Source organism: Roseateles sp. DB2 (assembly GCF_051857535.1).
Classification (GTDB): Bacteria; Pseudomonadota; Gammaproteobacteria; order Burkholderiales; family Burkholderiaceae_C; genus Roseateles_B.
Map to the genome: position 1 here is coordinate 56687 of NZ_JBPZGY010000011.1, position 110306 is coordinate 166992.

The 110306-nt window shown below is 67.3% G+C and carries 86 protein-coding genes and 1 pseudogene (1 of these 87 cut by a window edge); 51 read left to right on the forward strand and 36 right to left on the reverse strand.

Annotation, left to right across the window (positions count from 1 at the left end; translation table 11 throughout):
• Positions 1–486 carry the start of a transcription-repair coupling factor gene (gene mfd / locus ACS5PK_RS16285; RefSeq protein ID WP_439441306.1) on the reverse strand. Its footprint begins 3012 nt before the window's first position, so only the first 486 of its 3498 coding nucleotides appear in the window; its start codon is at positions 484–486; the stop codon falls past the left edge of the window.
• Positions 487–721: 235 nt separating this feature from the next.
• On the opposite strand from mfd, the gene ACS5PK_RS16290 reads away from it, so the two are divergent.
• The 3 genes from ACS5PK_RS16290 to ACS5PK_RS16300 all read left to right on the forward strand — a co-directional run bounded on the left by ACS5PK_RS16290 (position 722) and on the right by ACS5PK_RS16300 (position 3734).
• On the forward strand, positions 722–889 hold the full coding sequence (locus ACS5PK_RS16290; protein ID WP_269631690.1) for a hypothetical protein: 168 nt from the start codon (positions 722–724) through the stop codon (positions 887–889).
• 142 nt (positions 890–1031) lie between these two features.
• Complete coding sequence (locus ACS5PK_RS16295) at positions 1032–2699, forward strand: NAD(P)/FAD-dependent oxidoreductase (protein WP_439441307.1); 1668 nt, start codon at positions 1032–1034, stop codon at positions 2697–2699.
• Positions 2700–2792: 93 nt separating this feature from the next.
• Positions 2793–3734: a polysaccharide deacetylase family protein gene (locus ACS5PK_RS16300; RefSeq protein ID WP_439441308.1), complete on the forward strand. Its 942-nt coding sequence runs from the start codon at positions 2793–2795 to the stop codon at positions 3732–3734.
• Between the two features lie 35 nt (positions 3735–3769).
• Here the strand turns inward: ACS5PK_RS16300 and mpl are convergent, their stop codons facing one another.
• From mpl to thiD, 4 genes are read right to left on the reverse strand one after another with little or no spacing between them, the layout of a single operon-like run.
• A complete protein-coding gene (gene mpl, locus ACS5PK_RS16305) occupies positions 3770–5143 on the reverse strand; it encodes a UDP-N-acetylmuramate:L-alanyl-gamma-D-glutamyl-meso-diaminopimelate ligase (RefSeq protein WP_439441309.1) in 1374 nt (457 codons plus the stop codon).
• Between the two features lie 16 nt (positions 5144–5159).
• Entirely contained in the window at positions 5160–5834 is a 675-nt protein-coding gene (locus tag ACS5PK_RS16310; protein WP_439441310.1) for an HAD family hydrolase, read from the reverse strand.
• Between the two features lie 15 nt (positions 5835–5849).
• Positions 5850–7136 (reverse strand): glutamate-1-semialdehyde 2,1-aminomutase, encoded by a 1287-nt coding sequence (gene hemL / locus ACS5PK_RS16315; RefSeq protein ID WP_439441311.1) that lies wholly within the window; start codon positions 7134–7136, stop codon positions 5850–5852.
• Positions 7137–7156: 20 nt separating this feature from the next.
• Complete coding sequence (gene thiD, locus ACS5PK_RS16320) at positions 7157–8107, reverse strand: bifunctional hydroxymethylpyrimidine kinase/phosphomethylpyrimidine kinase (protein ID WP_439441312.1); 951 nt, start codon at positions 8105–8107, stop codon at positions 7157–7159.
• 306 nt (positions 8108–8413) lie between these two features.
• Between thiD and ACS5PK_RS16325 the strand changes: the two genes are divergently transcribed.
• From ACS5PK_RS16325 to ACS5PK_RS16380, 12 genes are all read left to right on the forward strand, one after another.
• Positions 8414–8566 carry a rubredoxin gene (locus ACS5PK_RS16325; protein WP_183105391.1) on the forward strand — a complete coding sequence of 51 codons (153 nt, stop codon included), beginning with the start codon at positions 8414–8416 and terminating at the stop codon, positions 8564–8566.
• A 61-nt stretch (positions 8567–8627) separates the two neighbouring features.
• A complete protein-coding gene (locus ACS5PK_RS16330) occupies positions 8628–9029 on the forward strand; it encodes a response regulator (RefSeq protein ID WP_439441313.1) in 402 nt (133 codons plus the stop codon).
• 59 nt (positions 9030–9088) lie between these two features.
• On the forward strand, positions 9089–9466 hold the full coding sequence (locus ACS5PK_RS16335) for a response regulator (RefSeq protein WP_439441314.1): 378 nt from the start codon (positions 9089–9091) through the stop codon (positions 9464–9466).
• A 6-nt stretch (positions 9467–9472) separates the two neighbouring features.
• Entirely contained in the window at positions 9473–10003 is a 531-nt protein-coding gene (locus ACS5PK_RS16340) for a chemotaxis protein CheW (RefSeq protein WP_439441315.1), read from the forward strand.
• A 71-nt stretch (positions 10004–10074) separates the two neighbouring features.
• Entirely contained in the window at positions 10075–12414 is a 2340-nt protein-coding gene (locus ACS5PK_RS16345) for a methyl-accepting chemotaxis protein (RefSeq protein ID WP_439441316.1), read from the forward strand.
• 50 nt (positions 12415–12464) lie between these two features.
• Complete coding sequence (locus tag ACS5PK_RS16350) at positions 12465–19634, forward strand: Hpt domain-containing protein (protein ID WP_439441317.1); 7170 nt, start codon at positions 12465–12467, stop codon at positions 19632–19634.
• A gap of 72 nt (positions 19635–19706) precedes the next feature.
• Positions 19707–20747, forward strand: coding sequence for a GGDEF domain-containing protein (locus tag ACS5PK_RS16355; RefSeq protein WP_439441318.1), 1041 nt, complete (start codon positions 19707–19709; stop codon positions 20745–20747).
• A 247-nt stretch (positions 20748–20994) separates the two neighbouring features.
• Positions 20995–22041 carry an alpha/beta hydrolase family protein gene (locus tag ACS5PK_RS16360; protein WP_439441319.1) on the forward strand — a complete coding sequence of 349 codons (1047 nt, stop codon included), beginning with the start codon at positions 20995–20997 and terminating at the stop codon, positions 22039–22041.
• Between the two features lie 308 nt (positions 22042–22349).
• Complete coding sequence (locus ACS5PK_RS16365; protein WP_439441320.1) at positions 22350–23276, forward strand: TetR/AcrR family transcriptional regulator; 927 nt, start codon at positions 22350–22352, stop codon at positions 23274–23276.
• The gene (locus ACS5PK_RS16370) at positions 23269–24675 is read left to right on the forward strand and encodes a TolC family protein (protein WP_439441321.1); all 1407 of its coding nucleotides are present in this window, start codon (positions 23269–23271) and stop codon (positions 24673–24675) included. Before ACS5PK_RS16365 ends, ACS5PK_RS16370 begins: the two co-directional genes overlap by 8 nt.
• Before the next feature lie 21 nt (positions 24676–24696).
• The gene (locus tag ACS5PK_RS16375; protein WP_439441322.1) at positions 24697–25878 is read left to right on the forward strand and encodes an efflux RND transporter periplasmic adaptor subunit; all 1182 of its coding nucleotides are present in this window, start codon (positions 24697–24699) and stop codon (positions 25876–25878) included.
• 10 nt (positions 25879–25888) lie between these two features.
• Positions 25889–28978 (forward strand): efflux RND transporter permease subunit, encoded by a 3090-nt coding sequence (locus tag ACS5PK_RS16380; protein WP_439441323.1) that lies wholly within the window; start codon positions 25889–25891, stop codon positions 28976–28978.
• Positions 28979–29072: 94 nt separating this feature from the next.
• Here the strand turns inward: ACS5PK_RS16380 and ACS5PK_RS16385 are convergent, their stop codons facing one another.
• On the reverse strand, positions 29073–30530 hold the full coding sequence (locus tag ACS5PK_RS16385) for a cryptochrome/photolyase family protein (RefSeq protein WP_439441324.1): 1458 nt from the start codon (positions 30528–30530) through the stop codon (positions 29073–29075).
• Between the two features lie 58 nt (positions 30531–30588).
• Between ACS5PK_RS16385 and ACS5PK_RS16390 the strand changes: the two genes are divergently transcribed.
• From ACS5PK_RS16390 to ACS5PK_RS16425, 8 genes are read left to right on the forward strand one after another with little or no spacing between them, the layout of a single operon-like run.
• Entirely contained in the window at positions 30589–31167 is a 579-nt protein-coding gene (locus tag ACS5PK_RS16390) for a YqgE/AlgH family protein (protein WP_439441325.1), read from the forward strand.
• Positions 31164–31616 carry a Holliday junction resolvase RuvX gene (gene ruvX / locus ACS5PK_RS16395; protein ID WP_439441326.1) on the forward strand — a complete coding sequence of 151 codons (453 nt, stop codon included), beginning with the start codon at positions 31164–31166 and terminating at the stop codon, positions 31614–31616. Before ACS5PK_RS16390 ends, ruvX begins: the two co-directional genes overlap by 4 nt.
• Positions 31613–32122 carry a bifunctional pyr operon transcriptional regulator/uracil phosphoribosyltransferase PyrR gene (gene pyrR, locus ACS5PK_RS16400; RefSeq protein ID WP_439441327.1) on the forward strand — a complete coding sequence of 170 codons (510 nt, stop codon included), beginning with the start codon at positions 31613–31615 and terminating at the stop codon, positions 32120–32122. The genes ruvX and pyrR overlap by 4 nt, the downstream gene beginning before the upstream one ends.
• A gap of 5 nt (positions 32123–32127) precedes the next feature.
• A complete protein-coding gene (locus ACS5PK_RS16405; RefSeq protein WP_439441328.1) occupies positions 32128–33084 on the forward strand; it encodes an aspartate carbamoyltransferase catalytic subunit in 957 nt (318 codons plus the stop codon).
• Between the two features lie 14 nt (positions 33085–33098).
• Positions 33099–34406, forward strand: coding sequence for a dihydroorotase (locus ACS5PK_RS16410; RefSeq protein ID WP_439441329.1), 1308 nt, complete (start codon positions 33099–33101; stop codon positions 34404–34406).
• Positions 34407–34411: 5 nt separating this feature from the next.
• Positions 34412–35143, forward strand: a complete 732-nt coding sequence (locus ACS5PK_RS16415; RefSeq protein WP_439441330.1) for a lysophospholipid acyltransferase family protein — start codon at positions 34412–34414, stop codon at positions 35141–35143.
• Between the two features lie 25 nt (positions 35144–35168).
• Positions 35169–36737, forward strand: a complete 1569-nt coding sequence (locus ACS5PK_RS16420) for a thymidine phosphorylase family protein (protein ID WP_439441331.1) — start codon at positions 35169–35171, stop codon at positions 36735–36737.
• 23 nt (positions 36738–36760) lie between these two features.
• Entirely contained in the window at positions 36761–37663 is a 903-nt protein-coding gene (locus ACS5PK_RS16425) for a ribose-phosphate diphosphokinase (protein WP_439441332.1), read from the forward strand.
• Between the two features lie 105 nt (positions 37664–37768).
• On the opposite strand, the gene ACS5PK_RS16430 is transcribed toward ACS5PK_RS16425, so the two are convergent.
• Positions 37769–38557: a hydroxypyruvate isomerase family protein gene (locus tag ACS5PK_RS16430; protein ID WP_439441333.1), complete on the reverse strand. Its 789-nt coding sequence runs from the start codon at positions 38555–38557 to the stop codon at positions 37769–37771.
• Between the two features lie 125 nt (positions 38558–38682).
• On the reverse strand, positions 38683–39426 hold the full coding sequence (gpmA, locus tag ACS5PK_RS16435; RefSeq protein WP_439441334.1) for a 2,3-diphosphoglycerate-dependent phosphoglycerate mutase: 744 nt from the start codon (positions 39424–39426) through the stop codon (positions 38683–38685).
• A gap of 217 nt (positions 39427–39643) precedes the next feature.
• Between gpmA and ACS5PK_RS16440 the strand changes: the two genes are divergently transcribed.
• The 8 genes from ACS5PK_RS16440 (at position 39644) to ACS5PK_RS16475 (ending at position 46409) form a co-directional block, all read left to right on the forward strand.
• Positions 39644–40846, forward strand: coding sequence for a hypothetical protein (locus tag ACS5PK_RS16440; RefSeq protein WP_439441335.1), 1203 nt, complete (start codon positions 39644–39646; stop codon positions 40844–40846).
• Between the two features lie 11 nt (positions 40847–40857).
• A complete protein-coding gene (locus ACS5PK_RS16445) occupies positions 40858–41280 on the forward strand; it encodes a hypothetical protein (protein WP_439441336.1) in 423 nt (140 codons plus the stop codon).
• 60 nt (positions 41281–41340) lie between these two features.
• On the forward strand, positions 41341–42855 hold the full coding sequence (locus ACS5PK_RS16450) for a methyl-accepting chemotaxis protein (RefSeq protein ID WP_439441337.1): 1515 nt from the start codon (positions 41341–41343) through the stop codon (positions 42853–42855).
• A gap of 96 nt (positions 42856–42951) precedes the next feature.
• A complete protein-coding gene (locus tag ACS5PK_RS16455) occupies positions 42952–43356 on the forward strand; it encodes a rhodanese-like domain-containing protein (RefSeq protein ID WP_439441338.1) in 405 nt (134 codons plus the stop codon).
• A 52-nt stretch (positions 43357–43408) separates the two neighbouring features.
• The gene (gene grxC / locus ACS5PK_RS16460; protein WP_439441339.1) at positions 43409–43672 is read left to right on the forward strand and encodes a glutaredoxin 3; all 264 of its coding nucleotides are present in this window, start codon (positions 43409–43411) and stop codon (positions 43670–43672) included.
• 154 nt (positions 43673–43826) lie between these two features.
• On the forward strand, positions 43827–44288 hold the full coding sequence (gene secB / locus ACS5PK_RS16465) for a protein-export chaperone SecB (protein ID WP_439441340.1): 462 nt from the start codon (positions 43827–43829) through the stop codon (positions 44286–44288).
• A 116-nt stretch (positions 44289–44404) separates the two neighbouring features.
• Positions 44405–45421, forward strand: a complete 1017-nt coding sequence (locus tag ACS5PK_RS16470) for an NAD(P)H-dependent glycerol-3-phosphate dehydrogenase (RefSeq protein WP_439441341.1) — start codon at positions 44405–44407, stop codon at positions 45419–45421.
• A gap of 16 nt (positions 45422–45437) precedes the next feature.
• Complete coding sequence (locus ACS5PK_RS16475; protein WP_439441342.1) at positions 45438–46409, forward strand: Bug family tripartite tricarboxylate transporter substrate binding protein; 972 nt, start codon at positions 45438–45440, stop codon at positions 46407–46409.
• Between the two features lie 22 nt (positions 46410–46431).
• Here ACS5PK_RS16475 and ACS5PK_RS16480 read toward each other — a convergent pair whose 3' ends face one another.
• Together ACS5PK_RS16480 and ACS5PK_RS16485 are read right to left on the reverse strand one after the other, a co-directional pair.
• On the reverse strand, positions 46432–46902 hold the full coding sequence (locus ACS5PK_RS16480; protein WP_439441343.1) for a tRNA (cytidine(34)-2'-O)-methyltransferase: 471 nt from the start codon (positions 46900–46902) through the stop codon (positions 46432–46434).
• Positions 46903–46944: 42 nt separating this feature from the next.
• The gene (locus ACS5PK_RS16485) at positions 46945–47670 is read right to left on the reverse strand and encodes a ComF family protein (protein WP_439441344.1); all 726 of its coding nucleotides are present in this window, start codon (positions 47668–47670) and stop codon (positions 46945–46947) included.
• Positions 47671–47690: 20 nt separating this feature from the next.
• On the opposite strand from ACS5PK_RS16485, the gene ACS5PK_RS16490 reads away from it, so the two are divergent.
• From ACS5PK_RS16490 to ACS5PK_RS16520, 7 genes are all read left to right on the forward strand, one after another.
• The gene (locus ACS5PK_RS16490) at positions 47691–48584 is read left to right on the forward strand and encodes a biotin synthase (RefSeq protein WP_439441345.1); all 894 of its coding nucleotides are present in this window, start codon (positions 47691–47693) and stop codon (positions 48582–48584) included.
• A 467-nt stretch (positions 48585–49051) separates the two neighbouring features.
• Positions 49052–50245 (forward strand): cytochrome c oxidase subunit II, encoded by a 1194-nt coding sequence (coxB, locus tag ACS5PK_RS16495; RefSeq protein ID WP_439441346.1) that lies wholly within the window; start codon positions 49052–49054, stop codon positions 50243–50245.
• A 32-nt stretch (positions 50246–50277) separates the two neighbouring features.
• Positions 50278–51915, forward strand: a complete 1638-nt coding sequence (ctaD, locus tag ACS5PK_RS16500; protein ID WP_439441347.1) for a cytochrome c oxidase subunit I — start codon at positions 50278–50280, stop codon at positions 51913–51915.
• Positions 51916–51925: 10 nt separating this feature from the next.
• On the forward strand, positions 51926–52042 hold the full coding sequence (locus tag ACS5PK_RS16505) for a cytochrome oxidase small assembly protein (RefSeq protein WP_439441348.1): 117 nt from the start codon (positions 51926–51928) through the stop codon (positions 52040–52042).
• Positions 52043–52049: 7 nt separating this feature from the next.
• Complete coding sequence (locus ACS5PK_RS16510; protein WP_439441349.1) at positions 52050–52673, forward strand: cytochrome c oxidase assembly protein; 624 nt, start codon at positions 52050–52052, stop codon at positions 52671–52673.
• Complete coding sequence (locus ACS5PK_RS16515; protein WP_439441350.1) at positions 52670–52912, forward strand: DUF2970 domain-containing protein; 243 nt, start codon at positions 52670–52672, stop codon at positions 52910–52912. The genes ACS5PK_RS16510 and ACS5PK_RS16515 overlap by 4 nt, the downstream gene beginning before the upstream one ends.
• Positions 52913–52955: 43 nt before the next feature.
• A complete protein-coding gene (locus tag ACS5PK_RS16520; protein ID WP_439441351.1) occupies positions 52956–53840 on the forward strand; it encodes a cytochrome c oxidase subunit 3 in 885 nt (294 codons plus the stop codon).
• A gap of 236 nt (positions 53841–54076) precedes the next feature.
• Here the strand turns inward: ACS5PK_RS16520 and ACS5PK_RS16525 are convergent, their stop codons facing one another.
• The gene (locus ACS5PK_RS16525; protein ID WP_439441352.1) at positions 54077–54298 is read right to left on the reverse strand and encodes a DUF2909 domain-containing protein; all 222 of its coding nucleotides are present in this window, start codon (positions 54296–54298) and stop codon (positions 54077–54079) included.
• Between the two features lie 42 nt (positions 54299–54340).
• Between ACS5PK_RS16525 and ACS5PK_RS16530 the strand changes: the two genes are divergently transcribed.
• The 5 genes from ACS5PK_RS16530 to ACS5PK_RS16550 are packed head-to-tail and all read left to right on the forward strand — an operon-like array spanning position 54341 to position 58407.
• Positions 54341–55066 (forward strand): SURF1 family protein, encoded by a 726-nt coding sequence (locus ACS5PK_RS16530; protein ID WP_439441353.1) that lies wholly within the window; start codon positions 54341–54343, stop codon positions 55064–55066.
• Positions 55026–55769, forward strand: coding sequence for an SCO family protein (locus ACS5PK_RS16535; RefSeq protein ID WP_439441354.1), 744 nt, complete (start codon positions 55026–55028; stop codon positions 55767–55769). Before ACS5PK_RS16530 ends, ACS5PK_RS16535 begins: the two co-directional genes overlap by 41 nt.
• Before the next feature lie 14 nt (positions 55770–55783).
• Positions 55784–56875, forward strand: a complete 1092-nt coding sequence (locus tag ACS5PK_RS16540; protein ID WP_439441355.1) for a COX15/CtaA family protein — start codon at positions 55784–55786, stop codon at positions 56873–56875.
• Position 56876: 1 nt separating this feature from the next.
• A complete protein-coding gene (gene cyoE / locus ACS5PK_RS16545; RefSeq protein WP_439441356.1) occupies positions 56877–57788 on the forward strand; it encodes a heme o synthase in 912 nt (303 codons plus the stop codon).
• A 4-nt stretch (positions 57789–57792) separates the two neighbouring features.
• Positions 57793–58407 carry an SCO family protein gene (locus ACS5PK_RS16550; RefSeq protein WP_439441357.1) on the forward strand — a complete coding sequence of 205 codons (615 nt, stop codon included), beginning with the start codon at positions 57793–57795 and terminating at the stop codon, positions 58405–58407.
• A 384-nt stretch (positions 58408–58791) separates the two neighbouring features.
• Here the strand turns inward: ACS5PK_RS16550 and rpoH are convergent, their stop codons facing one another.
• The 13 genes from rpoH to ACS5PK_RS16615 all read right to left on the reverse strand — a co-directional run bounded on the left by rpoH (position 58792) and on the right by ACS5PK_RS16615 (position 79724).
• Positions 58792–59706 (reverse strand): RNA polymerase sigma factor RpoH, encoded by a 915-nt coding sequence (rpoH, locus tag ACS5PK_RS16555; RefSeq protein WP_439441358.1) that lies wholly within the window; start codon positions 59704–59706, stop codon positions 58792–58794.
• A gap of 121 nt (positions 59707–59827) precedes the next feature.
• Positions 59828–60328 (reverse strand): chemotaxis protein CheW, encoded by a 501-nt coding sequence (locus ACS5PK_RS16560; protein WP_439441359.1) that lies wholly within the window; start codon positions 60326–60328, stop codon positions 59828–59830.
• A 137-nt stretch (positions 60329–60465) separates the two neighbouring features.
• Positions 60466–63615: an ATP-binding protein gene (locus ACS5PK_RS16565; RefSeq protein ID WP_439441360.1), complete on the reverse strand. Its 3150-nt coding sequence runs from the start codon at positions 63613–63615 to the stop codon at positions 60466–60468.
• Complete coding sequence (locus tag ACS5PK_RS16570) at positions 63612–64265, reverse strand: hypothetical protein (protein ID WP_439441361.1); 654 nt, start codon at positions 64263–64265, stop codon at positions 63612–63614. The genes ACS5PK_RS16565 and ACS5PK_RS16570 overlap by 4 nt, the downstream gene beginning before the upstream one ends.
• 288 nt (positions 64266–64553) lie before the next feature.
• Positions 64554–65660, reverse strand: coding sequence for a D-alanine--D-alanine ligase family protein (locus ACS5PK_RS16575; protein WP_439441362.1), 1107 nt, complete (start codon positions 65658–65660; stop codon positions 64554–64556).
• A 267-nt stretch (positions 65661–65927) separates the two neighbouring features.
• Entirely contained in the window at positions 65928–66752 is an 825-nt protein-coding gene (locus tag ACS5PK_RS16580; protein ID WP_439441363.1) for a gamma-glutamyl-gamma-aminobutyrate hydrolase family protein, read from the reverse strand.
• Between the two features lie 81 nt (positions 66753–66833).
• Positions 66834–67613, reverse strand: a complete 780-nt coding sequence (locus tag ACS5PK_RS16585) for a class I SAM-dependent methyltransferase (protein ID WP_439441364.1) — start codon at positions 67611–67613, stop codon at positions 66834–66836.
• A 57-nt stretch (positions 67614–67670) separates the two neighbouring features.
• On the reverse strand, positions 67671–68879 hold the full coding sequence (locus ACS5PK_RS16590; RefSeq protein ID WP_439441365.1) for a MalY/PatB family protein: 1209 nt from the start codon (positions 68877–68879) through the stop codon (positions 67671–67673).
• Positions 68880–69104: 225 nt separating this feature from the next.
• The gene (locus ACS5PK_RS16595) at positions 69105–69719 is read right to left on the reverse strand and encodes a glutathione S-transferase family protein (RefSeq protein WP_439441366.1); all 615 of its coding nucleotides are present in this window, start codon (positions 69717–69719) and stop codon (positions 69105–69107) included.
• A 215-nt stretch (positions 69720–69934) separates the two neighbouring features.
• On the reverse strand, positions 69935–71188 hold the full coding sequence (locus ACS5PK_RS16600) for an ATP-grasp domain-containing protein (protein ID WP_439441367.1): 1254 nt from the start codon (positions 71186–71188) through the stop codon (positions 69935–69937).
• On the reverse strand, positions 71185–73962 hold the full coding sequence (locus tag ACS5PK_RS16605; RefSeq protein ID WP_439441368.1) for a flavin-containing monooxygenase: 2778 nt from the start codon (positions 73960–73962) through the stop codon (positions 71185–71187). Before ACS5PK_RS16605 ends, ACS5PK_RS16600 begins: the two co-directional genes overlap by 4 nt.
• A gap of 63 nt (positions 73963–74025) precedes the next feature.
• Positions 74026–78546, reverse strand: coding sequence for a non-ribosomal peptide synthetase (locus ACS5PK_RS16610; protein ID WP_439441369.1), 4521 nt, complete (start codon positions 78544–78546; stop codon positions 74026–74028).
• Positions 78547–78845: 299 nt separating this feature from the next.
• Complete coding sequence (locus ACS5PK_RS16615) at positions 78846–79724, reverse strand: fatty acid desaturase family protein (protein WP_439441370.1); 879 nt, start codon at positions 79722–79724, stop codon at positions 78846–78848.
• Positions 79725–81809: 2085 nt separating this feature from the next.
• Between ACS5PK_RS16615 and ACS5PK_RS16620 the strand changes: the two genes are divergently transcribed.
• Positions 81810–82610, forward strand: a complete 801-nt coding sequence (locus ACS5PK_RS16620) for a phytanoyl-CoA dioxygenase family protein (protein WP_439441371.1) — start codon at positions 81810–81812, stop codon at positions 82608–82610.
• Between the two features lie 255 nt (positions 82611–82865).
• Here ACS5PK_RS16620 and ACS5PK_RS16625 read toward each other — a convergent pair whose 3' ends face one another.
• From ACS5PK_RS16625 to ACS5PK_RS16640, 4 genes are read right to left on the reverse strand one after another with little or no spacing between them, the layout of a single operon-like run.
• Entirely contained in the window at positions 82866–86006 is a 3141-nt protein-coding gene (locus ACS5PK_RS16625) for a non-ribosomal peptide synthetase (RefSeq protein WP_439441372.1), read from the reverse strand.
• 25 nt (positions 86007–86031) lie between these two features.
• Entirely contained in the window at positions 86032–87417 is a 1386-nt protein-coding gene (locus ACS5PK_RS16630) for an MFS transporter (protein WP_439441373.1), read from the reverse strand.
• Positions 87414–90086: a lantibiotic dehydratase gene (locus ACS5PK_RS16635; RefSeq protein ID WP_439441374.1), complete on the reverse strand. Its 2673-nt coding sequence runs from the start codon at positions 90084–90086 to the stop codon at positions 87414–87416. Before ACS5PK_RS16635 ends, ACS5PK_RS16630 begins: the two co-directional genes overlap by 4 nt.
• 17 nt (positions 90087–90103) lie before the next feature.
• Positions 90104–93907, reverse strand: coding sequence for an amino acid adenylation domain-containing protein (locus ACS5PK_RS16640; protein WP_439441375.1), 3804 nt, complete (start codon positions 93905–93907; stop codon positions 90104–90106).
• Between the two features lie 930 nt (positions 93908–94837).
• Between ACS5PK_RS16640 and ACS5PK_RS16645 the strand changes: the two genes are divergently transcribed.
• The 4 genes from ACS5PK_RS16645 to epsC all read left to right on the forward strand — a co-directional run bounded on the left by ACS5PK_RS16645 (position 94838) and on the right by epsC (position 97941).
• Positions 94838–95029 (forward strand): MbtH family protein, encoded by a 192-nt coding sequence (locus tag ACS5PK_RS16645; RefSeq protein ID WP_439441376.1) that lies wholly within the window; start codon positions 94838–94840, stop codon positions 95027–95029.
• A 427-nt stretch (positions 95030–95456) separates the two neighbouring features.
• Complete coding sequence (locus ACS5PK_RS16650; protein WP_439441377.1) at positions 95457–96158, forward strand: aspartate/glutamate racemase family protein; 702 nt, start codon at positions 95457–95459, stop codon at positions 96156–96158.
• Positions 96159–96178: 20 nt separating this feature from the next.
• Positions 96179–97084 (forward strand): DMT family transporter, encoded by a 906-nt coding sequence (locus tag ACS5PK_RS16655; protein ID WP_439441378.1) that lies wholly within the window; start codon positions 96179–96181, stop codon positions 97082–97084.
• Positions 97081–97941, forward strand: a complete 861-nt coding sequence (gene epsC / locus ACS5PK_RS16660; RefSeq protein ID WP_439441379.1) for a serine O-acetyltransferase EpsC — start codon at positions 97081–97083, stop codon at positions 97939–97941. The genes ACS5PK_RS16655 and epsC overlap by 4 nt, the downstream gene beginning before the upstream one ends.
• 216 nt (positions 97942–98157) lie before the next feature.
• On the opposite strand, the gene ACS5PK_RS16665 is transcribed toward epsC, so the two are convergent.
• Positions 98158–99657, reverse strand: coding sequence for a leucyl aminopeptidase (locus ACS5PK_RS16665; RefSeq protein WP_439441380.1), 1500 nt, complete (start codon positions 99655–99657; stop codon positions 98158–98160).
• Between the two features lie 670 nt (positions 99658–100327).
• Here ACS5PK_RS16665 and ACS5PK_RS16670 point away from each other — a divergent pair.
• Both ACS5PK_RS16670 and ACS5PK_RS16675 read left to right on the forward strand, forming a co-directional pair.
• Complete coding sequence (locus tag ACS5PK_RS16670; protein ID WP_439441381.1) at positions 100328–102454, forward strand: TonB-dependent receptor plug domain-containing protein; 2127 nt, start codon at positions 100328–100330, stop codon at positions 102452–102454.
• A 34-nt stretch (positions 102455–102488) separates the two neighbouring features.
• On the forward strand, positions 102489–103274 hold the full coding sequence (locus ACS5PK_RS16675) for a 4'-phosphopantetheinyl transferase family protein (protein WP_439441382.1): 786 nt from the start codon (positions 102489–102491) through the stop codon (positions 103272–103274).
• A gap of 21 nt (positions 103275–103295) precedes the next feature.
• On the opposite strand, the gene ACS5PK_RS16680 is transcribed toward ACS5PK_RS16675, so the two are convergent.
• The 7 genes from ACS5PK_RS16680 to ACS5PK_RS16710 form a co-directional block, all read right to left on the reverse strand.
• Entirely contained in the window at positions 103296–103715 is a 420-nt protein-coding gene (locus tag ACS5PK_RS16680; protein ID WP_439441383.1) for a PaaI family thioesterase, read from the reverse strand.
• Complete coding sequence (locus tag ACS5PK_RS16685; protein ID WP_439441384.1) at positions 103712–104131, reverse strand: PaaI family thioesterase; 420 nt, start codon at positions 104129–104131, stop codon at positions 103712–103714. Before ACS5PK_RS16685 ends, ACS5PK_RS16680 begins: the two co-directional genes overlap by 4 nt.
• 14 nt (positions 104132–104145) lie before the next feature.
• On the reverse strand, positions 104146–105816 hold the full coding sequence (locus ACS5PK_RS16690) for a fatty acyl-AMP ligase (protein WP_439441385.1): 1671 nt from the start codon (positions 105814–105816) through the stop codon (positions 104146–104148).
• A 4-nt stretch (positions 105817–105820) separates the two neighbouring features.
• The gene (locus ACS5PK_RS16695; RefSeq protein ID WP_439441386.1) at positions 105821–107062 is read right to left on the reverse strand and encodes a cytochrome P450; all 1242 of its coding nucleotides are present in this window, start codon (positions 107060–107062) and stop codon (positions 105821–105823) included.
• Between the two features lie 9 nt (positions 107063–107071).
• Positions 107072–107947, reverse strand: coding sequence for a class I SAM-dependent methyltransferase (locus tag ACS5PK_RS16700; RefSeq protein ID WP_439441387.1), 876 nt, complete (start codon positions 107945–107947; stop codon positions 107072–107074).
• Entirely contained in the window at positions 107947–108231 is a 285-nt protein-coding gene (locus ACS5PK_RS16705) for an acyl carrier protein (protein ID WP_439441388.1), read from the reverse strand. Before ACS5PK_RS16705 ends, ACS5PK_RS16700 begins: the two co-directional genes overlap by 1 nt.
• Before the next feature lie 161 nt (positions 108232–108392).
• A complete protein-coding gene (locus tag ACS5PK_RS16710; protein ID WP_439441389.1) occupies positions 108393–109406 on the reverse strand; it encodes an acyl-CoA desaturase in 1014 nt (337 codons plus the stop codon).
• A 797-nt stretch (positions 109407–110203) separates the two neighbouring features.
• Here ACS5PK_RS16710 and ACS5PK_RS16715 point away from each other — a divergent pair.
• Positions 110204–110306 (forward strand): annotated as a pseudogene (locus ACS5PK_RS16715) (IS1595-like element ISPels1 family transposase); the annotation flags it as partial.

Consider the following 110306-nt stretch of genomic DNA (forward strand, 5'->3'; position numbering starts at 1 on the left):
CTGCGAGACATGCGCATAGCCGCCCAGCACCAGTTGGGCCTTCAGTGCGGCCTCGTCCAGGCGCTGCTTCTGCTTGAACTGGAAAGTGGTGGCCGCCAGGAAGGAGGGGGGGGCCAGCCGCGTGAGTGCAGTGCTGGCGGGCAGCAGGACCACGTCCACGTCGCGATCCTCGCGCGGCTTGTCCTTGGCCTGAAGCAGGCGCCACAGCGTGGCCAGGCGCTCGGAGATCAGGTCCTGGTGCGGGCTGAAGGTGTCGTAGGGCAGGGTTTCCCAGTCGGGGAAGACCGCCACGCGCAGTTCAGGGGCGAAGAACTTGAGCTCGTCCTCCAGGCGCTGTGTGTCGCCCGGCTCGGCGGTGACGATGGTGCAGAGCCGTCCAGCCTCCAGCTGCTGGCGGCAGAAGCGGGCCAGCAGCAGGGCATCGGCCGAGCCCGGCGGGCGGGGCAGCGAGAACTTCTTTCCGGGAGCGATCAGGGGCAGTTGCATGGGGCGCTACAAACAGGAACAGCCCCTCGCGGGGGCTGCGGGGATTGTAGGGAGCTGCGCCGCCAAAACCGTCAGCAGGGGTGATGGCCGCGTTTCCCGTCTTGGCAGGCGGGCTTGGCGTGAAGGCAAGCCTGCAAACACAGCTGCAGGCGAGACGCCCTCGCAGTCGGGCTAAAATAGCCAGTTGACCCGCGAAAAGCTGCCGTCATCCATTTACAACCCTTCTGGAGCCACCATGGGCAACAAGATCGTCACCGAGGCCGACAAGCGCGCCGCCCCCCGTCCCGTCCCCGCCAACGGCGTGAGCTTCACGCATGGCCGCGGCAACTGCACCAGCCTGGAGCGCGGCACCCACACCCGCAGCAAGAAGAACCCCGGCAAGCGCACCCACAAGGGCGGCTGATCGACCGGCGGTCCTCGGACTGCATGACGGCGCCTGCAAAGGCGCCGTTTCCATTTCTGTTCCCGGTTCGGCCTGCTTGCCAATCGGCCGGGACTCGTTTCTGATCCCCACTGGGCCATCGCCACGCCCCTGAGGTCATCCCATGATCCGCATCACCGAACTCCGCCTGCCGCTGAACCATGCCGAGGACGAGCTCCGCCCGGCCATCGTCCAGCGCCTGGGCCTGAAATCCAGCCAGCTCAAGGACTTCCACCTCTTCAAGCGCAGCCACGACGCCCGCAAGAAGTCGGCCATGATGCTGATCTACACCGTGGACTGCGAGGTCGAGGACGAGGCCGCCGTGCTGGCCCGCTTCGAGGGCGACACCCACGTCAAGCCCACGCCGGACACCAGCTACCACTTCGTCGGCCACGCGCCGCTGGACTTCTACAACCGCGGCGACAAGCTGCGCCCCGTGGTGATCGGCTTCGGCCCCTGCGGCATCCTGGCCGCGCTGGTCCTGGCGCAGATGGGCCTGCGCCCCATCGTGCTGGAGCGCGGCAAGCAGGTGCGCGAGCGCACCAAGGACACCTGGGACCTCTGGCGCAAGCAGAACCTGCACCCCGAATCGAACGTGCAGTTCGGCGAGGGGGGGGCCGGCACCTTTTCGGACGGCAAGCTCTACAGCCAGATCTCCGACCCCCGCTTCCTCACCCGCAAGGTGCTGAACGAGTTCGTGAAAGCCGGCGCGCCGGAGGAGATCCTCTACGTCTCCAAGCCCCACATCGGCACTTTCCGCCTGGTGAGCATGGTGATCAAGATCCGTGCCGAGATCGAGGCCCTGGGCGGTGAGATCCGCTTCCAGCAGAAGGTCAGCGACCTGCTCATCGAGCCCGGCCAGGACGGCCAGCGGCACGTGCGCGGCGTGGTGCTGGAGAGCGGCGAGCAACTGCGCGCCGACCAGGTCATTCTCGCCCTGGGCCACAGCGCGCGCGACACCTTCCAGATGCTGCACGAGCGCGGCGTCTACATGGAGGCCAAGCCTTTCTCCATCGGCTACCGCATCGAGCATCCGCAAAGCCTCATCGACAAGGCCCGCTTCGGCCCCAATGCCGGCAATACCCTGCTGGGCGCGGCGGACTACAAGCTGGTCCATCACGCCAAGAACGGTCGTTCGGTCTACAGCTTCTGCATGTGCCCCGGTGGCACGGTGGTGGCGGCGACCTCCGAGCCCAACCGCGTCGTCACGAACGGCATGAGCCAGTACTCGCGCAACGAGCGCAACGCCAATGCCGGCATCGTGGTGGGCATCAGCCCACAGGACTACCGCCAGGACGGCAAGAGCGAGGGCCCCGTCAATCCGCTGGACGGCATGGCCTTCCAGCGCATCTGGGAGTCTCGCGCCTACGAGCTGGGCGGCGGCGGCTACATCGCCCCGGGCAGTCTGGTCGGCGACTTCATCAAGCGCCAGGTCAGCTCGGAGTTCGGCAGCGTCATGCCTTCCTACAAGCCTGGCGTGCACCTGACCAATCTGCAGGAGAAGGGCCGCGGCAGCCTGCCCGACTACTGCCTGGACGCCATCCGCGAAGCCCTGCCAGCGTTCGGCCGCCAGATCCGCGGCTTTGACATGCACGACGCGGTGCTGACGGGCGTCGAGACCCGCACCTCCAGCCCCCTGCGGGTCACGCGCGGCCGGGACTACCAGAGCCTCAATGTGCGCGGCCTCTATCCGGCTGGTGAGGGCGCGGGCTATGCCGGCGGCATCATGTCGGCCGGGGTGGATGGCATCGAGGTGGCGGAGGCGCTGGCGAAGGAGCTGCTGGGCGTCTGAGCGGCGGCGCGGGGTCAGGTCTTGTCGGGCGAGCTGCGCACTGGCGCCGGAGCGGCCCGCTTGTGCATGCCGCGGCATGGCGACAATCCGTCCATGATCCGATTCCGCATGCTCGCCACGGCGGCCGTCCTGGCGGCCTTTGTCTCGCCCCTGCTGGCGCAGGCGCCCCAGCGCATCGCCCTCACCCTGGACGATGGCCCCCACCTCAGCGCCACGCCGCTGCTCAGCCCGCAGGCGCGCAACGAGGCCATTCTGGCTGCGATCCGCAAGCACCGGGTGCAGGCTGCGCTCTTCGTGACCTGCGGCAACGGTGCCGATCGCCCCGAGGGCCTGGCCCTGGTCAAGGCCTGGTCGGACGCCGGCCAGCTGCTGGGCAACCACACCATGACGCACCCGGACCTCAACAGCCCGCAGCTGAGCCTCGAGCAGTACCAGGACGAGATCCAGCGCTGCCAGCAGATCCTCGCCGGGCAGCCCGGCCTGCAGCGCTGGTTCCGCTTCACCTTTTTGCGCGAGGGCAAGCCCGAAGCCAAGCGCGACGGCATGCGGACCTGGATGAAGGAACAGGGCTGGCGCAATGCCTATGTGAGCCTGGATACCAGCGACTGGCGGCTCAACGAGTTCCTGGAAGCGCGGCTGAAGGCCGATCCGCAGGCCGAGGTCGAGGACATCCGCCAGGCCTACCTGGACCACCTCTGGCAGCGCGCGCAGGCCTACCAGGCCCTGTCGCGACGCCTGCAGGGCCGGGATATCGCCCAGGTCCTGCTGGCCCACCACAACCTGCTCAACGCGCTGTTCCTGGATGATGCCCTTGCCATGTTCAAGGCCAAGGGTTGGCAGTTCATCTCGCCGGCCGAGGCCTTCGAGGATCCCATCTATCAGCTGCAGCCGCTCAGCCCGGTCGCTGGGCAGAGCCTGCTACTGTCCATGGCGCGCTCACTGGGCCTGGGCCGCTTCGAGGGCTGGGCTCGACTGGTGGACGACGGCGACTACGAGATCGAGCGGCTCAGCAGGCCTGCGGCCCTGACCCGCTGATCGTTTCTCCCGATGAGGGGCAGGTCTTGCCTGCCTCAGGCCAGCGCCGCCAACAGCTTCTCGTGTATGCCGCCGAAACCGCCGTTGCTCATGCACAGCACATGGTCGCCGGGACGGGCGGCCTTCACGATGGCGGCAACCAGCGCGTCGACGCCCTCGTGCACCTGGGCCTGCTCGCCCATGGGCAGCAGGGCCTCGGCGGCGTCCCAGCCCAGACCGGCCTGGTTGCAGAAGGCCAGGTCCACCTCTTCCAGCGCCCAGGGCAGTTGGGCCTTCATGGTGCCCAGCTTCATGGTGTTGGAGCGCGGCTCGAAGACGGCCAGGATGCGTTCCGAGGGCGCGATGCGGCGGCGCAGGCCGTTGACCGTGGTGCGGATGGCAGTGGGGTGGTGGGCGAAGTCGTCATAGACCTTGACGCCGCCGGCCTCGCCGCGCAGCTCCAGGCGGCGGCGCACGTTCTTGAAGACGGCCAGCGCGGCGGCAGCCTGCTCAGGCGTCACGCCCAGGTGCTCGGCCGCGGCCATGGCGGCCAGGGCATTGAGCTGGTTGTGCTCGCCGGCCAGCTCCCATTCCACGCGGGCCACTTTGAGCGCGCCGCGCAGCACGTCGAAGGCCGAAGGTTCGCCGCGTGCGCGCAAGGTGCCGGGCTCTTCCTTGCGAGCGCCGAAGCGCTGCACCTCGCTCCAGCAGCCGCGCTGCAGCACGCGCTGCAGGGCCTCCTCGCGCGCATTGACGACCAGGCGGCCGCTGGGCGGCACGGTCCGCACCAGGTGGTGGAACTGGGTCTCGATGGCGGCGAGGTCCGGGAAGATGTCCGCGTGGTCGTACTCGAGGTTGTTGAGCACGGCGGTGCGCGGGCGGTAGTGGACGAACTTGCTGCGCTTGTCGAAGAAGGCGGTGTCGTACTCGTCCGCTTCGATGACGAAGGGCGCGCCGGGCTTCACCGTGCCCAGACGCGCCGAGACGTTGAAGTTCTGCGGCACGCCGCCCACCAGGAAGCCGGGGTTCAGGCCTGCGTGTTCGAGGATCCAGGCCAGCATGGAGGTGGTCGTGGTCTTGCCGTGCGTGCCGGCCACGGCCAGCACATGACGGCCCTGCAGCACATGCTCGGCCAGCCACTGCGGGCCGCTGGTGTAGGGCAGGCCGGCGTCCAGGATGGCTTCCATCAGCGGGAAGCGGCCCTCGCTGGAGCGGGTGACCACGTTGCCGATCACGAAGAGGTCGGGCTTCAGGTTCAGCTGCTCGGCGCCGAAGCCCTCGATCAGCTCGATGCCCAGGGCCTCCAACTGCGTGGACATGGGCGGATAGACATTGGCATCGCAACCGGTGACGCGATGGCCCGCCTCGCGGGCCAGGGCCGCCAGACCGCCCATGAAGGTGCCGCAGATGCCGAGGATGTGGATGTGCATGGTGTGCTGCGAAAGGTCAGTCGCCGAACCAGACCGGCACATGGGCCAGGGCCTGATCCAGGCTGGGGAGGACCAGGCATCGCGGGGCGATGGCCGGGTCGGGTTCTTTGAGGTCGGGCACCAGGACCACGCCCATGCCGGCCGTCAGGGCGCCCTGGGCGCCATAGCTGGAGTCCTCGAACACCAGGCAGTCGCTCGCCGGGTGTTGCAGGCTGCGCGCGGCCAGCTCGAAGAGGTCTGGATGCGGCTTGCCGCGGGCGACCTGGTCACCGCCATGGATGGGGTCGAAGTGCGCCAGGATGCCCGCGGCCCCCAGGCGGTCCAGCACCTTGGCATGCCGCGTGGACGAGGCCACGGCGCAGGGGATGCCGCGCTGGCGCAGGGCCTGCAGCAGGGGCAGCACGCCCGGCTTGAGGTCAAAGCCGCGGCCCGCGAAGCGCCGCGCCACCTCGGCGTCGACGGCCTCGTACATGCGCTCGGCGGCGTCGAGGGAGCCGAACCAGCCGGCGAGCAGCGCCAGGCAGTCGGCTCGGTTGCGGCCCACGGTCAGCCGGTAGTCGGCCGGCGTCAGGGCACGGCCCGCCTCGGCCGACAGGCGCAGCCAGGCGTCCTGGATGGGCCGCTCGGAATCGAGCAGCAGCCCGTCCATGTCGAAGACCGCCGCTCGGTAGCGGCGGGAGGCGGTGCTCATGGCGTCAGACTGTCTTCAGCGCAGGGCCTGGCGCGCGGCTTCCAGGGTGGCGGCGATGTCGGCGTCTGTGTGGGCGGCCGAGACGAAGCCGGCTTCGTAAAGGGCCGGGGCCAGGTAGACGCCGCGGTCCAGCATGCCGTGGAAGAAGGCGTTGAAGCGGGCGCCGTCGGTGGTCATGACGGTCTTGTAGTTCTGCGGCAGCTCGGGCAGCAGGAAGAAGCCGAACATGCCGCCCTGGCAATCCGCACTGAAGGGCACGCCGTTCTCGGCGGCCACGGCCTTGAGCCCGTCGACCAGCTGCCGGGTCTTCGCGGAGAGGCTGTCGAAGAAGCCGGGCTTCTGGATCTCGCGCAGCGTGGCCAGGCCGCAGGCGGTGGCCACCGGGTTGCCCGACAGCGTGCCGGCCTGGTAGACGCCGCCCAGCGGGGCCAGGTGCTTCATGATCTCCCGGCTGGCGCCGAAGGCCGCCAGGGGCATGCCGCCACCGATGACTTTGCCGAAGGTGCTGATGTCCGGCTTGAAGCCCGGCAGCAGGCTGGCGTAGTGGCCCTGGGCACTGTGCAGGCCCACGCGGAAGCCGGTCATGACCTCGTCAAAGACCAGCAGGGCGCCGTGCTGGGTGCAGAGCTCGCGCAGGCGCTTGACGAAGGGCAGGGCGGCCCGCACGAAGTTCATGTTGCCTGCGATGGGTTCGATGATCACGCAGGCCAGCTCGTGGCCGTAGAGCGAGAAGGCCTCTTCCAACTGGGCCAGGTTGTTGTACTCCAGCACAACGGTGTGCTGGGCCACCTCGGCCGGCACGCCAGCGCTGGTGGGGTTGCCGAAGGTGGCCAGGCCCGAGCCGGCCTTGACCAGCAGGCTGTCGGTGTGGCCGTGGTAGCAGCCCTCGAATTTGATGAACTTGCTGCGGCCGGTGGCGCCGCGGGCCAGGCGAATGGCGCTCATGGTGGCCTCGGTGCCGGAACTGACCAGGCGCACCTGCTCCATGGAGGGCACGAGCTTGAGGATTTCCTCGGCCAGTTCGATCTCGCGCTCAGTGGGCGCACCGAAGGAAAAACCGTCCAGGGCCGCCTTCTGCACGGCCTCCAGCACGGCTGGATGGCCGTGGCCCAGGATCATCGGACCCCAGGATCCGATGTAATCAATGTAACTCTTTGCGTCAGCATCAAAGATGTAGGCGCCGCTGCCGCGAGTGATGAAGCGGGGCGTGCCTCCGACGGCGCGGAAGGCGCGGACGGGCGAGTTCACGCCCCCCGGGATCACGCGCTGGGCGCGCTCGAACAGGGTCTGGTTCTGGCTCATGGGATCGGTTCGGAGGGGATTCAGTGGATGCGGCGCGGACCCTTGCTGGGTTCGTCCATCATCAGGTCGTGGCTGTGCTCATGCTCGGTGGCGGCAGCGGGTTCGCCCTCCTCCCCGGGCGGCAGGGCCCAGAAGAAGCGGTCGGGCACCACATTGCCCATGCCGGGGCGGAAGCCGGCATCCAGGCTCTGGTCCAGGAAGGCCAGGGCCTCGCCCACGGCGGCATGGATCTCGGCGCCCACCGACAGCAGCGCGGCCAGCGAGGCTGACAGCGTCTCGCCCGCACCGATGAAGCTCACCTCGAAGCGCTCGAACTTTTCGCCGGTGATGGGGCCTTGCGGGCTGGCGAGTACGTTGTCCACGAACTGGTTGGGCAGGGCGATGCCGGTTACCAGCACATGCTGGGCGCCATGCTCGGCAGCGGCCACGGCCAACTCGCGCGGAGAGGCGGGGCGGCCGGCATCCCATTCGGGCAGCAGGAAATCGGTGAGGGTCTTGTGGTTGCCCACCAGCACCTGGGTCTGGGGCAGGATCAGCTCGCGGAAGCTGTCCCAGTAGCTCTGCTGCTGTTCCTCATCCAGCCAGCTGATGGCAGGCATGTAGGACACCAGGGGCACGTCGGGGTAGTCCGACAGCACCTCGGCCACGGCGCTGACACCCTCCGCACTGCCCAGGAAGCCGACCTTCCAGGCGGCCACGGGCACGTCCTCCAGCACCGAGCGGGCCTGCTCGACGAGCAGGTCGCTGTCCAGGGTCTGGTGTTCGAAGATCTCGGCAGTGTCTCGCAGGACGATGGCGGTGACGACGGGCAGGGCATGGGCGCCCATGGCCGCGATGGTGGCGATGTCGCCGGCAATGCCGGTGGCGCCGGTGGGCTCGCTGGCATTGAAGCTCATCACGCAGGCCGGGGCCTGGGCTTCTTCTTCAGCCGCAGGGGCGTCCGGTGGGAGAGGGGTATCTGGGCTGTTCATGGTGGAGCTTGGACCAGGCGGGGCCTGAGATGAACCGTGCGGCGGGCCGTGCTGCGTATCGTGATGTGGCGCAAGCACCGGCACGGTCGGGCGGCGTGGCAATCAAGTGGGCAATCGAGTCGGCGATCGAGTCGGCAATAGTGCTCGGAATTCTCAAGGCTTGCCCGTCTAAGTGGGGATAAGCCCCGAGTTCCCTGTTGCATCTGTGCCTATATGCTCCGCGAGAACGTCCGAGGGGCGTGGCTACAATCTTTCGTCGCATTGTAGTGAGCAAAGAACTGTATCGTGAGCGAAGCAAGTACCTGGATGTGCCTGATCTGCGGCTGGATGTATGACGAAGCTGCGGGTGATCCCGAGCATGGCATTGCCCCTGGCACTGCCTGGGCCGACGTGGATATGAACTGGACCTGTCCCGAGTGTGGCGCTCGCAAGGAAGATTTCGAAATGGTCCGCATCTGACGGGCCGACAAGACCATGGCACGCTGCAAGCGTGTTCCCCACCGCTGAAGGAGTAGCTGGGTTGGACGGGAAAGCGCAAGAAGGCAAGACGGCCGCGACCAAGGTGCTCGTCATCGATGACAGCAACACCATTCGTCGCAGCGCCGAGATCTTTCTCAAGCAAGGCGGTCACGAGGTCGTGCTGGCGGAGGACGGCTTCGATGCCCTGTCCAAGCTCAGCGACTATCAGCCGGACCTGGTGTTCTGCGATATCTTGATGCCGCGGCTTGACGGCTATCAGACCTGCGCCATCATCAAGCGCAATCCGCAGTTCGCCCACGTGCCGGTGATCATGCTGTCCTCCAAGGACGGCCTGTTCGACAAGGCCCGGGGTCGCATGGTGGGCTCGCAGGACTACCTCACCAAACCCTTCACCAAGGATCAACTGCTGCAGGCGGTGCAACAGCATCGCTCGCAGCCCTGAGCTGGCGGGTGGCCTTCACACGCTGCTGAGACACCCCCCTGACCCAGCAAGGAGCTTCCATGACTATCCAAAAAATTCTGCTGGTCGACGATTCCAAGACCGAACTCCATCACCTGAGCGAGCTGCTGACCAAGCGCGGCTATGCCGTGCGCACCGCCGAGAACGGCGAGGAAGCGATGAAGCGCCTGGGCGAGGAAGTGCCGGACCTGATCCTGATGGACGTCGTCATGCCGGGCCAGAACGGCTTCCAACTGACCCGCGCCATCACCCGCGACCCCAAGTTCTCCCATGTGCCGGTGATCATGTGCACCAGCAAGAACCAGGAAACCGACAAGGTCTGGGGCATGCGCCAGGGCGCATCCGACTATGTGGTCAAGCCCGTCAAGTCCGATGAGCTGATCGCCAAGATCAAGGCGCTGGAAGGCGCCAAGGGCTGATACACCATGGCCAACAAGCAAGCCCTGCGTGAACTGCAGCAGCGCCTGGCGCAGCGGATGCAGGCCGCACGGGAACAGACCCGCAGCGCCAGCTGGCTCGCCGTCGAGGTGGCTGGCCACGCCATGCTGTTCTCGCTGAAGCAGGCGGCCGAGATCTTCTCGCCGGTGCCGCTCAAGACCGTGCCCTATGCCCAGCCCTGGATGCTGGGCGTGGCCAATCTGCGCGGCGGCTTGCACACGGTGGTGGATCTGGCGGCCTTTCTCGGGGCCCGCGAGCCCGGGACCCGCCTGGACGCCAGCCAGTCCCGTTTCGTCGCGATGAATTCCGATCTGAACATCAACTGCGCCCTGCTGGTGGATCGTCTGCTGGGCCTGCGTTCGGATGAACAACTGAGCCCCGATCCCGATGCGGGCGAAGCTGGCGCGAGGCCCCGGTTTGCCGGTGCGCGCCTGAAGGACGAGCAAGGCCGTAGCTGGCAGGTGCTCGACCTCGAGGCTTTGGCCAAGCACGAACAATTCCTGCGCATCGTCGCCTAAACCTGCAGCGCCGGCCGAACGCGAGACGGCCGCGCGTCTTTCACGCTATCCAACAGACGTCAGAGGGTCAGATGAGCTTCCTGGACAAGATCAAGAGCATGGGCAAGCAAGAGGGTGAGCACGCACCCGAAGGGCTCCACGACGCCAATCACGAGGCACTGCCTTCCTCCAATGAGGGGGCTGAAACCGTCCAGGTCGAAGCTCCTCAGGCTGATGTTTCCATCATCTCCGAGGCCACGCCCACTGCCGAGCAGGCAGCGCCTGGCAACGAGTACGCCGACGGCGCGAGCAGCACCACCTTCGGCCAGACCACCACCTTTGGCAACACACAGGCCGCCGACCCCGCTGCTGCGCTGACGGCCGTGGCCGCTGCCGCTGCAGCCGACCGCGTCAGGCGCCAACGCACCCTGACCGCCCTGGTGGCGGTGGGCCTGGTTGGCACCGCGGCCACCGTGGGCCTGAACTTGTGGAACAGCAGCCGGACCGCGGCGCAGGTGCGCGCTTCCGGTCAGGCCATGATGCAGTCGCAGCGTCTCGCCAAGGCGGTGTCGACCGCCACCATGGGCAATACCCAGGCCTTCGCTGAGCTGCGCGAGAGCTCCTCCGTGCTGGGTGGCATCGTGAACAACCTGCGCACCGGCGAGGGTGAGCTGGCCAAGGCCTCGGGCGATGCGTTGCAGACCCTGGAGAACCTTGCCCCCAAGGTGACCGCGGCCGAGAAGAACGCCAAGCTGGTGCTGGGCCAGGAAAAGATCCTGACGCAGGTGGGTGCCGCTCTGCGCACGATTAACCGCCAGTCCTCCGACCTGCTGGAAAGCGCTGAGGCCGTGTCTTCGCTGGCGCTGCAGCAAAACAGCTCGGCGGTGGAAATCGCCGCCGTGGGCCAGATGGTCATGCTGACCCAGCGCATCGGCAAGAGCGCCAACGAATTCCTGACGCAGGAAGGTGTGAACGCCGAGGCTGTGTTCCTGCTGGGCAAGGACCTGAACACCTTCCGCGAGATCAACGAGGCCTTGCTCAAGGGCAATTCGGAGCTGGGCCTCAAGGCCGTGGGCAATCCGCAGATGCGCGAACGCCTTGCCGCACTGCTCAAGCAGTTCGAGGAGACCCGCGGTCAGGCCTCGGCCATTCTGAGCAATATGCCGGGCCTGGCCTCCGCCCGTGAAGCCCAGGCGGCCATCCTGGCCGACAGCGAACCGCTGCGAAAGGGCCTGGACCAGGCCGGTCAGCAGCTGGAAGCCTCGGGCGGTACCAGCCCCCTGCTGCTGCTGCTGATGGCAGGCTCCCTGGTCGCCCTGGTGGCGGGTGCCGTGGGCTTCCTGCGCCTGTATGTGGCGGAACAGGCCCACCGTACCCAGATGGCTGAAGAGCAGCGAAAGCTGGCCGAGCAGCAGGAGCAAGAGGCCAAGCGCGTCAATGACGCCAACCAGGCCGCCATTCTGCGACTGATGAACGAACTGCAGTCGGTCGCTGAAGGTGACTTGACCCAACAGGCCACGGTGACGGAAGACATCACGGGCGCCATCGCCGACTCGGTGAACTACACCGTGGAAGAGCTGCGCAACCTGGTGACCCAGGTGCAGTCCACGGCGGCACGGGTGACGGAAACGACCGGCCAGGTTGACCAGACCTCCACCGAGCTGCTGGCTGCCTCCACCGAACAGCTGCATGAGATCCGCGCTACCGGCGAGGCGGTGCTGCAGATGGCGGAGCGCATCAACCAGGTGTCCTCGCAGGCCCAGCAGACAGCTGAGGTGGCCCGCCAGTCGCGTGAAGCGGCCGAGCAGGGCAAGCAGGCGATGGAGAACAACATCGGCGGTATGAACCAGATCCGCGAGCACATCCAGGAAACCTCCAAGCGCATCAAGCGCCTGGGTGAGTCCTCGCAGGAAATTGGCGAAATTACCGAGCTGATCTCTGACATTACCGAACAGACCAACGTGCTGGCACTGAACGCCGCCATCCAGGCTGCGTCGGCTGGTGAAGCGGGTCGTGGCTTCTCGGTGGTGGCGGAAGAAGTGCAGCGCCTGGCAGAACGCTCCGGCGATGCAACCCGCCGAATTGCTGCCTTGGTGAAGACCATTCAGACCGACACCCAGGATGCCGTGGCCGCCATGGAGCGTTCCACGCTGGGGGTGGTGCAGGGTACCAAGCTGTCCGATGCCGCCGGCCATGCGCTGGAGGAGATCAACGAGGTGTCCCGCCGCCTGGACGAGCTGATCGCTCGCATTTCCGAGTCCGCTGTGAACGAAGCACGCTCTGCCAATGACGTGGCATCCAACATCCAGCACATCTTTGCCGTGACCGAGCAGACGGGTGAGGGCACGCGCTCCACCGCCCAGATGGTGCACGAGCTGTCGCGCTCTGCCGAGGCCCTGAAGCAGTCGGTGTCGCGATTCAAGGTCGAGTGATCGCCCTGCCGCCCACAGCAACACAACAGATCTAGAAGGCAAGACCCGGCATGGATTTCCCGCGCGATTCCGAGTTCCCCGCGGACCTCAGCCCCCTGGCCTGGGTGCAGGAGGAATTGCGCCGCTCCCTGGAGTCAGTGCACAAGACCCTGCGTCGTGTGCTGCGTGACAATGAAAGCCGCAGCACCTTGATGCTGGGTGGCGAGCCCCAGGGCCCGCACCAGCTGATCGATGCAGCCGCGGCCCAGCTGCACCAGCTGGTGGGCGTGGTGTCAGTGGTCGGCCTGCCGGCCGGCGCCAAGCTGCTGGGTGCCAGCGAGCGTGCGCTGCGCCACCTGGCGAACGCCCCGCAGAACCTGGACCAACAGGCGGTGGAGGCGGTCGAGCGCGCGCATTTCGCGCTGCTCTCGCTGATCACCCGCATGCTGGCCGGCAATGCCGTGTCCACCCTGGCCCTGTTCCCGGCCTATCGCGAGCTGTCCGAGCTGGCGCAGGCCGAGCGCGTGCATCCGGCCGATCTGTGGCATCACGAATGGGCCTGGCGCGAGGTCTCGACCTTCCCGCCCGTCTCCGGACTGCGCCCTGACGCTGTCCGCAATGTTTTCGAATCGGCCCTGCTCAAGCAGATGCGGGCACCGGCACCCAGTCATGCGCGCTTGCTGAGCGAGCTTTGCGCGGGCCTGGGCGCCTCCGCCCACGACCTGCAGTCCCGCACCCTGTGGCGCCTGGCTTCGGCCCAGTTCGAAGCCCAGGCCCAGGGCCTGCTGCAGACCGACAACTACGCCAAGCGACTCGGCTCGCGCCTGCTGTCCCAGCTGCGTGCCGGCAGCAGCGGCGAGGTGAGTGTCTCCGACCGCCTGGGTCAGGACCTGCTCTTCTTCTGTGCGCAGGCCCGTGTGCCCGCTCAGCCCAGCCAGGCACCGCGCCTGCATGCGGTACGTGCGGCCTATCACCTGGAGTCCGCAGCCTCTGGTGACTACGAAGACCATAGCCTGGGGCGCATTGACCCCAACTGGGTGGCGCAGGCCAAGCGTCGTGTGCATGCCGCCAAGGAAGGGTGGTCCTCGGCCGCCGAGGGCGAATCGCACCGCCTGGGCAGCTTGAGCGAGCAGTTCACGGCCCTGTCCGAATCCCTGGCCCAGCTCTTCCCGGAAGGCGCTGTGCTGGGCGAGGTGCTGCAGCGGGCCGTCGTGGCCACGCTGCGCTCCAACCAGCCGCCGGCGCCGCATCTGGCCATGGAAGTGGCCACGGCCATCCTCTACATCGAAGCCGCGCTGGAAGACGCCGCCTTCGACCAGCCCGAGCAGGCCGAGCGCGTGCGTGCGCTGGCCCGCCGCGTGTCCTCGGTGGCCCGCGGCGAGGCGCCCGAGGAGCTCGAAGTCTGGATGGAGGACCTGTACCGTCGCGTATCGGACCGCCAGACCCTGGGCAGCGTGGTCCATGAGTTGCGCGCCAGCCTGACCGAGATCGAGCGCCAGATCGACGAATACTTCCGCGACCCCGCCAAGCGCGAGGTCCTGATTCCCGTCCCGGGTCAGCTGCAGAGCATGCGCGGCGTGCTGAGCGTGCTGGGCATGGACCAGGCCGCGCTGGCCTGCGTGCGCATGCGCGACGAGATCGACTCCCTGGCCAATACCGAGGTGGACCCCAGCCTGCCCGGACCGAAGGAGATCTTCGACCGCCTGGCCAACAACCTGGGCGCCCTGGGCTTCCTCATCGACATGCTCAGCGTGCAGCCGCAGCTGGCCAAGCGCATGTTCCACTTCGACGAGAGCCGGGGCAGCCTCAATTCCGAGGTCCGTCGCCAGAAGGCGGCACCGGTTGCCGTCCCCAATTCCGCCGATTTGCTGAGTCAGGTGCAAGCCGCCGCCGCTGCCGTGGCCGCAGGCGAGATTCCGGCCGAGGACCTGGCCCGCAGCCTGGAGCGCATCGCCCTGCAGGCCCGTGCTGCAGACGAGGTCTCGGTGGCCGAGGCGGCACAGTCTGCCAAGCAGATGCTCGACGCCGTGCGTCCGGAGAGCACCCAGGGCGCCGACGCCCCTGCCGAAGCCGAGGAGGCCAGAGCCCAGGCGGCGCAGTCCCTCAACGAGCTGGTCGCCGCTCGCACGCCGGTCGTGCCTGAGCTGCCGCCGGTCAGCGCCCCCATCCCCGAAGACCCTGCCGCCCTGGACCAGGAGATGCTGGAGATCTTCCTGGCCGAGGCCGAGGAAGTCTGCCAGACCGCCCGCGAGGCCTTGCAGGCCTTGGGTGAACAGAGCCAGAACCTCGAGCACATGACCACGGTGCGCCGTGCCTTTCATACGCTCAAGGGCAGCTCACGCATGGTGGGCCTCAATGAATTCGGCGAAGCGGGCTGGGCGTGCGAACAGCTCTACAACGCCCGCCTGTCCGAGCAGCGCGGTGCCGACAAGGCCCTGCTGGACTTCACCCACCAGGCCCTGGAGTATTTCGACGCCTGGGTGTCCGACATCGCTGACCAGCGCTTCGGCCGCCACAGCGCGGCACCGCTGCGCCTGAGCGCCGACGCCCTGCGCCTGCGCGGCGAGTTCCTGCCCGTGAGCAGCGAGACGGCCGACGCCGCCGAAGCCGAGCTGGTGGTGCCGGCCGAGTTGCCGCCGGCCTTCGTGGTGACCGAAGTGGATCGGGACCTGATGCCGGAGCCCGTGCCGCAGCCTGTGTCCGAGTTGCTGCCCGAATCTCTGCAAGACAGCGGTTCGCTTGCCGCCGAGATGCCGCTGGACATCGACATCCCTGTCGCACAGGTCGAGGCGGTGCCCGACCTGTCGCTGGATCTGTCGTCTGCGGAGGCCTTGGCCGCGCCCGAGCTGGCGGACGTGTCCTTGTCGCTGCCCGAACTGGGTGAGGCCCTGTCGCTTGACGAGCTGCCCGAGCTGGGCGAGGTCATCGAGATGCCGGTGCTCAGCGACGAAGCCCTGCCGGGAGCCGTTCCCGAGTTGTCGCTTGATGCCGCCATCTCCACCGAGCTGCCGACCGAGCTGCCGACCATCGTTGAGGCCGCGGCGGAACCCGAGCCCTTGGCCACCGAGCCCATGCCACTGGAGATGGCTCCGCCCGCGTCTGCCGAGGCGCTGGAGCCCTTGGTCCTGAACCTGGACCTGCCCGCTGCCGAGTTCAGCACGGAGACGGCTCCGGAAGACGAAGTCGACAGCACCTTGCGCCTGGGTACCGAGGACCTGCCGTCGGCCACTGGCCTGGACGAGCCCTTGCTGCACCTGGACCTGGAAGTGCCGCTGGAAGCTGTTCAAGTGGCGGCGCCCGCCGAGCCCGTGCTCGACCTGGCGCTGATGGAAGAGCTGGGCGAGGTGAGCTTGCCCGAGCCTGCGCTGCAGGCCCTCAGCCCCGACGAGACGCCGACGCTGGCCCTGCCGGTGGTGGAGCCGCAGTCCTTGAGCGACGACGCGCTGCCGGCTTTCGAACTGCCCTTGGCCGAGGCCGCAGAGTCTGCCGAGCTGGCTGCCGAGGCGCAGGCATCGGGCGAAGACATCGCCCTGCATCCCTCCGGCATCGAGGTGCTGGAAATGCCCGCCCTGCTGGACGCAGGCGAGGCCCTGGCGCTGGATGCACAGGAGAGGCCGGCTGAGCTGCCGGCCGAACTACCGGAACTGACCGAGCTGGCGCTGGGGCTGCCCGCGGAGTTGCCCACGGAATTGCCCGAAGAACTGCCCAAAGAACTGCCCAAAGAACTGCCCACTGAGGCCTTCGCCGAGTCCCCTGCCGAAGTCGCGGCGGATCTCGTCTCCGGCGAGGCGGTCGCGGAGGTTGCAGAAGCCGTGGCGGCAGTCCCGGCGCTCGAGGTCCCGACCTTGCCGGACACGCTGGACGCCGCGGCGCAGGACCTGGCCCCCCACGCCGTGCCCCAGCTCACCCTGGTCAGCGACCAGGGCCAGAACCTGGCCCCCGAGGGCGTGCCCGCACAGGACGCAGGCCACACACTGGATGATGAAACCGGCGACGACGAAAGCGTCAAGGTCATCGGCCCGCTGCGCATCAGCATCAGCCTGTTCAACATCTTCCTGAACGAGGCGGACGAGGTGTCCCGTCGCCTGGGCACAGAGCTGTCCGAGTGGTCGCTGCAACTGGCCGACACCGTGCCCTCCGCCTGCGAGGCCATGGCCCACAAGCTGGCCGGCAATGCGGCCACCGTGGGCTATGAAGATCTCTCTGAACTTGCCCGCGCGCTGGAGCATGCGCTGGAGCGCGCCGCCCTGGCCGGCCGTTACACCGAGACCGATGCCGAGACCTTTGTCCGCGCGGCCGAGGACATCCGCCGCCTGCTGCACCAGTTCGCCGCCGGTTTCCTGAAGCCGGTGGAACCCGGTCTGATCGAGGCCTTGCAAGCCTACGAGCCGCTGGACCGTCGCGATCCCCTGGCCGATACCACCGACAGCGATTACGACCAGCTGGCGGCCCTGGTCTCCACCGATGAGTTGCAGGCCGAGATGGCCGAGCTTTCGGGGGATGCCCTGCCGGCGCTGGTGGACGAGCCGACGGCGCTGGCCGAGGTGCCCGCCGAGGTGCCTACGCCGCATGCCGCCGAGGAATTCCCGGTGGGTGAGGCAGATCACATCGACGACGAGCTCTTCCCCATCTTCGAGGAAGAGGCCGACGACCTCCTGCGCAGCCTGCATGCCGCGATGCGCGAATGGCAGGCCGCCCCGGGCGACGCCAGCCGTGCTGCCGCCTGCATGCGGCATCTGCACACCTTCAAGGGCGGTGCGCGCCTTGCCGGTGCCATGCAGCTGGGCGAGCTGGCCCACCAACTGGAGTCGTCCATCGAGCGCCTGCTGGCCGATGCAGACATCAACGCCGGTGGCGTGATGGCTCTGCAGGACGACGCCGATGGCCTGGAGGCTGCTTTCGAACGCCTGCGTGATCGCCTCAAGGGCGGCGCTGCACCAGCACCAGCTGCCGTGGTGGCACCGGCCGCCGCGGCGCCTGTCGAGCCCGTCTCTGTGATGGAGGCTGCCGCCCCGAGCGAGGCGCAGGAAGCCGTCGCTGCCGAGCCCCTTTCCGAGCCCCTTTCCGAGGCCCTTCCCGAAAGCCTCGACAGCCTCGAAGGCGGTGCCGCGATTGACGCCCCTGCCGTCGAGACCCTGGTCGAACAGGGCGGCCTCGCCTTGGCGGCCACCGCTGCTGAAGCCCTCAGCGAGCAGGTGCCGGCCGATGCGTTGCTGCCTGAAGCGGCCGTCCAGGCCCTGCCGGCGGAGTCTGTGCCCGACGAGCTGCGCTCCGCCTTTGGTGATCTGCCGCCCGTGGTGGTGGCCGCGCCGACGTCGGTGCTCAGCAAGCCCATTGACTGGGCACAGTTCGCCTCAGGCAAGGAACTGGAATCCGACAGCGCCATGCTGTCCCAGGCCCAGTCCGTGGTGCGTGTGCGCGGCCCGGTGCTGGAGCGCATGGCCACGCAGGCTGGGGAAGTGTCCATCCGTCGCGCCCGCCTGGAAGGCGAGCTGGGCGCGATGAAGACCGCCCTGGTCGACCTGGAGGACAACCTGGAACGTCTGCGCGCCCAGCTTCGTGAGCTGGAAGTGCAGGCCGAAGCCCAGATGGGCTCCAGCCGAGAGGTGGCCAAACAGCTGGGTCGCGACTTCGATCCGCTGGAATTCGACCGCTACACACGCTTCCAGGAACTGACCCGCATGATGGCCGAGTCGGTGAACGACGTGGCCACCGTGCAGCGAAGCCTGCTGCGCAATGTGCAACTGGGTGAGGATGAGCTGGCGGGCCAGTCGCGTCTGACTCGTGAGCTGCAGGATGACCTGTTGCGGACCCGGATGGTGGAGTTCGAGTCCCTGGCCGAGCGCATGCACCGCGTGGTCCGCCAGGCCTCCCGTGAGGTGGGCAAGCAGGTGCAGCTGGAGATCTCCGGCGGCCATGTCGAGCTGGACCGCTCGGTGCTGGAGCGCCTGATCGGGGCCTTCGAACACCTGCTGCGCAACAGCGTGATCCACGGCATCGAGTCCCCCGAGAAGCGCGAGGCCGCGGGCAAGCCGGCGGTCGGCCACATCCATGTGCAGCTGGCGCAGGAAGGCAACGAGGTCGTGCTGCGCTTCACCGACGACGGCGCCGGCCTCAACCTGCCCCGCATCCGCGAGCGCGGCATCAGCCAGGGCCTGATCAAGGCAGATGCCCAGCTCAGCGACGAGCAGTTGATGGGCCTGATCTTCTCGCCCGGCTTCTCGACCGCCCACGAGGTGACCGAGCTGGCCGGTCGCGGCGTCGGCATGGACGTGGTCCGCTCCGAGGTCAACACCCTGGGCGGCTACGTCGAGACCCAGAGCCGCGAAGGCATGGGCACCAGCTTCGCGCTGCGCGTGCCCCTGACCACCGCGCTGACCCAGGTCGTGCAGCTGCGCTGTGGCGAGCTGGTCGTGGCCGTGCCCGCCAACCTGATCGACTCCGTGCTGCGCCTGCCGCCGGCCCAGGTCGAGAAGGGCTACGAAGCCGGCGAACTGCGCCTGGGCGAGATGACCGTGCCCATGTACTGGCTGGGCGGCCTGCTGCAGGCCGGCGAGCGCGGGCACATCCATGGCCGCACTGCCTCGGTGGTGCTGGTGCGAAGCGCTCACCAGCGTGTCGCCCTGCATGTGGACGAAGTGATCGGCAACCAGGAAGTCGTGGTCAAGAACCTGGGCCCGCAGCTGATCCATGTGCCGGGTCTGGCCGGCATCAGCTTGCTGGCCTCGGGCGACGTGGCCCTGATCTACAACCCGGTGGCCCTGGCCAACGTCTACGGCGAGCATGCGCAGGCCCTGGTCCGCGCCGATGCCGAAGCCCTGGCGGCACAGGCTTCCGTGGTGGTCGAGGAGAAGCTGCCGCCGCTGGTGCTGGTGGTTGACGACTCGCTGACCGTGCGTCGCGTCACCCAGCGTCTGCTGGAGCGCGAAGGCTATCGCGTCAAGCTGGCCAAGGACGGCCTGGATGCCATGGAGCAGCTGGCCGCGGATGAACTGCCAGGAGTGGTGCTCTCGGACATCGAGATGCCGCGCATGGACGGCTTCGACCTGGTCCGCAATCTGCGTGCCGATCCGCGCCTCAAGGCCCTGCCGGTGATCATGATCACCTCGCGGATCGCGCAGAAGCATCGCGACTATGCGCATGAGTTGGGTGTGGACGACTATCTGGGCAAGCCCTATGACGAGGATCTGCTGCTGAGCCTCATTGCTCGCTACACTGCCGAGGAAAATGCGGCCGCCTGATCCCAGGCTGCCCTTGACCAAGCACCTCGCATCCTGACGGCCTCCGGGCCCGGAGCGTCCTGACAGGCAGTCATGTCCGAAGTCGTTGAGCATCTGGCGGAGTTGACCGGGTTCCGGGACCGTGACGTCATGGACGTCACCTTGGTCTCTGCCCTCCGCGACCTGCTGGAGCCGGTCTCCGTGGCCATCTACCGCTGCGTCGGGGAGCCCGGCCAGCAGCGCTGGCTGACCCGGGCCCGCCTGGCCGCCGAGGACGCCGTCGCCACCGCCGACTCGCTCTGGACCGAGCCCGGCCGTCTTCCCCCGCTGGACGCCTTTCCGGAGCGCCAGCTGTGTCTGGAGAGCCGCACCATCCTGCAGAGCGTGCTGGAGGGCGGGCACCACGAGACGCTCTTTCCCCTGCAGACCGACCGCGAGGTCATCGGCGTGCTGGAGGTGCGTTCCCTGGAGCTGCTGACGCCTTCAGAACAGCGCACGGTGGGCAGCATCCTGCGCATTTACCACAACTTCCAGGGCCTGCTGGACTACAGCGAGCGGGACACCCTCACCGGCCTGCTCAATCGCAAGACCTTCGACGAGAGCTTTCTCAAGGCCGTCAGCGAGCTGCCCCCGAGCCTCAGCAATGTGCAGGCGGACGACGGCCGGCGCCATGAGTCTTCTCACCCTCACTGGTGGCTGGGTGTGATCGACATCGACCACTTCAAGCAGGTCAACGATCGCTTCGGCCACCTGATCGGCGATGAAGTCCTGCTGCTGCTCTCGCGCCTCATGCGCAACAGCTTTCGCTTCAACGATCTGCTCTACCGCTTCGGCGGCGAGGAGTTCGTGGTGCTGATGCGCTGTGCCGACGAGCCCGATGCCGCCCATGCCTTCGAGCGCCTGCGTCACAACACCGAGTCCTACACCTTTCCCCAGGTCGGCCAGATCACCGTCAGCGTCGGCTTCACCGAGGTCCGTGGCGGCGATACCCCGGCCAGTGCCTTCGAGCGCGCGGACAAGGCCGTCTATCACGCCAAGTCCCACGGCCGCAACCAGGTGCACAGCCATGCAGAGCTGGTCCGTGTGGGCGAGATGAAGGAACAGGAACAGCACAGCGACATCGAGCTGTTCTGAGCGGCGGGTGTCCCGTCGCCAGGACGGGCTGCGGACCTTTGCGTCGAAGGCGGTCTCCGGTCTTGAGCACCGGCCCGGCCGACGCAGCCCAGGCAAGATGTGTCTGAATCCACGCCGTCGCCCCCTCATTGCCCATGACCTTCGGCCGTGTCCGGCGCCGGCTGTCAAGCTGGTGGACCGATGGGCGGCCGATGTCTGGCCGGTATCTGGACGTGATGGTGGAAGTGGGAGCATGAGCATGCGGGCCTTGAAACCAGGGATTCGGAAGTTGCTGGTCGGTGCGTCGGTCGTGGCGGCCCTGCTGGGTGCCTGGGGCGCGCAGGCCTGGCATCCCGAGTCCCGGCACCCCGCGGCGGCTGAGGCTCAGGCGGCATCGGCCCCTGTGCTTGGCGCCGCCGAGCTGGCCTTGCTGCCGGGCGTCCGGACCCAGGATTTCGACTGGGTCGACACAAGCCGCTCTCGCGCCGTGCCGGTGCGCCTCTACTGGCCCGAGGCGGCTGCGGCGAGTGCGCCGGTCCCGCTGGTGGTCTTCTCTCATGGCATCGGCGGCTCGCGCCGGGGCTACAGCTATCTGGGCGCCTACTGGGCCTCGCAGGGCATGGCCGCCCTGCATGTGCAGCATGTGGGCTCGGACCGCAGCGTTTGGTCAGGCAATCCCCTGCAGCTGGTGGGGCGCCTGCAGGGGGCGGCGCAGGAAGACGAGGCCCTCAACCGCGTCCGAGATGTCCGCTTCGCCCTGGACCAACTGCTGGCCGGCGAGCACAGCCCGCAGATCCGCCGGGACGCCATCATCGCCGCCGGCCATTCCTATGGCGCCAACACCACCCTGCTGCTGGCCGGCGCCCAGGTGCAGCGTCAGGGACAGGTGCTGGACCTGGCCGAGCCGCGCCTGCGCGCGGCCATCGTGATCTCGGCGCCGCCCTTCTATGGTGAGTCTGACCCGCAGCGCATCCTGGCCGGCGTACGCATCCCCACACTGCACGTGACGGCCACGGAGGACGTGATCCGCATCCCCGGCTACTACTCGCCCGCCAGCGACCGCCTGCAGGTCTTCGAGGCCACCGGCGGCCCGTCCAAGGCCTTGGCCGTCTTCAAGGGCGGCTCGCACAGCATCTTTACCGATCGCAGCGGCACGGGCGGTGTCGAGCTCAACCCGCGGGTCAAGGCTGCGACGCGTGAGCTGACCCTGGCCTTTGTGCGCGAGGTGTTGGAGGGCGATGCCCGCGAGTTGCAGGCCTGGCCCCAGCGCCATGCCGCCCTGCTGAACCGCTTCCAGCCTGCCTCGCCGCCCTGAACGGTGCTTGCTTCAGCGTCCGGGCAGGACGGGCGATCGCCGCCGCCGCTTGCTGGTGAAAGGTCTGCTGACAAGGGTTCCTGAGGCGGAGGGCGACAATCCTGTGGAGGGCGGCAATCCGCGATCTGCGCCGCCCGGGTTCCTTGCCGCCGCCGGAAAGGGCGGGCGCGGTGAGGAACTGGTGGTTTGAAGGCCATCCCAAGGCCTCATGCGCACCAGACCGGTGCATCTGTTCGCCAGGAATCGATGCCTTGCCATGATTTGGGGTTAATCAATCGATTGATTAATGCCCCCTAGAATCCGGGCCCATGTCCGGTACCCTGCCCACCTCCCCGTCAGTCGCCTCGTCCAATGCCCCGGGTCTTGAGCCTGAGCCGGCCACGCTGCCGCATGACCCGGAGCGCGGGCAAGGGCATGACCGGGCGCATGACCAGGCACACGGCCAGGAGTACGGACAGGAGTACGGACAGGAGTACGGACAGAACGCGGGACCGCCCACCCCCGAGGCCGGCACGCGCGAACGCCTCCTGCGGGAGGCGCTGCGCATCTTTGGCGCCAAGGGCTTCGACAAGGCCAGCACCCGCGAGATCTGCCAGGCCGCTGGGGCCAATATCGGCATGATCAAGTACTACTTTGGCGACAAGCAAGGCCTGTACAGCGAGGCATTGGTCCGCCCGCTGGAGTCCATCATTCAAGGCATACCCTGGCAGGACGGTGCCCAGCGGTCCCTGGAGGCCTGGCTGCGGCTGCTGTACGGCGCCTTCATCGCGCCCTTGCGCCGGGCTGATTCCGGCCTGGTGGACCTGATGCGCGTCTGGGGGCGCGAGCTGTCGGATCCCACGCCAGTGGGGGACGAAGTCTGCATGGCCTTCATGCAGCCGTTTCACGATCGACTGAGCACCGCGCTGGCTGCTCGACTGGAACTGCCCAGGGTCGATGAGGGTGTCCACCGCCTGGGCTTTGCTTTGATGGCCCTGGTGCAGGACTACTGGACCTCGGCGGACTACATGGAAGCGCTCGCCCCTGGCACGGTGCGGGCGGCGGGGGCGCTCGATGAGGTGCTGGACACCCTGGTCTGCTATGGGCAGGCCTTGATCCAGGCCGAAGCCGCCCGCCGCAAAAGGGCGGGGCGGGTCCAGGCCTGCAGCGAGACAGTCGTGCAGTCAATAAAGCAAGAAGACGAAGCAGTCGTTTCAAGAACCCAAAAATGGCATGAAAAGGGCACAGATGCGTGAACCTTCGCTGAACTCGAATGCGCCGTGGCTGGCGCGGGCAACGCTGCCGGTGGTGGTGAGCTGCTTGCTGGGTGCCTGCGCTGTGCAGGCCCCGCCGCAGCCATCGCAGGCCGCCGTGCCAGCTACCTGGCACAGCGCGCCTCCGCCGGCCGCTGCCGGCCCGCTGGCGGACTGGCTGCAGGCCGCCGACCCCACCCTGCGCTTCCTGCTGGACGCGGTCCAGTCCCAGTCGCCCAGCCTGCAGCAGGCCGTGGCCCGGCGGGACGAGGTCCGCGCGCTGGCGGGCATGGATCCCGGCGGCCCGCGCGCCCAGGGCCTGCTGCAGCTCCAGCGCACCCGCCCTGTCCAGCCTGCCGGCAGCCAGGCCATGACCCAGGGCCTGGCCCAATTCGACGCCAGCTGGGAGCTGGATTTGTTCGCTCGGGTGCGCCAGCAGTCCCGCGCTCTGGCCCAGAGAGCCGAGGCCGCGCAGTGGGAGCTGCAGGCCGTGCGGCTGAGCCTGATGGTCGAGGTCGCCCAGCTCTACCTGGGCCTGCGCAGCGCCGAGCAGGCCCAGGCGCTGGCCCAGGAAGAGGAGCAGATCACCGAACGCCTGGCCGCCCAGGCTGCCCAGCGCCAGCGCGCGGGTCTGGAAACGCCGGCCCAGCAGGCCTTGCTGGCTGGCGCTGCTGCGGAGACCCGCCAGCGCCGCCTGGCTCAGCAGCTGGAACTGGACACCCTGGTCAAGGCCCTGGTCGCAGCGACGGGGCTGGACGAGACCGCGCTGCGCGCCCAGCTCAGCGCTGGTCGTGCCCGGCTGCCGGCCTTGCCGGCCTTCGCTTTGCCGACGGTGCCCGCCGAGGCCTTGCAGCAGCGCCCCGACCTGATCGCCGCGCGGGCCCAGGCCCTGGCGGCCTGGTCTGAAGCGGGGGCCGCGCAGGCAGCGCGCTATCCCCAGCTGCAGCTGCTGGGCAGCATCAGCGTGGCCGGCGTGAAGCTGGGCGCGGAGCGCGACGAGAACCGCGGCTGGGCCCTGGGGCCGCAGCTGAGCCTGCCTCTGCTGGATGGCGGCGCGCGCCGGGTCGAGGCCGAGGCCGCGCAGGCGCGCTGGCGCCAGGCCGAGGCAGCTTGGCGTGCGGCCGCCGCTCAGGCCGTTCGGGAAGTGGAGGAGTCCCTGCTGCGCCTGGCTGCCCAGTCGGCGCGCGCCGAGGCCGCTCAGACCAGCCTGGACCACTACGAGAAGGCGCTCAAGGGCACCGAGCAGCGTTGGCGGCACGGCCTGGCAAGCGCCACGGAACTGGACGAGCAGCGCCGGCTGACCCTGAGCGCGCGCCATCTGCAGCAGCAACTGCAACGAGAGGGCCTGTCGGCCTGGTTGTCCCTGTACAAGGCCGTCGGTGGCGGCTTCAAGCCGGCCTGAGTCTGGCGCCAAAGGTATTCCATGAACGCTCAAACCATGATCAAGCATGCCCCGTACGCCCTGCTGGCGGCTGCCCTGTCCGGCCTGCTGATGGGTGGGCCGGCGATGGCCGGAGACAAGGACAGCAAGGCGGCTTCCGCCACAGGCCCTGCCGTGGCCGGTGTCGGCAAGCCCGCCCTCAGCGTGCAGCTCACCACGCCCCAGAGGAGTCAGTGGACCCGCCGCGTGCCGGCTGTGGGCGCGGTGGCGGCCTGGGCCGAGCAGCAGGTCAGTGCCGAGACCGGAGGCCTCATCCTGACCGAGGTGCGCGCCCAGGTGGGCGATGTGGTCAGGCGCGGCCAGTTGCTGGCCCGGCTGCAGGACCTGGGCGTTCAGGCCGACCTGGCCCAGGCCCGTGCCGCGCTGGCCGAAGCCGAGGCCAGCCACGAGCTGGCCCAAGCTGACGCCCAGCGCGCCCGCCAGATCGAGACCGAAGGCGGCGAGGGCCTCTCCAGGCAGGCCCTGCAGCAATACCAGGCGCAGGCGCGCAGCGCCGCCGCCCGGCTGCAGGCAGCCCAGGCGCGGGTGAAGTCGGAGGAGCTGCGGCTCAGCCAGACCCGCATCGTCGCCAACGATGACGGCGTCATCAGCGCCAAGTCGGCGGTGGAGGGCGCGGTGGCCCAGCCCGGGCAGGAGCTGTTCAGGCTGATCCGCCAGCAGCGCCTGGAATGGCGTGCGGAACTCCCGGCTGACACCCTGGCCCAGGTGAAGCCTGGCGCACGGGTGCAGGTCCAGGTGCCGGGGCGAGCGGAGCCTGTCGAGGCGAGGGTACGGACCGTGGCACCCACGGTGGACCCGCAGTCGCGCATGGGCCTGGCCTATGTGGACCTGCCCGCCGGGACGGGCCTGCGGGCCGGCAGCTTCCTGCAGGGCAGCTTCGACCAGGGCAGTGCCGAAGCCCTGCATGTGCCGCAAAGCGCCGTGCAGCTGCGCGAGGGCTTTGCCTATGTGTTCAAGGCGGGGGCCGACGGCCGCGTGCAGCAGACCAAGGTGAGTCTGGGGCGGCGCCAGGGCGACCGCGTGGAACTGCTGCAGGGCCTGGAGCCCACGGCCCGCATCGTGGCCGCTGGCGTCGGCTTCCTGGTGGATGGCGACCGGGTGCAGGTGGTGAGCGGCGCGTCCAGCGCGTCCGGAACGCCGGCCGCCACGGCTGCGCTGCGCTGAAGGGGCTGCCATGAACGTTTCTGCATGGTGCATACGCAACCCCATCCCTGCCGTCCTGCTCTTCATCATGCTCAGCCTGGGTGGCCTGGCCGGCTTCCGGGCGATGAAGATACAGAACTTTCCGGACATCGACCTGCCCACCATCACCGTGACGGCCCAGCTGCCGGGCGCTGCGCCCGGTCAGCTGGAGTCGCAGGTGGCCCGCAAGCTGGAGAACCAGATCGCCACGCTGCAAGGCGTCAAGCACATCTACACCAACCTCAATGACGGGGTGGCCACCGTGACGGCGGAGTTCCGCCTCGAGAAGCGCACACAGGAAGCCCTGGACGATGTGCGCGAGGCGGTCTCGCGCGTGCGCTCGGACCTGCCGGCGGACATGCGCGACCCCATCATCTCCAAGCTGGACCTCAGCGGCGCGCCCATCCTGACCTACACCGTGGCCTCGGACCGCAAGGACGAGGAAGCCCTGTCCTGGTTCGTGGACCACGAGGTGGCCAAGCGCATGCTGGCCGTGCGCGGCGTGGGCGCCGTGGCTCGCGTGGGGGGCGTGACCCGCGAGGTGCGGGTGGAGCTGGATCCGCTGCGCCTGATGGCGCTGAACACCACGGCGGCCGATGTGTCGCGCCAGCTGCGTCTGATCCAGCAGGAGGCCGCAGGCGGCCGCCTGGACCTGGGCGGCGCCGAGCAGTCCGTGCGCACCCTGGCCACGGTGCAGAGCGCCGAGGAGCTGGCGGCGATGGAGATCAGCCTGCCCGATGGCCGTCGCCTGCGTCTGGACCAGGTGGCCCAGGTCTCGGACACCGTGGCCGAGCCCCGTTCGGCAGCCTTCCTGGACGGCAAGCCGGTGGTGGGCTTCGAGATCACGCGCACCAAGGGCGCCGGCGAGGTCGAGGTGGCCGCGGGCGTGCGCGCCGCGGTGGAGGAGCTGCGCGCGGCGCATCCCGAGGTGAAGTTCGACGAGTCCTTCAACTTCGTCGATCCTGTCGAGGAGAACTACAGCGGTTCCATGTACCTCCTGTGGGAGGGGGCGATGCTGGCCGTGGTGGTCGTGTGGTTCTTCCTGCGCGACTGGCGTGCCACCCTGGTGGCGGCCACGGCGCTGCCGCTGTCGGTGCTGCCCACCTTCGGTCTGATGTACCTGATGGGCTTCACGCTCAACGTGGTGACGCTGCTGTCTCTCTCCCTCGTGGTGGGCGTGCTGGTGGACGACGCCATCGTTGAGATCGAGAACATCATGCGCCACCTGGCCCAGGGCAAGACGCCCTTTGATGCGGCCATGGAGGCGGCGGACGAGATCGGCCTGGCCGTGATCGCCACCACCTTCACGCTGATCGCGGTCTTCCTGCCCACGGCCTTCATGAGCGGCGTGCCGGGCAAGTTCTTCGTGCAGTTCGGCTGGACGGCGGCCATCGCCGTGTTCTTCTCCCTGGTCGTGGCGCGCATGCTGACGCCCATGATGGCGGCCTATGTGCTGCGCCCGCCCAGGAAGGACCACACCGACCCAGCCTGGCTGAAGCGCTACCTGGGCTGGGCGCGCTGGGCACTGAAGCACCGCATCGCCACCCTGGTGCTTACCGCGCTGTTCACCGTGGGATCGATGGGACTTTCCGGTCTGCTGCCCACCGGCTTCCTGCCGCCTGACGACCTCTCCCAGACCCAGGTCACCCTGACCCTGCCGCCCGGCAGCACGCTGAAGGAAACGCTGGCCCTGACCCGGCAGGCGGAAGGCCTGGTCAAGGCACATCCCCAGGTGCGCCTGATCTACACCGCCGTGGGCGGTGGCAGCGCGGGTGCCGATCCCTTCATGGGCAGCGGCACGCCCAGCGTTACCAAGGCCACGCTGACCCTGAACCTGACCCCGCGAGGCGAGCGGCCTGGCATCAGCAAGCAGCGCATCGAGTCCGAGCTGCGCGAACGCCTGGCTCAGGTGCCCGGCGCCCGCGTCAAGGTGGGATTTGGCGGCTCGTCCGAGAAGTACATCCTGGTGCTGGCCGGCGAGGACGGCGAGGCCCTGGCGGTCCATGCCGCCAAGGTGGAGCGCGAGCTGCGCAGCCTGCCGGGCATTGGCGCCGTGACCTCCAGCGCCAGCCTGGTGCGGCCGGAACTTCAGCTGCGGCCGGACTTTGCCCGGGCGGCCGATCTGGGCGTCAGTGCTGCGGCGATCGCCGACACCTTGCGTGTCGCCACCCTGGGCGACTACGAGCAGTCCCTGCCCAAGCTCAACCTCTCGCAGCGCCAGGTGCCCATCGTCGTGCGCCTGCCCGACGCCGCGCGCAAGGACCTGGAACTGCTGGCCCGGCTGCCGGTGCCCGGCGCCAGGGGGCCGGTGCCACTGGGGCAGGTGGCCACGCTGGAGTACGCCAGCGGCCCCTCGCAGATCGACCGCTACGACCGCCAGCGCAACGTCAACTTCGAGATCGAACTCAACGGCCAGCCGCTGGGTGAGGTCGAGCGCCAGGCCCAGGCCCTGCCCAGCCTCAAGCAGTTGCCGCCTGGCATCACCCAGGCCGCCATCGGCGATGCCGAGGCCATGGCCGAGCTGTTCCAAAGCTTTGGTCTGGCCATGCTGACCGGCGTGCTGTGCATCTACGTGGTGCTGGTGCTGCTGTTCAAGGACTTCGTGCAGCCCGTGACCATCCTCGCGGCCCTGGTGCTGTCGGTGCCGGGGGCCTTCCTGGCGCTCTTTGTCACGCAGACGGCCCTGTCCATGCCCTCGATGATCGGTCTGATCATGCTGATGGGCATTGCCACCAAAAACTCCATCCTGCTGGTGGACTACGTGGTGCTGGCCCGGCGCGAGCATGGCCTGAGCCGCTACGAGGCCATCCTGGATGCCTGCCGCAAACGTGCACGCCCCATCGTGATGACCACCATCGCCATGGGCGCGGGGATGATGCCCATCGCGGTGGGCCTGGGCGTGGACCCGAGCTTCCGCGCGCCGATGGCCATCGTTGTCATCGGCGGCCTGATCACCTCGACCTTCCTGAGCCTGCTGGTCATCCCCATCGTCTTCAGCTATGTGGACGATCTCATCGCCCTGGTGAGCCCCAGCCGGCGCCGTGAGCGCCGGGCCGCCGGGCTGGGGCTGGAGCAGGCATGAGGAGGTCGCAGCGCCGGAGAGCCGGGGTGCGGGGCCGGACTTGCGCCGGCTGCCCTGCTGCAGGGCGGCCTGGCTGCCTTGAGTCTGTGCCGGCTCAAGCCTCGGGCAGGGCGCGCGACTTGACCACGGCGTAGCGCGCCAGGGTCGCGGCGCGCGCCTCGTCATGGCGCACGATGGGGGCCGGGTAGTCGCGGCCCAGCACCACGCCCGCCGCCTGCAGTGTCAGGGGCGGCGCCTCCCAGGGCGCATGGCGCTGGGCCGGCGGCAGGGCGGCCAGCTCGGGCACGTAGCGTTCGATGAAGCGGGCGTCGGCGTCGAACTTCTCGCTCTGGCTCACGGGGTTGAAGATGCGGAAGTAGGGCTGGGCATCGCAGCCGCTGGAGGCTGCCCACTGCCAGCCGCCGTTGTTGGCTGCCAGGTCGAAGTCCAGCAGCTGCCGGGCGAAGTAGGCCTCGCCGCGCCGCCAGTCAATGCCCAGGTCCTTGACCAGAAAGCTCGCGGTGACCATGCGCAGGCGGTTGTGCATATAGCCGGTCTCGTTGAGCTGGCGCATGGCGGCGTCGACCAGAGGATAGCCCGTCCGGCCCTCGCACCAGGCCGCGAAGTGCGCCTCGGCCTCGGGGCCGCTCGCCCATTCGATGCGGTCGTACTCGGGCCGAAAGGCCTGCGTCACGACCTGTGGATGGTGGTGCAGGACCTGGTGGTAGAAGTCCCGCCAGATCAGCTCGGACAGCCACACGCCTGCGCCAGCATCGCCGGCCTGCGCCCGCGTCCAGGCCTCCCGCGCGAGGCGGCGGATGGAGACGGTGCCGAAGCGCAGGTGCACGCTGAGGTAGCTGGGCCCCTTGACGGCGGGGAAGTCTCGCTGCTGGTCGTAGCGGTCCATGCGGCCGAGGAAGTCCTGGAACAGGACCTCGGCGCGCGCGCTGCCCCCGCCCAGCAGGGGCGGCAGCTCCAGCGGCTCGAAGCCGATGCTGGCGAGGCTGGGGACGCCGCGCGCGGGGCAGGGCGCCAGGGCCGCGGCGTAGCGGCTGACCGGATAGCTGGCGAGGAAGAAGGGCGTGAGCTGCCGCAGCCACGCATTCTTGTAGGGCGTGAACACGCCATAGGGCTTGCCCTGGCCGGTCAGCACCTCGCGGCGCTCGAAGATGACGTGATCCTTGAAGCTCAGCAGGGCGCGGCGCTCCCGGGCCAGGGCCTGGCTCACCTGTGCGTCGCGGGCCAGGGCGGCGGGCTCGTCGTCGTGGTTGCAGTAGACGGCGTCGACACCCAGTTCGGCCGCCAGGCGCGGGATCTCGTCGCGGGCCAGGCCATGGCGCACCAGCAGGCCGGCACCGGGCTGCAGCGCCGCCAGGGCGTGGTCCAGGGCCTCCAGGGATTGCAGGATGAAGGCCACGCGGCGGTCGCGGCGGGGCAGGGCGTCCAGGATCTCGGTATCCAGCACGAAGGCGCAGACCACCTGGCGGCTGTGCTTCAGGGCATGGAAGAGGGCGGCGTGGTCCTCGGCGCGCAGGTCGCGACGGAACCAGACCAGGGATTTGTCATGTCGCATGGGCCCGGAGTGTCCGCGAAGCCGGGCCGACCGAACAGCCAGCCCCTAAAATGCCCCCATGTCCAAGGACCGCATCGACCTGACCAACCAGTTCCTCATCGCCATGCCCGGCATGGCCGATGATGCTTTCGCCGGCTCCGTGGTCTACATGTGCGAGCACAACGAGAAGGGCGCGCTGGGCCTGGTGATCAACAAGCCCATCTCCCTGACCGTCGGCAAGCTCTTCGAGAAGGTCGAGCTGGCCCTGCCGGACGAGGACCTGGCTGCCCGCCCCGTCTTCTACGGCGGCCCGGTGCAGACCGAGCGTGGCTTCGTGCTGCATGAGCGCCTGGACGAGCAGGGTGGCCACTACAACGCCACCCTGGCCATCCCCGGCGGCCTGGAGATGACCACCAGCCGTGACGTGCTGGAAGCCCTCAGCCATGGCGCCGGCCCGCGCAAGATCATGGTGACGCTGGGCTATAGCGGCTGGGCTGCCGGACAACTGGAGGAAGAGATCGGCCGCAACGGCTGGCTCACTGTGGATGCCACGCCCGAGATCATCTTCGAGACCCCTGCCGAGCAGCGCTACGAGCGCGCCCTGGGCTTGCTGGGCATCGATCCGCGCATGCTGAGCACGGAGGCGGGGCACGCATGAGCGCCGACCGGTCCTCCCCGTCGACTGCAGCCTCCGCGCCCTGGCCTTCCTTTTCAGACCTTCCCCCGCCCGCTTCCTTGCTTGCCTTCGATTTCGGCACCCGCCGCATCGGCGTGGCCAAGGGCCATGCAATGCTGAAGCAGGCCGAGCCCCTGCGCGCCATCACCGTCAGCGGCGAAGCCCGCTTCGAGGCCATCGCCAGGCTGCTCAAGGAATGGCAGCCCGACGCCCTGGTCATCGGCGTGCCCCGTCATCCCGACGGCGCCGAGCATGAGATGACCCAGGCCGCTCGCCGCTTCGGCCGCCAGCTCAAGAGCCGCTTCCGCCTGCGCGTCTACGAGGTGGACGAGCGCTACACCAGCGTCGAGGCCGAGAGCCTGGGCGCCCGCGATGTGGATTCCACCTCGGCCGCCCTCATTCTTGAACAGTACTTCCGAGAGCACTCATGAGCACCTTACTCCTCGATGCCGAGGCCCTGTATGCCGACCTGCGCCAGGGTGTGCAGCGCCTGCTGGCCGCCCGCCCCCAAGGCGGGATCGCCCTGGTGGGCATCTGGTCCGGCGGGGCCTGGCTGGCCGAGCGCCTGGCCGCGGACCTGCCACTGGACGCGCACGGCGTGATCTCCAGCTCCCTGCACCGGGATGACTTCGGTTCCAAGGGCATGAGTGTCAGCAGCGACCACACCCGGCTGCCCTTCGAGGTCGAGGGCCGGCACATCGTGCTGGTCGACGATGTGCTCTACACCGGCCGCACCGTGCGCGCAGTGATCAACGAGCTCTTCGACTTCGGCCGCCCCGCCAGCGTGCAGCTGGCCGTGCTGGTGGACCGCGGCGGCCGTGAGCTGCCCATCGAGCCGGCCTTCTCTGCCGCTCGCGTCAACCTCGCTCCCGCCCAGCGCCTGCGCCTGGCCAAGGACGAGTCCGGCCGCTTCAGCTTTGATGTGAAAGGAGCCTGAGCCCCATGCTGTCCAAGCGCAATCCCCAGCTGAACACGCACGGCGAGCTGGTGCACCTGCTCTCCATCGAGGGCCTGCCCCAGGCCGTCATCCACCAGATCCTGGACACGGCCGGCACCTTCCTGTCCGTCAATGACCGCGAGGTCAAGAAGGTGCCCCTGCTGCGCGGCAAGTCGGTGTTCAACCTTTTCTTCGAGAACAGCACCCGCACCCGCACCACCTTCGAGATCGCCGCCAAGCGGCTCTCGGCGGACGTGATCAACCTCGACATCGCCCGCAGCTCCACCGCCAAGGGCGAGACCCTGCTGGACACCGTGGCCAACCTCTCGGCCATGCACGCGGACATGTTCGTGGTGCGCCACAGCGAGAGCGGCGCGCCCTACCTGATCGCCCAGCACTGCGCGCCGCACGTGCATGTGGTCAACGCCGGTGACGGCCGGCATGCCCACCCCACGCAGGGCCTGCTGGACATGTACACCATCCGTCACTACAAGAAGGACTTCCGCAAGCTGACGGTGGCCATCGTCGGGGACATCGTGCACTCGCGCGTGGCCCGCTCCGACATCCATGCGCTGAGCATCCTGGGCGTGCCCGAGATCCGCGCCGTAGGCCCCAAGACCCTGGTGCCGGGAGACCTTCGCGAGATGGGCGTGCGCGTCTGCCATGACCTGGAGTCCGGCATCAAGGACGCCGACGTCATCATCATGCTGCGCCTGCAGAACGAGCGCATGAACGGCGCCATGCTGCCCAGCACGGGCGAGTTCTTCAAGAGCTTCGGTCTCACGCCCGAGAAGCTGCAGCTGGCCAAGCCCGATGCCATCGTCATGCACCCGGGCCCCATCAACCGCGGCGTGGAGATTGCCTCCGAGGTGGCCGACGGCCAGCAGAGCGTGATCCTGCCCCAGGTGACCTTCGGCATCGCGGTGCGCATGGCCGTGATGAGCATCCTGGCCGGCAACTGAGCGGAGAAGAGCAAGTGAAGATCCTGATCAAGAACGGCCGCCTGGTGGATGCGGCCTCGGGCCTGGACCGCGTGGGGGGCCTGGCCATCGCGGCCGGCCGCATCGTGGCCCTGGGTGATGTCCCGGCGGACTTCGAAGCGCAGCGCGTCATCGACGCCACAGGCCTCGTGGTGGCCCCCGGCCTCGTGGACCTCTGTGCCCGCCTGCGCGAGCCCGGCCACGAGCACGAGGGCATGCTGGAGAGCGAGCTCGCCGCGGCCGCGGCCGGCGGCGTGACCAGCCTCGTGTGCCCGCCCGACACCGACCCGCCGCTGGACGAGCCTGGCCTCGTCGAGATGCTCAAGTTCCGCGCCCGCAAGCTCAGCATGTGCCGGCTCTTCCCCCTGGGCGCGCTGACCCGCGGCCTCAAGGGCGAGCAACTGACCGAGATGGCCGAGCTGACCGAGGCCGGCTGCGTGGGCTTCTCGCAGGCCGAGGTACCCGTCCGCAACACCCAGTTCCTGCAGCGCGCCCTGCAGTACGCGGCGACTTACGACTACACCGTCTGGCTGCATCCGCTGGACCCCTGGCTGTCCGGCGGCGTGGCCGCCAGCGGTGCGGTGGCCACCCGCCTGGGCCTGTCGGGGTTGCCAGCGACGGCCGAGACCATCGCCCTGCACACCATCTTCGAGCTGATGCGCGCCACCGGCGCCCGCGTGCACCTGTGCCGCCTCTCCAGCAGCGCCGGCGTGGCCCTGCTGCGGGCCGCGAAGCAGGAAGGTCTGCCGGTGACGGCGGACGTGTCCATCAACTCCCTGTGCCTGACCGACGTCGACATCGGCTACTTCAACACCGCCATGCGCCTGACGCCACCGTTGCGCCAGGGCCGCGACCGTGACGCCCTGCGCTCCGCGCTGGCCGACGGCACCATCGACGCGCTGGTGTCCGACCACATGCCCGTCAGCGCCGACGAGAAAAACGTGCCCTTCGCCGAGGCCACGCCCGGCGCCACCGGCCTGGAGCTGCTGCTGAGCGTGGCCCTGAAGTGGGCCGAGGACGAGCAACTGCCCCTGGCCCGTGCCCTGGCCGTGGTCAGCAGCGAGCCGGTGCGGGTGCTGGGCAATGCCCTGGGCTCGCTGTCGGCCAGCGCGGGCCGCCTGGTGGAAGGCGGCGTCGCTGACCTCTGCCTCTTCGACCCCGGCACGCGCTGGGCCGTGCGGCCGGATCAGCTGGTGAGCCAGGGCACGCACACGCCCTTTGCCTTCGACATCAGCGGCTTCGAGCTGCCCGGCCGCGTGAAGACCACCATCGTGGCCGGCACGCTGGCCTACGAAGGTCACTGAGCCGCATGCGCTCGCTGACCGGGATCTGGCGCCTGCTGCAGCTGGCGCTGCACGTGCTGCACGGCCTGGCCCTGATACAGCTGCGCTTCGGCGCCTACACGCCCGCGCAGCGCCAGGCCCGCGTGGCCTGGTGGTCTGGCAAGATGCTGCGTCTGCTGGGTATCACCCTGGGCAGCCAGGGCCAGGCGCGCCCTGGCGCCAAGCTGCTGGTGGCCAACCACGTGTCCTGGCTGGACATCGCCGCCATCCATACGCTGATGCCCGAGGCCCGCTTCGTCTCCAAGTCCGACGTCAAGGCCTGGCCGCTCGTTGGCACCCTGGTGACGGCCGTGGGCACGCTCTACATCGAGCGGGCCTCCAAGCGCGATGCGCTGCGCGTGGTGCACCAGTGTGCCGAGGCCCTGCGCGCGGGCGACACCATCGCCTTCTTTCCCGAGGGCACGACAGGCCCTGGCCCCGAGCTGCTGCCCTTCCACGCCAATCTGCTGCAGGCGGCCATCTCCACCGAGCTGCCGGTGCAGCCCGTGGTGCTGCGCTGGTATGAGCCCGGACAGCGTTTCAGCCGCAGCGCGCAGTTCATTGGCGACACCACCCTGCTGCAGAGCATCTGGCGCGTCGTCACGGCGCGCGGCCTGGCCATCGAGCTGCAGGTACTGCCTGCCCACGCCACGGCGCATGCCGACCGCCGCCTGCTGGCTGAGCATCTGCGCGAATTGATCGCCGCCAAGCTCGGTTGAAGCTGGTCGGCACTACCATCCGGGCATGAGCGCCCAAGCCTCCCAACTCCAGATCCGCCGTGTCGGCATCGACACCTGGCGCGAGAACGTCGCCTACCTGCACCGGGACTGCCCTGTGGTCCGTGCGGCGGGCTTCCAGGCCCTGTCCAAGGTCGAGATCCATGCCAATGGCTGCACCATCCAGGCGGTGCTGAACGTGGTCGACGATGAGCGCATCGTCAGCAGCTGCGAGCTGGGCGTCAGCGAGGAAGCCTTCGCCCGCCTGGGCGTGGCCGAGGGCCATGTGGCCAGCATCGCGCACGCGGAGCCGCCGCACTCCATCGCGGCCCTGCACCGCAAGATCAATGGTGACCGCCTGGGCCGCGAGGACCTCATGGGCATCATCCGCGACATCGCCGAGGCCCGCTATTCCAAGATCGAACTGGCCGCCTTCGTCGTCGCGACCAACCAGGTCGAGCTGGATCGCGAGGAGGTGCTGCACCTCACCGAGGCCATGATCGCCGTAGGCCGCCGCCTGGACTGGCGCGCCCAGGTGGGATCGGGGCCGGTGGTGGACAAGCACTGCATCGGCGGCATCCCCGGCAACCGCACCTCCATGCTCGTGGTGCCCATCGTCGCGGCGCACGGCATGCTGTGCCCCAAGACCAGCTCCCGCGCCATCACCTCGCCCGCCGGCACGGCCGACACCATGGAGGTGCTGGCCAATGTCGAGCTGCCCTTTGACCGCATGGTGAGCATCGTGCGGGACACCCATGCCTGCCTGGCCTGGGGCGGGACGGCCGACCTCTCGCCGGCTGACGACATCCTCATCAGCGTCGAGCGGCCCCTGTCCATCGACTCGCCGGGGCAGATGGTCGCGTCCATCCTGTCCAAGAAGATCGCCGCGGGCTCCACGCACCTGGTGCTGGACATCCCGGTGGGCGACAGCGCCAAGGTGCGATCCATGGCCGAGGCCCACCGGCTCAAGAAGCTTTTCGAGTTCGTGGCCAGCCATCTGCGCCTGGAGCTGGACGTGGTGATCAGCGACGGCCGCCAGCCCATCGGCCGCGGCATCGGCCCAGTGCTGGAGGCTCGTGACGTGATGCAGGTGCTGCGCGGCGACCCGGACGCGCCGCACGACCTGCGCCAGAAGGCCCTGCGCCTGGCCGGCCGCATGATCGAGTTCGACCCCGATGTGCGGGGCGGCCAGGGCTACCAGATCGCCCGCGACATCCTCGAGTCCGGCCGAGCCCTGGCCAAGATGGAAGCCATCATCGAGGCCCAGGGCCGCCGCGCCGAGCCGCCGCCGCTGGGCGCGCTCAGCACCGAGATCCTGGCCCCGCAGGACGGCGTGGTGCTGGCCCTGGACAACCTGCGCATTGCCCGCATCGCCCGTCTGGCCGGCGCCCCCCAGGTGCCCGGCGCAGGCCTGGACCTGCTGAAGAAGCTGGGCGATACGGTGAAGGCCGGCGAGCCGCTCTACCGAATCCACGCCCAGTACCCCACCGACCTGCAGTTCGCCCGCGAGCTGGCCGGCCGCGACAGCGGCTGCCGACTGGGCAGCAAGGCGGAGTGGGACCAGGCCTCGCATGCCGCGAGCTTCTTTTCCATCTGACTGTTCCCGAGGCCTCCTGACCCATGGCTCAAGACTTGACCCTGCTGCTCGCCTTCGAGGACGAAGCCCCCCTGGCCCGCGAACTGGCCGAGGCCCTGGGCCTGCGCCTGGACTTCATCCACCGCCATCGCTTTCCTGACGGCGAGCTGCGCCTGGTCCTGCCCAAGCCCCTGCCGGCGCGGGTCATCCTCCTGCGCGGCCTGCAGCAGCCCAACGAGAAGATGGTGGAGCTGCTGATCGCCGCGCCTGCCGCGCGCGAGCTGGGCGCGCAGCAGCTGGTGCTGGTCACGCCCTATCTGGCCTATATGCGCCAGGACATCGAGTTCACCCCCGGCGAGGCCGTCAGCCAGCGCCATGTGGCGCGCTGGCTGGCCCAGCTCTTCGACCGTGTGATCACGCTGGACCCGCACCTGCACCGCATCGCCAGCCTGGACGAGGTGATGCCGCCCGGCGTGGGCGTGGCCCTGTCCGTGGCGCCGGTACTCGGTGCCTGGATCGCCCGCCATGTGCCCGGGGCCCTGCTGATCGGGCCGGACGAAGAATCGGGCCAATGGGTCAAGGAAGCCGCCCTGGCCGGCGGCCTGGACCATGCCGTCGGCCGCAAGCTGCGCGAGGGCGATCACCAGGTCCGCCTGGCCCTGCCCGAGGTCGAGGTGAAGGGCAGGGCGGTGGTGCTGCTGGACGACATGGCCTCCACCGGCCGCACCCTGATCGGCTCGGCCGAGCAACTGCTGGCCCGCGGCGCGGCCTCGGTGGACGTGGCGGTGACGCATGCGCTCTTCAATGGCGACGCCTTGCCCTTGCTGAAGGCGGCAGGCGTGCGCCACGTCTGGAGCAGCAACGCCGTGCCGCATGAGAGCAATGCGGTCAGCGTGGTGCCGCTGCTGGTGGAGGCGTTGACCCCTCGCCCAGCCTCGTCGCGCTGAACGCGGGCGAGTCTGGTCGGTCCCCCGAGGGGACGGAATGGCTCGCGGCTTGGAGCCTCAAGCCATTCCAGGTGGGCCGGCTTGGGGCAGGCCAGTTCGTGGGTGTCAGGTCTTGAGCCAGGGGCGGGCCCAGGCCAGGCCCTTGCGGGTGCCGGCGGCCGGCCGGTACTCGCAGCCGACGTGGCCGGTGTAGCCCCAGTCGTCCAGGGCCTGGAGCAGGGTCTCGACGCGCAGCTCGCCGCGGTCGGGCTCGTGGCGGTCTGGGGCGCCGGCGATCTGGACGTGGCCGAGGCGGCCGCACGTCCAGGCGTCGCGCAGCTTGTTGAGTACCTCGCCCTCGCTGCGCTGGCAGTGGTAGGCGTCGAACTGCAGCAGTACGCGGCGGTCGTCGAGCAGGTCCAGCAGGGCATGCGCCTGCGCCTGGCTCTGCAGGAAGTAGCCCGGCATGTCCAGGCGGTTGATGGGCTCGATGCACAGGCGCAGGGGCCCGTCACCGAGCTGCTCGGCGGCCCAGCGCAACTGCTCCAGGTAGCAGTCCTGGGCGGCCTCGGGGGACACCGCCTCGCCCGGCACGCCCGCCATCACGTGCAGGCGCTGCGTGCCGGTGGTGCTGGCGTAGTCCAGGGCCTGCAGAAGGCCTGCGCGGAAATCCTCGCGTCGCGCGGGCAGGCAAGCGAGGCCGCGATCGCCGGCGGGCCAGTCGCCGGCCGGTGCGTTGAACAGGGCCAGCGCCAGGTCCAGCGACTGCAGCCGCGAAGCCAGCTGCGATGCGGCTTCGGCGTAAGGGAAGAGGATCTCGCAGGCCTTGAAGCCATCCGCGCGCGCCGCAGCCCAGCGCTCGGCAGCGGGCAGCTCCTGGTAGAGGAAGGAGAGATTGGCGGCGAGCTGCGGCATGGACGTCAAACCCTTCGATGAATCCCCGGACTCCGGGGGCGAGGTTCTGGCCGCTGGCAAGAAAAAAGGCGAGCAGTTCACTCGCCTTTTCTTGTCAGTGCGGCCCCGGGAGGCGCATGGGAGGGTCAGGCCTTGCCCTGGCTGGCCACGGCAGCGGCAGCCTTGGCCGCTGCCTCGGCGTCACCCAGGTAGTAGCTCTTGATGGGCTTCAGATCGGCGTCCAGCTCGTAGACCAGCGGGATGCCATTGGGAATGTTCACGCCCACGATGGCGTCGTCGGCAATGCCGTCCAGGTACTTCACCAGGGCGCGGATGCTGTTGCCGTGTGCCGCAATCACCACACGCTTGCCGGCCTTGATGGCGGGTGCGATGCTGTCATTCCAGACGGGCAGCACGCGAGCGACCGTGTCCTTCAGGCATTCGGTGAGGGGCACTTCCTCGGGCTTCAGGCGGGCATAGCGCACGTCGCTGCGCTCGCTGCGGGGGTCCTGGGCCTCCAGCGGCGGCGGCGGGGTGTCGTAGCTGCGGCGCCAGACCAGCACCTGCTCGTCGCCGTACTGCTTGGCCATGTCGGCCTTGTTGAGACCTTGCAGGGCGCCGTAGTGGCGCTCGTTGAGACGCCAGCTGTGGACAACAGGCAACCAAGTTCGATCCATTTGATCCAGACAGTGCCAAAGCGTCCAAACTGCACGCTTGAGCATGGACGTGTAAGCCACATCGAAGTCCAGCCCGGCATCCTTGATGAGTCGTCCGGCCTGCTTGGCCTGCTCCACACCCGTGGTGGTCAGGTCGACGTCGGTCCAACCGGTGAAGCGGTTTTCCAGATTCCAGGTGGATTCACCATGGCGGATGAGAACGAGCTTGTACATGGGCAATTCGGTTCAGTGGAAGGGCGGCCGGCTGCAGTGCAGCGGGCGACGGGCCAGTGCGGCAGCTCGCCGCGCGGCCCGGATTCTATCGAGCCGCGTCCGTACCGGGGCTTTCCTAAAGATCGCGGCTGGTTTGCCGAAAGCAGAGGACATCCTTGACGCGGCCGTCCATTGCTGGAGCGGCCGCTTTTAGTTTCAACACAAGAAGGAGACCTTGATGATGGCTCTGAAATCACGTCGACTGGCGCCGTTGGCGCTGGCCGTCCTCGCTGCGACGGCGCAGGCGCAGGACAACTCCATGTTCAGTTTTTCGGGCTTTGCCACGCTGGGCCTCACAGGCACCAACACCGACGACGCCCAGTACGCCACCTTCGGGCAGATCCGCGGTGGTGACAAGAACTGGAGCGGCGAGGTCGACAGCAAGCTGGGCTTGCAGGCCACGGCCAAGTTCTCTCCCATGTTCTCGGCCACCGTGCAGTTGCTGAGCAAGCAGAACGGCGACGGCAACTTCAATCCCGGCCTGGAGTGGGCCTTCCTGAAGGCGCAGCTGAGCCCGGGGCTGTCGGTGCGCCTGGGGCGCATGGGCGGGCCCTTCTTCGCCGTCTCCGACTTCCGCGACGTGGGCTACGCCAACACCTGGGTCCGCCCGCCGCTGGACGTCTACAGCCAGGTGCCCTTCAGCAGCTTCGACGGTGCTGACCTGAACTTCCAGACCAGCACCCCGCTGGGCACCTGGAGCGCTCAAGTCTTCGGAGGCCAGAGCAAGACCGTGATCGCCGGGACCGACGTGGACCTGAAGAAAGCGATGGGCTTCAACACCACGCTGGAGATGGACAACGGCCTGAGCCTGCGCTTCGGCCATGTGGCGGGCAAGCTGACGGCCCACACGACCACGCTGGCCGCCCTGGTGGCCACCATCCGCCAGACGCCCTTCACCAGCACGGCCAACGAGCTGGACCCCACCGACAAGAAGGCCGCCTTCACCGGCCTGGGGCTGAACTGGGACAACGGTAGCTGGCTGGTGTCCGCCGAGTACACGCAGCGCCGCACCGACTCCTACGCCTCCGACACCAATGCCTGGTTCCTCACCCTGGGGCATCGCATCGACAAGTTCACGCCCTACGTCACGGTCTCGCAGATCAAGAACGTGGACAGCAACATCAACAACACCATCCAGCCGCTGACGCCCGGCCTGGCGCAGCTGAAGGCGGCCGTGGACGGCTTCGTGGCCACCCAGGTCCGCACGCAGAAGACCTGGGCCCTGGGCGTTCGCTGGGACTTCATGCGCAACACCGCGCTGAAGGCACAGTTTGACCGGGTCAAGCCCACGGGGCCGGGCTTCTTCATCAACACGCAGCCCGGCTTCGGCACAGGGTCTTCGGTCAACGTCTACAGCATCGCTGTGGACACCGTGTTCTGAGGAGGCCGACCATGCGCATGCAACAAGTCCTGATCGCGCTGGCCCTGGCCGGCGCCAGCGTGGCGGCCCAGGCCCAGGTGGCCGTGGTGGTCAACCCCAAGAGTGCGGCCGCCAGCATGACGGCCGAGCAGGTGGCCAACATCTTCCTCGGCAAGAGCAACGCCCTGCCCAGCGGCGCTGCGGCCGCCCCGGTGGACCAGCCCGAAAGCGCGGCCATCCGCGAGACCTTCTACACCAAGGTCACGGGCAAGAACAGCGCCCAGGTCAAGGCGGCCTGGTCGCGCCTGGTCTTCTCCGGCAAGGCCACGCCGCCCAAGGAAGTGGGCAGCTCGGCCGAGGTGAAGAAGTTCGTGGCGGGCAACCCGGACGCCATCGGCTATATCGAGAAGTCTGCCGTGGACGCTAGCGTCAAGGTCGTGCTGACCGTTGATTGAGTCCGTGATGACAGCCGGGCGGGGCGGGGCCCGCACCGTCCGGCGACCAAGGAGTTGGACATGAATGTCAAGACCCGGATCTGGCTGCTGCCGGTGCTGGCAGCGGTGATCTTCGCGATCGGGATCGCCGTTGTGCTGGCCTTCTCGGCGCGCACCTCGGGCGCCATCCAGGCCGTCGGCGATGTGCATGCGCCCTATCTGGATGCCACCAACCAGTTCGCCTCGCAGTTGGAGGCCCTGGGCGCCACCATCCAGAGCGCCGTGGCCGAGGGCGAGAAGAAGCGCCTGGACGAGGCCAACGAGCGCGCGACTGCCATGCGCAAGACCCTGGGGACGATCAAGGCCATCGAAGGCCGGGGCGAGATGGCGGGCAAGCTCTCCACCAGCTTCGAGACCTACTACGCTGCCGCCTCCGACACCGCCCAGCTCTTCCTGGGCATCAAGCAGGGCGACCAGGCTGGCGCCATTCCCAAGATGCAGGCCGCACTGAAGGACCTGGAAGGCGTGCTCGGCAAGGCCCGGGCCGAGGCGCGCGAGGGCTTCGACAACGGCCTCGAGGCAGCGAGCCGGGGCGTGTCGTCCAGTCTCAGTGCCATCGTGGTCAGCGGCCTCGTGGTGGTGCTGTGCCTGGGCGTGGGTTCCTACCTCGTGATCGGCAGTGTCTGGCGCCAGTTGGGCGGTGAGCCGGAGTACGCCCGCGATGTGATGCGGCAGATGGCCGAGGGCGACCTTTCTCAGGACATCCAGGTCAGCCCCGGGGCCGAAGGCAGTCTGCTGGCGGCGGTGCGCGACATGTCGCGGGGCCTGGCTGCCATCGTGGCCAATGTGCGCACGGGCACGGATTCCATGACCGTGGCCTCGCGCGAGATCGCCGTGGGCAACCACGATCTCTCGGTACGGACCGAGAAGCAGGCGACCTCGCTGGAGCAGACCTCCTCGAACATGCAGACCCTCACCGAGACCGTACGCCAGAGCGCGGACGCGGCCTCGCAGGCCAATCAGCTGGCGGGCTCCGCGGCTGCGGTGGCGCAGAAGGGTGGCGAGGTGGTCAACCAGGTGGTGACCACCATGGACGAGATCAACACCAGCTCCAAGAAGATCAACGACATCATCGGCGTGATCGACGGCATCGCCTTCCAGACCAACATCCTCGCGCTGAACGCCGCCGTGGAAGCGGCCCGTGCGGGCGAGCAGGGGCGCGGCTTTGCCGTGGTGGCCGGCGAGGTGCGCAGCCTGGCCCAGCGCAGCGCGGAGGCGGCCAAGGAAATCAAGGCCCTGATCGGTGCGAGCGTGGACAAGGTCGAGTCCGGCAGCCGCCTGGTGCAGGACGCGGGCTCCACCATGAGTGAGATCGTGGCCAGCGTGCAGCGCGTCTCCGACATCATCGGCGAGATCACCGCCGCCGCCAGCGAGCAGAGCCAGGGCATCACGCAGGTGAATCAGTCGGTGAGCCAGCTGGACCAGATGACGCAGCAGAACGCGGCCCTGGTCGAGCAGGCTGCGGCCGCAGCCAGCAGCCTGGAGCAGCAGGCCAAGGCCTTGCAGACGGCGGTGTCCACCTTCAAGCTGGGGTGACCCCCGCGGCCCCGGACGCCGGTCCGGACGATGCTTCACGGCGCCTGCGGGCGCCGTTTTCTATAATCTCGCACCCCTTCCCATTGAGGCCCCGAATTGAAATTCCTGATCGACAACTGGTATCTGGTCCTGGCCGCCCTGGTCTCTGGCGGCTTGCTGCTGCGCTCTGCCCTGCAGGGCGGCGGCGCCGGGCAGGTCAACACGAACGAGGCCGTGCGCCTGGTCAACCGTGAGAAGGGTGTGCTGATCGACGTTTGCGAGCCCGCGGAATTCGCGGCCGGCCATGCCAGCGGCGCGCGCAACATCCCCTTTGGCAGTGTCGAGACCAGCAAGGAACTGCCCTCCAACAAGACCCTGCCCCTGGTGCTGGTGTGCCAGACCGGCGCACGCGCCGGCCGCGCTGCTGGCATGCTTCGCAAGGCTGGTTATGCCAATGTGCAGGTGCTTGCCGGCGGCATGAAGGCCTGGCGCGAGGCCAACCTGCCCATCGAGAAGGCCTGAGCCTCTCGTCCTGTCCAACCCCTCGCGCTGAGAAGTACCAGAGAGTCCGGCCATGAGCCTTGTGAAGATGTACACCACCCAGGTCTGCCCTTACTGCGTGCGGGCCAAGGCCTTGCTGAAGCAGCGAGGCGTTCAGCAGATCGAGGAGATCCGCGTGGACCTGGACCCCATCCAGCGCGAGGCCATGATGAGCTTGACCGGCCGCCGCACCGTGCCGCAGATCTTCATCGGCCAGACCCATGTGGGCGGCTGCGATGACCTGATCGCCCTCGACCAGCGCGGTGGGCTGCTGCCCCTGCTGAAGCAGGCAGCCTGATCCTGCGACCCCGGCAGCCGCTGGGGCCTTATTGAGCCAATTCAAGAGCGGGCAATTCCGCCCCCGGGCCTTTGCGGGGCCTGGGTGATAATCCGCCCCGTCTGCTTGGCGGCTGCGTGTTTGCCGGGCACCCACCCACACGAACGAGACCATCATGGCCGACGAGCAACTGACCCCCGTGTTCAACATCCAGCGCATGTACCTGAAGGACCTGTCGCTGGAGCAACCGAACTCCCCGCAGATCCTGACCGAGCAGGCCCAGCCGCAGGTCGACATCAACCTGACCCTGGCTGCCGAGCCCGTTGCCGAGGGCGTCTTCGAGGTCAGCGTGACTGCCACCGTGACCACCAAGATCGCTGAACGCACCCTGTTCCTGATCGAGGCCAAGCAGGCCGGCATCTTCGAGATCCGCAACCTGCCCAATGAGCAGATCGAGGGCATCCTGGGCATCGTCTGCCCGCAGATGATCTACCCCTATCTGCGCGCCGTGGTGTCCGATGTCTGCACCCGCGCCGGCTTCCCGCCCGTGCTGCTGACCGAGGTGAACTTCCAGGCCATGTTCGAAGCCCGCCAGCAAGCCCAGGCGGAAGCCCCGGCCGCCGAAGCCCTGAACTGATGGTCCTGGCATGATCAGGCCCACGGGCCTGGCTTGTGCCCTCAGCACGCCACCGCGAGGTGGCGTTGTCACTTCTGATCCCGGTGGCCCTCGGGCGCCGTTTGCCTGGCAACGCGATGAAGATCAGCATTTTGGGAGCCGGTGCCTGGGGCACCGCATTGGCCATCCAGGCCGCTGCGCGGCATGAGGTGCTGCTGTGGGCCCGTGACGAGACCCTGGTCCGGGACATGCAGTCAGGCGGCAGCAACGCACGCTATCTGCCCGGTGCGGCGCTGCCAGCCTCGTTGCGGCTGGAGGGGCGGCTCAACGAAGCCCTGGCGCATGCGCGCGAGGGCCTGATCATCATCGCTACGCCCATGGCCGCCTTGCGCGACATGCTGTTGCAGATGCCCGCCGGTGCGCGCGTCATGTGGCTCTGCAAGGGCTTCGAGGCCGGCACCGGGCTGCTGGGCCATGAGATCGCCCGCGAGGTCCGGCCGGACCTGCGCGTGGGCATCCTCTCAGGCCCCAGCTTTGCGCAAGAGGTGGCCGCCGGCCAGCCCACGGCCCTGGTCTCGGCCAGCGGGGACGCCGAGCTGGCGCAGCTGGGCGTGCAGGCCTTCCACGGCGAGCGCCTGCGCGTCTACAGCTCCAGCGACCCGGTGGGCGTGGAGGTCGGCGGCGCGGTCAAGAACGTGATGGCCATCGCCGTGGGCATTGCTGACGGTCTGCGGCAGCGCGCAGAAGCCGCCGGTGAGCCGGAGCAGGCCCCGGGCCTCAATGCGCGGGCGGCCCTGATCACCCGCGGCCTGGCCGAGATGCTGCGCCTGGGACTTGCCCTGGGCGCACAGACGGAGACTTTCATGGGGCTCTCCGGCATGGGCGACCTTGTGCTGACCGCCACCGGCGATCTCTCCCGCAACCGCCGCGTGGGCTTGCTGCTCGCGCAAGACCTGGCCCTCTCCGACATCCTGCAGCAGCTGGGTCACGTGGCCGAGGGCGTCTACAGCGCGCCCACCGTGCTGGCCCGTGCGCGGGCCAAGGGCGTGGACATGCCCATCACCGAGGCGGTGGTGGCTGTGCTGGACGGTCGGTTGAGCCCGCGTGCGGGTGTGGACCTGCTGATGGGGCGCCAGGCGCGCGCCGAGCACTGAGGCGCCGGAACCCCACATGCTGCGCCGTCGCGACACCCTGGCCGGCCTGCTGGCCCTGCCCCTGACAGGGCATGCCGCCGACACCGCAAAGTGGCCGGCGCGGCCGCTCAAGCTCATCGTGCCCTTTCCGCCGGGCAGCTCGCCGGACCTCATCGCCCGCGCCCTGGCCGACGGCCTGCGGCCCTCCTTGGGCCAGACCGTGCTGGTCGAGAACAAGCCCGGCGCCGGCGGTCTGATCGGCACGGGCCTGGCCGCCCACGCCGCCCCGGACGGCTACACCTGGCTGCTGACCATCCAGGGCCCGCTGACCACGGCGGACCTGCTGAACCGAAAGCCCGGCTACGACGCGAGGCAAGACCTGACCCCCGTCAGCCTGATCGCCTCCTCGCCCAATGTGCTGCTGGTCTCGCCGGCCTTGGGCGTGGGGACGCTGGTGGAGTTCCTGCAACTGCTGCGGGCGCGCCGTGAAGGCATCAACTACGGCTCGGTGGGCCTGGGCAGTGCCTCGCACCTGGCCATGGAGGATCTGGCCGCGCGAGCCGGCGTGGTCCTCAACCATGTGCCGTATGGCGGCTTCCCTCAAGTGCTGCAAGCCCTGCTGGGTGGCGAGATCCAGGCCGCCTTCATGGTGCCGGGTATGGCGCTGGGGGCCTGGAAGGCGGGGAAGGTGCGCGCCCTGGGGCTCAGCAGCAGCGTGCGCAACACCAGTTGGCCGGACCTCCCCACGCTGGCGGAGCAGGGGCTGAAGGATTTCGAGGCCTTGTCCTGGCAGGGCTTGCTGGCCCCGGCCGGCACGCCGCAGGCCCTTGTCGAGCACATGGCAATGCTGGTCAGCACCCTGGTGCGCAGTCCGGCTTTCCGGGAGCGCCTGCTGTCCCAGCACTTCAATGCCATCGGCTCTGCGCCTGAAGGGTTGCGTTTGCAGATGCGCGAGGACCGCGAGCGCTGGGGGCGGGTCATCCGCCGGCTGAAGCTGAAGCCAGAGTAAGGCCTCGCGCCCTCAGCCGCGTTCAGGTGCCGCCGGCATAGCCCTGCTGGCGCCATGCATCGAAGACGGCCACGGCTACCGCATTGCTGAGATTGAGGCTGCGCTGCCCGGCTCGCATCGGCAGGCGCACGCGCTGGGATGGCGGGAAGCTGTCGCGCAGGGCGGGCGGCAGGCCGGCGGTCTCGGAGCCGAAGACCAGCCAGTCGCCCGGCTGCCAGCGCTGCTCGGCCAGCACGTGGCTGCCGCGCGTGGTGAAGGCAAACAGCCGCTCCGGCGCCGGCTGCTCGGCGGCCAGGAAGCTGGGCCAGTCGGCATGGCGCTTGAGGCGGGTGTACTCGTGGTAGTCCAGGCCGGCGCGCTGCAGCAGGCGGTCTTCCATGGAGAAGCCCAGAGGCTCGATCAGGTGCAGCTCGCAGCCGGTATTGGCCGCCAGGCGGATCACATTGCCCGTGTTGGGCGGGATTTCAGGATGGACCAGGACGATGCGAAACATGCGCGCAGTCTAGGGCCTTCGGCGGCGGCCCTCAGTCGGCCCTCAGCCGGCCCGCATCAGCGCCCAGCCCCAGACTTCTGCGGCGCCCGCGCGCTTGAGCGTCGCGGCAATCTCGTGGAGGGTGGCTCCGGTGGTCATTACGTCGTCAACCACGGCCACGCGGGCGCCCCGGATCCGCGCCGCCATGCCCGCCGTGAGGACGAAAGCGCCGCGCACATGGCGCCGCCGGGCTTCGGCATCCAGGCGCGACTGCGGTGCGCCCGGCAGGCGGATCAGCAGGCGGCCCTCGTAAGGCAGTTGCAGCGGCCGGGCCAGGCGCCGGGCCAGCTCATGGCTCTGGTTGTAACCCCGCTCGCGCAGACGCTGGCTTGACAGCGGCACGCAGCACAGCAGGTCCGGGCGGGGCTCGGCCTGCAAGGCGCCGAGCATCAGCGCGGCCAGGGGCTTGGCCAGCGGTGCTTGGGCATTGAACTTGAAGTCCAGCAGCAGCCGGTCCCAGGGATGGCCGTAATCGAGCGCGGCCCGGCAGTGGTCCAGGGGTGGTGGCTGGCGCAGGCAGGCGGCGCAGCAAGGGCTGCCCGTGCCAGCCAGGGGCAGGGCGCAACGCGAGCAGGCTGCGCCGCGGGCCGGCCGGCTGGCGGCCTGCGACAGGCACTGCGCACACAGGCGATGCCGGCTCCATTGCCGACACAGCAGGCACTGCCCACCCAGGCGTGGCCGCTCACGGGGCAACAGGGCTTTGGCGCGGGTCCAGGCGGTGGAGAGCATGGCTCAATATACTGACGCCGATGAATGAGTCCGCGCGTCCCGTCCCCCATCAGATTGATGCCCCGGCCCTGCAGCAGCAGCTGCGCCGCCTGGCCGGCCGGGACGAGGCCCCGTGGCTGCATGCCGAGGTGGCGAGACGCATGGCCGAGCGGCTGGACTTCATCAAGCTCAAGCCGTCCGATTACATGGAGTGGGCGCCCAGCCTGGGTGACAGCCTGGCGGTGCTGCAATCGGTCTATCCGGAGGCCCGCGCATGGTGGCAGGAGCCGACGCCGGCCCTGCACCAGCGCGCGGAGCGGCGCCTGCAGAAGCCCTGGTGGCGCAAGCTGCTGAGGTCTGCCGACCCGCAGCTCGCCCAGGGAGGCGAGGCGGTGCAGATGCTGTGGGCCAATATGTCCCTGCACGCGGCGCCGGACAAGCCCGCTCTGCTCAAGACCTGGCACCAACTGCTGGCGGTCGACGGTTTCCTGATGTTCTCCTGCCTGGGGCCGGACAGCCTGGTTGAACTGGTGCGCCTGTACGAGTCCCGGGGCTGGGGCCGGCCCATGCCAGCCTGGGTGGACATGCATGACCTGGGCGACATGATGGTCGAGGCCGGTTTCGCCGATCCGGTGATGGACCAGGAGCGGCTGCGCCTGACCTGGTCCGAGCCGCAGAAACTGCTGGAGGACCTGCGCGCGCTTGGGGGCAATGTGTCTCCTTCGCGCTTTCCGGGCCTGCGTACGCGGCGCTGGCACGAGCAACTGCTGAGGGCGCTGGAGAGCCTGCGTGGTCCGGATGGCCTGATCACGATGAGCCTGGAGCTGGTCTACGGGCACGCCTTCAAGCCGGTGCCGCGCCCCCGGGTGAGCGGGGAGACTCACGTCAGCCTGGATGACATGCGCAGCATGGTGCGGCGTCAGGGCAAGGACTGACCCTCCCGGCTCGTCCACGCAGCCTGCGCGACGGGACTGTCTACAGGGTAAACAGGCAGGCGATAGCGACGCACAAAGACCACATGGCCTCAGGGTGCCTGGGCTAAAATCCCGCGGTTTTCTGAGGCCAAATCCCTTCCATCCTAGGGTATCTACTGGGCTTGCGCTTTGCGTCAGGTCAACAGGTGAGGCAATTCGTGACAGCCCAGGCGGTCACCCATGCGTCAAGCCGGTGCAGCAGGGGTCTGCGGTGCCGGTATTTGCCTGATGAGCTGAGGCCATGCGGGGTCAGGACTTGCCAAGGCGGTGAAGCTGGTTTCAGGAGCTGTAGGTTTGTCGAGCCGGTCCGGCCGTGACTGCATCGCTGCGGTACATGGGGGCTGGCGGGAAGGACGCAAGGGCGGGTGTGCGGACCTCAGGGCGCGTGCACCGGCTTGTCGGATCGATTGGAGACAGAAGTGACGACCATGAAGATGATGAACGCTGCCGTGTGCCAGCTGGGGCGGGCCTGCAGCCGCTTCAGCCTGGCGCTGGGCGCGACGCTGGCCACCCATGCCGCCTTGGCGAACCCCGTCAAGGACCTGCCGGGCGGTCCGGCAGTCAACCAGCTCAACCTGCACCCGCCGGTCACCAAGATCGCCAGCGAGCAGATGTGGCTGCACAACATGATGCTCATCATCTGCCTGGGCATCTTCATCGCGGTGTTCGGGGTGATGTTCTATTCCATCATCAAGCACCGCAAGTCCAAGGGCGCCGTGCCCGCGAACTTCCATGAGAGCGTCAAGGTCGAGATTGCCTGGACCGTCGTGCCCTTCATCATCGTGATCCTGATGGCCCTGCCGGCGACCAAGGTCGTGGTTGCCATGAAGGACACCACCAACGCCGACCTCACCGTCAAGGCCACCGGCTACCAGTGGAAGTGGGGCTATGACTACCTGAAGGGCGAGGGCGAGGGCATTGGCTTCCTGTCCACCCTGGACGTGGGCCAGCGCAATGCCTCCGACTCCGGCAAGCCTGAAGCCACCGACGACTACCTGCTGCGTGTGGACAACCCGCTGGTGGTGCCGGTGGGCAAGAAGGTGCGCATCATCACGACCGCCAACGACGTCATCCATGCCTGGATGGTGCCGGCCTTCGGCGTCAAGCAGGATGCCATTCCCGGCTTCGTGCGCGACACCTGGTTCAAGGCCGAGAAGATCGGTGACTTCTATGGCCAGTGCGCCGAGCTCTGCGGCAAGGAGCACGCCTACATGCCCATCCACGTGAAGGTGCTGTCCGCCGAGGACTACAGCAAGTGGGTGGACGGCAAGAAGAAGGAATTGGCCGCCAAGGCTGATGATCCTTCCAAGGTCTGGAAGCAGGAAGAACTGGTTGCCCGCGGCGAAAAGGTCTACAACGCCAACTGCGCCGCCTGCCACAAGGCTGACGGCAAGGGAGCCGGCCCCATCAAGGCCCTGGACGGCTCGCCCGTGGTGCTCTCCGACAAGCATGAAGAGCAGGTGCAGGTGCTGCTGAACGGCCGCCTGGACAAGGGCATGCCCGCCTGGAAGCAGCTGAGTGACACCGAGATCGCCGCCGTCATCACCTACACCAAGAACAGCTGGTCCAACAAGACCGGCCAGATCGTGCAGCCGGCCGAGATCGTGGCCGCTCGCAAGTGATGGTTTGAACGTCAAGGAACAGAGGAATCAACATGAGTGCAGTGCTTGACCCCCACGGTCATGACGTTCATGCCCACGGGCACGATCACCACGACGACCACCACGCGCCCACCGGCTGGCGCCGCTGGGTGTTTGCCACCAACCACAAGGACATCGGGACCCTGTACCTGCTGTTCGCCTTCACGATGCTGATGATCGGCGGCGTGCTGGCCCTGTGCATTCGCGCCGAGCTGTTCCAGCCGGGCCTGCAGTTCTTCAACCCCGAGCTGTTCAACCAGTTCACGACCATGCACGGTCTGATCATGGTGTTCGGCGCGATCATGCCGGCCTTCGTGGGCTTCGCGAACTGGATGATCCCGCTGCAGATCGGCGCCTCGGACATGGCCTTCGCGCGGATGAACAACTTCAGCTTCTGGCTGATGATCCCCGCCGCCCTCATGCTGGTTGCGTCCTTCTTCATGCCCGGCGGCGCCCCCGCTGCCGGCTGGACGCTGTACGCGCCGCTGACCCTGCAGATGGGCCCCTCCATGGATGCCGGCATCTTCGCGATGCACATCCTGGGCGCCTCGTCCATCATGGGCTCGATCAACATCATCGTGACCATCCTGAACATGCGCGCGCCCGGCATGACGCTGATGAAGATGCCCATGTTCGCCTGGACCTGGCTGATCACGGCCTATCTGCTGATCGCCGTGATGCCCGTGCTGGCCGGCGCCATCACCATGACGCTGACGGACCGCCACTTCGGCACCAGCTTCTTCAGCCCCGCTGGCGGTGGTGACCCCATCATGTACCAGCACATCTTCTGGTTCTTCGGTCACCCCGAGGTCTACATCATGATCCTGCCGGCCTTCGGCATCGTGAGCCAGATCGTGCCGGCCTTCGCCCGCAAGCGCCTGTTCGGCTATGCCTCCATGGTGTACGCCACCGCTTCGATTGCCATCCTGTCCTTCATCGTGTGGGCCCACCACATGTTCGCCACCGGCATGCCGGTGACGGGCCAGCTCTTCTTCATGTACGCCACGATGCTGATCGCCGTGCCTACGGGCGTGAAGATCTTCAACTGGCTGGCCACCATGTGGCGCGGCTCGATGACCTTCGAGACCCCGATGCTGTGGGCCGTGGGCTTCATCTTCGTGTTCACCATGGGCGGCTTCACCGGCCTGATCTGCGCCATGGCGCCGATCGACATCCAGATCCAGGACACCTACTACGTCGTCGCCCACTTCCACTACGTGCTGGTGGCCGGCTCGCTGTATGCCCTGTTCGCCGGTGTGTACTACTGGGGCCCGAAGTGGTCTGGCGTGATGATCTCGGAGACCCGCGGCAAGATCCACTTCTGGGGCTCGCTGATCTTCTTCAACATCACCTTCTTCCCCATGCACTTCCTGGGTCTGGCCGGCATGCCCCGTCGCTACGCCGACTACCCCATGCAGTTCGCCGACTTCAACGCCATCGCCTCGGTGGGCGCCTTCGGCTTCGGCCTGATGCAGGTCTACTTCTTCTTCGCTGTCGCGCTGCCCATGATGCGCGGCAAGGGCGAGAAGGCCCCGCAGAAGCCCTGGGAAGCCGCTGAAGGCCTGGAATGGGAAGTGCCTTCGCCGGCCCCCTTCCACACCTTCGAGAACCCGCCCAAGCTGGACGCCACCGCCACCAAGGTGATCGGCTGAAGGACTGGCCATGAGCAGCACGCCTGAACAACGCAAGGCCAACCGCCGCCTGGGCCTGATCCTGGCCTCGGTCGCGGTCGCCTTCATGGTCGGCTTCATGGTCAAGATGACCTGGCTGGGACGCTGAGGCCGTCATGAGCGACAAGCGCTGGCAACTCGCTGACCTCCTGCGCCGGGACAACCGGCTCATGATGGGCAAGCTGCTGGTCGTCGTCGCCCTCATGTCGGGCTTCGGCTATGCCCTGGTGCCGGTCTACCGCGCGGTCTGCACGGCGCTGGGCATCAATGTGCTCACGCTGTCGCAGGGCACGCATGCGGTCCGCGCCGAGGACGTGAAGAACACCCAGGTGGACTACAGCCGCAGCATCGAGATCGAGTTCGATGCCAACGCCCGCGGCCCCTGGGACTTCAAGCCTGCGACCAACCATGTGAAGGTGCACCCGGGCGAGCTGACCACCGTCATGTACGAGTTCCGCAATGTGCAGGACCGGACCATGTCGGCCCAGGCCATCCCCAGCTACGCTCCCAAGCAGGCGACGTCCCACTTCAAGAAGCTCGAATGCTTCTGCTTCAACGAATACACCCTCGCCCCGGGCGAGGTGAAGCAGTGGCCGGTGGTCTTCTACGTGGACCCGAAGCTGCCCAAGGACGTCAAGACCATCACCCTGTCCTACACCTTCTTCGAGGTGACCGGCAAGGACGTTGGCAAGGACGCCGTGAAGAAGCAGGCGGCGGCTGTCCAGGAGCGTCAGCTGTGAGCGAAGCTGGGAAGGATTTGAAGGAGGCGGCGGCCCGCAGGGGCAGCTTCCTGGGCACCGTCAAGGCGGTGGCCTGGTCCTTCATCGGCATCCGCAAGGGTGCCGGCTATGACAAGGATGTGGCGCAACTGAACCCGGTGCATGTGATCATCGCCGGGGTCATTGCAGCCGCTGTATTCGTGGTCAGCCTCGTGCTGCTGGTCCAGTGGGTGATCGGCAGCGGCGTGGCTGGCGCCTAGTGTTGAGTTGAATTGAGTCGTTAGAAGATCGAGGAGATCATCAATGTCGGCAGCGACCTCCCAGGGGAGCACCCCCTACTACTTCGTGCCGGGCCCTTCGCGGCATCCGGTGATGGCCGCCATCGGCCTGTTCTTCGTGATCCTGGGCGCCGGCCAGTGGATCAATGACCACCAGTGGGGCGCATATTCGCTGGCCTTCGGCCTGCTGTGGTGGGCCTTCGTGCTGAAGCAGTGGTTCGGCGACGCCATCCGTGAAAGCGAAGGCGGCCTCTACAGCGACCGCATCGACGTCTCCTTCCGCTGGAGCATGAGCTGGTTCATCTTCTCGGAGGTGATGTTCTTCGCCGCCTTCTTCGGCGCGCTGTACTGGGCTCGCGTGCACTCGGTGCCTGCCCTGGGCAGCCTGGAGAACCAGCTGCTGTGGCCGGACTTCAAGGCCCTGTGGCCCAGCATGGCCGCCGGTGCCACGGCCTCGCCGGCCGGCACGGTGGAAGCCTTCACCACCATGGGCCCCTGGCCCCTGCCCACGATCAACACGGCCTTGCTGCTGACCTCGGGTGTGACCCTGACCATCGCCCACCATGCGCTGATCGCCGGCAACCGTGGCAAGACCATCGCTTTCATGTGGATCACGGTGCTGCTGGGCATCACCTTCCTGTGCGTGCAGGGCTATGAGTACGCGCATGCCTACCATGAGCTGAACCTCAAGCTCAGCTCGGGCATCTATGGCTCGACCTTCTTCATGCTGACCGGCTTCCACGGCTTCCACGTCTTCGTGGGCATGCTGATGCTGCTGTTCATCACCCTGCGCCTGCAGAAGGGCCACTTCACCAGTGACCGCCACTTCGGCTTCGAAGGCGCAGCCTGGTACTGGCACTTCGTGGACGTGGTGTGGCTGGGCCTGTACGTCGTCGTCTACTGGATGTGATCATCCTCGCGCGGTGCTGCGGCATCGCGTGCCATGGCCCTGCCCTGCGGCCATGACAAAGCGCCGCATGCCGCGGCGCTTTGTTTTTGGGGCGCTGCAGCCACCCTTGCCCTCTGATCGTCCGCCCATCCTCCCCTTTTTTGCTGCCGTCCATCAGGCCCGTGGCGAGGGTGGGAAACCAGGGCTGGCGCACCGATGCCGATGCAGCAGGGTGACTCCAGGACCAGCGGCCGGGCTCAGTGGCCCATGGGCACGCCGGTGGGCTTGATCCAGCCCATCTGGTAGCTCAGCAGGATGATGAGGAAGAGGGCGATGGACACGCCCACCCGCACGGCCAATGCTCGCGCCATCTGCGGCCCCTGTTTCTTGCGGTCGCCGCCCCGGCGCAGCATGAAGAGGCCGGCCGCGGCCAGCGCTCCGAGAATGGCGACGAAGCCGAGCAAGATGATGGTTTTCATGGCTGCCGATTATTTCACCCCCCTTGCGCGATTCGCCCTGGCATGAACACGAGTACCCCCGCTGATCGCAAGCGCCGCTGGCTGCTGCCGCTGACCCTGGTCGGCGTGGCGCTGACGGCCGGCCTCTGCGCCTGGCAACTGGACCGCGCGGGGCAGAAGCGGGCGCTGGAGGCCGCCATCACGCAGCGCGCCCAGGCGCCTGCGCTGGACGGCGCCGGCCTCGCGGCCGCGGGCGCCGAAGGCCTGCACCGGCGCGTGCGCCTGCAGGGCCACTGGCTGTCGCAGCACGAGGTCTGGCTGGAGAACCGGCCCATGGACGGGCGGGTGGGCTTCTTTCTTTTGACACCGCTGCAGCTGAGCGGCCGCGCCGACGTGGTGCTGGTCCAGCGCGGCTGGGTGCCGCGCGACGTGGCCGACCGCGGCCGCCTGCCCGCACTTGCTCCCGAGACGGGGGAGGTCCTCGTCGAGGGCCGCATGGCCGCTTCTCCGTCGAGGCTGTATCAGCTGGGCGAGGCAGGCAGCGGGCGCATCCGGCAGAATCTGGACCCGGCCGCCTTCGCCCGCGAGACCGGCCTGCCCCTGCTGCCCCTGACGGTGCTGCAGACGGCGCATGAAGGGGCGACCCCGGGCCTGCTGCGCGAGTGGCCAGCACCGGCGGTCGACATCCACAAGCATTACGGCTACGCCGCGCAATGGGCCGCGCTTTCGGTCCTCCAACTGGGTTTGTATGTCTGGTTCCAAGTCCTCCGTCCCCGACGCTCCCGCTGACATCCGCACCGAGATGCAGGCCGGGGCCGGGGACGACAGCCCGCTGTCCTTCACCGTTCACAGCCAGCCCCAGCCCGCCGAACTGGCGGCGCTGGCCGAGCAGCAGCGCACCCGCGCCGGCCGTCTGCGCATGCTGGGCGTGGTCGCCGTGTGCGCGGCGCCTGTGGTGGCTTCGTACTTCAGCTTCTACGTGTTGAAGCTGCAGGGCCGGGCCTACTCCGACCTGATCACCCCCACCGTCGACATGCCGGCCACCCTGAGCCTGCAGGACCTGGACGGCAAGCCGGTGAGCGCCGAGTCGCTGAAGGGGCAGTGGCTGCTGACCGTGGTCCAGCCCAGCCACTGCGATGCGCAATGCGACCGCCTGATGTTCGCCCAGCGCCAACTGCGCGAGATGCAGGGCAAGGAGCGCGACAAGTTCGACAAGCTCTGGCTCATCCCTGACCAGCAGCCGGTCTCGGCGGAGCTGCGCCAGCTGATCTCGCAGGGCACGCCCGTCACCGCCCTGCGCGTGCCGGCCGCGCAGCTGCAGGCCTGGCTGAAGCCCGCCGAGGGGCACCAGCTGAACGAGCACCTGTTCCTCATCGACCCCCTGGGCCGTTGGATGATGCGCTCGCCGGCCCAGCTCGATCCGTCCAAGTTCAAGAAGGACCTGGACCGCCTGGTCAAGGCCAACGCGGGCTGGGACCGCCCCGGACGCTGAAGGACGCCCGCATCGTGATCGGATTCGACTTCAGTCCCCTGCTGCAGATGCTGGCCATGGCCGTGCTGCTGGGCGGCCTGCCGCTGGCCTGGGCCTGGCGCCGCGGCCGCGGGGCGCCGCACCGCGAGCGCCTGCGCCTGCTGACGGTGCTGGCCATGACGCTCACCTTCGAGCTCATCCTCTTCGGCGCCTTCACCCGTCTGACCGACTCCGGCCTGGGCTGCCCGGACTGGCCGGGCTGCTACGGCCATGCCTCGCCGCTGGGCGCCCACGGCGACATCCAGCAGGCCCAGACGGCCATGCCCACTGGGCCGGTCACGCATGGCAAGGCCTGGGTGGAGATGCTGCACCGCTACTTTGCCAGCGCGGTGGGCTTCTTGATCCTCACGACGGCCGTGCTGCACACCCGCTGGCGCCGCGAGACGGGCATGCCTTCACCCGCATGGTCCTGGCTGAGCCTGGCTTGGGTGTTGGTGCAGGGTCTGTTCGGCGCGCTGACCGTGACCATGAAGCTCTTCCCGGCCATCGTCACCCTGCACCTGCTGCTGGCCCTGGGCCTGCTGATGCTGCTGGGCTGGCAGGCGCAACGCCTGGGGAATCGCGTCCTGCTGCTGGGTCCGGGCCTGCGGCGCGGCATTGTGCTGGTGCTGCTGGTCGTGCTGCTGCAGGTGGCGCTGGGCGGCTGGGTCAGCACCAACTACGCCGTGTTGGCATGCGACGAATTTCCCACCTGCCAGGGCGGTTGGTGGCCGGCCATGGACTTCGCGCGGGGATTCACCCTGTGGCGCGAGCTGGGCCTGCATCATGATGGCAGCGTGCTGCCTTTCGAAGCCCTGGTGGCCATCCACTGGACGCACCGTCTCTTTGCGCTGGCCGCGACAGCAGCGGTCCTGCTGCTGGCCTGGCGCCTTCACGGGGTGGGCCAGGGGCTCTGGGCCCGGCGCCTCGTGCTCATCCTGCTGTGGCAGCTGCTCAGCGGCCTCAGCAACGTCGTGCTGGACTGGCCTCTGCTGGCCGCTCTGGCGCACACTGGCGGCGCTGCGGCGCTGCTGCTTTGCCTCACCCTGCTGCGTGCCCGCACGCAGCCACTGACCCCCCACGCCTGATATGGCCGATACGCCCGCTCCCGCTCCCGCGCTCTCCCGCTGGCAGCAGTACTACCAGCTCACCAAGCCCCGCGTGGTGCAGCTGATCGTCTTCTGTGCCGTGATCGGCATGGCTCTCGCCATCCCCGGCTGGCCCAGCCCTGGGCAATGGGGGGCCATCGCCGCCGGCACCCTGGGCATCTGGCTCGTCGCAGGGGCCGCGGCCGCCTTCAACTGCCTCATCGAGCAGCACATCGATGCCAAGATGAAGCGCACCGCCTGGCGCCCCACCGCCAAGGGCGAGCTGAGCCGGCCGCAAACCCTGCTGTTCTCCGCCGCCCTGTGCGGCCTGGGCATGGCCCTGCTGGCCTGGGGCTGCAATGTGCTGACCATGTGGCTGACCTTTGCCACATTCGTGGGCTACGCCATCATCTACACGGTGATCCTCAAGCCCATGACGCCGCAGAACATCGTGATCGGCGGGGCCTCGGGCGCCATGCCGCCTGTGCTGGGCTGGGCTGCCGTGACGGGCGATGTAGGGCCGGAATCGCTGGTACTGTGCCTGATCATCTTCCTTTGGACGCCGCCGCATTTCTGGGCCCTGGCCCTGTACCGCGCCGAGGACTACGCCCGTGCAGGCCTGCCCATGCTGCCGGTGACGCACGGCGGCGAGTTCACCCGCCTGCAGATCGTGCTGTACACCTGGATCCTGTTTGCCGCCACCTTGCTGCCCTTCCTGATCGGCATGAGCGGCTGGTTGTACCTGGCCAGTGCCTTGATCCTGGGTTTCTTGTTCTGCCTCCATGGCTGGCAGCTCTGGCGCGAGTACTCTGAGGCCCTTGCGCGCAAGACCTTCCGCTTCTCCATCCTGCACCTGTCGCTGCTGTTTGCTGCGCTGTTGCTGGACCACTACCTGCAGCCTCTGATGGCCTGACACCATGATCAAGAAACGTGCACTGCTCCTGGGCGCCGCGGGCGCGGCGCTGGGCCTGGCCCTGGCCGGCTGCGATCTTTATCAATCCAGCAAGAGCACCTTCAAGGGCGTGGACCTGACCGGGGCCAAGTACGCTCGCGAACTGCAGCTGCCTGACATCGACGGCCGCAGCCGCAGCCTGGCTGACTTCAAGGGCAAGGTGGTGGTGGTCTTCTTCGGCTTCACCCAATGCCCGGACGTCTGCCCGACCACCATGGCCGAGCTGTCCCAGGTGAAGAAGATGCTGGGCGCCGATGGAGACAAGGTTCAGGGAGTCTTCGTGACGGTGGACCCGGACCGTGACACCCCCGAGCTGCTGAAGGCCTACCTCGGCAGCTTCGACCCCAGCTTCGTGGCCCTGCGCGGCTCACCCGATCAGCTCAAGGCGGCGGCGCAGGAGTTCAAGGTCTACTACGCCAAGGTCCCCGGCAAGACGCCCGAGACCTACACCATGGACCACACGGCGGCCAGCTTCATCTTCGACACCGAGGGGCGCATCCGCGTCTTCTCTCGCTATGGCAGCGGTGCTGAGGCGCTGAGCCAGGACATCATGACGCTGCTGGGGGAGTCCCGGCGCTGAGCGGCCAATGGGCTGTCGCACCTCGCTCCCGGGTGGCTGGCGTCCGCATCCGGTGTAGCACTGGGGCCTGCCTGCCCCTCAATCCGCTGCCAAACGTCTGTGGCATGCGGCCTGTGGTGCGGCCTGTGGCATGCGCTTCGCGGCGACGGAGCCGCAGCATGTTGCCGCGCAAGCCTGGGCGTTCTGCCGGGTGCCCGACGGCGCACGGACCGCATCCGAAGCACTGCGGGTGTCGCTCTTGGCTGGACCGTGGCCCGCGCCGCAGGAAGTAAAAAGGGCTCCAGCCTGGATGGCTGAAGCCCTGGAGCATCGGCTCTGCCAGACGCTGGCAGCGACCTTGTCAGCAGGGGCTGGGCCCCTGGACGCGCCTGACCCGCAGGACGTTCATGCTGTTTCGCTGAGGGCCTTCTTCATTTTCTTCATCGCAGCCACCTCGATCTGGCGGATGCGCTCGGCGCTGACGCCATACTCGGCGGCCAGCTCGTGCAGGGTCATTCCACCCGAGGCGTCGTCGTTGACCTTGAGCCAACGCTCTTCCACGATGCGGCGGCTGCGCTCATCCAGTACCGCCAAGGCGCGGGTGATGCCATCGCCGGCCAGATCATCGCGGCCTCGAGCTTCCAGCACGCGGGTGGGTTCCTGGCTGTCGTCGGCCAGGTAGGCAATGGGGGCGAAGCTTTCGCCGTCCTCGTCGGTCTGGGGCTCCAAGGCGACGTCGCCACCGGCCAGGCGCGTCTCCATCTCCAGGACTTCCTCGCGCTTGACGTTGAGCTCGCGGGCCACATGCTCGATCTCGGCCTCGCTCAAGCTGGCTCGCTGCACCTGGTCGTCCGCCGCCTCGCCCTTGAGGCTGTGCTTCATGGAGCGCAGATTGAAGAAGAGCTTGCGCTGTGCCTTGGTGGTCGCCACCTTGACCATGCGCCAGTTGCGCAGGATGTACTCGTGGATCTCGGCCTTGATCCAGTGCATGGCATAGGACACCAGGCGCACGCCCTGGTCCGGGTCGTAGCGCTTGACCGCCTTCATCAGGCCCACATTGCCTTCCTGGATCAGGTCGCCCTGGGGCAGGCCATAGCCGAGGTACTGGCGGGAGATCGAGACCACCAGACGCAGGTGCGAGAGCACCAGCCGCCCTGCGGCCTCCAGATCACCCTGCTCGCGCAGGCGGCGGGCAAAGCTCTGCTCTTCCTCGGGGGTGAGCAGGGGCATGCGGTTCACGGCGGAGATATACGCGTCCAAATTGCCCAGCGATGGGAGCAGGGCCCAGGGATCGCGAACAGTCAGTGCTTGGTTGGACATGGAGGGTTCTCGCTTTCGGTGAAGCCATGGCTGGCTCCGACCCATTCATATTAGCACTCAAATGCGACGAGTGCTAATCGGCGAGCAAAATTCCCAAGTGCATGATTTATATGGAATATTCTCATTCCATCAAGCCGAAGTCCGGGCTGGCGATCATGGCTTCGATGTCCAGCAGGATCAACATTCGCTCATTGATGGTGCCCAGGCCGGTCACGAAGCGGGTGTCGATGGACGAGCCTACCTCCGGGGCCTGGCGGATGGCCGAGCGGGCCATCTCCAGCACGTCGGATACCGAATCCACCACCACGCCAACGACCCGGCCCACCACGTTCAGCACGATGACGACGGTGAAGGCATTGGTCTCGGCCTCGCAGCCCAGGCGGATGCGCATGTCCACGATGGGTACGATCACACCGCGCAGATTGACCACGCCCTTGACGAAGCTGGGCGAGTGGGCGATCCGGGTGGGTGCCTCATAGGAGCGGATCTCCTGGACCTTGAGGATGTCTATGCCGTATTCCTCAGCACCTATGCGGAAGGTCAGGAATTGCAGGACGGCAGGTGGGCTGTCGGCTTCCACCAGGGCGGTGCCGGGGGCAGGGGCGAGTTCGGTCGAAGTCATGGAGGGGGTTCTCGAGGCGATGCGGGCGAGGGCGCCCTTCAGCGGCTATTGTGCACAGACGGCCAAGCCCTCCGCTGATGGAAGTGCCTTGCTGTGCGACGCAATACGCGCTCCGGGGCGGAAGATCCATGGCTCATTCAGAGCGTGCCGCCGTCCTGGAACAGCGCGTCCAGATGCGCCAGCAGGGTCTGCAGGTCCAGGGGCTTGGTGAGATAGGCCCTGGCACCTAGGTCCAGGGCGGCTGCCTGCTGCTCCGGCAGTGCATTGGCAGACACGATGAACACCGGCAGCTCCGCGAGCCCCGGTTCCTGGCGAAGCTGGTGCAGGACGTCCAGGCCATCCATGTCCGGCAGCTGCATGTCCAGCAGCAGCAGGTCAGGGCGTTTGTGGCGCAGGGCTGCAAGGCCGCTGCGGCCATCCGTGCGCAGTTCGCAGTGCAGGGAGGGGCGTTGGGCCAGCATGGCCAGCATCAGTTCGGCGTTGACGGGGTTGTCTTCGATGTAGAGCAGCTCGCCGGTCCGGCCGTAGCTGCGCCTGGCGACGCCGGGCAGCTCGCGCGCGGTGGCCTGCGGCCCTTCCGCGGCCGGCAGGCGCAGCACGAAGCAGGCGCCGTCGCCCAGCGAAGCTTCGAAATCCAGGCTGCCGCCCATGAGCTCCGCCAGCCGGCGAGAAATCACCAGGCCTATGCCCGTGCCCTCGATGCTGCCGTTCTCCCGGCCCAGGCGGTTGAAGGGCTGGAAGAGCTGGGCCTGCTGCGCGGGTGTGAGCCCCGGCCCCTGGTCCTGCACGCGGATCTCGACCGTGCCAGGCGACGCGACCGTACTGCTGACGCGCACCTCGCCACCCTGGCGGTTGTACTTGATGGCATTGCTCAGCAGATTGCTGAGTACTTGCTTCAGGCGCGTGGCGTCTGCCTGCACCCAGCGGGCGTTGGCGGCCAGCCGCAGCTCGATACGAATGTCCTGCTGCTGCCATTGCGTCTGCAGCAGGGCGGACACCTCCTGCAACTGGGCGGGCAGGTCCTGGCGGTCCAGGGACAGGCGCATGGCGCCGGACTCGATGCGGGACAGGTCCAGGGTGTCGTTGATCATCTCCAGCAGGTGCCAGCCCGCCTGCTGGATCTGGTGCGTCCATTCCTGCTGGCGCCTAGACAGCGTCGGCTGGCCTTCCAGGCTCAGCAGCTGGGCGAAGCCGAGCATGGCGTTGAGCGGCGTGCGCAGCTCGTGGCTCATGCGGGAGAGGAACTCGTTCTTCGCCGCGCTGGCAGCCTCCGCAGCCTCCCGGGCGCGCTCCAGATCGCGCAGACGCCGCTGGTCGCCGATGTCCTCGACGACGCCGAGCAGGCTGTAGGGCTGCCCGTCCTCGTCGCGCAGCACGCTGACCAGGGCGCGGACTTCCACCTGGCTGCCGTCCTGGTGCAGATAGCGCTTGGTGCGCTGGTAGCTGCTGAACTCGCCGCGCAGCAAGGCCTGGCCCATGCGCTTGTCCTGCTCACGATCCTCCGGGTGCGTCAGGTCCAGGGTGCGGCGCCCCAGCAGCGCGGCCAGGGGATAGCCCACCATCTCGCAGAAGCGTGGATTGGCCTCGCGCACGGCGCCGTCCAGCTCGGTGAAGACGATGCCTATGGGGGCGTGCTCGAAGATGTTGCTGAAGCGTCGCTCACGGTCCTTCAATGCGGCGGTGGCGCGTTCGCGCTCGGCGATCTCGTGGCGCAGTGCTGCGGTGCGGTCGCGTACCAGGGCCTGGACGGTGCTGGTGCGGCCGGTCACGCTCAGCAGCAGCGCACCCAGCAAGGCGGTGCTGAACAGGGCCACGACGACGAAGGGAAGGCTGCTGGCGCTGGCCTGGGTGCCGAGGTCGTTGCGGGCCATATAGGCTGCGAGTGTCCAGCGCCGGCCTGCAAAGTCGATCTGGATCTCGCGCTGGGGCAGGTCGGCCCGCCGGCTCGCGCAGCCCGGCGCACCGGCCAGATGGCGTGCCTGGTCGGCGCTGCGGTCCAGCAGGCACAGCAGCAGGCCCTTGGGGGACCCAGGCACCTGGGCCAGCAGCAGATCCGGCCGTACCGTGGAGAAGACCACCCCCGTCGGCGCGCGTGCGGCGGCAGCGTCCACCGGGCGCACGGCCCGGTACACCACCACGCCCAGGGTCGGCTGCTCGTGTTGGCTGAGCATGAAGGCCGCGCTGGCCACGGGCTGGCGCCCATGCATCGCTGCGAGCAGGGCCTCGCGGGCATCCGGGATGCTCAGCACATTGATGCCCAGGGCCGCCCGGTTGACCTGCTGCGGCTCGATGTGGCGTATCACCACCATGGCCTCGCCGACAGGCGGGCGGACATCGCCCTGGCGTTGGCGGTCACGGCTGCGGAAGTCTGCCAGGCCGTCGCGGATGGCGGCGTCGTCCAGGGCCTGCACGTCGCGGCGCTCGACCCGGGCCGCGAAGCCCAAGGCGCTGACGCTTTCATTGATCCAGGGGCCGGCCACCTGGCGGAAGGTCTTCTGACTCATGCCGGGGGCCTGCTCCAGTTGCAGGGCCAGGGCCTGCACCGGCACCAGGGGCTGGAGAATGGCCTGTCTGCCGGTGGCCAGCAGCCCGTCGGCTTCGCGCTCGAAGGCGTTGCGCGCCGCATCGTAGTTCCATGCCTGCACGAGCTGGGTGCCATAGGACATCAGCACCGTGGCCAGCAGGAGCGGCAGCGCGACGTTGAGCCGGCGAGGTGCCCAGACCGCATGCGGCCGGCCGATCAGGCACAGCAGGATGGGCGCACCGATCAGCACGCCCAGCGCGTCCCCCATCCACCAGGACAGCCAGCTGTCCAGTGTCTGGTCCGGTGCCAGTACGCCAGCGCTGCGCAAGGCCAGCGTTGCCACCGTGGCGCTGATCATGCCGGCCACCCCTGCGCCGAGCGCGTTGAAGCGCAGCAGGTCCCAGGGCTCCACCAGGACCAGGGTACCGGGCAGGGCCCGGCGTATCAGCAGGGTGCCTACCACGGCCTGCAGCATGGCGCCGGTGCCGATGAGGCTGGATGTCAGCCAGGACATCTGCCCGCGTTCCTCGCCCAGCACGAGATTGAGCAGCAGCGAGCCCATCAGCACGCCGGGGCTGACCCGCAGCCCCCAGCACAGCAGGGCCGCCAGGGCCAGGCCTGCGGAGGGGAAGAGGGGGATGGCGTAGTTCGGCGCCATCGCCAGCTTCAGGCTCAACAGACCGACGCCGGCATAGCCCAGGGTCAGGGTCAGTGTGCGCTGCAAGGTCTGCCGCAGATCCTTGAGGAGGGCGTTGGATGTCATGCTCGGGGCGGCCAGGCAGCCGGCAGGCTCTGCGCGCGTCCAGGCCTTGGGTGCCCTGGATGACGGCGCTCAGCGCCTCTGCGACGAACGGGATGCGGGGCAGCACGGGCCGTGTGCCGGTGCGCCACCAGGACGGGCTCGGCCTGCTCTGTCGGCCCCAGGGACAGGTCCAGGCGGACCAGGCCCTGGGTCAGGGCGTGCCCGTGAGGCGCCACCGTCCGCTCCATGGCGCCTACGCCTGCGTGGCAGGCCGCCAGCTGGGCCAGGTCGCCGTCAGCACTGAGGCCGGGTCGGGCATCTGGGATCGCGGCGGTCAGGGGCTGCTTGACCGGCAGGTGTTCATGCGTTGGGGCCCTGTCAATCCAGTCGATCTGGCCTGGGCGAGGGAGGTCGGGCAGCCGGCGGGCATTGGCCGAGCTGGTACAGGCGGCCACGATGCAGCGAAGCTCGGCCGGCGTCAGCAGTTCCATGGCGCCGGGGCCTTGCAGGCGCAGCGGCAGGTCCGCCTGAGCACGTGCCACCGGGTTCGAAGGATTGCCCCCTGACTGCACCTTCAGTTGCATGCGGCGCGCGGCCTGGCTCACGCTGCCACCTTCCGCGACAGCCAGGAACAGGCGAACATCGCCCCAGCTCAGCGGCCAACTTGCCATCGATGTTTCCAGAAATGGATGGTCCTCTGCGAATTTAGCGCATTGTCAGGTCGAAACCCGAAGGGGACGCTGTGGCCTGCTCATGCCGCAGCAACTTCGTCATCCGGTACCGTCAGCCGTCCTCGCCTTGTGCTGGGCGCGAGACCCGCCACCCTGGGCGCCGAGCTGGGGCTGCCGGAAGCTGGCGGCATCCAGAGCGCCTGCACGCCTTCGTGGGGTCCGCCAGATGATCGACCTGTCCTGACCCGGCGCGGCAGCCGCACCGCTGGCTGCCAGCGTATTCGCGGCTCAGCGGCGCCCCATCGCGCGCTGGACCAGTTGGGTCACCTGATCCTGGATGCTGATACCTGATGCCTCGAACATGCAGGGAAACAGGCTGATCGACGTGAACCCCGGCAATGTGTTGACCTCGTTGATGAAGAGCTCGCCCTGTTCGCTGAGAAAGAAGTCAACGCGCGCCAGTCCGCTGCAAGACAGGGTCCGGAAGGCCTCGACGGCCATGGCGCGGACGCGGTCGGAGATCTCGGCCGGCAGACGGGCCGGCACCTCTGTCGTTGCGGGGCTGTCGGCCGCGTACTTGGCTGCATAGTCGTAGAACGCGTCTTGGGTGCCCGCCTTGATCTCGCCGACGACCGATGCCACTGGCTCGTCGCCGGTCTCCAGCACGCCGCACTCAAGCTCCCGGCCGACGATGCGCGTCTCGATGAGCACCTTTTCACCGTGCTCGAGCGCCCCCGCGAGCGCTTGCGCGAAGGAGGCCGGGTCGTCAGCCGGGGCTGTGCCTATCGAGGAACCAAGCGATGCGGGCTTGACGTAAAGCCGCGGCCCGAGTTGCTCGCTCACGGATTGCCAGGCGGGTGTCGGCTGACCGGCGAACTGCACGCGATAGGGGACGACGGGCAGGCCCGCGGCGCTCAGCAGTCGCTTCGTCACTTCCTTGTCCATCGTGATGGCACCCGCCAGCACCTTGGCGCCCACGTAGGGCAGGCCGCAGGTCTCGAACAGTCCCTGCAGGCAGCCGTCCTCTCCAAAGGGGCCGTGCAAGGCCGGGAAGGCGACGTCAATGCGCGGCAGGCCGCCCGCGACGGGCAGGCCATCCCTGGCAATCAGCTGACCGGCGCTGCCGGGCGCCAGGGTCACGGCGCAGGCACGGGCATCGACCTCCTGATGGAAGGTGTCCTGCGTCAAGGGCATGTAGCGCCAACTGCCGCCGAGCTCGATGCCTATGGGCACGACCTGGTAGCCGGCATTGCACAGTGCCGCATGGATGGTCGCCGCCGAGCGTATGGAAACGGCATGCTCCGCAGAGCGACCGCCGAAAAAAAGGCCTACCGTCGTGGCCGGACGATCGGCCTGCTTGCTGGCGGGCACACGCGGTGTCCGGTTCGGTTCCATCTGAGCTCCCTTGCTTGTCTATGGTCTTGTGCCTGGCCTCACGCGTGGCCGACCTGCTCTGCCGGCCATGCCGCCAGGGCTTGAAAACAGAATGTCAGGGGCCTCATGCTACAGGGATGTGCGTGCCTGCCGCCGCTCGTGGGCAGCCGTTGTGGTCCGGGGCTTGTGCCTCATGTGACGGGGCGCTGGCAGCCTGGCGCTTGCCGCTCCTTCGTCGCCAGTTCGCCCGATCGGGCAGGGCCGCCGGAAGCGGCCTCAGCCTGGCGCTCAGACCGCTGCGAAGGCGGGTTCCCGGTCCTGCACGGCCTGCCGCGCATGGTGCAGGAACTCGTCCAGGATGGGCGTGCAGTCCAGCAGTGCATCTCCTGCGCTGTGGTGGAACTCCGGATGCCATTGCAGGCCCATCACGAATGGCTCGCCTTCGAGGCGGATGGCCTCGATGACATGGTCTGCGCTCGAGACAGCCTCGATCCGCAAGCCTTTGCCCAGGTCCTTGATGGCCTGGTGGTGAATCGAATTGACCTTCCACTCGGCCTGGCGGTCCTGAGCCTGGGGGTACATCGCGGCCAGGGATGAGCCGGGGGGGAACTGGATGGCGTGATGCAGGTCTTCGTAGTCGTCGCTGACATGCAGACCAGCCTCCGGGAGGAAGGTGGCGATGTCCTGGTGCAAGGTCCCGCCGAAGGCGACGTTGATGAGCTGGCATCCCCTGCAGATGCCCAACACCGGCTTTCCGACCCGCATGAACTCGTGGAGCAGCTCCAGCTCATACAGATCTCGGATCCGGTCGCCCTCCCATTCCGGCTTGAGCGCGGTTTCGCCGTAGGTCAGCGGAGATACGTCGGAACCGCTTTGCAGGACCAGGGCATCCAGATGAGCCGCGAAGTCGCGGATGCGGACAGCACTGCGGTGGGCCGACCGAGGGGTGCTGACGGTGGGAATCATGAAGGCAAGGGAATTGCGCGACATCACCCAATGTGCTGCGGACTCTTCCAGGTAGGCGCGGGTCCGGCCGTAGTGACCTTTCACGCCTTTTTCTGGATGCAGCAGGCGCGAGGAGATTCCAATCTTCAGGGGTGGAGTTGACATCATGTATTCAAGCAGGATGGGTGGCTGTCGATCGGAGCGCCCCGCTGGGCGTGCGCTGCCTCCATGAGCTGGGCGACCGAGTCATCAAGACTTTCGCCGGTGCCTGTCCAGCGCCTCCCAATGCGCGCCAATCAAGGCAAATCGCTCACGCAGCTTGTACATCTGCGCGGAGGGTAGGGCTTGCAGATGGGTGATCGCCTCGGGAACCGAGGACCCCACCGCCACGATGCCCAAGCCATTGGCATGCAGGAGTTCGAAGTGGGGATACTGGCCCTTCAGCTCGTCCCAGAGCTTCCAGACGCCAAAGCCCGTTTCGCGCAGGTTGATGTCATGGAACAGCATGACGCCCTGCCGGGACATTTTCGGCAGCCACTTTTCAAATTCGGCCTTGACGCCCTCATACGAATGAGGACCATCGATGTGCAGGAGGTCGATGGAGCCATCGCTGAAGTTGACCAACGCTTCGTCGAAGGTCGTGCGCACCAGCTCCGCAATGCCGCCGAACTCGTTCCGGCAGAAATCGCCCAGGTCCAGGAAAATGCTGTCGTCAACCATGCCGTAATGCTCGGCATCAGCCCAGGTGTCGACCGCGTAGCAACGGCCCGGAATATGGAGTCGCCGCATGGCTTCGCAGAATGCGGAGAATGACACGCCATTGAAGGTGCCGAGCTCCACGATCACCTGCGGGTGCAGGGCGGCGACCAGCCAGTGGGCAAAGGGCACGTGCCCCCACCAGTAGCTGCTGGCCCCCAGCCGCTTGGGAACCCAGAAGACCGGCTCCAGGCCGGTGTCAAGCAGCGGAGAGAGCGAAAAGCCGTCTGTCGCCCGCGTGGGGCTCTCCTCGATGCGAATGAAAGCGTTCAATTTCAGCACTCCTTTTGATTCTGTGTCTTGTCCTGGAAAGGCAGCGGCCCTTCATCCTCAGGGCTGTCCGCCCGGCCTTGCCTGCGCCAGGGCGGCGCTCATGCGGTCCAGGGCCTCATGAAGGGTCTGGCGCGGGCAGGCGAGATTGACCCGCATGAAACCCTCGCCGCCCTGGCCGAAGCTGGCACCGCTGATGAACCAGACGCCCGCTTCATTCAGCATGAACTCTTCCAGCGCGGCATCCGTCAAACCGAGGCCGCGGCAGTCCAGCCAGGCCAGGTAAAGCGCATCAGGCTTGAAGACCTTCAGCGAAGGCAATGACCTCGCCACGGAATCTGCGAAGAGCTGATGATTTCCCCGCAGGTATGCCAGCAGTGCCTCCAGCCACGGTTCGCCGGCTCGGTAGGCGGCCTCGCAGGCCACCAGGCCCAGTGCATTCACCTCGGCCACGCCATTGCCTTCCATTTCGAGGCGTAGCCGTTGCCGAATCTGGACGTTCGGGACGACGATATTGGCGAGTTGCAGACCGGAGAGATTGAAGGTCTTGCTTGGCGATGTGCAGATGATGCTGTTCTGTGCAAAGGCCGGATCGATCTGCGCGAAGGCAAGGTGTCGGCAATCCGGGTTGATGAGCAGGTCTGCATGGATCTCGTCGGAAACAACGAGCACGCCATGGCGCAGGCAAATATCGCCCATCGCCTGCAGTTCGTCTCTGCCCCATACCTTCCCGACTGGGTTGTGGGGATTGCACAGGACGAAGAGCTTGGGACGCTCCTGCCTGATGACGGATTCAAATTCGGCCGGGTCAAAGGCATAGGACGCTTGCTGCTCCAGCAGCGGTGCGTTCACGACGCGCCTGTCGAGCAGACGGCAGAGCTTGCCGAATCGCGCATAGACCGGTGTCTGTATCAGGATGGCATCGCCGGGCGCGCTGAAGGCCTTGATGACCTGGGACAGGGCGGCGACCACCCCCGGTGTCTGCAGCAGCCATTCAGCTTGTACCTGCCAGCCGTAGCGCTTCAGCTGCCATTGGACGACGGCCTCCCGGTAGTGCTCGGTGACGAAGGAGTAGCCAAGCATGCCGGTGGACAGCGCCTGCCCGAGCGCGTCGACGATCGCCGGTGCGGTCGGGAAGTCCATGTCCGCCAGCCACATGGGCAAGGGCTCGGGACGCCCTGCCTGCAGGGGTCTTGGCAGCAGGTCGAAATGCCATTTCTCTGAGTTGCTGGCGCGCCGGTCTACGGGGCGCCCGAAGTCGTAAGGCATCTGAATACTCGATCGTGAGAGCAATGGGAGGAACTGCTCAAGGCATCAGCATGCCGGGCCTGGCGCGGCTCAGCCGCCGCGCGGCCTGGCACTGCGGGCTGCGCAGACGCTGCAATGGTCAGCTGGACTGCGCTGGGGCCGCAGCGGCGGCTGTGCCGACGAGGCTGACGCCACGAGCGCCATTGGGCTCCGCAGCGCAGCCTCGTACGGCTTGGTGCCGCTGGCTCAGTTCGCTGCCTCGGCAGGCTCATCCAGGGCCAGGGCGCGCTGGGCGGCAGGCCGGTCGGCCAGTCGCTTGAGCCAGTTCATGATCAGCTCGTTCTTGGACACGTAATCGGGATCCCAGGCCAGCGACCATTCCAGGGGGCCGGATACCAGGATGTCGGCGGCCGTGAACTGATTCCCCAGCAGATAGGGCCCTTTGGCAAGGGCTTCGCTGACCCGGCTGACCACACGCTGCGAATCCTTGACGGTCTTGGGATGCAGGCGGTCGCGATAGTACTTCCGCGTGGTGTAGAGAGGGTCGACCTCGCTGGCATAGAAAACGAGCCAGCTCAGGTAGGCGGCACGGTTGGCCTCGCCGATCTGGACCCCGAGACCCTTGGCCGGAAACGCATCCGTCAGGTACAGGGCGATGGCGCTTTGTTCAGTGACCAGCTGGCCTTCATGCTGGAGGGCGGGCACCCGCTTTTCCGGATGCGGATTCTTGGGATCGGGCGAACCGCTGCCATCGCTCAGCTGAATCTCGCAGTGGATGAGATCGTATTCAAGGCCCAGCTCTTCAAGCAGCCAGATGATTCGCGAAGAACGGGATTCGGGGGTGTGGTAGAGGGATAGCATGATGATGATGGGCTGAAGCGTGGAATGCTGGCGGCATGCCATGGAGCTGCCGCAGGTTTTCTTTGTCGTTGAATATGGAAAGGAATATTGATGGGGTCAATCGCCTCCCTTGAATATTCTTGAGGATGGGTTGCGGTCAAGGACCAGGGGTCGGACACCCCCCCGGCAGCGCCTGAAGCCCTTGCGGTGCGGCCTGGGCGCCGGGGAGGGGAACGTCAGTCCATGCCGTCCTTCAGCACCCTGGCCCTGATTTCACGGGCCTGTGCGGCGATGGCCTCGTAGCTCTCGCCCACGAGCCAGAAACGCGCCAGGCAGCTGCGGCCACCCGTTTGGTGCCAGTCGATATAGGCGTCCCCGGGGAAGATTTGCGCCGTCCGCACGATGCCAGGCATGTGCTGCACCTGCGCGAAGGCTTCCTCGTCGAGCAGGTCCCTGACATAACCTTGCCTGCTGGTGGACACGGCGAACATGCCGCCAACCCCTTTGGGCGGGCCCGCAGCGTCACTTGCTTCGATGGGCAGGCCAGCAGCGAGTTTGGCGATGAGGGCGTACTGGGATTTGCCAAATACCTGCTTGTAAAGGGCGGTCATGGAGACGCAGGCGCGGCCATTGATTTCCGTGATGCGGATGTCATCGTTTGGCAGCACCCACAGCTCCACATTCCAGAAGCCGTTCTTGATGCCGATGTTTTCCACCGCATCCAGCGCTGCCTGCACGACGCGGTCCAGCTCTGCGGCCCCGAGGCGCGACGGAACGCTGTTGTTGTCGAGTGCGCTGCCGACGCCGTCGAAGTAGTTGTTGTCCGAGACAGCCCAGATGGCATGGCGCCCCTCGGCATCTGTCCAGCCTTCGACCGCATGCTGGGTGCGGCAGCTCACGAATTCCTCAGCCATGAACATGTCATGCATGGCCAGCGGGAATCGATCTGCATCCACATAACGACTGAACAGTTCCTTGTAGGGGCGTGCAAAGGCGGGGAGCTTCTCGCGCAGCTCAGCCACGGCCTCCGCCAGTTCCTGCGGCTGCGTCACGGTTGTCTGCAGCAGGCTGAAAAACAGCGAGGGCGGCTTGAGATGACTCGGGAAGGTGATGTCCCGCATCCAGTCATCCTGATCCAGCCGGAATCCCTGGAATCGAATGGGATGGCGTTCTCGGGATCGTGAATAGTATTTGTGGTTGGCCAGAAACATGGCTTCCACGGACGGGGTCGGTAGATTCAATGCCTGTCCCATCACGGCGCCACAGAAATTGGCGAGGTCCTCGGTGAAGAAAATGCCGTCGACGGCGTGCTCCTTGCCCATGCTGATGCCCTTGCGGACAAATTCGATGGGGTCGAAGCTCTGCAGTGAGGCGTCGTAGGAGCGCCAGCCGGGATCGTCCAGATACACGACGGCGATGCCTTTGTCGGCCAGCGCATCCAGTTCCCGCCGGTCTTGCGGCGACGGCAGCAGTGCAAGCAGCTTTTTCACGAGACGGTCTCCATTGTCAGTTCCTCTTCTCCCAGGAAATCCTTCACATGGGGCAGCAGCATGTCGGCGTCGCGCCCGCCATTGCACAGGCAGGTCGAGCTCAGGCGCTGGATGTTGAACATGCCCATGAAGAACAGCCCCGATACGGGGGCCACCCCGTCCTGTCCCAGGGGATAGCCGTGGGAATCAAGGATTCCATCGACATGCAGCCAGCTCCAGCCGGCGTTGAAGCCTGTTGCCGCCACCACAGCCGAGATGCCAGCGCTTGCCAGATCCAGCTGGGCCGGCGATTCCTCGGGTAGCCAGCCTGAGCTCATTTCCATGGGCAGGAAGCGCTCTTCGTCCTCGTGTGGAGGCTCCTCGCGGTCCTCGTAGTAGATGTCCGCAATATTCGAGAGCTTTTCGTACTCTGCCCGGGTGCCGGCGATGGCGCGCTCGACCTGCGGCCTGACATCCCGGAAGCTCAGGACCTGCCCCTGCGTCTGTTCCAGCTTGCCCAGGAGCGTGACTCCGCGCTGCGCCATGAGCTGCAGGCTGATGGAACGGCCCAGGCCGTCACTCCCCTTGCCGGAGACCAGGGGGAACTCGGTGGTGCGCGCCCGGAACAGGGCGCCGGGAATGCCCATGCGTATGGCGGGATCCTCGCTGACGTGGTTGTGCAGCAGGCCGCCGATGTCCCACCACTCCATGAAGTCCTTGCCACGCAGGCGCCGGATGTTGGAAGGCCGGTCGGACAAGGACCAGTAGACCTGGCGGCCGGCATCGAGCAGGTCTTCGACGATCTGGGCACCGGACTGCCCCCCACCGACGACAAGCACCGCCCCTGCGGGCAGGTCCTTGGGGTTGCGGTATCTGGAGGAATGGATCAACTCCACGTCGGCGCTGAGGGACTTCAGCGGCGCGGGAATCCTGGGCGCCGCATATTCACCGGTGGCGACGATCAGCGCCTTGGTTTCAATCTCGCATGCCGGGGTTTCGAGCAGGAAACGTCCTTGCGACTTGCGCGCGGAAATGACCTTGACCTGGGTGGCGACGGGCAACTGGTTGGCATCGGCATAGCCCGCAAGCAGCTGCTGTACCTCCGCATGCCCCATGAATCCCTGCGCCGTCGTGCCTGGCAAGCCGGGCAACGCGATCGTTGAATTCGGGGTATTGATCTGGAAGGAATCCCAACGGTTCTTCCAGGAGGCGCCCACACTGTCCGCCTCCAGGACCAGATGCTCGATATTCTGGGACTTCAGGGTGTGGCTCATGCTCAGGCCGGCCTGACCGGCGCCGACGATGACCACCTCCGTCGAGATGCGCATGCCCGTCTTGCCCATGCGGTGCAGCAAGGGGCCGCGCAGCGGTGCCGGAATGGCGTCCCACTTCACCTGGAGGAACTGTGTCGATGGGCTGTGCTCGGAGGAGCGTCCCGCAAACTCGTCGAACACCTGTGGCCGGATGCCGCGCTGACGGCAGCGGTCCACGGCCTGCAGGCACTCACGATGCGAGGGCACGCATTCCCAGGCGACATGCTCCGCGTCGAGGAGGTCGCGCCAGTTGGAGCGGTTGTCCAAGTCCTCGAACAGGCTGACAGGCGTGCCCATGACCGTCTTGGCATAGGCCTCGCCCAGCATGGAGGACATCATCAAGTAGGAGAAGCAGCATTTCGGGCACTTGCGGCACCACGGCTTGTCAATATTGCAGGAGTGCGCTTTTGCCAGCATCTCTGGTTCAGAGGCGGCGATGGCATAGATGACGGTGTCATAGGCGCCGCGCAGTGTGCTGGAGAAACCGTCCTTGAATTTCTGGCCCGTCAGCAGGCGGAACAGGTTCGTGGATATCTCCTGGTATTCCACGCTCTTGCACCATTGGTGGTTGATGTCCTCGCCATTCCATACGGCCATGGTGCGGTCAGCCGAGGCCTCGATGTTGAACCACACGCCGGAATAATCGTGCTCGAGAATGATCGGGATATAGCCGACGTAATTGGCGGTATGCCCGACTGCAAAGTCCGACTTGATGTGATGGGTCTCGACGCCCATGTGTGCAAACCGGCTGTCCTCGCTGGAGAAGAAGTCGTCGGACACTTCCACGGTGATCAGCCGCCGTTCCTCACGGGTGGCCACGGCCCGCAGATCCTTGAGCAGATCGCGTTGCAGCTTGTGTGCCCCGCCCAGGGGCAGGGTGCCTTCATAGATGTCATAGGGCACCTGCGCATCGTTGAGCAGCAGCATGCCGACCAGAGAATCCTTGCCACCGCCGTTGGTCAGGAGAATGCGGCGCTTCACGTCCGGCGCGGCGGCAGTGTCGCCACGCGCCTGTATCTCATCAACGGGCGCGCTGATGCACCGGGGCAGGTCCTGGCTTCGATACTCAAAGGCGTTGCGATAGCGCCATTCGCCAAACTGCCTCAGGAAGCAATGGCGCCACATCGCCTTGACATCGTCAGACATGGCAAGCCCGGCGCACAGGCTGAGCGTTTCACCCCCCAGGGCAAGAAAGCGCATGCAGTCCCAGGCGACGATCGCCCCCAGGATCTCAGGCGCCCGGCCTTGGAGCCCGTGCTTGCGCCACAAGGCATCCCAGGACGGGATGGAGTGGTAGCTGATGGTGGAGGTGAAGCATTGCCCCGCCACCTCGACGATGGACTTGATTCGGGCAGGGTGGTCGTCAAGGCTGAAGGAAATGACCTTGACATCGAATTTTGAATTTGAAAACACACTGTTCCCCTCAATAAAGACAACGATGGCAGATGTGCAAATTTCTGGAGTGCATAGGCGAGAGAGCAAGACCGGCGTGTGGCCTCGGCTTTCCTGCAAAAGCCGGGGGCGCGAGCCTTTGAATCCCTTGCGTCAGATCACGATGGCCGCGGCGCTTTGCGCGAAGGCGGGGCGTTGCCCCTCATGGGCCATCTGGACCAGGCACTCCTGATACCGCTTGAAGAAATCCTCGGCTTCCTCGTCCTTGAATAGCGAGCTATTGAACTGGATGTGAATGCCGAATCCTTTGGTGGAATCCGATGTGGTTAGGTATAGGTCATAATATGAACTTCCCGCTGGTTCCGTCAGTTCGACCGGCTCTGCGTGGCTGCGAATGAATTGAGATGCCGAGCCATCCGAGAAATTCTGGTGGATATGGAATATCTGGGCTCGCTGGCCATAAGCAGGTCCCAGTATGGTCGGATCATTCAATTCATTGACCGGGTGCATCAGAATAGGAGCCATGTCCAGGACATGGGCCAGTTGTTCAAAGGCCTGCCGGGCGACATCCAGTGGGGATTTGCCTGCGGACTGCAGGCGCAGCATCCACGACTGCAGAAACCATCCGAATGTGCTGTTGTATTCAGGTCTTGGACGGTTGGTGAAACGCGATGAGACGAGGATGTCATCGGATTCGTAAATATCGCGAACCACCGATGCCAGGGCGCCGGAGGCCAAGGCAAATACGCTGACGCCTGTTTTTGCGGCGAGTTGCTGCAGCCCCTTGGAAATCTGGCTGTCCATCAGGGCCTGGCGCGCGAAGGTGTCGTGCATATAAGGCCTGGGACGGGCGCGTTCCCGCTCAAAGGGGATGGCAGGCACCGTGTCCGGCAGCAGGGTGTGCCAGTAGTCGCGCTGCGCCCGGACGGCCGCGGAGGTCAAGGCTGCATCTACCCAATGTGCATATTCGAAATATTGGGGAGGGCGGGGCTGGTTCTGGGTCTGTTCACCAGACAGCGCCCGCAGCAGATCGCACCACAGGATTTCCATGGACATGCCATCGGCGATGCCGTGATCGGCCAGCAGCGTGAGATAGCAGGACTGGCCTCGCGTGGCGTGCACGCAAAGCTTGAACAGCGGTGCGCGATGCAGGGGGAAGCTGGTGTCCTGCAGGGCACGCACCGAGGCTTGGATGGCCTCGTCGTCCAATGCCTGCTCGTCGTAGACCAGGGCCTGGTCCAGCAGCGCCTCGGTGTCTGCCAGACGTTGTTCCAGGCGCGGCTGGCCGCGGACCGCGACGAAATGAAGCCGCAAGCCTTCGTGGCGGTCCAGTAATGTGCGCAATGCCTCACGGGCCGTGGCCGCATCGAGCTTGCGGGCGTAGCGCAGGGTCAGGACGATGTTTGCCTTGGGCCAGCCCTCGCGGCGGAAGTATCGCCAGCGGGTCTTCTGGTTGGCCGTTGCGGGCCTGCGATTCGCAGCCCCCAAGCCGCCCATGGACCCTGCCTGGGGAGCCGGCAGCGCGGCGGCATCCGCCACCAGCAGCTCAGCCAGTGACTCGATGGTGGGCGAGGCGAAGAAGGGCTTCAGGAGAAACTTGCAACCGAGCCGGCTGGCAAGCAGGCCCTGCATGCGGATGGCCAGGAGCGAATGACCACCCAGGGCGAAGAAGTTGTCGCGGACCCCGATCCGGTCGATCTTGAGCACTTCTGACCAGAGCGTGGCCAGGCGCTGCTCGCTGGCATTGCGTGGCGCCACGTAGTCGCCTTCGGCCAGGTCTCGCGATGCAGCAGGCAGGGGCAGGGCTTTGCGGTCGATCTTGCCGTTGGCATTGAGCGGGAACGCGTCCAACTGGACCAAGGTGGGCGGCACCATGTACTCCGGCAGGGTCCGCTGCAGATGGTCGCGCAAGGCCTGCTTCGTCAGGCCAGGCGCCACCACATAGCCGACCAGCCGCTTGCCGCCGCTTGCATCGGCCAGCGCCACGACAAGCGCTTCCTTGACACCGGGGCAAGCCAGCAGTGCGGCCTCTATCTCGCCCAGTTCGATCCGGAAGCCCCGGATCTTCACCTGGTGATCGATGCGACCCACGAAGTCGATCTTGCCGTCCGGGAGGTAGCGAGCCAGGTCTCCGGTGGCGTACATCCTGCTGCCTGCGGCCCCGAAGGGGTTGGGGACGAAGCGCTCGGCCGTCAGGTCCGGGCGGTTCAGGTAGCAGCGCGCCAGGCCTGCACCGGCGAGGTAGATCTGGCCTGTCACGCCCACGGGCACGGGCGCGAGCTGGGCATCGAGGATGTAGGCCTGGGTGTTTGTGATCGGCCGGCCTATGGGAGCCACCGCTTGATCGAAGCCTGCATCGAAAGGATGGCAGGTGGCGAAGGTGGTCGTTTCCGTCGGCCCGTAGGCGTTGCTGAGCTGGCAGCCGGGCAGTGCTGCCTGCAGCCTGCGAACGGCCCTCACCGACAGCACCTCGCCACCTGACAAGAGCTGCCTCAGGCTCTGCAGCGATTGCAACTCGGCCTCGCAGAACTGGTCGAACAAGGCGGCCGTGAGCCAGAGGATGCTGACCGCCTCACGGCGCACCAGTTCGCGCAGCTCGTCCACGGACACCAGTCCAGGCGGTGCGATCACCAGCCGGGCGCCATTGAGCAGGGCGCCCCAGATTTCGAAGGTCGAGGCATCAAAGGCCAGCGGCGCGTTGAGCAGAAAAGTGTCCCCGGCGCCCATGCGCGCATAGGTCGTGCCCTTGACGAGCCGCAGGACGCCGCGGTGCTCGATCGCGACGGCCTTGGGGCGCCCCGTCGACCCCGAGGTGTACATGCAGTACGCCAGGTGGCCGGCTTGCGTCGTGATGGGGGGGTGCTGCGCTGTGCCGGCGGGGGGTAGCGTGCCTGGGTCGTCCACGCACACCCAAGTGCTGTCGAAAGCGGGGAGCTGCTGCTGCAGGAGTCTGCTGGTGATCATCACCGTGGGGGCCGCGTCCGACAGCATGAAGCTCAGGCGCTCCGTGGGCAGGCGCGGGTCCAGGGGCAGGTAGGCGCCCCCGGCCTTCAGGATGGCCAGCAGTGCGACCACCATCTCGAAGCTGCGCTCCAGGCAGATGCCGACCAGCGCATCGGGCCTGACGCCCAGGGACCGCAGCTGCAGGGCCAGGCGCTCGGCCCTGTCATCGAGCTCGGCATAGCTGAGCTGCCGGCCTTCGAAAACCAGGGCCACCGCCTCCGGCGTGCGCCTGGCCTGCTCCTCAAAGATCTGATGGATGCAGCGGTCCTGGGGGAACTCGCGCTGGGTGTCATTCCAGTCCACGAGGATCTGCCGCCGCTCCTCGCCGGACAGCAGGGGCAGGTCGCGGACCAGGGTCTGCGGCTCGGCGACCACGGCGGCCAGCAAGGTCTTGAAGTGACTGACCATGCGCTCGATCGTGGGGCGATCAAACAGGTCGCAGTTGTACTGGATCGCGCCGCGCAGCTGGTCGCCCGATTCCAGCAGGTCCAGGGTGAGGTCGAACTTGGCTGTCGGTGTTTCGCCGATGCGCTGCGGGCTGAGTTCCAGCCCGGGAAGAGGGGGCGTTTCGCCGACGTCACTGCCGTAGGTGAGCATGACCTGAAAGAGCGGCGAATGGTTCAGGCTGCGGTCGGGCTGCAGAGCCTTCACCAGCATCTCGAAGGGCAGGTCCTGGTGGTCGTTGGCATCCAGGACAGACTCGCGCACCTGCTCCAGCACCTGGAGAAAGCGCTGGCCCGGGGCGCTGCGCACGCGCAGCACCAAGGTGTTGACGAAGAAGCCGATCAGCCCTTCCAGCTCTTTTCGTGGCCGCCCGGCCACTGGGTAGCCGATGCAGACATCACCCTGGCCGCTGTAGCGGTGGAGGAGGATGCCCAACACGGCCGAGACGGCCATGAAGGGCGTGGTGCGGGTTTGCTGGCAGAGCCTGCGCAAGGCAGCGCTGGTGCTCCCCGCCAGTTCAAAGGGGATGAAGGCGCCGCGGTGGCTCAGCAGAGCAGGGCGGGGGCGGTCCAGTGGCAGGTCGATCAGCTGCGGCGCACCCTCGAGGGTCCGTCGCCAGAAGTCGAGCTGGGCAGCCAGTACGTCGCCCTGTAGCCATTGCCGCTGCCACAGGGCGTAGTCCGCGTACTGGATGGGCAGCTCGGGCAGCGGAGAGGGCTGACCCTTGGCAAAGGCCGCATACAAGGCGCCCATTTCGCGCATCAGCACATCGATGGACCAGCCGTCCGAGATGATGTGATGCATGGTCAGCAGCAGCACATGCTCCGTGGGCGTCATGCGCACAAGCAGGCCGCGGATCAGCGGGCCCTCGGCCAGGTCAAAGGGGGCATCTGCCTCGTGCTGCAGATGCAGGCACAACTGCTCCTCGGGCTGGGCCGCCGCTGACAGGTCAAGCTGAACGAGGGCGAACTCGGCGGACGCTGCAATGAGCTGGACCACATCATGTTCGCGGTCCGCCTGCATCACCGTGCGCAGCACCTCGTGCCGGCGCAGCAGTTCATTGAGCGACTCCCGAAGCGCGCGGACGTCCACCATGCCCCGCAGCCGCCAGGCGACGGACATGTTGTAGAGCCCGCTGCCGGACTCGTACTGGTCGATGAACCACAACCTCTGCTGAGCAAAGGAAGCGAGAACGCGGTCACCTGCTGCGGGCGAAGCCTCAAACATATCTGTGTTCTTCTTGGGGTGCGTGGCTGAAGCGATCAGCGCTGCGTGGGTTCTTTCAGGCCGTCTGGCCTGTGCTTGATGGGTCAAGCTTCTCAAGCCTTGCCATGCCTTGTCTGCCTCGATGGATCGGGTGTGCAAGCCGTTCGTGATGACGGGCGCTGTGAGCGATCCTGCCGAAAGAGCCGCTGTGGCAAGCTCCCGTGGTCCTGCAGCACGAGGAGGGCGCCCCGACGCCGCCAGGCCATCAGGGGCGGGCCCCGCAGGCGCGCGGAAGCACCGCCGCTGCCAGGGCCGCTACCTCAGGCTTGGCGAGGCTTGCTTGCCAATACCTCCCTGATCAGGCTGAGATAGCTGTCGTTCTGGTACTTGATGCGGGAGGCAATGCGCAGGTGGAAGGCTCGCAATGCCTCCGGCCGCAGCGCGGGCGCCAGATGGTGTTCCACGTGGTAGTTGTTGCCGTTGGTGAACCACACCAGCAGCCAGCTGGCGCGCACCGTGCGGGTGTTCTCGAACACGGAGGGCGTCTTGTCGCAGTTCCAGTGCTCGGGGGATTCCACCAGGGTGTGGATGCACGCGGCGAGGGGGAATGCCAGGAAGAGGACGGCCTCAAAGGGGCGGTACACCACCACGAGGCCTGCGGCCACCAGCAAGATCACGCCGAACGCTGCGTAGTCGCCACGAATGCGGGAGTCGTTGTTCTTGTTGTAGACGCGTCCCATGGACCCGCCCGTGAAGGCCGCCCAGATCAGCCGGGCCACCTGCACCCAATGCGGCAGCATCAGCATGTTGAAGAGCAGACGCAGGGGCTTGTTGTTGTTTTCCTTGGAGAACTGGAAGAACTCGGCGTCGTCCTCCATGCCCACGTGCTGATGGTGATGGAGATGGCGGTCGCGGTAATGGTTGACCGAGATCAGCAGCGGCAAGCCCAAGAGGAAGCCCAGCTTCATGTCGAAGGAGCGGTTTCCGGTGCCAATCCCGTGCAAGGCCTGGTGCTGCAGCTCAACGCCATGTGCGAAACCCAGCGCAGCCAGGGTGACCCCCAGCATCTGGACCCACCACTGCTGGGCGCCCGCCAGATGGAATCCTGCGGCAATGAGACCTGCCCAAACGCCGAATTTGGCGAGGAACACAAAGGGTCGATTGACGATGAGGTCCTTGTAGTCGATGTCGTGGTTCATGAGGTCAACGCTAAAGAATGGGTTCAGTTGCCGAATGTGTTGCCGTGCATCAAGGTCCAATGCTCCTCGTCGCTAGGACAATCGCTTCTGACAGGGCTGGCGGTGCCACGGCGGGTGATCTGTCCAGGGCCGGCTCTGCTGTGCAGGGCGGTCCCCGGAAAGGCCATCCACCTTGCCTTGCGCCTGTGACATGGGTGGTCTCCCATCCCCCTGGCCGCAAGGAGCTATCAGCGCCTTCGTGCGACACGCTGTCGTCTCAAGTCCGCGTCCGGCATTGATTCCAAAAAATCGGCATCAGGACAGGCCTGGGTCCGGCGAGGCCGGTCTCCAGCAGGATGCCCTCTCTTGAGCAGGGCGCACCTGCCCCCGTGCCGCGCTGCGAAGACGGCCGAGCGCACCGGGCTCTGCTTTGGAAAGCGCCTGCGTCCTCTGCTCCTGGCTTCGCCGTGCTGCGCAGGCCTGCTGCCACCCTTGCCTTCACTGAATGGTCTCCATCCAGGGCCTGCATCCCTGGCCTGGAAACCAGCCAGCCGCTAGGGCTCAATGCTCCAGCCGGAGATCATGCGAGGGCTGCTCGCGCCCACGCCAGCCTCACCGGTGTGCCGGGATCGCGGGCATCGTCAGCGTCAGGCTGCAGGTGGCGTTGCGGGCGATTTGCCTTTGGCCAAGCCGACAGCACCGGCAACGCCGGCACCACGACTGGCACACATGCGCGGCGGTGCCCGGCCGGACTCGAGTACAGCGTGTGAACGCCGCACCTCTGCCCCTGCGGATGGGCATTGCTGACGGATGTTGCCGAAGGTCATTGCCTGCGGTCATTGCCAACCGGCAGCCGCACCAAGCCGCACTCTGTGGAACCAGTTGGGGCGGCTCCGCTCAGATCATCGGCGCTGCCCCTGCCTCCCCGTCTGCAGCCTCCCGGTGACGACCTGCAGTCACGATGGCCTATTCCAGCGCCCGGTGTGGGCTCCTGGGGAAGACCGTGTCTGCTGTCCTGCCCTGGGCGGTGCTTCTTGTCGCTTGCGCTGCTGAGCGCCTTGCCAGGCTCCTTGCTGGAGGATTTGCCGGGCTAGTTGTAGGTATTGTGTGATTCCTCTCCTGAATGGAACTCGTCGAATGTTATGGATGTTCTTATTGCCGCCTTCAATGCTGAGCATTTGCAGGCAGGTTCACTGACGCAACTAATGAATTAGGTACCGCTATCGTGACATGGCAATGACGCCTGATCCACCCGTGAAGTGCTACGAAATGTCGCGGCGCGGCTTGCGGCCCTGGGGTGGCTCATCAAGTGAGCGGGACTCTCTTGTGATGGCTTCCATGCTACGTCGGGTGCGCAGTGTAGGGGATCAATTTGAAGGTGCAAGCACAAAAATAATTGGGGTAATCAGCAGGGCATGACTTACGGGATGGATGCGCGTCCGAGTTGCCCGGGCGGTTACCGCACGCCACATGTCTTGTGCTGGCGCTGCGGTCATGTGAAGCGGCCAGTCTGCCGGGATGGCATCCCTGTTCATGCGCCATGGCAGGTATTGAAGAGCGCTCTGAGAGGGCCGGCGCCTGGCGAGGCCCTGGTTTGAAGATCCCTTCCAGGGCGGCTTGGAAACGCTTGAAACTGGGTACACAAGCCTCGGCCGTGATGCTGGTGTGCAACACAGGCGGTCGCAGGGGCTGAGGTCTTCTGTGCGCACTCTGGCACATCGCTGGTGTGGCGCTGCCGTGGTGGTTCGGAAGGCCGCCAGAAGCGGCTTTTTGACGTGTATCGCGTACCGCATCCGCCGAAAGGAGAGAGCTCTCCGGATTCTTCCCTAACCGCGATATAGAACGTAGACTTCCGCGCGCGCTGTTCACGGGGCAGGGCCTGTCGAGGATCTCGGCGGGCGCTTGTACTTTCTCCGCTTTCGTGCGAGGCCCAGGGCCTTGGCACCCAGTGAGACCCCATCCCCCCTGCGCGGCCGCGATGCCGTGCATGCACGCCCTGCGCCGACGGCCGGAAGCCGGGGTCTGGGTGGGGCAGCGACTCTTGTCAGCAGGCAGGCGCCTGCGTCCACGTCATCGAAGCATTCGTGCTAGCAAATTGGATATCACATGAACGATTTCATTTCCGGCGAACTGGAAGTGCTCCAGCAGCTGATTGAGTTCAACAAGACCAAGGAAGCCTTCTTCGCGAGCCAGGATGTGAGGGCGCCTCATGAGTCTGTGGCGCCCTACATCAGTCAGCTGAACCAGGATGGCATCGTGATGATTCCTGGTTTTCTCTCCGAGGAGCAGTGCCAGTCCATCTGCCGGAACAAGCCGGATCAAGAGGAGTTCACGCTGTCAACGGAAGACGACAAGTCGATGTTCTATCTGAACGCGGCGCGGCACCCGGCCTTTGCCGACTTCTTCGAAGACCCCCGTACGGTGCGCATCATGAAGGGCTACATCGGCGAGAACGCCGTCCCCCTGCGCCAAAGCATGGAGATCCGTACCGTCAAGGGATCGGTCCATGCTTTCAACAGAATGTTCCACATGGACAGCTGGAAGCCCCGGGTCAAGGCATTCCTGTACCTGCATGACGTCACCACTGACGACGCACCCGTGGTGTATCTCAAGGGCAGCCACAAGGGCGACTGGCGTCTGCCCATGGAGTACAAGACCCACACGCTCTACCAGACATCGGAGACCGGCTACGCCAAGGATCTCGACGTCGTCTGGGTGGGCTGCTACTGGCCCTACGAAGTCAACGAGATCAAGAAGAAGCACGGGCTGCAGGAGCAGGTGTGCACGGGCAAGGCCGGCACCCTGGTGGTCTTCGATGCCCGTGGCTTGCACAAGGCCACGGAGCTCATCAATGACCACCGGTACATCCTCATCAATCACTACATTGCTGAAGGCCACAACACCTGAATCCAGGCGTGGCGTCAGCCATGAGGGGCGGGGCGGCTGCCTGCGTCCACAGGCCTTTGAGCAGCGCCCCGGTAGTACCTCGGTAGTGCCCCGATAGTGCCCCGATAGTGCCTCGGCCCTCGCCAGCCTACGCGGGGCGCTCACGCCCCTTCCTGTGCCCCATCAGGTGCTGAACCTGCGACTCAGCAGGTCCGGTGGTGCGGCCTGTGGCAGGCCTTGAGCAGCGGGCGGCCTGCCACAGGCCGCCCGCGAGCGTCATGCCGAGGTTGCGCGTGCGCGGCGCGGGATGATGGCCGCCGGGCTTGCCACCTCCTTGGCGGGCTCGTCCTTTACGGCCAGGGCGTCCAGCGCTTCAGCCATGGAAGCGATGGTGGGCGCGTCCAGCAGCAGGCGCAGGGGGATTGAACGCCCCAGCTGCTTGGCCGCCTTGCCGACAATCTGCGTGGCGAGCAGCGAGTGTCCGCCCAGGGCGAAGAAGTTGTCCGTTCTCTGGAGTTGCCCCGTCTGGAGGACTTCCTGCCAGATCGCCATGAGCCAGGCCTCGGTACCGGAGGCCGGCAGCGCAGGCGGGAGGGAGGTGGATTCCATCCGCGGCGACACCTTAGGCAAGGCCTTGCGATCGACCTTGCCGGTGGCGCCCTTGGGCAGCGTGGCCATGGCATGCCAGGCGGAGGGCACCATGTAGTGCGGCAGGCGCTGGCGCAGCGCATGACTCAACGCGGCCTCGTCCAGCGAGCCTTCAGGGGGCACTGGTGCGAGGTAGGCCACGAGGTGGGCGCTGCCTGTGTCGCTGAGCTGCACGGCGACAGCGGCCTCCTGGATACCTCCGAGTTCCAGGAGTGCAGCCTCGATCTCTCCCGGCTCAATCCGATAGCCTCGCAGCTTGATCTGATCGTCGGCACGCCCCAGGAACTGAAGCTCTCCATGGGGCTGCCACTGGGCCAGGTCACCGGTGTCGTACATGCGGCTGCCGCTCTGGCCGAAGGGATCGGGGATGAAGCGTTCTGCTGTGAGGCCGGGCTGGCCGCAATAGCCGCGAGCCAGGCCAGCGCCGGCAATGTACAGCCGGCCAGGTGTCCCCGGCGGGACCGGCCGCAGCTGGGCATCGAGCACATAGGCGTGCACCCCGGTGATGGGGCGTCCGATGGAAGGTGCACCGGCCAGGCCCGCAGGCACGCGCGAGGAGGTGGAGATCACCGTGCACTCGGTGGGGCCGTAATGGTTGTGGAGTGCAACGCTGTCGTCAGGAGGCCCGAAGTGCAGGCGATCGCCGCCTGTGTGCAGAGTCTTCAGAGGCAGGTGTTGCGCCTGCCCTGAGCTCATGAAGGACTCGGCCAGGGGTGTGACCAGGCAGGTGGCCGTGATGCCTTCGGTCTTCATCACGCGGGCGAGTTCGGCGGGATCGACGACGAAGTCCTCCAGCAGCACCAGCGTCGCTCCGGCGCACAGCGTGCCCCAGATTTCCCAGGTGGCAGGATCGAAGGCGATGTTTGTCACTTGCAGGAAGCGGTCGCCGGGGCCCAGGCCCGACGTGGTGATATGCCAGTCCACCAGGTTGGCCAGCGCGGCGCGCGGCACGTCGACGCCCTTGGGCCGACCGGTCGAGCCTGAGGTGTAGATGCAGTAGGCGAGGTGGCCGGGCAGGGGCGCCACGGCTGCGGCGGCCGGCTGGGCTGGCGGGGACGGCTCATCCACGAAGAGCAGGGCTGCGGGCGATGCCGCGAAGCGCTGGGCGTCCGAGCGCCGGCACAGGAGCAGGGTTGCCGCGCTGTCCTGCAGCATGTAGTGCAGCCGGTCGTCAGGTGCATCGGGGTCCATGGGCAGGCAGGCGCCGCCGGCCTTGGCGATGGCCAGCATGGCCACCACCCGCTCGGCCTCGCGCCCCATGCACATGGCGATGCGCTGGTCCGGTTGCAGGCCTTGCGCCTGAAGCCGCTGAGCCAGGTCCGTGGCGCGTGCGTCCAGTTCGGCATAGCTCAGGCGTGTGGGGCCGCACACCAGGGCGATTGCCTCCGGCCTCAGCCTTGCATGGGCCTCAACCCGGCGCTCCACAGGCTGTGGCGCAGGGGCAGGGGCCGGATCGGCCGGGCCAATCAGCAAGGCATGCTCGGCCTCACTGAGCACCGGCAGCTCGCCGACGCGGACCGAGGTCCGCCTGAGCATGACTTCCAGCAGGAGGACGAAATGCGCTGACATGCGCCGCACGATCTCTGCGTCAAGCGCTTCGGCGTCGTGTTCGAACAGGCACCGTGCGCCCTCGTCGGCATCTTCGACCTCCAGCCTCAGCAGGTTCTTGGCATAGGCGGATGTCGTCGGCACGGGCTGTAGCGTCGTCTCGCCCAGCTGCCATGAGGCGGGGCGGCTGCGCTCGTATTTGAAGGCCAGACGCAGCAGGGATGCCGCCAGATCGTCACGCTGCCCCTTGAGTGCCCGCACCAGCGAGGGATAGGGGACCTGGCGGGTGTCCATCAGTGCGAAAAGGCGGTCGCTGAGCTGGTCGAGCAGGTCTTCGACCGTGGCTTCGGGGTCCACGGAGGCGTGGAGGATGGCGACGTTCATCAGGTAGCCGGTCTCATCCGCGGACTCGGCCTCGCGAACGTCCATGGGCAGACTCACCGCGAGCTCCCGTCGCAGGCCGTGCTGCGAGACCAGCACCACCAGCGCGCCGAGGTACACGGCTGCAGGGGTGCTGCCCAGCCGGGCCGCCAGCTCCCGCACGGCCAGCGAGGTGGTCGCGCTCAGCGTGACGGCCCTATGCGCCGAGGGCGCGGCGGCTCGCGCCGGGGGCGTGGCGCGGGTGGGCAGTGGATCGCCTGCGGGCAGGGCCTGCAATGCCGTCGCGAGGTCCCTGATCTGGGTGCGTCCGGCTGCGGACTGCAGGAATTGCGCCTCCCGCTCCACATGCTGCTGCAGCGACCAGGCCGGAGGCACCGGATCGGCAGGGGCAGCTCCGAAGCAGCGCTGGAGCTCGTCAAGGAAGACCTGGACAGAAGCGCCGTCGAAGACCAGATGGTGCACCGTCAGCAGGAGCCCTGCCTCACCTTCGTTGTCCTGGACGATGGCGACGCGGTACAGCGGGCCTTCCGCCATGTCGATGGCTTGCAGGCTTTCGTCGTGGGCCCGGGCCTGCAGCGGTCCGGGCAGGATGCGCACAGGGGCCCGCAGGCGGGGGTCGCAGGCAAGACGGGGGACGAAGTCCTCCACCACCACGCGCGCGGCCAGGGCGGGATGGCGCAGCAAGGCGCGATCCAGCGCCTGCTCAAGCGCCTGTGCATCCAGCGGCCGCGAGGCCCGCAGCGCGATCACCACGTTGTACGCGGCACAGGCGTCTTCTCCCGTCCGGGCGATGTACCAGAGGCCTTGCTGACCTACCGTCAAGGGCAATGTCGTGTTCATGCGAGATCTTCTTTCCTGGTCGAAGTCATCTTGAAGAGAAACCCTCTGCGGGCGCGGGCCGGGCAAGGGCCAGCTCGGGCTGCGTGCCGTCTTGCTGGGCGGCCAGGTGCTCGCGTGCCCGCGCACGGTGCTGGCGTTCGCTCCACGCTGCCGCGAGCAGGCAGGCGGGGACCAGCAGCATGCCCATGACGGAGTTCAGGAGGCCAAGGCCGCCGGGCTCGGGCGCTCCCCACGCCAGCTGCAGAGATGGCCAAGCCTGAAGGGCTGGTGTCATGACATGCGAGGCCAGCGGGATGGACGCCAGGGTCGCCACCGGGATCAGCGAATACGAGACCATGCGCCGCGTGGCAAAGACCCGGCCCTGCAGCTCCGGCGGCACCAGGGAGTGCCACAGGGTCTGCAGAGAGGCGATGAGGGTGGACGTCAGCATGCCCGACGCCGCCGCGACCACCAGCGCGCCCGCCGGCCCGTTCACGAAGCCCCAGGCCGTCATGACGGCGCCGAACCCGGCTGCCGTGGCATAGACCAGGCGCTCGGCCTTGCGCGCGTCGATCGCCGCACGGGTGAAGAGCATGCCGCCCACGAAGGCGCCGGCACCTTCCAGCGCGAGCGCCATCCCCAGGGTCTGCTGGTTGGCAAAGGTGAGCAGATGGGGCACGAAGCCCACCATGAAGACGCCGCCGGCCACGTTGTAGCCCGTGATGAACCAGAGGATGCGGCGCAGATGCGCATGCTCGCCAATCCAGCGAAGACCGAAGAAGGCGTCGCGCCAGAAGCGATAGACGTCGCCACGCTGCTCGCGTGGCTGCAGCAGCCGGGCGTCCAGGCCAAGAATGGCCAGCACGGCGACGATGGACGTCGCCGCATCAACGCCGAACACCGCCGCAGGCCCGAGGGCGTGCAGGGCGACGGCACCCAGCAGCGGCGCACTGACCTCCGAGACGCCTGCCAGGGCTTGCAGCAGGCCATTGGCTCGACCGAGAGCCTCCTTGGGCACCAGTGAACCGATGGTGGCGGCCATGAGGGTCCATCGGAAGCTGCCGGCCACGCTCAGCGCGAGAATGACCAAGCCCGCCTGCCACAAGGCCATGGGCCCATGCATGACGATGGCAAGCGCGCACAGCACGATGCCTGCGGTGAAGGCCTCGCAGGCCGTCAGCAGTGTCTTCTTGTTGCAGCGATCGACGATCACGCCCACCATCGGCCCCAGCAGCAGATTGGGCACCGAGGTCAACAGGGTGAGGGCGGCGAAGAGGGCATACGAGCGGCTCTGCTCGTAGATCCAGACATTGATGGCAAACATCGTCATGCCGGCGCCCAGCGCGCTGATGCTGCGGGTCAGGATGAGCCACAGGACCTGGCGCGGCAGGGCTTCGCCGGCCGGGCCCGCCAGCCATGTCGCCAGCTTCATCGCGAGCGCCCGTCTTGCCGTGCCAGCAGGTCGTCGGCATGCAGGCCGACCAGGCGGAACTCGCTGGTGTAGCGCAGGCCTTCGGCGTCATGGAGCCAGAGCTCATCCGGGCCGGGCAGCATTTCGGAAAAGCTCAGGCGGCCACCGGCCCCGCTGGCCTCGTCCATGCCGCGCCTCAGCTGCTTGGCCAGCATGCGTACCGACACGAGGCTGTCGAAGTCCAGGTAGACGGGCTTGGCTTCCCAGGCGAACTTGGCGAAGACCTGTGCAGGCACTCCCAGGCGGGACCGCCAGGCCTGGGCGGCTCGGAAGGCGGCACGCTCGTCCTCCAGCAGCGCGAAGTCCAGTTCGCCGGCCTGGAAGGACCAGGTCTCGCGTTGCACGACCAACTGGCCCAGTGTCACCCGTGGCGTGTGCTCGCGCTTGTGCATCATGCCGAAGCGGTTGATCACGGCGATGAAGAGGAAGTCGCCCAGCACATCACGCAGCGGCGCCTGCCAGCGCCTGTCCCGCACCTGCAGCTCGCCGGCTTCCCGGAAGACCTGCAGGCTCGCAATGCTGCGGGCAGTTGCGGCATTGGCGGGGACGAAGCCTCGCGAGAACACCACTTCGAGCGCGCGCTCCGGATCGTCCACCCATTGCGTACGCGTGGGCGTGCCCGAGGCATGCGGGCTCAGCTTGGGCATGACGTAGTTGTCGCCGAGGTCGCTGCACAGGGCGTCCAGCAGGCGCTGACGCTCGGGGTGCTGGGAGGCGAAGAGATTGGTCGCGACCGTGTTGCCGCCGATATGGACCTCGCCGAGCACCGCGAGGTAGTCACCCTGAGCCAGGGCCTGCGGGCTACTCGCGCAGAACATCAGGTCCGGGCAGTGGTAGCGGCCGAGCATCCAGACGCTGCCGTCGGTGGCGAAGGTCTCGAGCACCTTGGCGCGGAGCTCGTGGAGCTCGAAGGCGATGCGCGACGGCGTGCTGCCGGCGCCGTCCAGCAGCAGCGACTCCCAGCGGTCGCGCAGCTCCTGGGCGAGGTCGTCCAGCGGGACCTGGTCGCCGAAGACGATGGACTGGAGGTGTGGCCATAGGTCGGCCAGGCGAAGCGAGTCCGTGCCCCGGGCCTGTGTCTGCAGGCGGTCGAACTCGAGATCGAAGGCGCGCTTGAATCGTCCCCATGCCGCGGAGGTGAACCAGCGCGCGCTGGTCAGCACCAGCTCCAGCGCATCGGTGGCTGGTGCCAGCGCTTCACGCGAGAGTGTCAGCTGGAGGTCACGATGGCAGTCCTCGTACACGAGGGCGCGGCCGCCATACACCTCGCCCTGCTTGCGCCGGGACGGCCCGCCCACGACGCTGGCAAAGACTTGGTGCAGGGCATGCATGGCCTGCGCCAGGGCGTCTGGATCGCCCGCGGCGGCGAGCACAGCGTCCTTCGCCTGCTGAAGCGACTCCAGCGCTGCGAGGGCCTCTGCGCGCAGCGTGGCATCGTCGATGCGCTGGAGGTGCTGGTGCAGGGCGAGGTCGGGGTCGTCGCCACAGGAGGGAATCTGGAACGAGAGCCAGATCCGGTGCCTGGCGTTCAGCTGACGGAGCAGGGCGTAGATCTGGGCTTCGTCGGCAAAGGGGCTGAAGGGGTCCGCCAGCAGGGCGCGGCACAGGGTCTTGCACTGGGCGCTTCCATTGCACATCGACAGGACGCGGGCCTCGGCCTCATCAAGGGCGACGCTGCCGCCGCCAGGCAGGCACAAGGTCTGCCCCTCCAGGCGCAGATAGGGTTCCATGCCGGCGATGAGATAGGGCATGTAGCGCTCATCCTGGGCGTACTTCTCGGCCAGCGCGGCGATGGCCCAGTCCTCGAAGTGCACGCTGCGCGAGGAGACGAGACCCTTGCCGGCTTGGTAGGTCGCGTTCCTGGCATCGTCGTCGATGCGAATCCAGGCCAACGGCCCGAAGAAGCCGATGGAGTCGTTCTTGACGCCATAGCGCTGTACGTAGTTCGCGACCAGCGCCTCGCGCTGACGGCGCTTGCTGCCACCCATGGCATGGCCTTGCGCAAGCGGGTCCAGCACGGTGGAGACGGCGTCGAGGTTCTGCCAGCCCACGGCACTTCGGAACAGCGGATCCCGCGCGAACCCAGCCGTGGCGCCCTCCAGCGACTGCAGGGCCTGCTCGTAGGCGGCGTCCATGTCTGCCAGCGTGCAGCGGTACTCGGCCGCGGCGGCGTCTATGGCTGCGCACAGCTCGGGCCCCAGCTCTTGCGGTGCCGGGACGATGGGGCAGCCGTCCTGGTCTGCCTTGCCTTCGCGCAGGAGCTTGAGGGTCTTCTGTGCGCGCCCCAAGGCGCGCAAGGCCGGCTTGTCGAGTTCCTTCTCTCCTTGGCGCAGGTGGGCGATGAGCGTCCTTACCTCGTTCTCGCCCTGCTCGACCCGCGCGCGCAGCCGCTGCTCGGCTTCATTGGCGGCCTGAGCAGCGGCAGCCAGCCCGGGTGAGGACAGCTGCGTCAGCAGGGCGGCGGGGAAGCCGGCGCTGCGCAGCACGGCGTCGCGCCACCAGGTCCAGCCGCAGGGGCCGGGCGGGACGAGGTGATCTGGCCAGCCGGCAGCGTTCGACGCCGAGGTGGCTGCATCGGGCGTCAGGGGCGCGGCGGGTGCCTGGGCCGGGAGCGTGTCAGGGAAGTCCATGTCCATCTTTTCCACCATCATTGGCTGGCGTTCTTCGCCATTCGGTCGTCGATGAGTGCCGCGATGCGGCTTGCTGTCCCGGCCTTGAGGACGTCGCGCAGGCCCAGGGTGACGCCAAAGGTCTCGCGGCAATGCGCGACCAGGCGCAGCAGCATGACTGAGTGCATGCCGAAGTCCGCGAGCGCGCGCCTGCTGTCATGCACCTGGGTGGGGGCCAGCGGCGCGATGAGTTCCAGAAGCCTGGAGAGGGTGGGCGAAGCCGCCTCGGGCGCCAGCGCCTCCGCAGCGCTGGGCGCCTGTTCGATCTGGCGTGCGAGCGCCGCGCGATCCACCTTGCCTTGCAGCGTGAGCGGGAAGGAAGGCCTCACGTGCCACGCCGAGGGGCACAAGCCCTCCGGCAGCTCCTGGCGGACGAAGGCCTCGACCTCGTCGAGCGTCCCGGCCTCCTCGTTCATGGCGAGGCAGGCGGCCACGTGTGCTGAATCGCCCGAGCCCAGCACCAGCGCTACCGCGTCGCGCACGGCGGGATGCCGCAGCAGCGTACTTTCGATGTCGCCCAGTTCGATGCGGATGCCGCGGACCTTGACCTGCAGATCGCGCCGGCCGATGAACTCGATGCGGCCGTCGGCCAGCAAGCGGCCCAGGTCTCCGGACCGGTACATGCGCTCGCCCGGTGCGCCGAAGGGGCAGGGCAGGAAGCGCTCAGCCGTGAATGCTGGATTGCCGAGATAGCCCGATGCGAGGCGGGGACCAGCGATGAACAGCTCGCCCACGATACCCACCGGCAAGGGCGCCAGCCGCTCGTCCAGGACGTAGACACGGGTGCCCGGCAGCGGTCGGCCTATGGACACATAGGGCCCGCCGCAACCTGGTGAATCGTCGATGGGCCCCGTGGTGCAGGTCACGGTGGTCTCGGTGGGGCCGTAGGCATTGAGCAGGCGCAGCGAGGGTGCCGAGGGCAGGCGCTGCGTGGCGACGATGGGTTCTCCTCCGACGATCACCAGGCGCAGCCCACCGAGCTCGGCCGGCCATTCGCGCTGCGAGGCGAGCAGTTGCCAGTACGAAGCCGGGATGTCGGCGACGGTGACGCGCTCGCGGCGCAAGTGTTCGACAAGCTCGTCCAGTGCCCAGGGCTCGTCGCCGCGCATCAGGACCGTGGCCCCGCTGCTCCAGGCCACCATGAACTGCTCGATCGAGGTGTCAAAGGCGCAGGATGAAAACTGCAGCACGACGTCGGCCGCAGACATCGCGTAGGCCTGCGACGTGACGGCGGTGTGGTGGGCCAGGGCGCCGAAGGGGACGAGCACGCCCTTGGGTGCGCCGCTGGAGCCTGAGGTGTACAGGCAGTAGGCCGGCGATGCGGCCGGCAGCTCGACGACGGGATTGCCGCACCCTGCACCCTCAGGCGCCACAGGGTCCGTGGCTTCGAGGGTGAGGAGCTGCATGTCGCGCAGAGCCGCGAGGCTCGTCCGCAGGCTGCTGTCCGTGACCGCCAGGGAGACCTCTGCGCTGTCCAGCATCAGGGCCAGGCGGGCGGCGGGCAACTGCGGGTCCAGTGGCAGGTAGATGGCGCCGGTCTTCTGCACGGCGAGCAGGGCGATCGCCAAGGGCAGGCCTCTGGGAACCGCCACGGCGACACAGAGACCCGGCCGCGCACCCAGGTCCAGCAGGCGATGGCTCAGCACATTGGCGCGGCGATTGAGCTCACCGTAGGAGAGGCGCGTCCCTGCGCAGATCAAGGCGCACTGCGCGGGGCTGGCCTCGGCATGCGCCTCGAAGGCGCGGTGGGCGAGGATGGCCTGCGCGCCCGTGGCGGGGCCGCCGTCGGCCAGTGCCAGGACCTCCTCGCGCTGACCGGGCGTCATCCAGGGCAAGGCCTGGACCGGGCAGGCTGGCGCGGCGATGGCGGACTCCAGCAAGGCCAGCCACAGGGTGGCCAGGCCTTGCGCGGTTTTGCGGCTGAAGCGTGCCGTGTCGAACTCCAGCCTTGCGCTCACCTCTGGGCCGTGTGTGCTGAGTATCCAGGTCAGCGGATAGGGCGATCCGGCCGAACGCCGTTCGAGCGCCTGGACCTCCAGGTTTGGCAAGGCCAACACGGGGCTGTCGTGCTCGTTCAGGTTCAGCATGACCTGAAACAGGGGGGACGGGCCGGCCGGGTGCAGTTGCTCGAGCAAGGCGTCGGGGTGTTCGGTGGCATCCAGCAGTCCGGCACGGACACGCGCCAGCACCGTCGAGAAGCTGTCCTGCGGCTGCACGGACGTGCGCAGTGCCAGGGTGTTGATGAGGCAGCCCAGGGTCGAGGCGCGCTCGACGGTGTCACGCCGGGCCACAGGGTAGCCCAGCGTCACGTCGGTCTGTGCGCTGATCCGGAACAGCAGCAGCTGCAGTGCGCCGGCAAAGAGCTCGAAAGCCGTGCAGCCCTGCCGCTGGATGAAGGCGCGCACGGCCGCCGTCAGTGCCGGAGGGAGCTGGAAACGGATCGAGTCACCCTCCAGCGTCGGCTGGGCGGGGGCCGGATGGTCGAATGGCAAGGCCAGTGGCGGTGGAGACGCCAGCTGCGCACGCCAGTAGGCACGGGATGCCTCGCTGGCGGCCTCTCGCCGCAACTCGTCATTGACGAGGGCCCGCAGGCTCAGCGCCGAAGGCGCCGGCACTTCGCCACGGTAGCGTGCAGCGATCTCCTTCGCGAGACGACCCATGGACCAGCCGTCTGCCGCGATGTGATGCACCGTCAGCAGCAAGACATGCTTCTTGCCGCCCAGGCGCAGCAGCCTGGCGCGCAGAGGCCCTTGTCGGTCCAGGTCGAAGGGGAGTCGCGCTTCTTCGGCAAGCGCCGCCGTGGCATCGGCCGCATGCAGTTCCTGAACGTCCAGTTCCCAGAGGCTGTCTGGCTCGTCAGGGGGCAGTACGCGCTGGTGTGCTTCGCCATCCACCTCACGCAGGCGAAGGCGCAGTGCGTCGTGGGCGCGTTGGAGGTCCAGGATGGCGGCGCGCAGCGCCTCGACCTGCAGGTCGCCGCTGAGCTGCCATGCCACGGTGATGTTGTAGACGCCTCCATCGGCGGCCAGCTTGTCGCCGGCCCAGATGCGGCGCTGGTAGGGCGAGAGCGCGAAATCGTGACCTGATACGTGACCTGATACGTGACCTGAATCGTGGACGATACCGCTGTGGTCAGCAACCGCAGCGTTTGCCGGGCCTGCCCAGCGGGCCGGCGGGGGCGAGCTGGCGGAGCTTTCCGACCCGTCCGTCCTTTCCGAATGGCCGCGAGACAGCAGGGCTGCCAGTTGCCAGACGCAATGCGATTCGTGAATGCGGCGCACGCCGACGTCCCGCCCCAGCAGGACCGCCAGTCGCGAGGCGACCTGGGCCGCCGCCAGCGAATAGCCGTCGCAGTCGCGGAAGCTGTCAAACCTTCCCAGGGACGGCTCGCCGAGCACCTCGCTCCAGGCTGCAGCTACTTGCACCTCAACGGGATCGCTCGGCGGTACTTCTTCCACTCCGCCGAACTCCTCCCGAGAAGGGTCAGGCCTGGGCAGCCTGTCGAGGTCGATTTCGCCGCTGGGGGTGGCAGGGAGCTCATCCAGCAGCAGCACCCTGCGTGCGCGACCGGCAGGGGCCGAGGCCTGCAGCACGCTGGCCAGGTCTCCCATGCTGGGCGGTGCATCCAGCGAAGGCCATACGTAGGCAAAGCCGGCTCGCGAGAGGGGGCTGCCCGCCGGGTCCAGTGGAGCGACCGCAGCGCGGACCCCCGGGACGCGGGCAAGGCTGTGCTCGAGCGCGCTGTCCCTGCCGGGAACGGCCTCGCGAAGTGCAATCGTCATGTCGGCGCTGGTGCTGATAGGCATGGGCCTGATGAAGGGTCAAGTAGAGAAAACGGCAGGAGATGTCTGGATCGATCCGATGCCGGAACTTCGCAAGACCGTGGCCTCGCTGCGGCCTCAGGGCCGCGGCGTGGACGGTGCAGGGGATGCTGTGCACCTGGGGCGGTGCTGCACTGGTCGCCCGACAACCCGGGCTCCCCCCTGCTCGGGGGGGGGCAGCGATGCCTGTCGGGCGGAGGGCCGAAGCGGTCCTGTCGCAGGTGCTTTGGCTTCAGTTGCGGGTTATCTGGATGGTGTCAATGGTGGTTCCCCCTGGGGTCTTCTTGTCTTCGCTTTGTCTTTATCGCAGGAGACCGCAGCTCTTGCGGGGCGTGAGAATAACGCACTATCGGAACGGTTTGATGTCGCTTTGTGGTCATCGAGGCCGTGTCTTTCGAATGGTTGCAGATGGCCTGTTGCTCATGGCATGGGTCGGAAGGGAGGGGGCTGCAAGGCGAAGGTCGCCTGCCGGGCCGATCATGCAGTCCTGCGTCTGTGTCCTTACGGTGACGCTGACCTTCGCGCGTAGGCCTTGGATCTATCGGTGCCTTGACGGCGTCATCGTGCTGTAGACTCTGCCCGCTCAAATTAGCGGCACGCGATGCCTGGAGCATGCGCAAGAGCGTGGGGGTATCCGCAGGGAGTCTCTTGTGGAGGCTCCTGGCGGCAGAGAGCGGGGTCTGGCTGTCATGTGTAGATCGACGCCATCTGTCCCTGCGTTCCTGCCGCCGGTCTCGCCGCGGCCTGTCCTGAACCCGAGCCCGATTCGCGGTCTTGCCGATGGTCTTGCGCTGCGCCCGGGGCTGCAGGAGGGTCAGGCAGATCCGTTGCGCGCCTCGCTTGCCCTGTGCTGCCGCACCTGACATCAACATCTCAATACGGGAGTCTTCCATGGATGATGCCGAATACCTGGTCGTCAAGAATCACGAAGAGCAGTACGCCCTCTGGCTGGCGGATCTGGCGGTTCCTGCGGGATGGCAGGTGCAGCCAGCCCGGGGCTCGAAGGCGCAGTGCCTGGACTACGTGCGCGAGCATTGGACCGATATGCGGCCTGCGAGCCTGAGGCAGCAGATGGGCGCCTGAGCGCCAAATGCCGCGCCACCGGGACGTCCCGGCGTCAGGGTGCGGCCCTGAGACTCTTGCCGTGCTTGCTGGCTGCCTGGACTTGCGGGCCTGGCCGGCAGGGCGCATGTCGCCCACTGAGCCGTCGGCGCTGCTGCGGGCCCGCGACCACCGCATGGCAGCTTGATGAAAGGGCCGCAATATTTGCAGACAAAATTTTGCCCTGACTTGTGGCTGATCAACTGACGAGTTGTTAGCATCGGCGCGATTTTGGAGAGCGTTGACCTCAGTGGATGGGTCACGCCAAGGGAGAGGGGGTGGCATCACTCCCCAATAACAAGCAACGAGTCCCGCATCCATCAACCGGCGATCCTGGGCAGCGGAGGGCACCCATCGTGACCTTCTGCCGAGGCGTGGCCGGAGGGTTGCGGGCACAGGAGGGCATCTGATGAAGACCATTGGTCTGATCGGCGGGCTGAGCTGGAAAGCCACGATCTACTACTACGACTACCTGAACGAGCTCGGGAACCGCCACCTGGGCAAGTCGCACTCGCCACACATCGTGGTGGACAGCCTGGACTTCGAGCGCGTGGCGCAGTTCCTGCGCGACGAAGACGACGAGGCGCTGATCGACTACCTCGGTCACTCGGTTCGGCGCCTGTCGGCCACCGGCGCGGACGCCATCACCATCTGCTGCAACAGCGCCCACAAGGTGGCCGGCCGCCTGGCGGAGCGGACGGGCTGCGCGCTCATCGACATCCGCCACACCGTGGTCCGCGAGCTGCAGTCCAAGGGCATCGGCGAGGTGCTCCTGCTGGGCACGCTGTTCACCATGGAGCAGCGCTTCTATCAGGACGTCCTCGAGGCGGCGGGCATCCGCTGCCGTACGCCAGACGCCCAGGACCGTGCCTTCATCAACGAAGTCATCATGAAGGAGCTCAGCGTGGGCATCGTGAACGATGCGTCGCGGGAGCGCTTCATCGCCATCGGCCGTGCGGCCTGCGAGAGCGGTGCGCAGGCCGTGCTGCTGGCCTGCACCGAGCTGCCACTGCTGGTCGGTGCCGAGCATTTCGAGGTGCCGGTCGTCGATGCATCGCTGGTGCATGCCCAGGCTGCGTTTGCCCATGCCATTCGAGGAGGGACTGCCTGATGACCGGCGCTTATGTCCGCATGTCATTGGCGATGCTGCTGGTGGGCAGCTATCTGGTGGCAAGCAAGATCATTCTCCAGTTCGTGCCGGTCTTCACGGCAGCCTTTGCACGGCAGGCCCTGGCCTTCGTGGCCCTGGCTGCATGGCTGGCCTGGACGCAGTCGCCCGTGTCCATAGGCCGAGGGCGGGACCGGCTGGTGCTGCTCGTGCAGGCCTTCGTCGGTGTGTTCCTCTACAGCGTGCTGTCGCTCTATGGCGTCCAGTGGACATCGGGCGTCGCGGCCAACGTCCTGATGGCCTTGACGCCAGCGGCGGTGGGGCTGGTGGGCCTGGTGCTGTTCCGGGAACGCCTGGGGGCCACGGAGTCCCTGTGCCTGGTCCTGGCGGTGTGCGGGGCCATCATCACTCAGCTGGGAGAGGAGCAGGGCCTCTCCGAGGCCTCGTCCCTCAAGACCTGGCTGGGAGGTGGGCTCATTGTGCTGTCCGTGTTCTCCGAGGCGGTGTTCCTCACCTTCGGCAAGATGCTGCGGCAGCCGCTTCCCTCGACGGTGCTGTCGCTGGTGCTCACGCTGCTGGGCTCGCTGATGTTCCTGCCCTTCATGTTGTTCGAACTGCCCGCCTGGAACGTGGCGGCAGTGCCCTGGTATGTCTGGGGTCTGATGCTCTACAGCGGCGTGGCCATCACCGCATTGGCGGTGGTCCTCATGAACAGCGCGATGAAGGTGGTGCCCACGACGTCAGCGGCGGTATTCACCGCCTTCATTCCGCTCAGCGGCGTAGGACTGTCCGTCCTGCTGCTGGGAGATACCTTGCGCTTCCAGCACGTGCTGGGGGCCGCCCTCGTACTGGGAGGGATGCTGTTTTCTGTGTTGCGCCAGCAGTCCAGGCCGCTGCAGGCACCATCGGTGGAAGGAGGGGCCGCATGAATGCGACTGAGATGACGTCCATGATCGAGGCCCGCTGCAGTCAAGTGCAGCCTGAGGTTGACCTCATGCTGGAGGGTATGCGTGCCGAGTTGAAGGCAGGTGGCGTGGGCAATTCGCTCATCCAGAAATGCCTGCAGCGCTATTTCGAGCACAGTGACAGCATGGCGGACGGCCTGGCCGTGCTGCTGGCGGACCGCCTGGCGCTGCCGCCTCTGTCCGCTGAGGATCTCTACAGCAGGTTTTCGGAGTGCTATGACGATGAGCCCGCCCTCATCGAGACCATGCGCCAGGACCTGCAGTCCGCGGCCCAGCGCGATCCGGCTGCGAACGGGCTCTACATGCCCTTTCTTTTTCACAAGGGTTTTCACGCCCTGCAGGCGCACCGGGTGGCGTCCTTTCTGTGGCACCGGCGTCAGCGCGAAGACGCCCTGCTGATCTCCAGTCTCTGCGCTGCCAAGCTGTCGGTGGACATCCATCCGGGCGCACGCATAGGCCCCGGCGTGTTCTTTGATCACGGCGACGGCCTGGTGATCGGCGAGACGGCGGTGGTCGGTGCCGGGTCGACGGTGCTGCACGGCGTGACCCTGGGTGGTACGGGCAAGCAGCGCGGCGACAGGCATCCCAAGGTGGGGACCGGCGTGCTGATCGGCGCCCATGCCTGCATCCTGGGCAATATTCACATCGGCAACAACTCGCGCATCGGCGCAGGTGCCGTGGTGCTGCGCTCCGTGCCGGAGGGTCACCTGGCCGTGGGGACGCCTGCCATCAACAGGCCTATCTCGACCCTGGGTGATGCGCCTGCGGAGACACTGGACCACAGCTTTCCTGGCGCCGTGCTGGAATACGACGAGCTGTGAGGCGTTCAGCCACGGCCCGCACCTCGAGCTGGCCGGTGGGCGGTCCGCGTGTTGTACTCACGGCTTAAGTCGTGGCGGGATGCGGGTAGGGGCAACAGGTGGCGCCGATGACCCGCGCCATGGCCTGACCCCTTACCTGCCCCCTGATCTGATCCACGGCCGCGCCCAGCGGTGGCCGCCCTGTCCTGGTCGGGCAGGGGGGGCGCAGGCTGTGGCTCAGGGGCCAGGCACGGGGGCAGGCGCGGCCTGTGACAGCAGAAAGTGCGTCAGCAGCGCCACCGGGCGGCCGGTGCTGCCCTTGGTGGCGCCGCAGGTCCAGGCTGTGCCGGCGATGTCCAGATGCGCCCAGCGGTAGCTGCCTGCAAAGCGCTGCAGGAATTTCGCCGCGAGGATGGCCCCGCCGCGAGGGCCCCCTACATTGGCGACATCGGCAAAGTGGCTTGCCAGGCTGTCGGCGTAGTCGTCGTCCAGGGGCATGCGCCAGCAAGGATCCAGGGCCGTCTCGCCTGCCGCCATCAGGGCGGCGCCCAGGGCGTCGTCGTCGGTGAAGAGGCCGCTGCGCACGTCGGCCAAGGCGACGTGGCAGGCGCCGGTCAGGGTGGCCACGTCGATCACCGCTGCAGGCTTGAAGCGCTCGGCATACGTCAGGGCGTCGCACAGCACCAGCCGGCCTTCGGCATCAGTGTTGAGGACCTCGATGGTCTGTCCTGACAGCGAGGTCACCACGTCGCCAGGCTTCACCGCCCGGCCCCCCGGCATGTTTTCACAGGCAGCGATGAGGACCACCAGGTTCAGCCTGGGCTTGAGTTCGGCGACGGCCCGTAGCGTGCCCAACACGGCGGCTGCACCGCCCATGTCGAACTTCATCTCTTCCATGGCCTCGGCGGGCTTCAGCGAGATCCCGCCTGAGTCGAAGGTGATGCCCTTGCCCACCAGCACCAGGGGTGCTTGAGTTCTGGGCGCGCCCTCGTAGCGGGCGACGATGAAGCGCAGGGGCTCGTCCGACCCTTGGGCCACCGACAGAAATGATCCCATGCCCAGCTTCTGGACGGCCTTGCGGTCAAGCAGCTGCAGCCGCAGGCCATGGACGTCGGCCAGCCCCTGGGCACATGCGGCCAGATGGCTGGGCGTGGCGATGTTGGCGGGCCGATTGGCACATTCGCGCGCCAGCTCCATGCCTGCGGCGATGGCCTGGCCACGTGTCAGGCCCTGCTGGCGCTCGCTGGCGGCGTCGGCGTCGGCGTCCAGGGCGATCAGGGTCAGCAACGCCGGCCCGGCCAGCGCGTTGGCATCGGGCCGGGTGTGGCGGTAGACATAGGCTGCCTCGCGAGCCGTCAGCACGAATTGCTCGGCCAGCATGCCGGCGCGCCCATCGGCGTGCTCGAAGCCGAGGAAGACCACGGCTGCGTGCGCCACGCGATGGCCCTTGAGCTGGGCCCAGGCCTGCTGCAAGGCTGCACGCGCGGCCTTGGTCGAGTCCCGACCCGCGGCGCACAGGACCAGGCGCCGCGTGAGCAGGCCCCTGGGCTGCTGCAGGGTCAGGCTCCTGCCGGCCTTGGCTTCGAAGTCGCCCAGGGTCATGGCGTCCGTGAGCAGGGTTGCCAGTCTTGTGTCCAGATGTGCGAGCTGCGGCTCGCTGCCCAGTATCACGATCAAGGCGTCAGCGCTGATATCGGCCAAGGTCTCGGCGGCCATTGTCTTGAGGCGAAATTCCATCGGTTCTATCTTGGGTTGCAAGGGCGCATGCGGACGGCCGCCCGGCCTGGTGATGGGGGAGCTGGCTGAGGCAGAGGGACTGGGGCCCTGCGACTGACGCTGGCGAACTGCCGCTGACTGCCGCTGACTGCCGCTGACTGCCGCTGCTGGCCCCGCATTCCGCACGGCCGGCAGCGCCGCGAAGTAGAACGCATCCTGGGCCTTTGTGCCAAGCGCTGGCTGCGCTCGCTGGGTCGGCGTGCTGCGCGCGATCCACAGGCGTCTTGTCATCGGCGCTGCACAGAACTCTCGTCCACTGCATCCCTGTGCTTCTCCTGCATTGCCGGAGGCCTTCGTCTGCAAGGCTGGCACCGAGGCTAATGGTTACATTCAGCGGCGGCAGAGGTGATCGGCTGCTTACAATCAAATTCCACAGATGCATCAGATCCTCCGCTCAGACATGCGACAGAAAAGAACGAAGAAGTACCTGCTGAGTACCCATGAAGACGGCGCAAGACCACAGCCCCCAAAGACAAAGACACGGACAAGGACCACGAGCGGCATCGGGCTGCAGGCCTGCGCGGTGAGGCTGATCGGCCAGTTCGCCGGGCAAGCTTGGCAGTGCAGCGGCGCGGCGCCGCTCGCTGGCTCGGCCAGGACCGGAAACGCGGGCACGCAGGCGGCCCTGGCCATGGGTCTTGCCATGGCGCTGGCCGCGCCCTGTGCCCACGCTGCCGACAGCTCGAAGACGCTGGACAAGGTCGAGGTGTCCGGTGCTGCCAGCTCTGATCGCAAGGATGCCTCCGCAGCCAAGACGACGGTGAGCGCCGCGGAACTGAATCGCTTTGGCGATGCGAGCCTTGTCGATGCTTTGCAGCGCATTCCCGGCCTGTCGGTCGAGCGATCGTCCAGCAAGGGCGCGGTGGTGAGCTTGCGTGGCCTTGGCAGCGGCTACACCCAGCTGCTCCTGAACGGCGATCCCATGCCGCAAGGCTTCTCCATCGACTCGATCGCCCCCCAGCTCATCGAGCGTATCGAGGTGCTGCGCACGGCGACCTCGGACATGAGCAACCAGGCCATCGCCGGCACCATCAACATCGTGTTGAAGCAGACCTCGCTCAAGCGCCGCGGCGAGCTCAAGCTGGCGGCCGGCCACTACGAGAAGCAGTTCTCCCCCTCGTTCACAGTGGACCGTTCGATGGGGTCCGAGCGCTTCTCCTACGGCATTGGCGCCGGACTGGCTGATCTCCGCGATCGCTGGCCCTCAAGTTCGGTGACGCAAAGCACGGTTCTTGGCAGCACCCAGCCGCAGCGCTTCCAGAACGACAGCAGCGAGTGGCGCCGCGAGCGGCGGCTCAACCTCATGCCCAGCGCCACCTGGAAGCCTGGAGATCAGCAGGCCCTGACGCTCAACGGTCTGCTGCAGCGCAGCTGGACTGACTTCGAGGCGCCCGATGTGCGGACGGCCCTGGCTGGCGATCCGGTGCTCTTTCCCATCGACAGGCTGGTCACCTCGCAGCGGGCGGATCAGCTCCGCGTTTCAGGGGCCTGGAAAAGCCCCGTCGGCGAGAGCGCCCGCATCGAGGCGAAGGCCAGCCACAGCGCCGTGACCCGCACGACCCGCTCAAACTTCTACGCGACAGCCGCCGATGCGTCCCTCCTGCTCTCGCGGGATGTCGGGTCCACGCTGCGGGACCGCAGCACCCTGCTCAGCGGCAAGTATTCGCATGGCCTGTCCAGCGACCATGCCCTGGCCTTTGGCTGGGACGCGGAGTTCGGCCAGCGTGCCGAGAGCCGCGACCAGACGGAGCGCAGCCCGGTGGGCTTGCCCACGCAGGACCTGTCCGAAAGCTATACCGCGAGGATTTCCCGCCTTGCCGTCTTCGCCCAGGATGAGTGGGAGCTGTCCAGGCAGGTCTCGGCCTACCTGGGCTTGCGCCACGAGAGCCTGAGCACCGAGACAGTCGGCAATGTGCTGGACGCTGTCCATTCGCGCTCCAGTGCGCTCAGCCCGACGGCGCAGCTGCTGTGGCGCCTGCCCGATACGCGGGGCGACCAGGTCCGCCTCTCGGTCGCTCACACCTTCAAGACACCGACCGCGCGGGAGCTGATCCCGCGCCGGTGGGTGGTCAACCAGAACTCGGCCACGAGTCCGAATTTCCAGGGCAATCCCAATTTGAGGCCCGAGGAGGCCTGGGGGCTGGATCTGGGCTACGAGCGTCACCTGCGGGGTGATGCCTTCCTGGGTGTCAATGTCTTTGCCCGGCGCATCCGCAGCGTGGTGCTCAACCGCGTGCAGTTCGTCGACGGCGCCTGGATGGAAGTGCCTGTCAACAGCGGCAATGCCAAGGTCCTGGGCCTGGAGCTGGAGGCCAAGGGCAAGCTCAGGCAGTTCCTCTCCACCGACGCCGACGTGGACCTCCGCACCCAGGTGGCCAGGTATTGGTCCGCACTCTCTGCCTTGTCGGGTCCTGGCAATCGCCTCAGCCGGCAGCCGCCGCTGACGGCCTCGCTCAGCGCTGACTGGCGTCCCGCAGGCAGCCCCCTGACCCTGGGCAGCAGTCTTGTCTTTCGCCAGGAGGCCCTGGTGCGGATGTCTCCAGAACAGACGGTCCGGAAATCCAACCGCGCTTTGCTGGATGCCTTTGCGAGCTACAAGTACAGCAAGGACATCACGGCACGCCTTGTCCTGAGCAATCTGCTGGCCCAGGACGAGCGGCAGACCACGCACTATCAAGGCACCACCGTTGACGAGCGTACCGAGCTCCTGACCAGCACCTTCAGGACCGTGCGCCTGACGCTGGACATCAAGCTGTGAGCTCCCGGCGGCGACGGGGTGAGGACCTGCGGGCATGATGCGCGCAGCGCTCCTCAGGCACGACGCGCAGCAGGTGGCACCATGCCTGGCGGCGCTGTCGGCTCGCCTGCTCTGGCAGGGAGCGGCGATCGAGGTCTCGCTGGCGCTGTCGTCGGTGCACCGCTTGATGCAGGCCCTGGGGGCTGTCCAGCTGCCGGGGCTGCAGCAGACCTGGAGAGCCCCTCGCCAGGCCAGCTACATCGCCGGCCGCCTGTGTGCCGAAGCCGCCGTTCTGGCGCTGACCGGCGAGCCGGCCAGCATAGGACGGGCCCCAGGCGGCGAGCCGGTCTGGCCTGAGGGCCTGGTGGGGTCGATTTCCCATGATGCCGATACCGCGGTGGCCGTGGCAGCCCGCCGCACCAGCCTGGCTTGCCTGGGTGTCGATGTCGAGCAACGGCTCGGTGCGGCCGCCTTCACGGACATCGTGGCCGTCTGCCTGACGGCCGAGGAGCGTCAGCTCAATGCCCGGCATGCAGCGCCCCTGTGGGATGCCACGCTGCGCTTTTCCGCCAAGGAGGCTTACTACAAGGCGGTCCATCCGCAGCTCGGTCGATTCCTGGACTTCCACGACGTGCAGGTGGAGGGCGACACGGCGCCGGCCGACCAGGGCGTCTTTGCCTTGCAGCCGGTCCTGCAGGGCGACCTGCCGCGCCTGGCCGGCGCCTTCCGGCAGACCCGCTCAGGCCTCGTCACGCTGGTCTATCCGCCTGGGGCGTGCCAGGCCGCGGATGCCGTGCTCCATGCGTCGCCCTGGGGGGCGCCGCTGTTGCATGGCATCTGAAGACGGCGCGCCTGCTGGGCTTCAGTCCGCCGCACCCAGCACCAGGAAGGAGGCGTGTGCGCTGGCCACGGGCGTGTCGTCGGCCATGATGATGGCATTGGCGACAGCCAGCCGGCTGCCCACCTTGACAATGCTTACCCGGGCCTCGAGCCAGGCGCCCAGCGCAGCGCCACCGACGTAGTCGAGGCTGAGATGCGTGGTCGTCATGCGAAGGGGCACTTGCTGCGAACTGGCGGTGACATAGCCCAGGGCGATGTCGGCCAGCGTGGCGATGAGGCCGCCATGGGCCGTGCCGGCATTGTTCGTGTGCCGCTTGTCGATGCGCAGGCCCACCACGAAGCCTTCCTGCGTGCGGCGGTGGAACCAGGGGCCGGTGGCATCCAGAAAGGGGCTGGTGCGGAACAGTGGCTCGTAGCCGGCCGGGGGCTCGGCGCCGTTCACTTGCCCTCCACCTTCGCGATGGTGGCCAGCGCGACGGCCACCAGCTTGCGCTCCCCACGGCGTTCCGCGAAGACCTCGGCCTGGGCCACCACGGTGCGCGAGGAGGCCTTGATGACGGTGCCCACGCCGATCAGGCGCTCGCCGACGGCGGGCGCGAGAAAGTTCAGCTTGTACTCCGAGGTGACGACGTCGCCGGCCACGGATCCAGCCGCCCATGCACAGGCGCTGTCGGCCACAAAGCCGATGATGGCCCCATGCACGAAGCCATGGTGCTGGTTCACGCGCTCAGGCACGACAGGGACGGCCAGTTCCACCTTGCCGGGTTCGATGTGCAGCACCTGGGCCTCCAGCTGGGCGGCAAAGGGGGTCTTCGCGATGATGGCCTGCAGATAGGTCTTCATCTGATCGTTGTCCATGGCGGTCTCCGTGGCTAGCAACTGGCGTAGATGAGCTCGCCCCCAATGGCGGGGTCGGCGAGCATCGAGGGTAGCAGCAGGCGCTGAGTCTTGCCGCTGGTGGTCTTGGGAAGAAAGCCTGGTCGAACGAAGTGGATGCGGTGCAGCATCACGCCGTGTTCATGGGCCACCAGCCGACGCAGTTCGCCGGCCAGGGTGTCGAAGTCCAGCTTGCCGCGGAATGTGCGCTCGATCTCCTGAACGGCATGCACCCGCTCCTGGCCGTCGTCCGCGTGACCGAAGACCGCGCAATGGCCCGGCCGGAAGCCCTCATGGGCCGCCGCGATGCTGCGTTCGATGTCATAGGGGTAGACGTTGCGGCCTCGCAGAATGATCAGTTCCTTCTTGCGCCCGGTCACGTACAGGGCACCCTCCTGCACGAAGCCCAGGTCGCCGGTGGCGAGGTAGGGCGGGCCGGCATCGAGCGAGAGGAAGTGGGGCGCGGCAGCGGGCGGCAGATTCCAGTAGCCGCTGCTGATGTTTGGCCCGCGCAGGAAGATCTCGCCGATCTCGCCGTCGGCGCAGCGCCTGCCATGTTCGTCGGCCACCAGCAGGGTCACATCGGGGTGGATGGTGCCGGCGCACACCAGCTCGTCGCGGGCATCTGGCTTTTGCAGGAATGTCGGCGGGCGGTGCGCCGGTCCACCGGAGACGAACAGGGTGGCCTCGGCCAAGCCATAGCAGGGGAAGTGCGCGGCGGCATCGAAGCCATGGGCGGCGTAGCGCTCGCTGAAGTCGCGCAGCGCGCGTGCCGACACCGGCTCAGCGCCGTTGAAGGCGACCTTCCAGCAGCTGAGGTCAAGGGCCGCGGCCCGTTCGGCACGGTAGCGGCTCACGCACAGCTCGAAGGCGAAGTTCGGCCCGCCGCTGGTGTGGGCACGGTAGCGGTGTATCAGTTCCAGCCACAGCAGCGGATCGCGGAAGAAGGCCGTGGGCGGCATCAACACGGCGCAGCCACCAACATACAGAGGCTGGAACACGTTCCCGATCAGGCCCTGGTCGTGGTAGAGCGGTGCCCAGGCCACCACGGTGACCGGCTCCCGATGGTCAAAGGCCTCGCGGATCATGCGTTGGTTGGCCATGATGTTGGCGTGGCGTACCACCACGCCCTTGGGCCGCGAGGTGGAGCCCGAGGTGTACTGCAGCAGCGCCATCTCCTGGGCGTCAGGCGGCAGCCCCTCGAAGGGCTGCTGTGGATGGGCCCGGTCCGCGGCAAGCAGGTCCTCCACGGTGGTGAGGATTTGCGGCTCCAGCCCTGCCAACTGGGGTTCTCGGGCCAGCAGTGTCTGCAGTCCCGGCATGCCGATGATGCGCGTTGGGGTGCAGTCCGCCATCACGGTCGCAAGCGCTCCCGCCGAGCGAGCCTTGGGCAGGGGCAGGGGCACGGCCACCAGCCGTGCCAGCAGGCAGGCAAACAGCGCCTGCAGGAACTGCACCGACGTAGGCAGCACCAGCAGCACCCGGTCGCCCGGCCTGCAGCTGCGGGAGAGCTGGCGCGCAATGGCGGTGGCGTCGTCCAGGAGGGCGCCGAAGCTCAGGGTATGTTTCTCGATACCGCGCTCGTCGAGCAGGCGGTAGGCGATGCGGTCGCGATCCACGTGCGCCCGGTGGCGCAGCAGCTCGACAAGCGTGGTGACGTGTTCCATGCCTTCAGTGGAAGCTGACGCGCAGCCGGCCCAGGCCGCGAAGAATCTGGGAATGCTCAGACCAGGCCAGGGTGTCGTCCAGCACGCGCGCCTGCTTGCCGCTTGCGACCAGCGCCGAGAGAAAGACCTCGGCCTGCAGCTGTGCCATGAAGGCGCCGAGGCAGGTATGGATGCCGTGCCCGAAGGCCACATGGCGTGCGGCGTTCTGGCGGGTGATGTCGAAGCGGGCTCCCGCCGGGAAGACGGCGTCGTCCCGGTTGGCTGATCCCATGCACAGAAGCACCTGCTCGCCGACGCGGATCTCGACGCCCGCGACGTGCACAGGCTCGCTGGCCACGCGCTTGGTCATCTGCAGCGGGGACTCAAATCGCAGCACCTCGTCCACGGCCCCAGGCAGCAGCGCCGGCTGGGCCTTGAGCAGTTCGAACTGTTGGGGATGATGGGCGAACAGCAGCACGGCATTGCTGAGCAGCGAGGTGGTGGTCTCGACACCGGCGACGTAGCACATGATGCAGACGTAGATCAGCTCCTCGTCCGTGAGGCGGTCGCCCTTGTGCTCGTAGTGGGCGAGGCGGCTGATGAGGTGGTCATCCGGCCGGGCCCGCACGCGGGCAATGTGACCCCGGAAGAATTCCATGTAGTCGAGCAACTGGCGGTGCAGCTCGACATAGCGGTCGGCGGTGATGAACCCAGGCTCGAGAAAGATCCGCACCAGACGGGTCCAGTCCCTGATCGGGGCCTCGGCCTCGGGACCCAGGCCCATCCAGGCGCGGATGATGCGCAATGGCAGCGGCTCCGTGACCTCGGACACCAGCTCTACCTCCGGCTGCGCGAGCGCACGCCCCAGAAACTCGGCCACGGCGGCCTCGATCACGGGGCGCAGCCCCTCCACGCTCTTGCGGTTGAAGGCCACGTTGGTGAGCTGGCGCAGGCGGCCGTGGTCCGGGCCGTCGGTGAACACGATGGACTTCTCGCCCAGGCGCACGATCTCGGGGCAGTCCAAACCATGGCCCGCCAACTGCCGCTGCACCAGCGTGGGGATCAGCGTTGCGCTGAAGCGCTTGTCCTTCAGCACGGCAGAGACGTCCTCATGCCGCGTCAGCACCCACATGCCCAGCGTCTTGAAGGGTGGCCGCTCCCGCAGTGCTTCGTAGCTGGGGTAGGGGTCGCGCTTGAAGGCGGGGGACAGAGGATTGAAGCGCGGCGTGGCTGGGCGCTGCAGGGCGGCCGGGGTGGTGGTGTCCATGGGCAGGTCTCAGTGGCGTTGCAGCGTGAGCCGCAGCAGGCAGATCTTCCCCATGAAGAAGCCCAGTGAGGACAGCTGCAGGTAGCGCTCATAGCGCTTGACGGTGTCGAGGCCGACCAGCGCGATCGCCTCGGCTCGGCGGGCCTTCAGGCGGTGGGCCCACAGCTCGCAGGTGCGGGCATAGTCCAGGCGGTCATTGCGCACGCGCACGATCTCCATCACGCCAGAGGCTGCTTCCACGATGTCGGGCAGCGTGGGCAGGTCGGCGTTGGGGAAGATCTGCTGCTCCATGAACTCGCTGGCCTGGCTGCGGTCGAGGTTCAGGTAGGCGATGGTCTGCAGAGAGAGACGGCCCCGGCGCTGCAGGTGGTCGCGCGCGAACTCGAAGAAGCGGCGGTACTTCGCGCGCTTCTCGGCCACGGTGTCGTCGGGCGTTGCGAAGTGCTCAAAGGCGCCGATGCTGATCATGGCGCCATAGGGCTGGTCCGGGGTGTGGTCCAGCCAGTTTTCCAGCCGCACCTCGACGCCGGGCAGACCCAGGCTGCGCACATGGCTGGCCTGCTCTGCGCTGAGGGTGAGGCCGGTGGCATGCGTGAGCTGCTCGCTGCGTGCCTGCAGGCGGTGCAGCAGGCTGCCCCATCCGCAACCGATGTCCAGCACACGCGAGGCGTCCAGGGCCCGCGACTCGGCCAGGTGGTAGTCGAGCTTGCGTTGCTGGGCGCTTTCGAGGTCTGCGTCGTGCTGATGCTCGGGCCACAGGGCGCAGGAATAGCTCATCCCGGCGTCCAGCCACAGCGCGTAGAAGGCGTTGCCCACGTCATAGTGGTGCTCGATGGCCCGCTGCGCGGCCGCACGGTCCACCGGGCTCGAAAGGACGGCGTCCATCAGGCGGGTACCTCGGCTGCGGCGGCAGCGCGCAGACGGACGATCTCCGCGGCCATCAGCTGAATGGTCGGGAACTCGAACAGCAGGGAGGGCGAGACCTCCGTGCCCATCCACTCTTCCAGCTCGACAACAAGGCTCACGGCTGCCGCAGAGTCGAGGCCAAAGGTGTCGAACTCAGCGTCCACGGGGATGCGCTCGATCGGGAAGTCCAGCAGGGTGGCGATGTGCTGGCGGCACCATTGGACGATCTCGTCATGCGTCAGTTGGGCGAAGGGTGCGGTCATGAGGTTTACCTTTGTGGCTGTTCAGGAAAGGAGCGATGAGAGGGGGGGGCTGGCGAGGTGCCTGCGGCGGGGCCAGGGCCCGGGCTGGCACCAGGTCTGGCACCAGGGCTTGCCACAGGGGCATGGCTCAGAGGCGCCGCATGGGAAATGGCCGTCAGCCTTCAGGGCACGGCCTCAGACCCGGGCGACTTGCTGGCCGTCGTGCGGATGGCCTCGGGATCGGGCAGGCGCAGGTCCGTGGCCAGGCCCAGCCGGGCCATCAACCAGATGAACCACCAGCCCGGATCGGGCCGGTACCAGACGAGGCCGAACGAGGGCGAGTTCGGGAAGCGGTGGTGGTTGTTGTGCCAGGACTCGCCGAGCGTCAGGATGGAGAGGAAGCCGACGTTGTGGCTGCGCTCGCGTGTCTCGTAGGCGCGTGAGCCGAAGGTGTGCAGAAAGGAGTTGATCGACCAGATGATGTGCTCCAGGACCACCATGCGCAGCAGGCCGCCCCACAGCAGCCCCGACAGCGCGCCGGCCAGTGACTGGTGGTACAGGCCGCCCAGGGCGGCCGGCAAGGCGAGTCCCAGCACTATCCACAGGTGGTAGTGACGTGTGATGCGCTGCAGTTCCTTGTCTCGGAGCATGTCTGGGGCGTAGCGCACGACGTTCGGGTAGGCGTGCTTGGCCATCCAGGTGAAATGTGAATGGACCAGGCCCTTGAGGCGGTTCCAGGTACCGGGGCCATGCAGATTGGGCGAATGCGGATCGCCTTCTTGGTCGCTGCGCTCGTGATGCAGGCGATGCAGCGCCACCCAGGACGTGACATTCCCCTGGCCGGCCATGGCGGCTGCCACGGCCAGGAAGCGCTTGAGCCCTGGGGAGGCCTTGAAGGTGCGATGTGTGAAGAGCCGGTGGTAGCCCACCGTGATACCCAGACCGGTCAGGAGCCAGAAGCCGAACAGCAAGGCCGCTTCAAACGCACCGGTAGGCAGCCATCCTCCGAAGGCCGGGACGGCCAGTGCGACGCAGGCCAGTGGCGGCAGCACGTCAAACAGCAGGAAGTGGCGGCGCTGCAGGCGGTGCACAAAGGCGCTCTGCACAGCCATCTTGCCCTCGGCAGGAGGAGTGACGGCGGCGGCGGGTGCCGCCGGCCCAGGTGGAACCAGGTTCGCGGTGCGCTCGTCAGTCATGTGGTCTTCCATGGAAAGTTCGGACGTTTGAACATGAGCGTTGGCAGGCTGGCGCCCGGCCTTGCGCAGCAGTCCGCCACGCAATGGCATGCCCGGGCGTGGCAGGGGCTCTTGCCTGCGGGGGAGGGGCCGAAGCAGGCCTGGGCTTTGTGGATCAGGCGCCGGCCGTATCCGGGGGCGGTGTTCCGCCCCTGGCGCAATCCGAGGTGTCTGCTTTGCCGCACGTGGAGTCATCACGCGCCGCCTTGGTACTGTGGGTCATGGACCACCCCCTCCCTCATTGGCTTATTGAAATGGCACAGCGCAGTGGCTGTCCTTGATCGCATGGAGCCGAGGCGCCCTGGGGAGCCTGGCGGCTGCTGCGTTGTCAGGAACACGGTAGCTGACGAAAGACGTCATGACCGAAACGATCTGTAAGACCGTGGTGGAAAGACTCTTGTAAAGCGCTCAGCTAACGAATTAGCGCGGCATGCTATGCGATCGCCAGCAATCCAGAATCATGGTTTGCGATATGGTGGCGGTGCATTGCGACAGTTAGTTGACGGGTTGGTCCTGTGAAGACTCCTGTCGCGCAGACGCAGCTGCCGGTGGCCTCTGCCGTGGTCGGCGGGCGCCGGGGAAGAGGGCTTGAGCCTCGGGGGCGGTAGTGTCCGGAAGCTTGTGCCCGGCCCGCCGTCAGGCTGGATGCCCCAATGAAAAAGGCTCTTTGCGCATTGCTTCGTGATGGCTCATCTGGTGAGCCACGCGAAGGAGATATTGGCTCGTAAGCCCCTGCGGTGGGGCGCAAGGAGCCAGAGATGCGCAGCCGGGAACTCAAGAAGATGCTGGCCCAGGCGGCCAAGTTGACGTGGCCGCAAAGGCGGGAGCTGATGCAGGCCTTGAGCGGGGTCGACGAGGTGG

Bases quoted from the DNA above. Each gene is read 5' to 3' on its own strand.
- hemL (WP_439441311.1), bottom strand. From the start codon at position 7,136: ATGAGCCAGAACCAGACCCTGTTCGAGCGCGCCCAGCGCGTGATCCCG.
- ACS5PK_RS16365 (WP_439441320.1), top strand. From the start codon at position 22,350: ATGTCCGGTACCCTGCCCACCTCCCCGTCAGTCGCCTCGTCCAATGCC.
- ACS5PK_RS16560 (WP_439441359.1), bottom strand. From the start codon at position 60,328: ATGACTTCGACCGAACTCGCCCCTGCCCCCGGCACCGCCCTGGTGGAA.
- thiD (WP_439441312.1), bottom strand. From the start codon at position 8,107: ATGAACAGCCCAGATACCCCTCTCCCACCGGACGCCCCTGCGGCTGAA.
- cyoE (WP_439441356.1), top strand. From the start codon at position 56,877: ATGGCCGATACGCCCGCTCCCGCTCCCGCGCTCTCCCGCTGGCAGCAG.
- ACS5PK_RS16665 (WP_439441380.1), bottom strand. From the start codon at position 99,657: ATGGAATTTCGCCTCAAGACAATGGCCGCCGAGACCTTGGCCGATATC.
- gpmA (WP_439441334.1), bottom strand. From the start codon at position 39,426: ATGTACAAGCTCGTTCTCATCCGCCATGGTGAATCCACCTGGAATCTG.
- ACS5PK_RS16590 (WP_439441365.1), bottom strand. From the start codon at position 68,879: ATGCCTTACGACTTCGGGCGCCCCGTAGACCGGCGCGCCAGCAACTCA.
- ACS5PK_RS16375 (WP_439441322.1), top strand. From the start codon at position 24,697: ATGAACGCTCAAACCATGATCAAGCATGCCCCGTACGCCCTGCTGGCG.
- mpl (WP_439441309.1), bottom strand. From the start codon at position 5,143: ATGCACATCCACATCCTCGGCATCTGCGGCACCTTCATGGGCGGTCTG.
- ACS5PK_RS16705 (WP_439441388.1), bottom strand. From the start codon at position 108,231: ATGACCGCACCCTTCGCCCAACTGACGCATGACGAGATCGTCCAATGG.
- ACS5PK_RS16390 (WP_439441325.1), top strand. From the start codon at position 30,589: ATGTCCAAGGACCGCATCGACCTGACCAACCAGTTCCTCATCGCCATG.
- ruvX (WP_439441326.1), top strand. From the start codon at position 31,164: ATGAGCGCCGACCGGTCCTCCCCGTCGACTGCAGCCTCCGCGCCCTGG.
- ACS5PK_RS16620 (WP_439441371.1), top strand. From the start codon at position 81,810: ATGAACGATTTCATTTCCGGCGAACTGGAAGTGCTCCAGCAGCTGATT.
- ACS5PK_RS16625 (WP_439441372.1), bottom strand. From the start codon at position 86,006: ATGAACACGACATTGCCCTTGACGGTAGGTCAGCAAGGCCTCTGGTAC.
- coxB (WP_439441346.1), top strand. From the start codon at position 49,052: ATGAAGATGATGAACGCTGCCGTGTGCCAGCTGGGGCGGGCCTGCAGC.
- ACS5PK_RS16640 (WP_439441375.1), bottom strand. From the start codon at position 93,907: ATGACGATTGCACTTCGCGAGGCCGTTCCCGGCAGGGACAGCGCGCTC.
- ACS5PK_RS16350 (WP_439441317.1), top strand. From the start codon at position 12,465: ATGGATTTCCCGCGCGATTCCGAGTTCCCCGCGGACCTCAGCCCCCTG.
- ACS5PK_RS16685 (WP_439441384.1), bottom strand. From the start codon at position 104,131: ATGGACAACGATCAGATGAAGACCTATCTGCAGGCCATCATCGCGAAG.
- ACS5PK_RS16565 (WP_439441360.1), bottom strand. From the start codon at position 63,615: ATGACATCCAACGCCCTCCTCAAGGATCTGCGGCAGACCTTGCAGCGC.
- ACS5PK_RS16525 (WP_439441352.1), bottom strand. From the start codon at position 54,298: ATGAAAACCATCATCTTGCTCGGCTTCGTCGCCATTCTCGGAGCGCTG.
- pyrR (WP_439441327.1), top strand. From the start codon at position 31,613: ATGAGCACCTTACTCCTCGATGCCGAGGCCCTGTATGCCGACCTGCGC.
- ACS5PK_RS16700 (WP_439441387.1), bottom strand. From the start codon at position 107,947: ATGGACGCCGTCCTTTCGAGCCCGGTGGACCGTGCGGCCGCGCAGCGG.
- ctaD (WP_439441347.1), top strand. From the start codon at position 50,278: ATGAGTGCAGTGCTTGACCCCCACGGTCATGACGTTCATGCCCACGGG.
- ACS5PK_RS16310 (WP_439441310.1), bottom strand. From the start codon at position 5,834: ATGAGCACCGCCTCCCGCCGCTACCGAGCGGCGGTCTTCGACATGGAC.
- ACS5PK_RS16420 (WP_439441331.1), top strand. From the start codon at position 35,169: ATGAGCGCCCAAGCCTCCCAACTCCAGATCCGCCGTGTCGGCATCGAC.
- ACS5PK_RS16710 (WP_439441389.1), bottom strand. From the start codon at position 109,406: ATGACTGACGAGCGCACCGCGAACCTGGTTCCACCTGGGCCGGCGGCA.
- ACS5PK_RS16520 (WP_439441351.1), top strand. From the start codon at position 52,956: ATGTCGGCAGCGACCTCCCAGGGGAGCACCCCCTACTACTTCGTGCCG.
- ACS5PK_RS16485 (WP_439441344.1), bottom strand. From the start codon at position 47,670: ATGCTCTCCACCGCCTGGACCCGCGCCAAAGCCCTGTTGCCCCGTGAG.
- ACS5PK_RS16490 (WP_439441345.1), top strand. From the start codon at position 47,691: ATGAATGAGTCCGCGCGTCCCGTCCCCCATCAGATTGATGCCCCGGCC.
- ACS5PK_RS16345 (WP_439441316.1), top strand. From the start codon at position 10,075: ATGAGCTTCCTGGACAAGATCAAGAGCATGGGCAAGCAAGAGGGTGAG.
- ACS5PK_RS16370 (WP_439441321.1), top strand. From the start codon at position 23,269: ATGCGTGAACCTTCGCTGAACTCGAATGCGCCGTGGCTGGCGCGGGCA.
- ACS5PK_RS16430 (WP_439441333.1), bottom strand. From the start codon at position 38,557: ATGCCGCAGCTCGCCGCCAATCTCTCCTTCCTCTACCAGGAGCTGCCC.
- ACS5PK_RS16325 (WP_183105391.1), top strand. From the start codon at position 8,414: ATGTGCCTGATCTGCGGCTGGATGTATGACGAAGCTGCGGGTGATCCC.
- ACS5PK_RS16645 (WP_439441376.1), top strand. From the start codon at position 94,838: ATGGATGATGCCGAATACCTGGTCGTCAAGAATCACGAAGAGCAGTAC.
- ACS5PK_RS16690 (WP_439441385.1), bottom strand. From the start codon at position 105,816: ATGGAACACGTCACCACGCTTGTCGAGCTGCTGCGCCACCGGGCGCAC.
- ACS5PK_RS16295 (WP_439441307.1), top strand. From the start codon at position 1,032: ATGATCCGCATCACCGAACTCCGCCTGCCGCTGAACCATGCCGAGGAC.
- ACS5PK_RS16615 (WP_439441370.1), bottom strand. From the start codon at position 79,724: ATGAACCACGACATCGACTACAAGGACCTCATCGTCAATCGACCCTTT.
- ACS5PK_RS16290 (WP_269631690.1), top strand. From the start codon at position 722: ATGGGCAACAAGATCGTCACCGAGGCCGACAAGCGCGCCGCCCCCCGT.
- ACS5PK_RS16535 (WP_439441354.1), top strand. From the start codon at position 55,026: ATGTCTGGTTCCAAGTCCTCCGTCCCCGACGCTCCCGCTGACATCCGC.
- rpoH (WP_439441358.1), bottom strand. From the start codon at position 59,706: ATGTCCAACCAAGCACTGACTGTTCGCGATCCCTGGGCCCTGCTCCCA.
- ACS5PK_RS16595 (WP_439441366.1), bottom strand. From the start codon at position 69,719: ATGCTATCCCTCTACCACACCCCCGAATCCCGTTCTTCGCGAATCATC.
- grxC (WP_439441339.1), top strand. From the start codon at position 43,409: ATGAGCCTTGTGAAGATGTACACCACCCAGGTCTGCCCTTACTGCGTG.
- ACS5PK_RS16470 (WP_439441341.1), top strand. From the start codon at position 44,405: ATGAAGATCAGCATTTTGGGAGCCGGTGCCTGGGGCACCGCATTGGCC.
- ACS5PK_RS16355 (WP_439441318.1), top strand. From the start codon at position 19,707: ATGTCCGAAGTCGTTGAGCATCTGGCGGAGTTGACCGGGTTCCGGGAC.
- ACS5PK_RS16335 (WP_439441314.1), top strand. From the start codon at position 9,089: ATGACTATCCAAAAAATTCTGCTGGTCGACGATTCCAAGACCGAACTC.
- ACS5PK_RS16340 (WP_439441315.1), top strand. From the start codon at position 9,473: ATGGCCAACAAGCAAGCCCTGCGTGAACTGCAGCAGCGCCTGGCGCAG.
- ACS5PK_RS16635 (WP_439441374.1), bottom strand. From the start codon at position 90,086: ATGGACTTCCCTGACACGCTCCCGGCCCAGGCACCCGCCGCGCCCCTG.
- ACS5PK_RS16530 (WP_439441353.1), top strand. From the start codon at position 54,341: ATGAACACGAGTACCCCCGCTGATCGCAAGCGCCGCTGGCTGCTGCCG.
- ACS5PK_RS16650 (WP_439441377.1), top strand. From the start codon at position 95,457: ATGAAGACCATTGGTCTGATCGGCGGGCTGAGCTGGAAAGCCACGATC.
- ACS5PK_RS16510 (WP_439441349.1), top strand. From the start codon at position 52,050: ATGAGCGACAAGCGCTGGCAACTCGCTGACCTCCTGCGCCGGGACAAC.
- ACS5PK_RS16570 (WP_439441361.1), bottom strand. From the start codon at position 64,265: ATGGCAAGTTGGCCGCTGAGCTGGGGCGATGTTCGCCTGTTCCTGGCT.
- ACS5PK_RS16575 (WP_439441362.1), bottom strand. From the start codon at position 65,660: ATGGAACCGAACCGGACACCGCGTGTGCCCGCCAGCAAGCAGGCCGAT.
- ACS5PK_RS16385 (WP_439441324.1), bottom strand. From the start codon at position 30,530: ATGCGACATGACAAATCCCTGGTCTGGTTCCGTCGCGACCTGCGCGCC.
- ACS5PK_RS16425 (WP_439441332.1), top strand. From the start codon at position 36,761: ATGGCTCAAGACTTGACCCTGCTGCTCGCCTTCGAGGACGAAGCCCCC.
- ACS5PK_RS16300 (WP_439441308.1), top strand. From the start codon at position 2,793: ATGATCCGATTCCGCATGCTCGCCACGGCGGCCGTCCTGGCGGCCTTT.
- ACS5PK_RS16480 (WP_439441343.1), bottom strand. From the start codon at position 46,902: ATGTTTCGCATCGTCCTGGTCCATCCTGAAATCCCGCCCAACACGGGC.
- ACS5PK_RS16505 (WP_439441348.1), top strand. From the start codon at position 51,926: ATGAGCAGCACGCCTGAACAACGCAAGGCCAACCGCCGCCTGGGCCTG.
- ACS5PK_RS16695 (WP_439441386.1), bottom strand. From the start codon at position 107,062: ATGGACACCACCACCCCGGCCGCCCTGCAGCGCCCAGCCACGCCGCGC.
- ACS5PK_RS16440 (WP_439441335.1), top strand. From the start codon at position 39,644: ATGATGGCTCTGAAATCACGTCGACTGGCGCCGTTGGCGCTGGCCGTC.
- ACS5PK_RS16630 (WP_439441373.1), bottom strand. From the start codon at position 87,417: ATGAAGCTGGCGACATGGCTGGCGGGCCCGGCCGGCGAAGCCCTGCCG.
- ACS5PK_RS16580 (WP_439441363.1), bottom strand. From the start codon at position 66,752: ATGATGTCAACTCCACCCCTGAAGATTGGAATCTCCTCGCGCCTGCTG.
- ACS5PK_RS16675 (WP_439441382.1), top strand. From the start codon at position 102,489: ATGATGCGCGCAGCGCTCCTCAGGCACGACGCGCAGCAGGTGGCACCA.
- ACS5PK_RS16670 (WP_439441381.1), top strand. From the start codon at position 100,328: ATGGGTCTTGCCATGGCGCTGGCCGCGCCCTGTGCCCACGCTGCCGAC.
- ACS5PK_RS16445 (WP_439441336.1), top strand. From the start codon at position 40,858: ATGCGCATGCAACAAGTCCTGATCGCGCTGGCCCTGGCCGGCGCCAGC.
- ACS5PK_RS16550 (WP_439441357.1), top strand. From the start codon at position 57,793: ATGATCAAGAAACGTGCACTGCTCCTGGGCGCCGCGGGCGCGGCGCTG.
- ACS5PK_RS16405 (WP_439441328.1), top strand. From the start codon at position 32,128: ATGCTGTCCAAGCGCAATCCCCAGCTGAACACGCACGGCGAGCTGGTG.
- epsC (WP_439441379.1), top strand. From the start codon at position 97,081: ATGAATGCGACTGAGATGACGTCCATGATCGAGGCCCGCTGCAGTCAA.
- ACS5PK_RS16450 (WP_439441337.1), top strand. From the start codon at position 41,341: ATGAATGTCAAGACCCGGATCTGGCTGCTGCCGGTGCTGGCAGCGGTG.
- ACS5PK_RS16415 (WP_439441330.1), top strand. From the start codon at position 34,412: ATGCGCTCGCTGACCGGGATCTGGCGCCTGCTGCAGCTGGCGCTGCAC.
- ACS5PK_RS16380 (WP_439441323.1), top strand. From the start codon at position 25,889: ATGAACGTTTCTGCATGGTGCATACGCAACCCCATCCCTGCCGTCCTG.
- ACS5PK_RS16475 (WP_439441342.1), top strand. From the start codon at position 45,438: ATGCTGCGCCGTCGCGACACCCTGGCCGGCCTGCTGGCCCTGCCCCTG.
- ACS5PK_RS16610 (WP_439441369.1), bottom strand. From the start codon at position 78,546: ATGTTTGAGGCTTCGCCCGCAGCAGGTGACCGCGTTCTCGCTTCCTTT.
- ACS5PK_RS16655 (WP_439441378.1), top strand. From the start codon at position 96,179: ATGTCATTGGCGATGCTGCTGGTGGGCAGCTATCTGGTGGCAAGCAAG.
- secB (WP_439441340.1), top strand. From the start codon at position 43,827: ATGGCCGACGAGCAACTGACCCCCGTGTTCAACATCCAGCGCATGTAC.